Raw genomic sequence first — 113,832 nt, forward strand, 5'->3', positions numbered from 1 at the left:
CGCTCCCACAGGTTTTGTGAACGCCACTGTCCAATGTGGGAGCGAGCTTGCTCGCGATGGCGATAGAACTAACAACACAGAATTCAAGGTAAGAAGACCAGCATGCGCACACTGACGATTGAACCGCTGACCAAAGAAGCCTTCGCCCCTTTCGGTGACGTGATCGAAACCGACGGCAGCGATCACTTCATGATCAACAACGGTTCGACCATGCGCTTCCATAAACTGGCGACGGTCGAAACCGCTACGCCAGAGGACAACGCGATCATCAGCATCTTCCGCGCCGACGCGCAGGACATGCCGCTGACCGTCAGCATGCTGGAGCGCCATCCGCTGGGCAGCCAGGCTTTCATTCCGCTGCTCGGCAACCCCTTTCTGATCGTGGTCGCGCCACTTGGCGATGAACCTGTATCAGGCTTGGTCCGCGCCTTCGTCACCAACGGCAGGCAGGGCATTAATTACCATCGCGGCGTCTGGCACCACCCGGTGCTGACGATCGAAAAGCGGGATGACTTCCTGGTGGTTGATCGCAGTGGCACAGGCAATAACTGCGATGAGCATTTTTTCAAAGAGGATGAGCGTTTGATCCTCGCCCCCCACCAATAAGAGAAGGTCCGATCACTCGACAACAAGAGTGACGGGCGAGAGGTAAAGACTGTGGAAGCACATCTGTTGGAATGGCTGAACCTGAGCGTGCGCTGGGTTCACATGATTACTGGCGTGGCCTGGATCGGTGCGTCGTTCTATTTCGTCTGGCTGGAAAACAACCTCAACCGGGTCAACCCGAGAACCGGCCTGGCCGGCGATTTGTGGGCGATCCACGGCGGCGGTATCTACCACCTGGAAAAATACAAGCTGGCCCCACCGACCATGCCGGACAACCTGCACTGGTTCAAATGGGAAGCCTACTTCACCTGGATGTCGGGGATCGCGCTGCTGTGCGTGGTGTTCTACTCCAACCCGACACTCTACCTGCTGGCTCCGGGCAGCACCCTGAGCGGTCCTGAAGGCGTGGCCATCGGTATCGGCTCGCTGTTCATCGGCTGGTTCGTCTACTCCTTCCTGTGCGACTCGGCCCTGGGCAAACGCCCTGCCCTGCTCGGCTTCATCCTGTTCGTGCTGATCATCGGCGCGGCCTACGGCTTCAGCAAAGTGTTCAGCGGTCGCGGTGCGTACCTGCACGTCGGCGCGATCATCGGCACCATCATGGTCGGCAACGTGTTCCGCATCATCATGCCGGCACAGCGTGCACTGGTGGCGGCGATCGCCGAGAACCGCACGCCGGATCCGGCCCTGCCGGCCAAAGGCCTGCTGCGTTCGCGTCACAACAACTACTTCACCTTGCCGGTGCTGTTCATCATGATCAGCAACCACTTCCCGAGCACCTACGGCAGCCAGTACAACTGGTTGATCCTGGCCGGGATCGCGGTACTGGCGGTGTTGGTGCGTCACTACTTCAACACCCGTCATGACAGCCACAAGTTTGCCTGGACGCTTCCAGTCGCAGCCGTCGGCATGATCAGTCTGGCTTACGTCACCGGCCCTGCGCCGCTGAACAGCCCGGAAGTGGCCAAGGCACCGGCGAAGATCGAATACCAGCCGCTGCCGGAAACCGCAGTGGGCGGTGGTTTGAAACCCGCTGAAGCCAAACCTGCAGAAACGCCAGCCGCCGCTCCGGCGCAAGCGTCCAACGCCGGCCCTGGCTTTGACAAAGTGCACAGCGTGATTCAGGAACGTTGCGCGGTTTGCCACTCGGCCAAGCCCACCAGCCCGCTGTTCAGTGCGGCCCCTGCCGGCGTGATGCTCGACACCCCCGAGCAGATCCGCCAGAACGCACCGCGGATCCAGGCGCAAGCCGTCACCAGCCAGATCATGCCACTGGGCAACATCACGCAGATGACCCAGCAGGAACGTGACCTGATCGGTGCCTGGATTGTGCAGGGAGCCCAGACCAATTAATCGTTAAAAGCATCGCGAGCAAGCTCGCTCCCACACAGGCAACACAGAACCTGTGGGAGCGGGGGGGGGCTTGCTCGCGAAAGCGTCGGGTCAGTCAACAACGATGTTGAATGTTACGGCCTGTTCGCGAGCAAGCCCGCTCCCACAGGTTTGCCTGACGCACAAAATCACAAGAATAAAAAAGATCCGAGGTGTTGCATGTCCGAGCTATCCGCAGCGCGCATCCCCGACGCACCCGCCATTCAGCGTTTGCCCCTCTTGCAACTGATCCTGGTCGGTTTGCAACATGTTCTGCTGATGTACGGTGGCGCCATCGCGGTGCCGCTGATCATCGGACAGGCCGCTGGCCTGAGTCGTGAAGAAATCGCCTTTCTGATCAACGCCGACCTGCTGGTGGCCGGTATTGCCACCATCGTCCAGTCCCTCGGCATCGGCCCCATGGGCATTCGCATGCCGGTGATGATGGGCGCCAGCTTCGCTGCCGTCGGCAGCATGGTCGCCATGGCCGGCATGCCCGGTATCGGCCTGCAAGGGATCTTCGGCGCGACCATCGCCGCCGGTTTCTTCGGCATGCTCATCGCGCCGTTCATGTCCAAGGTCGTACGTTTCTTCCCGCCGCTGGTGACCGGAACGGTCATCACCTCGATCGGTTTGTCGCTGTTCCCCGTGGCCGTGAACTGGGCCGGCGGCGGTGCCAGCGCCGCTCAATTCGGCTCGCCGATCTACCTGACCATCGCCGCCCTGGTGCTGGGCACCATCCTGTTGGTCCACCGTTTCATGCGCGGCTTCTGGGTCAATATTTCCGTGCTGATCGGCATGTGCCTGGGCTACGTGCTCTGCGGCCTGCTCGGCATGGTCGACCTCAGCGGCATGGCTCAGGCGCCATGGCTGCAATTCGTTACGCCGCTGCACTTCGGCATGCCGAAATTCGAACTCGCACCGATCCTGTCGATGTGCCTGGTGGTGGTGATCATTTTCGTCGAGTCCACCGGGATGTTTCTTGCGCTGGGCAAGATCACCGGCCAGGAAGTCTGCCCACGGATGCTGCGTCGCGGTTTGCTGTGCGATGCCGGCGCCTCGTTCTTCGCCGGGTTCTTCAACACCTTCACCCACTCCTCCTTTGCCCAGAACATCGGCCTGGTGCAGATGACCGGTGTGCGCTGCCGCTCCGTGACCATCGTCGCCGGCGGTTTGCTGATCGTCCTGAGCCTGCTGCCCAAGGCCGCATTCCTGGTGGCCTCGATCCCTCCGGCAGTCCTGGGCGGCGCAGCGATTGCGATGTTCGGCATGGTCGCCGCCACCGGGATCAAGATTCTCCAGGAAGCCGACATCGGTGACCGTCGCAACCAGTTGCTGGTGGCGGTGAGCATCGGCATGGGCCTGATCCCGGTGGTGCGCCCGGAGTTTTTCGCCCACCTGCCCGTGTGGATGAGCCCGATCACCCACAGCGGCATCGCCATGGCCACCCTCAGCGCGCTGACGCTGAACCTGCTGTTCAACATCCTTGGCGGTGCCGAACGCGCGGCCATCAACGACTGCCACGCCCACTAAAACAGAAACGCACACCCCCTGTAGGAGCGAGCCTGCTCGCGATGAACCCGAGAACACCGCGTTTATCCAGATAACACGCGTAATCGTTGACGACCATCGCGAGCAGGCTCGCTCCTACAGGGGTAGGGGTTTCCTGCGCCTTAAAAATAAAAACAAGAGGGAGCAACAGATGATTCGGACACAAACCAACCTGCTGTTGGGTGCTGGCCTGCTGGCCGCGAGTCAGGCCATGGCCGGCGATTTACTGCTGTGGCAGACCAACAGCCTGAGCTATCTGTACGGCAAGGACTTCGTGGTCAACCCGTCGATCCAGCAGACGATAACCTTCGAGCACGCCGACCGCTGGAAGTACGGCGACAACTTCATGTTCATCGACAGCACCTACTACAACGGCGAGAAAGACCGGAACAAAGGCGTCCACGCCTACTACGGCGAGTTCAGCCCGCGCCTCTCCCTGGGCAAGATCCTCGACCGTCGCTTCGAGTTCGGCCCGATCAAGGACGTGCTGCTGGCCATGACCTACGAGAACGGCGAAGACGACACCGAGGCCTACCTGATCGGCCCCGGATTCGACCTCGCGGTACCGGGCTTCAATTTTTTCACCTTGAACTTCTATTACCGCCAGACCGAAGGCTCGCGTCCCGGCGACGACGTCTGGCAGATCACGCCGGCCTGGTCCTTCACCCTGCCATTGGGCAACTCGAACCTGTTGATCGACGGCTACATGGACTGGGTCGTGGATAACGACCAGAACGCCCATGGCACCTATCACGCCAACCTGCACTTCAACCCGCAGATCAAGTACGACCTGGGCAAGGCCCTGGGCTGGCGGGAGAAACAGGTGTACGTCGGCGCTGAATACAGCTACTGGAAAGACAAGTACGGCATCGAAAACAGCGGCAAATTCGACACCAATGAAAACACCACCAGCCTGCTGGTGAAGGTGCATTTCTGATGCTGCCCCGCAACCGTGCGCCAAACCTGTCGTCGGTGCGCCGTTGCGGAGCACTTGAGACCTGGCCGAGGAGTCAGTATTCTCCGCGGCCGCCCGAATCCGGTTTAAAAAAAAGCCCGGATGTAAAACCTGACCAGAAAGCCAACTTATCCCGGCGCTGGCAGACACCAAGGCACTCCAAAACCCCTCTCAATCGACCGCTTTTGAGCCGTCGAGCGGGAGTTTTTTTGCTTTTTGAAAGCCTTGGCTCAGCTCTTGCTATCAGCACCAAAGCTGACCGACTGGATCATTTTTTACCGCTACGGAAACAGGCGCCACACCAGAGCGCCGACCTTAAAAAAATAACGTGGAACCACCTACTTTTTGGGAGCAACCGAATGAAACGTACGTGCACTAGCCTGATGCTGGCGGGATCGATGCTGGTCGGGGGCCAGGCCATGGCCGGCGATTTGCTGCAGTGGCAGACCAACAGCCTGACCTACCTGTATGGCAAGGACTTCCAGGTCAACCCGCGCATCCAGCAGACGGTGACCTTCGAACACGCCGATGGCTGGAAGTACGGCGACAACTTCTTCTTCATCGACAAGATCTTCTACAACGGCAAGGAAGACCACTTCGCGGGTGAAAACACCCACTATGGCGAGCTCAGCCCGCGCCTGTCGTTCAACAAGATCTTCGACCAGAAGTTCGAGTTAGGCCCGATCAAGGACGTCCTGCTGGCCATGACCTATGAGTTCGGCGAAGACGACACCGAGTCGTACCTGATCGGCCCTGGCTTCGACCTGGCCATCCCGGGCTTCGACTACTTCCAGTTGAACTTCTACAACCGTCACACCGAAGGCGACCGCCCGGGCGACAACATCTGGCAGGTCTCGCCGGTCTGGTCCTACACCATCCCGGTGGGTGACTCGGACGTGCTGATCGACGGTTTCATGGACTGGGTCGTCGACAACGATGTCAACAGCAAAGGCGAATACCACGCCAACCTGCACTTCAACCCACAGGTCAAATACGACCTGGGCAAAGCGCTGAACCTTGGCGAAAAGCAGCTGTACGTCGGTGTCGAGTATGACTACTGGAAAAACAAGTACGGGATTGAAGACAGCCAGGGCTTCAAGACGGATCAGAGCGTGACCAGCTTCCTGGTCAAGGTTCACTTCTGATCATTTAATTCTGTAGGCGTCTGCATGGGCGCCTTCGCGAGCAAGCCCGCTCCCACATTTGATCTGCGCCGTACGCAATTATTGTGTTCGCTGAAAATCGAGTGTGGGAGCGGGCTTGCTCGCGAATGGCTGCACCGCCTATCTCAAGCCGAGACTGCAGGCTCCGCCAAGCCGAGAAACCGGCTCAACTCCCCGCGCTTGGCCAGCGCATCGCTCCGCCCCAGCTCAATCAACTCGCTGCAATACCCCGCCTCGAACAGCAGGTAACTCAACACCCCCGCCCCGCTGGTCTTGGTCGCACCCGGCCCGCGCAGGAACAGGCGCAATGCCGGCGGCAACTCCTGACGATGTCGCGCGGCAATCTCATCGATCGGCTGGCTCGGAGAAATCACCAGCACGTCCACCGGTGCCACGCCCAATGCGCGGGTCGGTGTGCCGTCAGGCATCAGGTGACTGAACTGGTTCAGGCGCTGCAACAGCTCGATGTCACTTTCCAGGCTGTCAATGAACGTACTGTTGAGCATGTGCCCGCCGATCTGCGCCAGGGTCGGCTGCTGACCGGTGTAGCTGCGCTGCAAGGGTTGTTGCGGGTCGATACCGCGGGGGTTGCCGCTGACGCCCACCACCAGCACCCGACTGGCGCCCAGATGCAGCGCCGGGCTGATCGGCGCCGACTGACGCACCGCGCCATCACCGAAATACTCTTCGCCGATTTTCACCGGGGCGAACAGCAGCGGAATCGCCGAACTGGCGAGCAAGTGTTCAACCGACAGTCGGGTGGGAACGCCGATGCGTCGGTGGCGCAACCAGGCATCGATCTTGCCGCCGCCCTGATAAAAGGTGACGGCCTGGCCGGACTCATAGCCGAACGCCGTGACCGCCACCGCATGCAATTGCTTCTGTGCGATCGCTTCGGCGATGCCGCCCATATGCAGCTTGTCGTTGAGCAGATCCCTCAGCGGCGAACTGTTGAGCAGCGCCACCGGAACCTGGGAACCGATGCCGAGCAAACTGTGGCTGACAAAGCGACTGGCCTGGCGAATGACCCCAGGCCAGTCGCTGCGCAATACCAGAGGGCTGCGAAAGCCCTGCCAGAAGGCCGTCAGGCGCTGGATGGCATGACGAAAGTCCATTGCCCCGCTGGCGAGGCTGACGGCGTTGATCGCACCCGCCGAGGTGCCGACGATCACCGGAAACGGATTGCTCGCCCCCGGCGGCAGCAATTCGGCAATCGCCGCCAGCACCCCGACCTGATAAGCCGCCCGAGCCCCGCCGCCGGAAAGAATCAGCCCTGTAACCGGTTCAGCTGGACTCATGCACAACTCTCCATGGTGCTTGATGGGATGACGTTGCCTTGTAGGAGCGAGCCTGCTCGCGATGGACGTCAACGATAACGCGGGTAACCTGACGCCCCGTGGCGCTCTCCAGTCCATCGCGAGCAGGCTCGCTCCTACAGGGGGTCGGGGTTCAACGGCGTTTGGCGTACAGCTTCGGCTCGCCCGGTGGACGGCTCTTGAAGCGGCGGTGGGCCCACAGGTATTGCTCGGGATATTGGCGCAGGACGCCTTCGATCCATTGGTTGATGCGAATGCAGTCTTCTTCCTCGGTTTCTCCGGGGAAGCCTTCGAGCGGCGCATGGATCACCAGGCGATAACCGCTGCCGTCCGCCAGACGCTCCTGGGTGAACGGCACCACCAGCGCCTTGCCCAGCCGCGCAAACTTGCTCGTGGCGGTGACGGTCGCCGCCTGAATGCCGAACAGCGGCACAAAGATACTTTGCTTGGCGCCGTAGTCCTGATCCGGCGCGTACCAGATCGCGCGGCCCGAGCGCAGCAATTTGAGCATGCCGCGCACGTCTTCACGCTCTATCGCCAGCGAATCGAGGTTGTGCCGCTCACGGCCCTGGCGCTGGATGTAGTCGAACAGCGGATTCTTGTGCTCGCGGTACATGCCGTCGATGGTGTGCTGCTGACCGAGCAACGCCGCGCCGATTTCCAGCGTGGTGAAGTGCAGGGCCATCAGGATCACGCCCTTGCCTTCGCGCTGGGCCTGCTGCAGATACTCCAGCCCCTCAACGTGAGCGAGACTCGCCAGGCGCTTGCGCGACCACCACCAGCTCATCGCCATCTCAAAAAAAGCGATACCGGTGGAGGCGAAGTTTTCCTTGAGCAGGTATTTGCGTTCGGCGGCGGTTTTTTCCGGAAAACACAGTTCCAGGTTGCGCTTGGCAATGCGCCGTCTGTCGCCGGCCACGCGATACATCAATGAACCCAGGACGCGACCGATCCACAGCAGTGCCGGATACGGCAACTGGACGATCAGCCACAACAGCCCCAGGCCACACCACAGCGGCCAGAAACGTGGAGATAGAAATGCTTTTCGAAAACGCGGGCGGTCCATTAATGCTTCCGGAATGACAATGGCCGCGCATTCTACATCGTTCGACCCGGCTTGCGGCCTGCGGGCGTTCTCGTTATAAGTCTCGGCACTTTTAGTGACAAGTCGTTGTATGCCGACCATGAGCCAAACCGAACCGCTAGACCAAGATCCCGTGTTCCAGTTGAAGGGCAGCATGCTGGCCATTACGGTGCTGGAACTGGCCCGTAACGACCTCGAAAGCCTTGATCGGCAACTGGCCGCCAAGGTCGCCCAGGCGCCCAACTTCTTCAGCAACGCGCCGCTGGTACTGGCCCTGGACAAACTCCCGGCCAACGAAGGCGCCGTCGATCTGCCCGGCCTGATGCGCGTGTGCCGTCAGCATGGCCTGCGCACCCTGGCGATCCGCGCCAGCCGCATCGAAGACATTGCCGCCGCCATTGCGGTCGACCTGCCGGTGCTCCCACCGTCCGGTGCCCGGGAGCGTCCACTGGACCTGACCGAAGGCGAACCGAAGAAAAAACCGGAAAAACCGCCTGAACCGACCATCAAGCCGACAAAAATCATCACCTCGCCGGTACGCGGTGGCCAGCAGATTTATGCCCAGGGCTGCGATCTGGTGGTGATCTCCTCGGTCAGCCCGGGGGCGGAACTTCTCGCCGATGGCAACATCCATGTATACGGCCCTATGCGTGGTCGCGTGTTGGCCGGCGTCAAGGGCGACACCAAGGCGCGGATTTTCTGTCAGCAAATGAGTGCTGAACTGATCTCCATCGCCGGGCATTACAAGGTTTCCGAAGATCTGCGCCGCGATCCTCTGTGGGGCTCGGGTGTGCAGGTCAGCCTGTCCGGCGACGTGTTGAACATCATTCGGCTTTAACGGATACTGCCGCATTTTCCAAGCATCTCTAAAACGTAGCGAAAACGGCTCAAACGAAGTAGGAAAAGGCCGAAAGCAGTGTTTACCGGGGGTAAACGCCGCTCAAAACCCGATTCCAGCCAAGGCTGTCCGACTGCAGTAGTTTTTCAGGAGATGTTTTTCAGGGGCTGAAAAGTCCTTTTTCCTTAGGGGTGAAACACCTTGGCCAAGATTCTCGTGGTTACATCCGGCAAGGGTGGTGTGGGTAAGACCACCACCAGCGCCGCTATCGGTACCGGCCTCGCTCTGCGCGGCCACAAAACAGTGATCGTCGACTTCGACGTGGGCTTGCGTAACCTCGACCTGATCATGGGTTGCGAGCGCCGCGTGGTGTATGACTTCGTCAACGTGGTCAACGGCGAAGCCAACCTGCAACAGGCCCTGATCAAAGACAAGCGCCTGGAAAACCTCTACGTGCTGGCCGCCAGCCAGACCCGCGACAAAGACGCGCTGACCGTCGAAGGCGTGGAAAAAGTCCTGATGCAACTCAAGGAAGACTTTGAGTTCGTGGTCTGCGATTCCCCGGCGGGCATCGAGAAAGGCGCCCACCTGGCCATGTACTTCGCCGATGAAGCGATCGTCGTGACCAACCCGGAAGTTTCCTCGGTACGTGACTCCGACCGCATGCTCGGCCTGCTGGCCAGCAAGTCCCGTCGTGCCGAACGCGGCGAAGACCCGATCAAGGAACACCTGCTGATTACCCGTTATCACCCGGAGCGTGTGAGCAAAGGCGAAATGCTCGGCGTAGAAGACGTCAAGGAAATCCTTTCGGTGACCCTGCTCGGCGTGATCCCTGAATCCCAGGCGGTGCTCAAGGCATCCAACCAGGGCGTTCCGGTGATTCTCGACGACCAGAGCGATGCCGGCCAGGCCTACAGCGATACCGTTGACCGCCTGCTGGGCAAGACCGTGGATCATCGATTCCTTGATGTACAGAAGAAGGGATTCTTCGAGCGCCTGTTTGGAGGCAACTAAGCAATGAACCTTTTTGACTTCTTTCGTGCCAACAAAAAGCAAAGCACCGCGTCGGTAGCGAAAGAGCGTCTACAGATCATCGTGGCGCACGAACGCGGCCAACGCAGCACCCCGGACTACCTGCCGGCCTTGCAGAAGGAACTGGTCGAGGTGATCCGCAAGTACGTCAATATCGGGTCCGATGACGTGCACGTCGCACTGGAAAGCCAGGGCAGCTGCTCGATTCTGGAACTCAACATCACCCTGCCTGATCGCTGAGTCGATCCGCCAGGAGCCACGGCGGCTCAGGCCCCTCAGGCCTTTGTAGGAGCTGCCGCAGGCTGCGATCTTTTGATTTTGCTTTTCAAAAACAAGATCAAAAGATCGCAGCCTGCGGCAGCTCCTACAGGGACCGAGGGGCCTGAGCCGCCGTTGGCGTTTGTTACGAGGCTGTTTTAATGCCGTTGTCCAACATCCACATCATCCATCAGGACGCTGCCGTACTGGTGGTGAACAAACCGACCCTGTTGCTCTCCGTCCCTGGTCGGGCCGATGACAACAAGGACTGCCTGATTACCCGCCTGCAGGAAAACGGCTACCCGGAAGCGCGAATCGTCCATCGACTGGACTGGGAAACGTCCGGCATCATCCTGCTGGCCCGCGACCCGGATACCCATCGCGAGCTGTCCCGGCAATTTCACGACCGCGAAACCGAAAAGGCCTACACCGCCCTGTGCTGGGGTCAGCCGGAACTGGACAGCGGCAGCATCGACCTGCCCTTGCGCTACGACCCGCCAACCAAGCCACGGCATGTGGTCGATCATGAATTCGGCAAACATGCGCTGACCTTCTGGCGCGTGCTGGAGCGTTGCGGTGACTGGTGCCGCGTTGAGCTGACACCGATCACCGGCCGCTCCCACCAGTTGCGCGTACACATGCTTTCGATCGGTCATCCGCTGCTGGGTGACGGGCTCTATGCCCACGAGCAGGCGCTGGCGGCCTGGCCGCGCCTGTGCCTGCACGCGAGCATGCTGACCTTCACCCATCCCCAGACCGGCGAGCGCCTGCGCTTCGAGTGCCCGGCACCGTTCTGAACGCAACGCATTCCCCCTGTAGGAGCGAGCTTGCTCGCGATGATCCCAAGAACGCCGCGGGGCGCCAGGCTTCCCGCGTTATCGTTGACGACCATCGCGAGCAAGCTCGCTCCTACAGGGGGGGGCGCCACTCCACCCGCACACCACCGCCAATTCCCTGACCAATACGTTAAACTGGCGCCACTGCTGTCTGGAGCTACTTTATGCGCGAAGAGTTGAACCAAGGCCTGATCGATTTCCTCAAGGCCTCCCCTACCCCGTTCCATGCCACCGCCAGCCTTGTTCAGCGCCTGGAAGCGGCGGGCTATCAACGCCTCGACGAGCGCGAGCCGTGGAATACCGAAGCCAACGGTCGCTACTACGTCACCCGCAATGACTCTTCGATCGTCGCGATCAAAATGGGCCGCCACTCGCCGCTGCACGGCGGCATTCGCCTGGTCGGCGCCCACACCGACAGCCCATGCCTGCGCGTCAAGCCGCAACCGGAGCTGCAGCGCCAGGGTTTCTGGCAGTTGGGTGTCGAAGTCTATGGCGGTGCACTGCTGGCACCGTGGTTCGACCGCGACCTGTCCCTGGCCGGCCGCGTGACCTTCCGGCGTGACGGCAAGGTCGAGAGCCAGTTGATCGACTTCAAGGCCCCGGTCGCGATCATTCCGAACCTGGCGATTCACCTCAACCGCGAAGCCAACATGGGCTGGGCCATCAACGCCCAGACCGAACTGCCGCCGATCCTCGCGCAATTTGCCGGTGACGAACGCGTGGACTTCCGCGCCGTGCTCACCGACCAGCTCGCCCGCGAACACGGCCTGAACGCTGATGTGGTACTCGATTACGAGCTGAGTTTCTACGACACCCAAAGCGCTGCGGTCATTGGCCTGCATGGCGATTTCATCGCCGGCGCGCGCCTGGACAACCTGCTGTCGTGCTACGCCGGCCTGCAAGCGCTGCTGACGGCCGATACCGACGAAACCTGCGTGCTGGTCTGCAACGACCACGAAGAAGTCGGTTCCTGCTCGGCCTGCGGTGCCGACGGCCCGATGCTCGAGCAAACCCTGCGTCGCCTGCTGCCTGAAGGTGATGAATTCGTACGCACCATTCAGAAATCCCTGCTGGTTTCGGCTGATAACGCCCACGGCGTGCATCCGAACTACGCCGACAAGCACGATGCCAACCACGGCCCGAAACTCAACGCCGGCCCGGTGATCAAGGTCAACAGCAACCAGCGCTACGCCACCAACAGCGAAACCGCCGGGTTCTTCCGTCACCTGTGCATGGCCGAAGAAGTGCCGGTGCAAAGCTTCGTGGTGCGCAGCGACATGGGCTGCGGCTCGACCATCGGCCCGATCACCGCCAGTCACCTGGGCGTGCGCACCGTGGACATCGGCCTGCCGACGTTCGCCATGCACTCGATCCGCGAACTGTGCGGCAGCCACGACCTGGCGCACCTGGTCAAGGTACTGAGCGCGTTCTACGCCTGCCGCGAATTGCCGTAACCCCTGTAGGAGCTGCCGCAGGCTGCGATCTTTTGATTTTGTTTTTTAGATCAGGATCAAAAGATCTCAGCCTGCGGCAGCTCCTACACACGCACATCAATTCGGCCGCTTCAAAAGCGGCCTAGACTTCAAGTATCCCTTCGACAAGGCTGTCTCCATGATTTCGATGTCCTCCTTTCACGCCATGCTGATCCCGATTCTTGCCGGGATGCTCCTGCTGGCCGTCGGCTTCAACTTTCGCGACAAAAATGCCGGTGTGTTCGCCATGTGGATCGGCATGCTGACCATCCTCGCGACCGTGGTGATCAAGATCCTCGCCAAACTCAACGAATAATTCATCGCCCTTGGCTCGCATTGAATTTGACGGGCTCGTACACTCGGTCGATCCGCTCCTTGCGAGGTTGACCGCCTAGTGTTCGCTCGTCTTTTTGCCCTTCCGTATTTTTTCCTTGCCTGCCTGTTGCTGCTGCCAGTGGCACCTGCCCAGGCGGCCGGCCTGCCAAGCCTGCTCGGCGGCCAGGCCAAGGCGCAGCCCGAAGCACAGGAACCGCTGGGGCAGTCCCTGGACGAAGTGATCAAGTCACTGGAAAACGATCAGCAGCGCACCAAGCTGCTGGCCGATCTGAAAAGGCTACGTGACACCACCAAACAGGCCCAGCCGACTACCGAAGAAGGCGTGCTGGGCCTGATTGGCGGAACCCTGGCCACGATCGAAAAGAAATTTTCCGGCGACGACAGTCCGCTCACGCGCTGGTCCAGCGAGTTCGACCAGGCCCAGGAAGAGTTGATGGCGCTGGCGCTTCCGGCCAATGAATGGCTGCCGATGCTCTTTGCGTTCGCCATGATCCTGATGGTCTGGAGCCTGCTGGCCGCCGCGCTGATCTGGATCAGCCACCGCGTGCGCATGCGTTTCGGCCTGACTGAAGAACTGCCGCAGCACCCCCGTGCCCTGGACATGTTGCGCTTTGCCTTGCGCAAGCTCGGGCCATGGCTGATCGCCCTGGTGATCACGATCTACATGAGCTATGCCCTGCCCTCGTCCCTGGGCAAAAGCCTGGCCATGGTGCTGGCCTATGCGTTGGTCGTCGGCACCTGCTTCTCGGCCATCTGCGTTATTGCCTTTTCCCTGCTCGACGGCCCACACCGCCACCGCGCCTTGTACATTCTGCGGCACCAGGCGTTTCGACCGCTGTGGCTGATCGGCAGTTTCGCCGCGTTTGGCGAAGCACTGAGCGATCCAAAACTGGTCGACAGCCTCGGCAGTCATCTGGCCCATACGGCAGCCACGATTGCCAACGTCCTGGCAGCCTTGTCCACCGCCCGGTTCATCTTGCGTTTCCGCCGCCCGATCGCCCACCTGATCCGCAACCAGCCGCTGTCCCGACGCCTGACCCGCCGCGCCCTCAACGACACCCTCTCGATTCTCGGCACCTTCTGGTACGTGCCGGCGCTGGTGCTGGTGGCCATTTCCCTGTTCGCGACCTTCATTTCCGCCGGCGACACCAGCACGGCCCTGCGCCAGTCGCTGATCTGCACCGTGTTGCTGGTGTTGTGCATGGTCATCAACGGCCTGGTACGCCGCCACGCCCTCAAGCCCCAGCGCGGCATCCGGCGTTACGCCGTGTATTCGGAACGGTTGAAGAATTTCTTCTACACAATCCTCCACCTGTTGGTGTGGCTGGCCTTTATCGAACTCGGCCTGCGGGTCTGGGGCATGTCGTTGATCCGCTTTACCGAAGGCGACGGCCACGAAGTCAGCGTCAAGTTGTTCAGCCTCGCCGGCACGCTGCTGTTCGCCTGGTTGATCTGGATTCTCAGCGACACCGCCGTGCACCACGCACTGACCCGGTCGCGCAAAGGCCTGGCCAATGCCCGCGCGCAGACGATGATGCCGCTGATTCGCAACGTGCTGTTCGTGGCCATTTTCATTGTCGCGCTGATCGTTGCCCTGGCGAACATGGGCATGAACGTCACGCCCCTGCTGGCCGGTGCCGGTGTGATCGGTCTGGCCATCGGCTTTGGTGCGCAATCGCTGGTAGCCGACCTGATTACCGGATTGTTCATCATCATCGAAGACTCACTGGCCATCGACGACTACGTGGATGTCGGCGGCCACCTCGGCACGGTCGAAGGCCTGACCATCCGCACCGTGCGCCTGCGGGACATCGACGGCATCGTCCACACCATTCCGTTCAGTGAAATCAAAAGCATCAAGAACTACTCCCGGGAATTCGGCTACGCGATCTTCCGGGTCGCGGTGCCGGCCAACATGGACATCGACAACGCCATCAAACTGATGCGCGAAGTCGGCCAGAAAATGCGCACCGATCCGTTGCAGCGGCGCAATATCTGGTCGCCGCTGGAGTTCCAGGGAGTGGAAAGTTTCGAGTCGGGCAACGCGATCCTGCGCGCCCGCTTCAAGACCGCGCCGATCAAGCAGTGGGAAGTGTCGCGAGCGTTCAACCTGTCACTCAAGCGGCACATGGATGAAGCCGGACTGGACCTGGCGACACCGCGGATGAGCATTCAGGTCACCGCCGCCACCGGCTCCCCGGAACAACCCCTGTAGGCGCTGCCGCAGGCTGCGATCTTTTAAAGATCAAAAGATCGCAGCCTGCGGCAGCGCCTACAAAGTCAAACCACATCAACGCCAACATGAATCGCATCATGCCGCCAGAACTCCAGGTCGCAGTCGATCAGGCGTTCATGCTGGTCATAGTTGACGCGGGCAATCCGCAGGCCCGGGCTCCCCGCCGACACCTTCAACGCCGCTGCCGCATCCACCGACAACGCCGTGGGTACAATCTCGAAGCGCACCCGTCCATAGTGCAAATCGTAATGCCGTGCATACAACTCGGTGATCGACTGATTCAAGTCGAAATCGAGGATTCCCGGAAAGTATTGCGGGTTCAAATAGTGCTCCACATACAGCACCAGCCGCCCGTCGATGCGCCGTGAGCGGCAGATCTGGATCACGCTCGACAGCGCCGGCAATTGCAGCCAGGCACAAACAGCCGCCGACGCCGGTTGCAATCGCGCAGAAATCACCTCGGTGGACGGCACCCGCCCCTGGGCACTGACCATCGCGTGAAAGTGGCTGCGCTGCATCAGGTTGTACGCCAGGCGCGGCGGCGAAACGAACCAGCCGCGACGCTCCTCGCGGTAGATTTGCCCCTGCGACTCCAGCTGCAACAACGCCTCACGCAAAGTGATCCGCGTGGTGCCGAACAACTCACTGAGTTTGCGCTCGGCCGGCAATTTGCTGCCCGGAGCCAACAGGCCGTGGTCGATCTGCTCCTGAAGCACCTGGCCGATGGCTGTTACCGCTTTTGTTGCCTCGTCACGCATCAATGTTTCCTATCTGGACTAGACCAGCACCAATTCAGGGCAGAACCGCTGCGCAAACCGGCTCATTCAATAGTCTGCAAGCGTAGGCAGCGTAGATGACCGAGGTGTGACAAAGCTGCCCAACGGTCGCCGTTCTGCGAACTCGAAAACCTGCAATTCATCGGCCAAGTCCCTTGCCAGCCGAGGCCTTGACCATGGTCTACGCTTATCAGGCCAGTCGCGATACCGCTGAACAAAAAGTCCTCCAGGGCGACGAGCGACATCAAAGTGTCATCCAGCCCCCTTAAATTGGCTCAGGTATTGCTGACCTAGACCAACACAAACCGCAATCGCAGCGTTGAACACGACCCAAGGAGCTTCGGAATGAAAAAGCTTTTCCTGGCATCACTGTTAGGCTCGACCATCGCAATGTGCACCGCCGCCATGGCGGCCGATGATTTGAAAACCCTGGAAGCCGCTGCAAAAGCGGAAGGCGCCGTCAACAGCGTCGGCATGCCCGATGACTGGGCCAACTGGGCCGGCACCTGGAAAGACCTGAGCGACAAGTACGGCCTCAAGCACATCGACACCGACATGAGTTCGGCCCAGGAGATCGCCAAGTTCGCCGCGGAGAAAGACAACGCCAGCGCTGACATCGGCGACGTCGGTGCAGCCTTCGGCCCGATCGCGGTCAAGCAGGGCGTGGTCCAGCCCTACAAGCCTTCCACCTGGGATCAGGTACCAGCCTGGGCCAAGGACAAGGACGGCAACTGGGCACTGGCCTACACCGGCACCATCGCGTTCATCGTCAACAAGAAGTTGCTGCACGGCTCCGAAGCCCCGACCAAGTGGGCTGACCTCAAGAGCGGCAAATACAAGGTGTCCATCGGTGACGTGAGCACCGCGGCCCAGGCAGCCAACGGCGTACTGGCCGCGGCACTGGCCAACGGTGGCGACGAGAAAAACCTCCAGCCTGCCCTGCTGCTGTTCGCCGACATCGCCAAGCAAGGTCGCCTGTCGATGTCCAACCCGACGATTGCCACCATGGAAAAAGGCGAAATCGAAGTCGGCGTGGTCTGGGACTTCAACGGCCTGAGCTACAAGGCCAAGATGGCCAACCCGGATGACTATGTGGTGCTGATCCCGTCCGACGGCTCGGTGATTTCCGGCTACACCACCATCATCAACAAGTACGCGAAAAACCCGAACGCCGCCAAGCTGACCCGCGAATACATCTTCAGCGACGCCGGCCAGATCAACCTGGCCAAGGGCAACGCCCGTCCGATCCGTGCCGAGCACATCACACTGCCGGCCGACGTGAAGGCCAAGCTGCTGCCTAACGAGCAGTACAAGAAAGTGACGCCGATCAAAGACGCGGATGCGTGGGAAAAGACCTCCAAGGCCCTTCCTCAGAAGTGGCAGGAAGAAGTCATCATCAATATGCAGTAACCGTGTAGCCCACCATTTTTGATGGGCCAATGAGAATCCCTGTGGGAGCGAGCTTGCTCGCGATAGCGATCTGATATTCAACATCGATGTTGAATGGTAGTCCCTCATCGCGAGCAAGCTCGCTCCCACAAGGGATTGGTTGCGTACTTGAATCATCTGTTACACGGAGTTTTTGCCCCTATGAAGCACAACGTCATCCTTGTGGTGCTCGACGGCCTCAACTACGAGGTCGCCCGTCACGCCATGGGGCACCTGCAGGCGTACGTCGGAGCAGGACGTGCGGCACTCTACAAACTGGAGTGCGAGTTGCCGACCCTGTCCCGCCCGCTGTACGAATGCATCCTGACCGGCGTTGCGCCCATCGACAGCGGTATCGTCCACAACAACGTTTCGCGCCTGTCCAACCAGCGCAGCATCTATCACTATGCCACCGACGCAGGCCTTGTCACCGCCGCGGCGGCCTATCACTGGGTCAGCGAACTGTACAACCGTTCGCCCTTCGTGGCGGCACGGGACCGCCACACCGATGACCCGCAACTGCCGATCCAGCATGGGCATTTCTACTGGAACGATCACTACCCCGATTCGCACCTGTTCGCCGACGCCGAAAACCTGCGCCAGCGCCATGCGCCGCACTTTTTACTGATCCACCCGATGAACATCGACGACGCCGGGCACAAGCACGGCCTCGACACCCCGCAGTACCGCAACAGCGCCCGCTCGGCCGACATCATCCTGGCCGACTACCTGCAAGGCTGGCTCGATGCCGGCTATCAGGTGCTGGTCACCGCCGACCACGGCATGAACAACGACCGCTCCCACAACGGCCTGCTGCCGGAAGAACGTGAGGTGCCGTTGTTCGTTCTCGGCGACGCATTCAGCTTCGACGCCGGCGCAGCGCCGAAACAGACCGAGATCTGCGGCACCGTCTGCGAGTTGCTGGGCGCGCCCCACGACAAACCGGTCTGCCGGGAGCTGCTCAAGTGAATGCCATGACCCGCAGTAAATGGCTGGCCGCCTTATGCCTGGTCCCGTTCGCACTGTTCTTCATCGTGTTCGAGATCGCACCGCTGACCTGGGTGATGATCAACAGCCTGCAATCGGAAGAATTCGGCTGGGGCCTGGCCAACTTCAGCAAGATCTTCAGTTCGAAGTTTTACCTGCAGGCGATCCAGTACAGCCTTGAGATCAGCTTCTGGTCCAGCGTGTTCGGGATCATCATCGCGATACTGGGCGCCTACTCCCTGCGCCGGGTCGATTCGAAACTGCGCAATTTCGTCAACGCCTTCGCCAACATGACCAGCAACTTCGCCGGCGTGCCCCTGGCCTTCGCGTTCATCATTTTGCTCGGCTTCAATGGCAGCTTCACCATCATGCTCAAGCAGGCCGGCATCATTCAGGATTTCAACCTGTACTCGAAAACCGGGCTGATCATTCTCTACACCTACTTCCAGATTCCCCTCGGCGTGCTGCTGCTGTACCCGGCCTTCGATGCGCTGCGCGAAGACTGGCGTGAGTCCGCTGCGCTGCTCGGCGCCGACAGTTGGCAGTACTGGCGGCACATCGGATTGCCGGTGTTGACGCCGGCACTGCTGGGCACCTTCGTGATCCTGCTGGCCAACGCCCTCGGTGCCTACGCCACGGTGTACGCCCTGACCACCGGCAACTTCAACGTGCTGCCGATCCGTATCGCGGCGATGGTGTCCGGTGACATTTCCCTGGACCCGAACCTGGCCAGCGCCCTGGCCGTGGTGCTGGTGGCCTTGATGACCCTGGTGACCATCGTGCATCAGTTGCTGTTGAAGAGGAGCTACCATGTCTCGCGCTGAACTGGGGCCCGCCGGTGTCTACCACCGCGTCGTGGTTTACCTGTTGTTTGCCATCCTGCTGTTGCCGCTGGCCGGCACGCTGGTCTACTCGATCGCCAGCAGTTGGTCGGCAACCATTCTGCCCAGCGGCTTCACCCTCAAGTGGTACATCCAGCTGTGGAGCGATCCGCGCTTCCTGCATGCATTCGGGCAATCGCTGCTGGTCTGCGTCGGTTCACTGGTTCTTTCCGTGGTGCTGATCCTGCCGTTGCTGTTCGTGGTGCATTACCACTTCCCGAAACTCGATGCGCTGATGAACATCCTGATCCTGTTGCCCTTCGCCGTGCCACCGGTGGTGTCGTCGGTAGGGCTGCTGCAGCTCTATGGTTCCGGGCCGTTCGCCATGGTCGGTACACCCTGGATCCTGATCGGTTGCTACTTCACGGTGGCGCTGCCGTTCATGTACCGGGCGATCACCAACAACCTGCAAGCGATCAACCTGCGCGACCTGATGGACGCCGCCCAGTTGCTCGGCGCCAGCACCTGGCAAGCCGCCCTCCTGGTGGTGCTGCCGAACCTGCGCAAGGGCCTGATGGTTGCGCTGCTGCTGTCGTTCTCGTTCCTGTTCGGTGAGTTCGTGTTCGCCAACATCCTCGTCGGCACCCGCTACGAAACCCTGCAGGTCTACCTCAACAACATGCGCAACAGCAGCGGTCATTTCACCAGTGCGCTGGTGATTTCCTACTTCTTCTTTGTGCTGGTTCTGACCTGGATTGCCAATATCTTGAACAGGGACAAAAGCGAATGAGCTATGTCAGCGTCCAACATCTTCAGAAAAGCTTCGCCGGCACCACGGTGTTCAGCGACATCAATTGTGAAATCCAGAAAGGTGAGTTCGTCACCCTGCTCGGCCCGTCCGGCTGCGGCAAATCCACCCTGCTGCGCTGCATCGCCGGCCTGACTTCGGTGGATGGCGGCAAAATCCTGCTCGATGGTGCCGATATCGTGCCGGTGAGCCCGCAGAAACGCGGGATCGGCATGGTGTTCCAGAGCTATGCGCTGTTCCCCAACATGACCGTGGAGCAAAACGTCGCCTTTGGTCTGCGCATGCAAAAGGTCAATGCCGATGACAGCCAGAAACGCGTCGCCGAAGTACTGAAACTGGTGGAGCTGCAGGACTTCGCCGCACGCTATCCCCATCAGCTGTCCGGGGGCCAATGCCAGCGCGTCGCCCTCGCCCGCTCGCTGGTGACCCGGCCACGCCTGTTGCTGCTGGACGAACCGCTGTCGGCGCTGGATGCGCGCATTCGCAAGCACCTGCGCGAACAGATCCGTCAGATCCAGCGCGAACTGGGCCTGACCACGATTTTCGTCACACACGATCAGGAAGAAGCCCTGACCATGTCTGACCGGATTTTCCTGATGAATCAGGGAAAAATCGTACAAAGCGGCGACGCCGAAACCCTCTACACTGCGCCGGTGGATGTGTTCGCTGCCGGCTTCATCGGCAACTACAACCTGCTGGACGCCGACAGCGCCTCGAAGCTGCTGCAGCGGCCAATCAACAAGCGCATCGCCATTCGCCCGGAAGCCATCGAACTGAGCCTCAACGGTGAACTGGACGCGCAAGTACGCAGCCACAGCCTGTTGGGCAACGTAATCCGCTACCGGGTCGAAGCCCGGGGCGTGGAACTGGTGGTGGATGTGCTGAACCGCTCGGCGGCCGACCTGCATCCCGATGGTCAGCGCCTGGCGCTTTCCATCGATCCGACGGCCCTGTGTGAGGTAGCCTGATGCCTTTGCTTATGCTGAAGAGAGAACTGCACTGATGGCCCTGGCAATTTTTGATCTGGACGAAACCCTGATCCACGGCGACTGCGCCACCCTTTGGAGCGAGCAGATGGGTCGCCTGGGCTGGGTCGACCCCGAGTCGTTCATGCGACAGAACAACGAGCTGATGGATGCCTACAGCCACGGCAAATTGCGCATGGAAGACTACATGACCTTCAGCCTGGAGCCGATGATCGGCCGCACGCCACAAGAGGTCGAGCATCTGGTTGGCCCCTGGGTGGAAGACTACATCGAGCCGATCATTTTCAGTGACGCCACCAAGGCCATCGCGGCACACCGCAAGGCCGGCGACCGGATTCTGGTGATCTCGGCCTCGGGCACCCACCTGGTCGGCCCCATCGCCGAGCGCCTGGGCATCGACGAGATTCTGGGCATCGAACTGGAAGTGGCTCAGGGCGTTTACACCGGCCATACCGTGGGCACCCTGACCTACCGCGAAGGCAAGATCACCCGCTTGCTGGAGTGGCTGGATGCGGAAGAGGAAAACCTCGAAGGCGCGAGTTTCTATTCCGACTCGCGCAATGACCTGCCGCTTTTGCTGAAGGTCGATTTCCCCCACGTGGTCAACCCGGACCCGGTGTTACGTGAGCAGGCCGAAAAGGCCGGGTGGCCGATCCACGACTGGAAATAACCCGCCCCCCCCCTGTGGGAGCGAGCTTGCTCGCGATTAGCGGAGTGTCAGTTGATATTAATGCAACTGACTCGCCGCCATCGCGAGCAAGCTCGCTCCCACAGGTTTCTCGTTGTCAGTTCAGACTCTCGTCAATCACCAACACCACCTTCCCCGCCACGTTATTGCTCGCCAACTCGGCAAACGCTGCCTCGGCATCCTTGATCGGGAATGTCCTGGCCAGTTGTGCACTCAAGCGCCCCTCGGCGAACAACGGCCACACGTGCAGGCCCAGATCGCTGAACAGATCTGCCTTGAACTGATCATCCCGACTGCGCAGGGTCGAGCCCAGCAATTGCACGCGCTTGGCCAGCACCTGGGCCAGATCCAACTTGGCCTCGCGCCCGCCCATCAGACCGATCAACACCCAGCGACCATCCTGAGCCAGCAACTTCAGGTTCAAGGCCGCGTAACTGCCACCCACCGGGTCGAGAATCACGTCGAACGGCCCCAGATCCCGCAAGCCCTCCAGATCACCGTTACGCACCACGCCGCCCTGGGCACCCAGCCCTTCGCAGTACGCCAGTCGCTCGGCAGAGCCGACGCTGACCCAGCACGGGTTACCGAAGGCCTTGCACAGCTGAATGGCCGCTGAACCAATTCCACTTGCTCCGGCGTGCAGCAAAACTTTCTGTCCCGGTTTGAGCGCAGCCAGTTGAAACAAATTCAGCCAGACTGTTGCATAAACTTCAGGCAATGCCGCCGCTTCGACCAGTGACATTCCATCGGGAACCGGCAGTACATGCCGCCCGTCGACAACCACCTCTTCGGCCATCCCGCCCCCGGCCAGCAAGGCGCAAACCCGATCGCCCACCTGCCAGGAGGAGCCGGCGCCCACCTCGCTGATGACCCCCGAGCACTCTAGACCAAGCACCTGGCTGGCCCCTGGCGGTGGCGGATAAAGACCGGCTTTCTGCAATAAATCGGCACGATTGAGGCCCGCTGCCGCCACTCGAATACGAACTTGCCCTACATCACATGCAGGACCGGGTTCATCAACCCATACCACTTGACCGTCAACGCCTTGCAATGCTTTCACAGTGCCTCCATAGTGAGTCTGGACTGAGCCCGAAGCTGTATCGCCGGGCTTTTTGCATTATGCGACCGGCTCCCAAAGAGCCGGCGACTTCAAAGACGGCCTAATATGCGTTATCAATTGTCCCCGCGTCGAATCAGCATGAAGCATCTGTTCCCCAGCACTGCCCTCGCCTTATTCATCGGTATCGGCTTGCTGCCGATGTCGAGCAATACATTCGCAGCCAATAGCTGGGACAAGCTTCAGCCCGATCGTGACGAAGTGATCGCCAGTCTGAACGTCGTGGAATTGCTCAAACGCCACCACTACAGCAAGCCGCCACTCGATGACGCGCGCTCGGTGATCATCTACGACAGCTACCTCAAGCTGCTGGATCCATCGCGCAGCTATTTCATGGCCAGCGACATTGCCGAATTCGACAAGTGGAAGACGCAGTTCGACGACTTCCTCAAGAGCGGCGACCTGAACGCCGGGTTCACCATCTACAAGCGCTACCTGGACCGCGTGAAGGCGCGCCTGGACTTTGCCCTTGCCGAGCTGAACAAGGGCGTCGACAAGATCGACTTCAACACCAAGGAAACCTTGCTGATCGACCGCAAGGACGCCCCTTGGCTCAAATCCACCGCGGAACTCGACGACCTGTGGCGCAAACGCGTCAAGGACGAGGTCCTGCGCCAGAAGATCGCCGGCAAGGATTCCAAGCAGATCCAGGAAACCCTGACCAAGCGCTACAAGAACCAGCTGGCGCGCCTGGACCAGACCCGCGCGGAAGACATCTTCCAGGCGTACATCAACACCTTCGCCATGTCCTACGACCCGCATACCAACTATCTGTCGCCGGATAACGCGGAGAACTTCGACATCAACATGAGCCTGTCCCTCGAGGGCATCGGCGCCGTGCTGCAGAGCGATAACGACCAGGTAAAAGTCGTGCGCCTGGTGCCGGCTGGTCCGGCAGACAAGACCAAGCAGGTTGCACCGGCCGACAAGATCATCGGCGTTGCCCAGGGCAACAAGGAAATGGTCGACGTCGTGGGCTGGCGCTTGGACGAGGTGGTCAAGCTGATCCGTGGTCCGAAAGGCACCGTGGTGCGCCTGGAAGTCATCCCGGCCAGCAATGCGCCGAACGACCAGACCACCAAGATCGTGCCGATCACCCGTGAAGCGGTGAAGCTCGAAGACCAGGCCGTGAAGAAATCGGTCTTGAACCTCAAGCAGGACGGCAAGGACTACAAGCTCGGCGTCATCGAGATCCCGGCGTTCTATCTGGACTTCAAGGCCTTCCGTGCCGGCGACCCGGATTACAAGAGCACCACCCGCGACGTCAAGAAACTGCTGACTGAACTGCAGAAAGAGAAAGTCGACGGCGTGGTCATCGACCTGCGCAACAACGGCGGCGGCTCCTTGCAGGAAGCCACCGAGCTGACCAGCCTGTTCATCGACAAAGGCCCGACCGTGCTCGTGCGTAATGCCGATGGCCGTGTAGACGTGCTGGAAGATGAAAACCCGGGCGCGTTCTATAAAGGCCCGATGGCGTTGCTGGTCAACCGCCTGTCCGCCTCGGCTTCGGAGATTTTCGCCGGCGCCATGCAGGACTACCACCGCGCACTGATCATCGGCGGCCAGACCTTCGGCAAAGGTACCGTGCAGACCATTCAGCCACTCAACCATGGCGAGCTGAAACTGACCCTGGCCAAGTTCTACCGGGTTTCCGGACAGAGCACCCAGCATCAGGGCGTCTTGCCGGACATCGATTACCCGTCGATCATCGACACCAAGGAAATCGGCGAAAGCGCCCTGCCCGAAGCCATGCCGTGGGACACCATCAAGGCGGCGATCAAGCCGGCGGTCGACCCATTCAAGCCGTACATTACGCAACTCCAGTCCGAGCATGACGTGCGTACAGCCAAGGATGCGGAGTTCGTATTCATCCGCGACAAGCTGGCCCTGGCGCAGAAACTGATGGCCGAGAAAACCGTCAGCCTCAATGAAGTCGAGCGTCGTGCCCAGCACGCCGACATCGAAGCCAAACAGCTGGCCATGGAAAACATCCGTCGCAAGGCCAAGGGCGAAGAACCGCTCAAAGAGCTGAAGAAAGAAGACGAGGACGCCCTGGCGGCCGAGGACGACAAGACCAAACCGGAAGACGATGCCTACCTGAGCGAAACCGGGCGGATTCTGCTGGACTACCTGAAACTCAACACAGCAGTGGCGAAGCACTGAGTGCTTACAAGCAGCTGATGGCAATTTAATGCTAACGCCCTCCGGGGCGTCATCAAACAGTCATCATTCTGTCGTGAAATACGGGACTGGCGTGCTCCTTGTAGAAAGGGACCACGCCAGTCCTTTTTTTATCGCCAGAGATCGCCATGACCACAACCGAACAGCTGAGTGCATTGAGCTCGATCCTGACTCAAGGCGGTTTGCACAGTTTGTTCCAACCGATCATCAGCCTCTCTGAGCGGCGCATTCTCGGCTACGAAGCCCTCAGTCGCGGGCCGTCCAACAGCCCTCTGCACTCCCCTGTCGCCCTGTTCGCCGTCGCCCGTCAGGCCGGTCGTTTGAGCGAGCTGGAAATTGCCTGCCGCGAAAGCGCTTGCCGACGCTTCAATGAACAACAACTGCCTGGTCTGCTGTTCCTCAACGTGTCCCCGGAATCCCTGCTCGAAGCAGCCCATCAACCGGGACGCACCCTGCAATTGCTGCAGGACTTCGGCATTCCGCCGAGTCAGGTGGTCATCGAGCTCACGGAACAGACGCCGACGGATGATTTCCAGCTCCTGCAAACCGCCCTGCATCACTATCGGGCGATGGGATTTTCGATTGCGCTGGATGATCTGGGGGCGGGTTATTCGAGTTTGCGCTTGTGGTCTGAGTTGCGGCCGGATTACGTGAAAATCGACCGGCATTTCATTGATGGCATTCATCAGGATGCGCTCAAGCGCGAGTTCGTCGGCTCGATCCTGCAAATCGCCAAGGCCTCGCGAGCGCAAGTCATTGCCGAAGGTATCGAGTTACCGGAAGAGCTCACGGTACTGACCGAGATGGGCGTCGATCTGGTCCAGGGCTATCTGCTCTGCCGCCCCCAGGAACTCCCGCCACGGGATGCCCGGGCAATGATGCCCCGCCAGGACAGCACCAGCGTTGTACTGAGCGAAGACGGCAGCGACCTCAGCGCACTGCTCAACGAGCAACCCGCCGTGAACCGGGACACCCCGACCGCCACGGTGCTCGAAGCCTTTCGCCGCCAGGCCAACCTGAACTCGCTGGCGGTCCTGGATGAACAGGGTCAGCCTTGCGGTATCGTCCATCGGCATTCGCTCTCCGATGCCCTGCTCAAGCCCTTTGCCACCGATCTGTTCGCCCGCAAACCCATCAGCCGCCTGATGAACGATGACTTCCTCGCCGTCGAGCTGAGTCAGTCGCTGCAACAAGTCAGCCGCCTGATCACAGGCCGTGCCCGCCAGCGCATCGAAGAAGACTTCATCATCACCCTCAATGGCGGCTATCTCGGGCTCGGCCGCGTGATAGACGTACTCAAACTGATTACCGAACTGAAGATCCAGCAAGCCCGCTACGCCAACCCGCTGACCCTGCTCCCGGGCAACGTGCCGATCCAGCAATGCCTGACGCGTCTGCTGCAACAGCAACGGGAATCGGTGATCTGCTACGTGGACATCGACAGCTTCAAACCTTTCAACGACATCTACGGCTACGGCCGCGGCGACGAAGTCCTGCTGTGCCTGGCGCAATGCCTGAACGACCGCATCGACCCGTCCCGCGACTTCGTCGGCCACATCGGCGGTGATGATTTCCTGCTGGTGCTCGGCCCGGAAGACTGGCGCAAGCGTCTGAACCAGTTGCTCGACGACTTCCAGAGCCAATGCCGGCGCTTCTACCGCAGCGAGCACCTGGAAGCCGGCTGCTTCATCGCACCGAATCGCCAAGGCGTGCGGCAGGAGTTTGCGCTGTTGTCGCTGTCGATCGGCGTGGTGCATCTTCATCCACAGGCCTGTGGACAACTCGATGCGAGCCTGCTGGCGGAAATGGCGTCACAAGCCAAGCACCATGCGAAGAATGTGCAGGGCTATAGCGTGCATGTGATTGACAGCCGGGTGGTGCAGGAACGTGAAGGTGCTTGCCTGATGGGGCAACGGTGATTGACAGGACGCTTTCGCGAGCAGGCTCGCTCCCACAGAAGGGCAAAAGCAGATCTGCGTACACAAACGCTCCCCACCACTCAACAGGCCGAGCGTTAGCTCGCCTGCAGCTCTTGATCTACCCGCCCCCTCGGCAGGCTGAGCGCAGGTGTTCATCCGGGGATGGGCGCGCAGCGCCGTTCGACGCAGTCGAACTCATTGCATGTAGGTCGAAGCGAAGCCGACCGGAGGGCAATGCCCCCGGAGGAATACCGGAGCGAAGGAACCCCGAGCCTCAGCGAGGGGCCGTACGTAAGGGGCGAGCGTTTTTTGCTTCCTTTTTTAGGCGCTTGTAAAAAAGGGAGTCGCCGTAAGGGCGAAACCATAAGCCGCCGTTACCGAAGAAACGGATATGTACACAGTCAACAAAAGACAGGCGCAGGACAACTCCCCAAATAGCCATCCCCCGGCCAGCCCAGGGTTATAGCTCAGCCTCGCGAGACGCCAACTCTTGCAACTTGATCGGCGCCAACGGATGCCCGGCCTTCGCCGCAATCTCCCAGAATCGCGCCGCTTCAACCAGATCCGGAGCCTTGCTCGCCGTCCCGGCCAAACAGATCACGCCCACTTGATACGCCGCCTTGCCATCGCCCGCCAACGCCGCCAGGCGCAACAAACGCACGCCCTCCTCACGAGCACCGAGGCCGACACCGCGAAACGTCAGGATGTGCCCATAGAAGCTCTGGGCGCCGACGTCGCCCAGGTTGGCCATGCGTGCAAACTGGCCTTCGAGCCAGCGCCAGCCCTGCGGCTGACGAACAAACCACGACCAGTGAAACAACCGGCGCGCGAGCCAGTACCCGGCTCGCGCCTTGAGTTGCAAAAACATTCAGGCCTCGGCCGATTCCGGGTATTCGTACTCGAACACCCGCACCACTTCCGAAGCATGCCAGGACGCGGCGGCAACGCCGTCCGACGGCCCGGAAAACCGCCCGAGGCGCTCGACACACTCAAAGAATCCGGTGCGCGGCAAACGGCTGGCACCCTGGCTGATCACCAGTGAACTGCGCAATGGCTGCTCCGCCTTGGCGTCCAGAGCCGCCAGATGCTCAAGGGCCGCCGTCAGGGTCTGCATGGCCGGGGTCGGCAGCTGCAAACGTTCCAGCAATGCCCGATACGTCAACAGATGGCGCTGGCGCCGCGCCTGATCCAGTTCGCCCAGCAATCCGTCCCAGTGTTGACGGCTGATGCGTACACTCACGATTCATCCCTCCATCCTGGCACCGTCAATTCCCAAGCCAGGCTGCGGCGAATCGCGGCGTCGGGCAGACGCTCGCCACTTTCGATCATGGCCAGGTAAGACGGGCTGATGCCTACCGTGCGGGCCAGCGCCTCGATGGCGATGCCCTTCCCCTCGCGCAAACTGCGTAGTTGATCCAGACCCGGAAGAATCGCGTCTGGTGTCGCCGCCTGAGGCTTCGTGGCTCGAGGCGACGCTTGCTCCTTGATACCCGCTGCTTTCAATAACGCCTGATATTGAGCCCATGGCAGAACCGCATACTCGGGCTCGCCTTCGCGTGTAATTATCTGAATATCCATCACTACCCCGTAGGACAACAACACTTAGCGAGTCGGCACTTTTCCCTAGAAGTGTAATCCTAACAGCGGCCAAGGTCGCGGGGGGCATCAATCTATGAAGTCGTGAAAATCGACTCAGCGTTTTTTCGGGCCTTGCAGTTGAAGTTGCTCGGGGGTATCGGGCAGGCGCTCAACCACCGCGAGCTTCTCCGGGACCTGCCGTTTGCGCCAGGCGCGGAAGGCATTGAGCTCGTCGTCGAGCACTTTCATCAACCACGCCAGGACTGCGATGTCGTCGAACATGCCGAACAGCGGAATGAAATCCGGGATCGCATCCACCGGGCTGAGGAAATACATCAGGCCCGCGACAACCGAAAGCAGCGCCTTGGGGCTGATGGCGCGATACTCGCCACGCCAGTAGGCCAGGCAGAGTGCCTGCAACAGCTTCAGGTCGTCCTTGATCTTGCCCAGTCGATTGCCCTGGCTTGCGCCTTTGCTGGCGACCGCGAACAACAGGGTCGGCAATCGACCGCGTGCCAGCAGACGTCCGGCCAGTGGCAGGAAACGAGCGAAATTCCAGGGTGCTTTCATCATTCCTCCCGTTGAAATGTTATCCACACAAATTGTGGATAACCTTGTGAACAGAGCTGCTTTTCATCGCTGCAAGCCCCGTCTTACAAGGCCTGCGTTCAGATCGGGCGTTTTTTACTCATCAAAAAAAACTCATAATTTCATTGACTTGGCGGCCTTGTGCGTCTACCGCCGACACTACTATGCCTAAGACTCCGGCCTAGAGCGTCTGTTCGTTTTGTTTACCCCTGCCGAACGCCAGATGCAACAACGCCCCGCATGAGCGAGGCGTTGTTATCGAAGCAGGCGCTGGTTACTTGGCAGCGGCGTCTTCTTTTGCCGGGTCCTTGATGGCCAGCAGTTCCAGGTCGAATACCAGCACCGAGTTGGCCGGAATCGCCGGGCTCGGGCTTTGGGCGCCGTAAGCCAGGTCAGCAGGGATGTACAGCTTGTACTTCTCGCCAACGTGCATCAGTTGCAGGCCTTCGACCCAACCCGGGATCACACCGCTGACCGGCAGATCGATCGGGCTGCCGCGCTCGACGGAGCTGTCGAATACGGTGCCGTTGGTCAGCTTGCCGGTGTAGTGAACGGTCACTACATCAGTCGGCTTTGGCTGAGGGCCATCGGCTTTCTGCACGACTTCGTACTGCAAGCCCGAAGCGGTGGTCGTCACGCCGGCTTTCTTGCCGTTTTCCTCGAGGAATTTCTTGCCGGCAGCGGCCGACTCTTCGCTCATCTTGGCCATGCGTTCTTCGGCACGTTTTTGCAGTGCGGCGAACGCCTCGACCAGTTCTTCGTCCTTGAGCTTCTGCTCTTTCTTGCCAACGGCGTCTTCGATGCCCTGGGCTACAGCTTTGGAATCCAGGTCATCCATGCCTTCCTGAGCCAGGCTCTTGCCCATGTTCAGGCCAATGCCGTAGGAAGCTTTTTGCGCCGGAGTTTTCAGCTCTACGCTGGTCTGCGAATCACAACCCGCGAGTACCAGGCCAACCAGGGCCACCGCCGCCGCCAACCGATGCTGTTTCATGCTATTTCCTTGTTCATGCGCCTAAAGGGCAATCGAGTAAAGCCGCGAGCTTATCAGGCCGCCACGACCAATGGCTACCGGCATGAGAGCCGGAATCAATTGATAAGTTCAGGTGTTTAAACGCTTTTCACAATTGGAGTGATGAAGCTTCTTTCATCTTGTTCCGACAGAGGCTGATTCCTGAACCTGCAATCTGGCGTAACGGCCTCTTGCCGCACCTTGGGCACTCGGGCATAACAGCATGATAATTCGACAAGGATGTTTATCTTGCGCCTCTTCCTACGCTTGCTGGTTCTCATCGCAGTCCTGCTCGGGCTGGCCCTGGCCGTGGTTCTTTATTACGTCGCCAACCCGAAACTGCCGGCCTGGTCGCCTGCTCAACAGGTGCATTACCTGGAGCAATGGAGCGCCGCCGACCGAGAGACTTATTACTTCACCCCCCAGGGCACCCAGGTCAAAGGCTTGCGCTATGACTGGTTCACCGCCCTCGAACTGCCCTTCTCGCAGCAACGCTTCGCCGCCCCCGAATACCTCGCGCGCTTCGGCTTTCTGGTGGACCCCGGCCAGAAACCGACACCGAACAACCCCGGCAACCTCCCCGCAGGCTTTACCCGGCATCAGAATGCCGGCAGCCCGGAGGTGTTTCTGGATATCACCTGTGCGGCCTGCCACACCGGTGAACTGCGCTTCAAGGGGCAAGCCGTGCGTATCGACGGCGGTTCGGCGCAGCATGTCCTGCCGTCCAGCGTTCCTACGCTCAAAGGGGGCAGTTTCGGACAGGCGCTGGTCGCCAGCCTGGCCTCGACCTACTACAACCCGTGGAAATTCGAACGTTTCGCACGCAACGTACTGGGCCCGGACTACGAGACGCGCCACAAACAACTGCGCAAAGAATTCAAGATTTCACTCGATACATTCCTCAAAGTGGCCTGGAACGACACCCATCGCGGGCTCTATCCCACCGAGGAAGGCCCGGGCCGCACCGATGCCTTCGGGCGCATTGCCAACGCCAGCTTCGGTGACGCGATTTCCCCCGACAACTACCGCGTGGCCAATGCTCCGGTCGATTATCCGCAGTTGTGGGACATGTGGACGTTCGAATGGGTGCAGTGGAACGGCTCGGCGAAACAACCGATGGCCCGCAACATCGGCGAGGCGTTGGGCGTCGGTGCCACGCTGAACTTCTTCGACCAGAACGGCCAGCCACTGATGGGCGATGCCCGCTATCCCTCCAGTGTCCGTGTGCGCGACCTGCATCTGATCGAAGAAACCCTGCAACGGCTCTCGCCGCCGGCCTGGCCGGAAGACCTGCTGGGCGCAATCGACAAGCCGCTGGCCGCCCAAGGGCGCACCCTGTTCGCGGAAAACTGCGCGGGTTGTCATGTACCGCGTACCACCCAGGGCGAGGGACGATACGTTCAGCACCTGAAAATGCTCCCGGTGGATGACATCGGCACAGACCCGGGCGCGGCCAACAACATCGCCGACCATCGCTTCGACCTGACGGCGCTGCAATGGAAGCAGGCGGAACTGGAAACACTTGATGTAGAGCCAAAACCCACCGAACCACTGGACCTGAGCAAGATGTCCGTGGCCACGGGGCTGGCCTATGTCACTGCATTTGTCCGCGAGCGCGCCTATCAGGACGCCAGTGTCACCCCCGCCGAGCGCCCGGAAATGGACGGCTTCGGCCTGCCAATCGGTGTGCGCGAACTACGTTCGTACAAGGCCCGGCCGTTGGCGGGTGTATGGGCGACAGCGCCGTTTCTGCACAACGGTTCGGTACCGAGCATTTATCAATTGCTGTCGCCTCAGGATGAGCGTGCAACCACGTTCTACAAAGGCACTTTCGAATATGACCCGAGACACCTGGGTTACCGCACCGAAGCCTTTGCCAATGGTTTTCTGTTCGACACGCGAATCACCGGCAACCACAACAGTGGTCATGAATTCCGTGCCGGCAAACTCGGCAATGGCGTGATCGGCCGCTGGCTGCAGCCGCAGGAGCGTTGGGCACTGCTGGAATATCTGAAAGTGCTGGGCGGCCCGCTGGAAGCGCAATTGCCATGACCACGGACTCAGCCAAAAGGACGCTCTCATGCTGATTACACTCTGGCTGCGCCTGGGCGCCTTCCTCGGCAAGCTGTTGCTGTGGCTGCTGGTTCTCGGCGTGCTTGGCTGGGCATTGGCCACCGCCTGGTTTTCCTGGCAGCAGCGCGGACCGGTCTCTGCGCAGGAGTCGATTGCGGACGATGAAGCCGCGATGACCCGGGACATCATCCAGACCGCCGTGCGCATCGTCGATCAGCACCGCGAAAGCACCCGCTACTTGCGCGATGCCCACGCCAAGGCCCACGGCTGCGTCAAAGCCGAAGTCCAGGTGTTGCCGGAACTGGCCAGCGAATTGCGCCAGGGCGTGTTCAGCGAGCCGGGAAAAACCTGGCAAGCGACGATGCGCCTGTCCAATGGCAACGCCTACCCGCAGTTCGACAGCATCCGCGACGCCCGGGGCATGGCGATCAAGCTGTTCGATGTTCCAGGCAAACAACTATTGGGCGATCAGCCAGGGCGAAGCGAACAGGACTTTGTGATGTTCAGCCATCCGAACTTCTTTGTAAGTAACGTGGCCGAATACCGTCAGAACGTCGCCGCCCAGGCCGAGGGTAAAAAAATGATGGCGTTTTTTCCGGGGTGGGATCCGCGATCGTGGCAGGTTCGCCACCTGTTTATTGCCCTGGCGACCTTGTCCCCTGCTCCATCAAGCCCAACCCGGACAACGTACTTTTCGGTTTCACCCTACAAATTCGGTGAAGCCAATGCCAAGTTCCGGGTCATGCCCGATCCGGGCAGTTGCCCGGCCTACAACCTGCCGGAACAAAACCGCAAGTTGCCGAACTTCCTACGCAATGCACTGAATCAACAGTTGTCGACCGACCGGGTACCCGCGTGTTTCGTCTTGCAAATCCAGCGGCAGGACGCCAACAAGTACATGCCGATTGAAGACACCAGCATTGAATGGCGCGAAAGCGATGCGCCCTTCGAGACGGTGGCGCAGATCAGGGTGCCGGCGCAGGACTTCGATACACCGGCACTGAACCTGCAATGCGACAACCAGTCATTCAATCCCTGGTTCGGTATCGAGGCACACCGCCCTATCGGCGGCATCAATCGCCTGCGCAAAGCCGTGTATGAAGCTGTCAGCGACTACCGGCACAACCGCAACGCCGAGCAATAACCGGGCAGACACAAAAAAAGCGATCCCGGGATCGCTTTCAGGACTGGCCAGATGCCAGACAGCAAAAAGCCCGCACAAGGCGGGCTTTCTGTGGTGACCTGGCGTTCAGTGTTCCAGGTTACCGAATATGGCGCAGCGGACGGGACTCGAACCCGCGACCCCCGGCGTGACAGGCCGGTATTCTAACCGACTGAACTACCGCTGCGCGAAACGCTTGAAACGAATGGTGGGTGATGACGGGATCGAACCGCCGACATTCTGCTTGTAAGGCAGACGCTCTCCCAGCTGAGCTAATCACCCTTCGCTTCGGTGTGGCGCGCATTCTACGGAGCGACCCAACCTCTGGCAAGCACTTTTTTAAATAATTTTCTCAGGCCTTCCAAAGGCTTAGAGAAAGGTTGGCCTATGGCACGGCGAAGACAATAATGCCCCCCTTTGTATAAAGGAGAGACTCACCCCATGTGGTTCAAAAACCTGCTTATCTATCGCCTGACCCAAGATCTGCCTGTTGATGCCGAGGCGTTGGAAACTGCACTGGCCACCAAACTGGCGCGCCCATGTGCAAGCCAGGAGTTGACCACCTACGGTTTCGTCGCGCCGTTCGGCAAAGGCGAAGATGCGCCACTGGTGCACGTCAGCGGTGACTTCCTGCTGGTGTCCGCGCGCAAGGAAGAACGTATTTTGCCAGGCAGCGTCGTGCGTGACGCGGTCAAGGAAAAGGTCGAAGAGATCGAAGCCGAGCAAATGCGCAAGGTCTATAAGAAGGAACGCGATCAGATCAAGGATGAAATCATCCAGGCATTCCTGCCCCGCGCCTTTATCCGCCGCTCGTCGACCTTCGCCGCCATCGCGCCGAAGCAGGGCCTGATCCTGGTCAACTCGGCCAGCCCGAAACGCGCCGAAGATTTGCTGTCGACCCTGCGTGAAGTGATCGGCACCCTGCCGGTGCGTCCGCTGACCGTGAAAATGTCGCCGACCGCGACCATGACCGAGTGGGTCACCACGCAGAAAGCCGCGGACGATTTCTTTGTGCTGGACGAGTGCGAACTGCGCGACACCCACGAAGACGGCGGCATTGTGCGTTGCAAGCGCCAGGACCTGACCAGCGAAGAAATCCAGCTGCACTTGAGCACCGGCAAAGTGGTCACTCAACTGTCCCTGGCCTGGCAGGACAAACTGTCGTTCGTCCTCGACGACAAGATGGTGGTCAAGCGCCTGAAGTTCGAAGACCTGCTGCAAGACCAGGCGGAACAGGACGGTGGCGACGAAGCCCTGGGCCAACTGGACGCCAGCTTCACCCTGATGATGCTGACCTTCGGCGACTTCCTGCCGGCGCTGGTTGAAGCGCTGGGCGGCGAAGAGACTCCGCAAGGCATCTGATCGCCTGAATCAAAAGATCGCAGCCTGCGGCAGCTCCTACACAGGTGGTTCAGGGCTTGGCCGTATGGCCATTCATTCCGCGCAAAAATAGTGGCTCCGTTTCGAACGGCTGACGACTAGGGTGTAAAGACCTCAGCTCTCAGGACTCGCCATGCATCCCTACTTTTCCCTGCAAGGCCGCACCGCCCTGGTGACCGGCGGCACCCGTGGTATCGGCAAGATGATCGCCAAGGCCTACGTCGAGGCGGGTGCCACCGTGTACGTCTGCGCCCGCGACGCCGAAGCCTGCCGGCAAACCGCCGACGAACTGGGAGCGCTTGGACACTGCCACGCCATGGTGGCCAACCTCGCCACCGAAGAGGGCGTCCTGCAACTGGCGACACGCCTGGGCGAGCAGATTTCCCATCTGGACATCCTGGTGAACAATGCCGGCACCACCTGGGGTGCACCACTGGAGAGCTACCCGATCAAGGGCTGGGAAAAAGTCATGCAGCTCAACGTGACATCGGTATTCAACTGTATCCAGCAGTTCCTGCCCCTGCTGCGCAAGGCCGGTTCAGCGCAGAATCCCGCGCGGATCATCAACATTGGTTCGGTGGCCGGGATTTCATCCTTCGGCGAACAAGCGTATGCCTACGGGCCGAGCAAGGCGGCGCTGCATCAACTGTCGAGGATTCTGGCGCGCGAACTGGTGGGACAGCACATCAATGTCAATGTGATCGCCCCGGGTCGCTTTCCGAGCAAGATGACCCGGCACATTGGCAGTGATGAACAGGCACTGGCTGAGGATACGGCGCTGATTCCAATGAAGCGCTGGGGCCGCGAGGAAGAGATGGCGGCGCTGGCGATCAGTCTGGCGAGCACCGCAGGAGCTTACATGACCGGGAATATCATTCCTTTGGATGGCGGGTTCAGTCTGTAGATCGGCGGCGCGCCCATCGCGGGCAAGCCACGCTCCCACAGGGTTCTAGAGCGCACACAAATTTTGTGTCCATCACAAAACCTGTGGGAGCGTGGCTTGCCCGCGATGACGGACTGACAGGTGCCACCGGGCTAGAGGTCGTGTGGGTTATCATGCCTGCCTTCATTCCGCCTCGACCTCAAACCATGACCTACAGCGTTTCCCCCATCGGCTTCGTGCGCTCCTGCTTCAAGGAGAAGTTCGCCATTCCGCGCCAGCCACAACTGGCCCCGGCCGCCCGTGGGGTGCTGGAACTGGTGGCTCCGTTCGATCAAGGGGACGCGGTGCAGGGCCTGGAGCAGGTCAGCCACGTGTGGCTGCTGTTCCTGTTCCACCAGGCTCTGGAGGAAAAGCCTCGCCTGAAGGTCCGCCCTCCTCGCCTCGGCGGCAATAAAGCCATGGGCGTGTTCGCCACCCGCGCCACCCACCGCCCCAATGGCATCGGGCAATCAGTGGTGAAACTGGACAGGGTCGAAGCCAACCGCCTGTGGATCTCGGGTATCGACCTGCTGGATGGCACGCCGATTCTCGATATCAAGCCCTACGTGCCCTACGCCGACATCATCGATACAGCCACCAACAGCATCGCCAGCGCTGCGCCGCAGCTGATTCCCGTGCAGTGGACGGACACAGCGCTGCTGCAGGCTCACGAGCATGCCAAGCGCCTTGAAGAGCCCTTGGTTGAGCTGATCGAGCAATGCCTGGCACAGGATCCACGCCCGGCCTATCAAATACCTGCACCCGAGCGGGAATACGGTGCGCAGTTCTGGGATCTGGATGTGCGTTGGCATTACCCGACACCGGAGCTGATCCGCGTCCTGGAAGTCATTCCCGCATCCCACCTGTAGGAGCTGCCGCAGGCTGCGATCTTTTGATTTTGATTTTTAAAAACAAGATCAAAAGATCGCAGCCTGCGGCAGCTCCTACAGGAAAGCAAAAAGCCCGCGTTGCCTTGAGGCAGCGCGGGCTTTTCAATGATGCAGGTTGCTTATTTCTCTACGAACGCACGCTCGATCAGGTAGTCACCCGGCTCGCGCATCCGCGGCGAAACTTTCAGGCCGAAGCTGTTCAACACTTCGCTGGTCTCGTCGAGCATGCTCGGGCTGCCGCACAGCATGGCGCGGTCGTCCTGCGGGTTGATCGGTGGCAGACCGATGTCGCTGAACAGCTTGCCACTGCGCATCAGGTCGGTCAGGCGGCCTTCGTTCTCGAACGGTTCGCGGGTCACGGTCGGGTAGTAGATCAACTTGTCACGCAGGGCTTCGCCGAAGAATTCGTTCTGCGGCAGGTGCTCGGTGATGAACTCGCGGTAAGCGACTTCGTTGACGTAACGCACGCCGTGGCACAGGATCACTTTTTCGAAACGCTCGTAGGTTTCCGGGTCCTGGATGACGCTCATGAACGGCGCCAGGCCGGTACCGGTGCTGAGCAGGTACAAATGTTTGCCAGGCTTCAAGTCGTCCAGTACCAGCGTGCCGGTAGGCTTCTTGCTGATGATGATCTCGTCGCCTTCCTTCAGATGCTGCAACTGCGAAGTCAGCGGACCATCAGGCACCTTGATGCTGAAGAACTCGAGATGCTCTTCCCAGTTCGGGCTGGCAATCGAGTAAGCGCGCATAAGCGGGCGGCCGTTGGGTTGTTGCAGGCCGATCATCACGAACTGACCGTTCTCGAAGCGCAGGCCCGGATCACGGGTGCACTTGAAGCTGAACAGAGTGTCGTTCCAGTGGTGAACACTGAGGACACGCTCGTGGTTCATGTTGCTCATGTACGTGGGACTCCTGGAGATTGGTCTGCGCGTGTTCGGTGTGCTCTGCAAGAAAGCCAGCTCTGCGCAATTGCATCGCATTCTAAAGGCAGAGACAATATCTGTTAAATGGATTATTAAGATAAGGGTTATCGGTTATATCGATATGCGATTTACTCTCCGTCAACTTCAAGTATTCGTCGCCGTCGCCCAGCAGGAAAGCGTGTCCCGTGCTGCGGGCCTGCTCAACCTCTCACAATCGGCGGCGAGCACCTCGATCACCGAACTGGAGCGTCAGTGCAGCTGCCAACTGTTCGACCGCGCCGGCAAACGGCTGAGCCTGAACGCCCTCGGTAAACAACTTTTGCCGCAAGCGGTCGCCCTGCTGGATCAGGCCAAGGAAATCGAAGACCTGCTCAACGGCAAGTCCGGTTTCGGCTCGCTGGCCGTGGGCGCGACCCTGACCATCGGCAATTACCTGGCCACCCTGCTGATCGGCAGCTTCATGCAGCGCCATCCGGAAAGCCAGGTGAAGCTGCACGTGCAGAACACTGCCAACATTGTGCAGCAGGTGGCCCACTATGAAATTGACCTGGGTCTGATCGAAGGCGACTGCAGTCACCCGGACATCGAAGTGCAAAGCTGGGTCGAGGACGAACTGGTGGTGTTTTGCGCCCCTCAGCATCCGCTGGCCAAGCGCGGCACCGCCACCATGGACGAGTTGAGCCACGAAGCCTGGATCTTGCGCGAGCAGGGTTCCGGCACACGGTTGACCTTCGATCAAGCCATGCGCCATCACCGTTCTTCCTTGAATATCCGTCTGGAGCTTGAGCACACCGAAGCGATCAAGCGCGCGGTGGAGTCAGGTTTGGGGATTGGCTGCATTTCCCGGCTGGCGTTGCGCGACGCATTCCGCCGCGGCAGCCTGGTGCCTGTCGAGACGCCGGATCTGGATCTGGCGCGACAGTTTTATTTCATCTGGCATAAACAGAAATATCAGACCTCGGCGATGCGCGAATTCCTCGACCTGTGCCGCGCCTTCACCGCCGGGGTTCAGCGCAGCGACGAGATCGTGCTGCCGACAATCGCTTAGAGCAGGATGACCGCCCACACCAGGGCAATCATGCTCAATGCCACGAACTGGGCGGCACTGCCCATGTCCTTGGCATTCTTGGACAGCGGGTGCCGTTCAAGGGAAATGCGGTCGATGGCCGCTTCCACCGCCGAATTGAGCAACTCGACGATCAACGCCAACAGGCAGACCGCGATCAGCAACGCCTGTTCGACCCGGCTGACATTCAGGAAGAACGACAAGGGAATCAGGATGACGTTGAGCAATACCAGTTGCCGAAAGGCGGCTTCGCCGGTGAAGGCTGCGCGCAGGCCGTCCAGCGAATAACCGGAGGCATTGAGGATTCGTTTCAGACCGGTCTGGCCTTTGAAAGGTGACATAGAGTGGGCAACTGACAAAAAAAGGAAGTGGGAAAGCTAGTTCAACCAAAGTCAAAAAAGCGTGAAGTAACCAACCTTTAATGGCTGGAAGTTGACTCAAGTTGTTGCAAGAGCAGCGCAGCCTGGGTCCGGGTCCGCACATTCAGTTTACGGAAAATCGCGGTCACGTGCGCCTTGATAGTCGCCTCGGAAACACTCAGCTCGTAGGCGATCTGCTTGTTCAGCAAGCCTTCGCAGACCATGGTCAGCACCCGGAATTGCTGCGGCGTCAGGCTGGCAAGGCCTTCGCTGGCCGCCTTGGCCTCTGCCGAAACGCTGACCGCTTCGAACGCCTGCGGCGGCCAGAACACATCGCCATCGAGGACCGCACGCACGGCTTTCTGGATCACACCCAAGTCGCTGGATTTGGGAATGAAGCCACTGGCGCCGAACTCACGGGACTTGACCATGATGGTCGGCTCTTCCTGGGCCGAGACCATGACCACCGGAATCTGCGGGTACTGACCGCGCAGCAGGACCAGCCCGGAAAAACCGTAGGCCCCCGGCATGTTCAGGTCCAGCAGTACCAGATCCCAGTCGGACTTTTCCGTCAGGCGGACTTCCAGTTCGGCAATGCTCGCTACCTCCACCAGACGGACATCCGGGCCAAGGCCCAGGGTCAACGCTTGATGCAAGGCACTACGAAATAGCGGATGGTCATCGGCAATCAGGATTTCGTATGTGGCCATTTTTCAAATGATCCTGTTTTTCATGAGACGCCCGATGCATTCGGACCTCGCCAAAGCACCTCAAGGCACAGCCATGGAGCTGCACTGACCAGGCAGTTTCAACGCAAGAAACGCCATTGCAAACGCTGGCCGCACCCTGATCGGCGCCAAGCATGCCCAGCGAAGCCGGGGTGGTCAAGCCGCATGCCCGGTACAGTTTATTGCAGTATGAGCGACAATCAGTCCACCAAAGGAGTGACCGACTGGACATAGGGCATCAACTCGGCATGCGCCGGGGTCGAAACGTTCATGTCCAACTGATGTTTGGCATCGAGGTAATGCTGGCTGAACACATCAAAGTAGGCATCCAGCGCCGAGGCTGCGTCGACATCGCCTGCAAGGTCGAGACACAGCGCCGCCACTTCCGCCGTACACAGATGCTCGCTGCGGGTCGAGCGGCGCAACCGGTAGCGCGAGAGTTTTTCGGGTAGCAGGCTGAGGATCGGCAATCGATCGAAATAGGGACTCTTGCGAAAGATCTTTCGCGCCTCGGTCCAGGTCGCGTCCAACAGAATGAACAACGGACGCTTCGTGCCATCGACATCCACGCTGTTTGTCACCCGCTCAGGCTCGACATATTCCCCCGGAAACACCAGGTACGGCTGCCATTGCGGGTCGGACAACAGCGCCAGCAACTTCGGATCGACCTCCGTACGGGACCAGATGAAGGCGTGGTTGTCAGGGACCACGTCGGCGATCAGCCAACCGGTGTTGCTCGGCTTGAACACTTCCTTGTTGGTCATGATCAGGCACACGCCGGAACGGGTCGCGACCTGCGGACGCCATGCGCACAAGCAATGGCTCTCGATCACCCGGCAGTCACGGCAACGCGGCGCACGCCAGCCACGGGCCTGAATCGGCTTGATGCCCTCCTCCTCACGCTGATCGCGCAAGCGGGCTACGGCATTCAAGGCAAAGCGCGCGGGGGTAGGGCTCATAACGGGCAACGCCCACAGAGAAGGGAACTCGACACGAAACACACTCGACAGGGTAAAAAGTGCCAGCAGTTTACCAGACCGCCCGGCGCAAGCCTGTACCGTCCAGCCCGCCTCCCCTATAATTCGCCGCCACTGAACGCACAGTCACGTGACGGGTCAAAGCCCCATCACTGAACCAGGAGAGTTTCATGCTGCGCCTTATCGTTCCTACCGCGGCCGCGGCCATTTTGCTGGCGTCGTCCCTCAATGCCCAGGCTGCGTCCTTGAAAGACACGGAACTGAACAAAATGCTGCAAAACGTCGCCACCCAGAGCAGCGTCGGCACTCCTCGAGCGATCAACGAAGACATACTCGATCAAGGCTACACCGTTGAAGGCAAACAGCTGATCAACCACCTGAGCGTGCAGAGCAGCCACGCCGACAAGATGCGTGCAGACCCGAAGGCGGTGTACTTCCAGCTGGGCGCTTCTGTCTGCAGAAACGAAGGGTTTCGCAAGCTGATGGCCAAGGGCGCGATCATGCGTTACGACTTCACCGAGGTGAAGACCAACCGTCCGGTCGGCTCCGCCAGCTTCCAGGAATCGGATTGCCTGCAACCGGCCAAGAAGAAAAAGTAATCACCGGGAATTGGCGCGCCGCTGTTCATCTTCGGCGCGCAGTTCTGCCAGCAGCGCCTGCAAGTAATGCGAACGGCGTTCGCCGCCACGCAAACGGCGGCAGCACTCCTCTTCGAGGCTCAAATGATTGGCCTCGGCTGATGACTTCAACAATCGATACAGTTGCGTATCGACCTCCAGAATGACTCTGGCCATGGTTTCCCGCCTCCCTGCACTTCACTCATGTTTGAGCGATAAATCCTTGAACTGCATGTACCGTGCGTCCTGCCGTTGACGCAAAGTTGTCGTGTGACACCTGTAACTTAGTAAATCAGAGTGTGGCACAGGCGACGCCTGTTCAGACGAGCGGTGAAACCACCTTGCAAATCGTCAATAAGCGGTTGCCAGCAAAGACGTTGTGGCGCAATGATCAATCAGCGCAAATCATTGTGAAGGTCTAGATTTCAGGTATCCACCTTCACTTTTTCAGGGCTGGAAAGGGGCTGGCCGTCGCTTGTCGTGTTGTGCGATTGTTTCTTTCATCCAAGGGAAAAACAGAACCTGTTTGGATGATCCGATGCCTTTCGGGTCAAGTAGATCGCCCAGGCATGGGCCTGGGCAGACAGCGACACATGAAGTGTCGTGGCACCGGCGTACGTTGTCGGGCCGAGGGTTCTGTGCAGAAGGAGAAGTTGAATGCCTTACCAACCGAATGACCTCCTGAGCCGTCATTTTGAAGAAAGCGGCCACGACCTCCTCAGCAAGGTCGAAGAACAACTCAAGCTGATTTCACCCAACAGCCCGAACATCCCGATCTACCGCGACATGATCCTGACCGTGCTGCGCATGGCCCAGGAAGACCACAACCGCTGGAATGCCAAAATCACCTTGCAAGCCCTGCGCGAACTGGAACAGGCCTTCCGCGTGCTCGAACAATTCAAGGGACGGCGCAAGGTCACTGTTTTCGGCTCGGCCCGTACCCCCATGGAACATCCGCTCTACAGGATGGCCCGGGAACTCGGCGCCGCTCTGGCGCGCTCGGAGATGATGGTCATTACCGGCGCAGGTGGCGGCATCATGGCCGCCGCCCACGAAGGAGCTGGCCTGACACACAGCCTGGGGTTCAACATCACCCTGCCCTTCGAGCAGCATGCCAACCCCACTGTCGACGGCACGACCAACCTGCTGCCCTTCCATTTCTTCTTCACCCGCAAGCTGTTCTTCGTCAAGGAAGCCGATGCCCTGGTGCTGTGCCCGGGCGGCTTTGGCACGCTGGATGAAGCCCTGGAAGTGCTGACGCTGATCCAGACCGGCAAGAGTCCATTGGTGCCCGTGGTGCTGCTCGATGCGCCGGGCGGTAAATTCTGGCAAGGCGCACTGGACTTCATTCACCAGCAACTGGAGGAAAACCATTACATCCTGCCCACTGACATGAAGCTGGTGAGACTGGTCTACAACGTCGAAGAAGCGGTAGAGCACATCAACCAGTTCTACAGCAACTTCCACTCCAGTCGCTGGCTCAAGCATCAGTTCCTGATTCGCATGAATCACTCACTCAACGACCAGGCACTCGAACATATGCAGGAGGCTTTCGCCGACCTGTGCCTGAGTGATCATTTCCATCAGCACACTTACAGCGGCGAGGAACACGACGAAGCCGAATTCAGCCATCTGGCGCGACTGGTCTTCAACTTCAACGCCCGCAATCATGGCCGCCTGCGCGAACTTGTGGACTACATCAACCTGCCGGAAAACTGGGCACAGTCGAAAACCCAGGCACAACAACGCACCCGGGAGCCGTCAAAGGTTACGTGAGGCATAAAAAAACGGCCCGCTATCGAAATAGCGGGCCGTTTCAGTTCAGTCGTCCATCCCTCGACCGCTGAACAGGCGGTTGATCATTTCCATGGAATATCCCCGATACGCCAGGAATCGGCCTTGTTTGGCTCGCTCCCGGACATCTGCCGGCAATTGCCCGGAGAATTTACGTCGCCAGGTATCGGCCAACTGCTCCTGCCAGTCGATACCGCTCTCACGCAGGGCGAGTTCAATATCGGTGCGCTGCAGGCCGCGCTGGCTCAACTCTTCACGAATGCGTAAAGGGCCATAACCGGAACGGGCGCGGTAGGAAACAAAACTTTCGAGGTAACGGGTTTCAGACAACAACCCCTCTTCCGTCAACCGGTCGAGTGCTGTTTCGATCATTTCAGGGAGGGCGCCGCGCTGACGCAGTTTACGCGTCAGCTCGACTCGACCGTGCTCGCGTCGTGCGAGCAGGTCCATTGCGGTTCGCCGCACCGCGACGAGCGTATCGAGTACGGCGGTCATCGCTTCGATCAGATATCAGCGTCAACCAGGTCGTCTTCGGTCTCTTTGACCGCAGAAGCTTTGGCGTCTGCTACGGATGCCGGGGACAGGAGCTTGTCACGCAGTTGCTTCTCCAGCTTTGCCGCGACTTCCGGGTTGTCCGCCAGGAACTTGGCCGAGTTGGCCTTGCCCTGACCGATCTTGGTGCCTTCATAGGCATACCAGGCGCCGGACTTCTCGACGAAACCGTGCAGAACCCCCAGGTCGATCATCTCACCGTTGAGGTAGATGCCCTTACCGTAAAGAATCTGGAACTCGGCTTGACGGAACGGCGAAGCCACCTTGTTCTTCACGACCTTGACGCGGGTTTCGCTACCGACGACTTCATCACCTTCCTTCACCGCGCCGGTACGACGGATGTCCAGACGAACCGATGCGTAGAACTTCAGCGCGTTACCACCGGTGGTGGTTTCCGGACTGCCGAACATCACACCGATCTTCATGCGGATCTGGTTGATGAAGATCACCAGGCAGTTGGCGTTCTTGATGTTACCGGTGATTTTACGCAGCGCCTGGGACATCAGACGGGCTTGCAGGCCCACGTGCATGTCACCCATTTCGCCTTCGATTTCAGCCTTTGGCACCAGGGCGGCCACGGAGTCGACGATGATCACGTCAACCGCGTTGGAACGCACCAGCATGTCGGTGATTTCCAGGGCCTGCTCGCCGGTGTCCGGCTGGGAAACCAGCAGGTCGTCGACGTTAACGCCCAGCTTGCCGGCGTACTCAGGGTCGAGGGCGTGCTCGGCGTCGACGAATGCGCAGGTCGCGCCGGCTTTTTGAGCCTGGGCGATCACCGACAGGGTCAGCGTGGTTTTACCGGAAGATTCAGGACCGTAGATTTCAACAATACGGCCTTTTGGCAGGCCGCCAATGCCGAGAGCGATGTCCAGACCCAGAGAGCCAGTGGAGATGGCCGGGATCGCCTGACGGTCCTGATCGCCCATACGCATTACGGCACCCTTGCCGAATTGACGTTCGATCTGACCCAGGGCCGCAGCCAAGGCTTTCTTCTTGTTGTCGTCCATTAAAGTCCTCACGTAATCAATAAGGCCTGACGGCCAACACCTGTATAAGTAGCCAGTATTATTCCACAGCGATTCCGGATCGCCTACCCCTGATTTGAGATTTCTGCCGCGGCATAGCGCAGCAGCCCCTCTAGCGCGGCCTTCACCGTTTGTCGGCGCACCTCGTCGCGGTCACCGGCGAAGTGTTGCAACTCGCTGAACACTCGCTCGCCCACGCCCCAGGCCAGCCAAACCGTCCCCACCGGCTTGCTCGGCGAACCGCCGTCCGGCCCGGCTACACCACTGACCGCCACGGAAAAATACGCGCGACTTTTCTCCTGCGCGCCCCTGGCCATCGCTTCGACCACTTCGCGACTGACCGCCCCCACCGTGGTGAACAACTCCACAGGAACATCCAGTTGCAGGTTCTTCTGCAGATTGGAATAGGTGACGTAACCGGCCTCGAACCACGCCGAGCTGCCCGGAATACGGGTGATCGCCTCGGCGATCCCGCCTCCGGTGCAGGACTCGGCCGTGGAAACGTGGGCATTGAGTATCTGCAATTGCCTGCCAAGGTCAGCGGCGAGCTGGGTAATTACTTTCACGGTCATCTCCTGATGGGCGGGATGGGTTAACCGTACACCAGCAGACCGCACTTGCAAGCGACAGGACCGATCAAAATGTTAGTGCGCAAGCGCTCTGACATAAGCCTGACAAGCCTGCAAGGCAATCAGTCCGCGGTCGCCGGCGTCGGTAATGGCGATAATTCGTTGAGCATGCGCCGGGTCAAGTCGGGCGCGTACGGCGCCATGATCCACGCCGCCGGGGCCGGAGGTGCCTGGCACTGCACGGTCGGGGGCAACATCGCCTGCATCGAGGAGGACTGACAGGCGCAGATCGGCAGTGGCAAGACGATCGCGCAGGCGATCCTGATCACGTTGAACATCGCTTAGCACTCGGTAATGTTTTTTTTCGCTGGTGGACAATTGCTGCTCCAGGGAGAGGCGCTTGTCCTGCTCCGCCTGCCTCTGGGTTTGAGCAACCAGGGTCAGTTGATTCAGCGTTTCATGGTGCAATCTGGCCTGTTCTTCCAGTCGCCCCGCATAGCGCCAATCCTGAATACGCCAGGCCAGCGCCGCCGAGCCGCCCACCAGCAGCATCATCAGCAAAACACCACTAACGGCCGTTTGGTAAGGCGCCGAAATCAAACCGAAGGCTGACATAACACTGCCCTCGCCCGCGCCCATAGCTGCAAGCGATCCTGCAGCCCATTCAAACCGCCGTTGATGCGGCGGGTGATGCTGTTGAACTGGTCGCGATCGGCCAATTCGTTCAGACCGTTTTGCGCCCAATACCACGCAGCGGATTCGGCAGCCCATTGCGGTTGCTCGAGCAGTTCAGGCGAGGCCAGCAGGCGATCGTCACCGAAGAGGCCGAGGCTGCATTGACGGTAGTTGTTGCGACCGGTGACCTGAATCAAACCGCGTCCGCGATACTTCTGGCCGTCGAGGTCAGGTTCTGCGGTATTGCCCAGGCGTACAGCCAGGGCACCCGTATCGTACTGGCTCAGGTACTGATCGCTGCCCAACTCCCGCACGTACTGCAACTGCCCGGACTCATGACCGACTTGCGCGAGGAACGCAGCGATGCGCTTGGGCGTATTGATGCGGTGATTAGCCATGGCAATTTTGAGAGCGGAAATAAAAACGCCCGCTTGGGTGCGGGCGCCTGGCATGATTTTGAGAAGCTGCCGTTCAGTCAGCGGCATGGTTTGACCTCAATTGATTGATAAACGATGTAGTAACGGTGTTACGAAGCTAAAGCCAGGCAAGTCGCTGCAATCGTGCAACGATAGCTGTCCTTTCGACTTCCACTGGCGGTGACCTTGTCGATCGACCAGCGTCCTCGCATGAAGTCAGGCCAAGTGTCATCCAGCACCACCAACCCTTCTGCGCCCAGTGCCGGATTGCCCGGGCAAACAATCTTTACCTTGAGCGTTTCGCGCATCATCCGGCGCACTTCACCTTCCGCGGCAGCTCGAGCGTCGTCGGCACCCTGACAGCGCTTGCGCAGCGTCTTGAACGGCGCAATACCGCTCTCCTCCACTCGCTCTTGACCCGCCGCTGCGTCCCACCAACTTATCCTGCAACCCTGGTATTTGGCGCGGGCAGTTTCATCCAGGGTCGCAGAGACAAAGGCGTTGTCTCCCGGATGATTGTTGGTGGTCACTGACAGTGTTACCGGCGCCAGAACCTTGCCCGACAGCGACTTCACCTGCCCCCGCCGCGCCAGCACATACAATTCGTTGAACGGTTTGGCGACAGCGTCGTGCAGGTAGGCCAGCCGGGTCAAAAACCCCATGTCCGTTTCATTGGACTGATCAATGTGCGCAATTTTAATCAGCGCCAGATCCGGGGCCACACGCGGGGAAAATCCGTGCCTGGAGGTCAATTGTCGAAACAGCGCTCCCAGGGTCGTAGGCCCGTGGCTGACCGACCGACGTTGTTTGAACCCGGTTTGATCCGCCGCACTGAACGGCGCAGCCGTGGCCACCAGCGTCAGGCGCAAGGGGAACAGGGTTGGCGTACGCCGGGTAATGACGAACTCTCCTTTATCCACCAGCCCCGACTCCAGGTAACCCACCCGCAGGCCGATTTTTTCGCCCAGGTCGGGCAACCCTTCAAGACCTTGCAGATCAATCGAGAGTGTCAGTTGATCGGACTCGATGCCCGCCGCGTCGACGTGTTGCCAATCGAGCAAGCGTTCGTTGAGCAGCGCCGCATTGGCGCCGTAGATTTCCACCGCTGGCGTGAAACCCAGTGACATGCCGCCTCCTTAATCCCAGGCCGAAACCGGTGTGGGTGAAACGGGTTTTGAGTCCACCTCCGGCAGAACAACCCACACCCCTGCCGGCAGTACCGCAGCGTGCTCGGCAAGCTCCGGATTAAGACGCCACAGCGCTTCCTCGGCAGCGTCGTCACAACGTTCAAGCTCGCGGTACAACAACAGATTCACCGAATCACCGGCGATGCTTCGAACCCTACGCATTGGCGAACTCCATCAATTCAATCACCCAGTCGACCACCATCGCGGTGCCGTCATCGATGATGTTGTTTTGGGTTTCCGACAGGCTGCTGATCCGCCACAGGCCCCAGTTACGGCCAATGCCATCCACCAATGGCAACGGCGTGCGCAAGGCCTGCAAGGCGCGCAATTCATCGAGTCGATCCATGGCGGTCGCGTACATCGACTTGCCGGTGATCGTCAGGGTTTGCAGGCCCTGGCCGGTCTGAGTGGTTTTGGGTTTGCTGGTGAGGATATCGATGTTCGTCCAGCCACCGTCCGACTTGCGTAGCAGGGTGCTGTAGGCAAAGTTTCTGGACAGGCCGAAAATGAAACTGCCCAGGACCATTTGCTGGCGCATTACGTACCTCCATCTGTCAGGGCCGCGTCGCTTCGCATCGCGAGTGAGTTCGGCAGGGTCATCAGCCCGAATTGTCCGGTGATTTGCTGAACCACCAGGTTGGCCAATTGGCTGGCACTGGCCTGATCCTGACCGTTGATGTAGATGTTCGCGGTCAAGTTGTTTTGCTGATGGGTTGTCTGGGAATCGCTGATGCTTTTACTGACTTGATCCGGGGCCGCGAGCCGATCTTTGGTGGAGACAATTTTTTCACCCAGCCATTCGCCCGACTCACTTCCAATCCAGCCGCCTACCAACGCCCCGACAACTCCGCCTATAGCCGTGCCGACTATTGGAACAACACTGCCCAAAGAAGCCCCAAAAGACGCGCCAGCGGTAGCTCCCGCCCAACCGCCACCTGCCGTGCCCAGCCCTGCCGCCACCATTCGTTTATCACCGGCAAGCACGCCCTCGACCACATCGGGGGCCGCACTCAAAAATTTCAATGGTCCTGGTGCATTGCGAGACACCGAGCGCAATGAAGCCGTCGCTCCAGTTAAACGACGAACCTTGACTGAGCGAATACCTTGTTTACCGATGTTTTTCCCCGGTTCCCCAACGGCTTCGGGACGTTGATTCCCGGCCTTCACATCCGGTTTGTCCAGCTTGTCCGGCTTTTCCAGTTTGTCCGACCTGTCCGACTTGACTGTCTTTTCCGACTTGTCCGACTTGACTGTCTTTTCCGCGCGGTCAGTTTTTCCAACGTCCTCGGAGATCAGCCTACCCAATCGGCGAGGCAGTCTCGCAGCCGCGCCATCCAGCACACGCTTGGCCGCCCGGTTGACTAATTCATCCCCCACAGCCTTGAACAATTCGCTGATCAATGGTTTTACAGCTGCCGCTACAACCACGATGCCTGCTGCGGTTTTCGGAAAGGCTTCAGCCAGTTCAGTCAGACGATCCGTCAGAGAACCGAGAGAGGCCAGCGCACTATCCGCCACGGGCGTCAGCTCACTGCTGGCGACCATGGACAGACGCTCGTTACGCGCATTGAAGAGATTCCACTGGCCCTGCTGGGTCCTGGATTGTGCCAGCGCATCCTGCTTAACCGCGCCCCCGTTGCCCAGCTCCGACGTGGCGTACTGGCGATTATCCAACACCTGCCAGAAAGCCTGGTTGACCTCGGAAAGACTGTTCGACAGGCGCAACGCCGCTTCACCACTGTCGGCAAACAACGTGGTCGCCAACGATGTGCGTACCTCGGCAGGTTGGTTGTTCAATGCGGCAAGCACCGACATTACAACGCCCGGTGCTTGACCGTCCTGGCGCAACTCGCTGGCCACGACTGCGGGGGCAATATTCAGCTGCTGCCATGCCGCACGCTCGGTTGCGGACACCTTGTCGCCCTTGCCCATCGCGGTAACGATATGACTTAGAGCGGCGCCAGCATCGGCCTTTTGCGTTCCGGTATTCAACAACGCCGCTGTCAGTGCAGCGGCTTGAGCGGGTGTCAGGCCTGCCGCCGTAGCAGCACCGCCGTCACGCTGCAAGACGCCACCGATGTCGGCCGCCGTGGCATCCCCGGGGCTCTTGCCCAAATGGTTGATGGCGTCCGCCAGATCAAAGGACGCCTCACTCGTGAGCTTCATGGAGTTTCGCCAACCGACCATCATCTCTGCGACTTCCATGGCCGGCACTTTGAACGCCGTTGCGGTGACCGCAGCATCACTGGCGAAACTATGCAGTACAAGTTGACGGTCCGAGGCATTGGGCAGATTACTGACAATCCCTGCCTTGGCAGCCAGGCTCTCAATCTTCAGCAGATCAACCAGGCTCGTCCCGCCGGCTGCCACCAGCGGAGCGGTGCTCATGATCAGAGTTGATTGCAGCACCTCCTTGCTCTGGTTCGGGTTGAACCGGGCGGCCTGCCTCAGATCGGCCATGACCGAGTCAATCTCTATCATCGGTTTGAGCAGATCCGGCGGTTCAATACGGCCACCAGCCTTATCTGGATCTGCTTGCTCACTGACCGACTCATTTTTGGCATCGGCACCAGGAGATTGCGACAACGAACGCTGAGACGACAGTTTCAGTCTCAATGACTCGATAGCCGTCGTCAGCAGGCTGATTTTTTGCCCAAGCGCTTCCAGCGTCAGACCAAGAGTGGACATTTGTTGCGCAGCAAACACGCCCATGACTTGCACTGGCGAAAGACTCGCCTCTACGGCTGCATCCAGGCTGATATCACCGAACGCCAGCCCCCCTGGATTGATGGCCGCGTTTCTTAGCGAATACTTTTCGTCCGCCATCCCGCTCTACTCCTGTTTCACGCCAAGGCGAGTGATCGCGATGTCGTAGCGGCGTAATGCCTTGCCAGCGTCCCACTCCAGAATCTCCGCCTCACTTACCGGGTAAATGAGCGGCACCACATCGAGGATTACTTCGATGTCGCGCTCCGAAAGAAGTCCGCCGGTTTGTTTAAAAAATCGTCGATGCGCACCTGCAGCTGGGTCCAGTCGGGCACGGTCAGCGAGGCCAGGTCGGGAAGCATCAGGCCGGTGCAGTGGGCAGTGATGAATTCGGCGCGTTCCTTGGCCGTCTTGAGCTTCTTCATCGCCTTGGTCGCGCGCAGCACCGGCATTTCCAGGGTCAATGAAGCCAGCGTGCGCCCCGCTGCCGCGAGGGGTTGCAGCAGGGTCACTTCATCGGGGGAGGCCGACGGTTTTGCCGCGTCTTCGCCTTGTGCCAGGAAGTGCGAGGACGGCAAGGTCGACATTTGATGAACGTATTGCGCGATGCTCACGTAGTCCGGGCGTTTGAGTTGGTCGAGTTCCTTGGCCGACAGTCCGGTGGCCAGCAATGCCAGCTCGAAGAACTGGTCGTCCTCATCATCTCCGGCACGGGCCAGGGCTTCTTTTTGCGCGGCGTAGTACAACGGCTTGAGCTGGATTTGCGCGATCTGCGCACCCTCGTCACCGGTGATCGGCGACAACAGGATATGTTTGGGGGGTGTCCATGACATGGCATGAGTTCCTTGAAGAAAAAGGAAAGCCGCCCGCAGCAGGTCGGCGAACCGACGGGTGAAGGCGGCATTGGGGAGTTCAGCGAAGCGTTACGGCAGCAACACCGCCCGACGGGCGTCGCCCAGGATGTCGACGCCATTGAGCATGAACTTCTGGGTGCGCACATCGATGTCGATCACCGGGATGCCGTTTTCCAGACGGTTGTAGGTGCGGCAGGACAAGTCCAGCGTGGTAGTGAGTTTTTCGCCCATCTTCAGTTTGGCTACATCCAGGGACTTCAGCTTGCCGCCGACGGTGTGGTAGGTGAACCAGGTATTGCCGTCCTGATCCTGACCCGCTTCACGCACATTCAGCAGGATGTCTTCGCCCGGCTTCACGCCCAGCGCCAGCATGATTTCCGGCCCGGCACCTTGCAGGACCAACTGGGCTCCCAGCACTTTGCCGCTCTTGGCCATTTCCTCGACGATAAAGCGGCCGCCGGCCATTGGTTCCATTTCGAACTCGATCTTCGGCGGGGTGAATTCCTCCACAGTCGCCGACAACGGCAAGCCTTGCAGGGTGGCCGCGATGGCCTGTCTTACGCGGTTGGTAAACATTAGAGAACGTCCTCCAGGAACTGCTCGATGATTTCATCGCGGGCATTGAGTTGATAAACCATGTGTTCGTTCGGCGCGTAGCGGCCGTAGTCGATGACCACGTACCAGGTGCCGTTCTTGTACTTCTCGACGCTGTTCAATTCCGGGTGCAGGTAGACACTGCCGCCTGGAATGGTTTCGTCGGCGACCAGGGTTTGCAGCCAGTCATTGATGCGCTTGACCTCCTGATCCATGAACGACTTGGTCAGGTTTTTCGCCATCGCCTTCTGGCCGGCTGCCACCAGCTTGCGGCTGATCGCATCTTCGAGGCCGACATAGCTGATGAACTTGCCGGTGATGGAGCGGTTTCCCAGCAGCGAGAAACCGCCGAGGACCGTGCGGGCGTAGTAGCTGATGCCATAGCGGTTAAGCAGATCGCCCTCGGTGGACTTGTCGAGGATGTTGTATTCCACGACTCGGGAAACGTCCTCGGCGAAGGTCACCTGGTTGCCCGGACTTTCCCATTGCTTGACCTTGGCCAGCGCAGCGATGGCCAGGCTTGAAGGCGACAGGAACACGTTTTTCTTCGCCGCCTTGGAGTACACCGATGGCATGTTGTGCACCAGCAGGCATCGATCGAAACCGAGTTCCGCACCGCCCAGTTCCTGGCTGTAAGTCACCTGATCGGCAACGGCGGCATCCTTGCCGTCGAGCACCACGCGCGCCTTGATGCGCTTGCCGAATGAGGCAAACTCACTGGCGACCGCCTTGGTACTGGTAAAACCCGGTGCACCGATGATGGTCAGGTCTTCTGGCACGCCGCTGAGTGCAGCGAGACCGAGCTTGCGGCCAGTCAACGGATCGACGCCGCCGATCACATTGTTCAGCGTGTCGGCCGGCGTTGTGCCCTCGTCGACGATGACCACGTAGACCGGCACCTTGACCACTTTCAGGATCTGGAAAACCGCGTGGAACAGCGTGCCTTCTTCGGCGCCGGTTGGATCGAGCAGTGCCTGGGTGGTGAAGCTGTTGATGCGGAAAGGGGCATTGCGTGGAACAAGCAGATCGGCCTTCGGTGCGGTGCCGATCAGACCGATGACGTTATCACCCAGGCCACCCATGGCCTCGGGGGACTCGGAGGCATTGACGCTGATGCCGTTGTGTTCGAAGTTCAGAACCTCAGCCATATTATTCAGCCTTCTTGGTGGCGGCCTTTTTGGCCGGGTTGGATTCAGCGGTCGATTCGTCCGCCTCGTTTTTCTTCCGTTCAAGGCGGCCGGCGCTGCACAACGCGCGGGCCTCCACATCGAGCAATTTCAGTTCCTGGCCGATGCTTGACCAGTGCCCACCCCCAATGGGGAATGGACGGAGCACGGTGTACGTTTGGCGTTCTGCCATTTCTGTTTCTCCATAAACAAAAAAGCCCCTTTTTCGAGGAAGGGGCGGATTGGGTGTTGATTAGCGGATAAGAAAACGCCCCGACGGTACGGGGCGTTTATTGAAGCTGGCCGGACAGCCAGGAAGGTGCGAGCGGGCGGTGATCCGTCAGGGGAAATTCAGGCTCTTGTGGCCAGTCGCGCAACTCGCGTCGATAAACCTGCAGCTCGGCGTACTGTTCGGCCGTGAGCGTTGTTGCTTCGCCAGCATCCAGTTCGTCGCGCTGACGCGCCACAAGACCGTCGGTTTTCGCCAACTGCACATCACGCCAAGCTCGCTCGATGTCAGCCAATTGCTCAGGGGACATCGGCGGACGCTCTATCAATGAGGGCGGTTCAGTATCGAAGTTGATCTTGTTAAGTTGTGACTGACCATTCAACAGTTCGCTATGTAACTCATGCGATATCTCGATAGCGTCAGCTGGAAGCTCGCTGGATACATCCGAGTCGTGAAAAAGCCCCGTTGTTTTACTGGAATAAATCATCGTATTCCCCCTTTTAAATCCCGAAGGCAAGTACACGGACTGCCGATTGACTGGCGGTATAGTTGGATTGCAATAGCACCTGCCCCAAACCGTTAGCCATTCCCGACACAAACGGTGACCCGCCCGAGCTATAAATGACGCTGTCGGTCAGGGACACGGTGCAACCGAAATTCATGCTCGGAAAAGCAATCGGTAAATTGAATGCCGTGTTCAGCGCAGCACTTGAGAAGACTGCCGTCATCCATTGAACGATCAACCCGGAAGGTAGCTTCTGATAGCCATTAACCCCCATCAGTGCACCAAACGGTGCCGTCTTGCCGGCTACGCCCGTACCCATTAACAACCAGATCCCGTTGCCAATGCAGGTGATATCGATGTAAGTGTCCGGGGGAATGGAACGACTCGCGGAACTGGCCGCCACGACGAGACTCTCTTGCATTTTGTCTGTGCCCTGAGTGACCAGGGTCAGGTTCGCCACTGACCAGTTCTGCAAACGAATAGTGCAGCCAGGCAGAACACCGTTGGCCGCGGAGTCAGGGATACTGTATGACGCAGGTCCGCTACCAAAGGCGTGAACCATCCCCCCCAAGTGCGCCGCAATACCGGTCAACGCGTTGGTGAACGAATAGAAGCCCCCCAGCTCGAACCCTCTCGTTCTAGCCCATTCGGTGGTCACAAGCTTTTTGGTGTTATCGAAGCGCGGAGGTGTGTTTGCCAGTACCGCGGAATACTGTAACTGTGCGGAGCCCGACGCCCACCAACTGGCGGCACCATTGCCGACCAACTCGAGTTCGCCACCCGGTTGAAGTGCAATTGAGGCTATCTGACCATTGCCACAGTTGATGTTGTCGGCCCCCGCACAGACTACCGTGACCACCCCGCTGCCAATGTTGCGAAAGTTGATCGCGCCGCCAGCCGGAAGCGCATTGGCCGCGGGCAGCGTGACCTGGAATGCCCCGATCACCGTTACGATCGTCCCGACCGCCGCGGTGGTTAGCGTCGTGGCTGCAGTCAGGCTGGTAAAACCGCGATAGTTACCTTGGCTGCGCCGGGTAAACTCTGTCGTGGCGATAGATTTGGAGTCGTCGAACAACGATTGCGTTGTCCAGTTCGGACCCGACATGATGCCGGCATACTTGAGTGCGGCAGAGCCGCCAATCAAACGCCACAAATTGCCAATCCGGACAAACTCCGCCGTGTCTCCCGGCCCGAGCGAAATGTTCCCTAGATAGTTCACCGCGTCGATGACCTCGCCAGGGCCCGAAGTGACTGTGAGGGTTCCTTGGCCGCACACAAGGTAAACAACGGCACCGCGCGGAATTAGGCCTCCCCCGACAGGAAGGGTAACTATCGCCGCTCCAGTGACCGCGAAGGACGCAATTTTACCGACGTCCGCCAGGGTCATGACCGTAGACGCGGAGTAGTTGGTGTATTCGCCAAACTCCACGCCGCGCCGCCTCAGATAGGCCGAGTTGATCAGCAACTGCGAGTTGTCGAATTGCGCCGGCGTATTCGCTGTAGGGCTGACCAACGCTGGCGAGTTGATCGGTGCAAACCCTTGGGTCACGTCCTGAAAGGTCAGGGCTGTAGTGCCGAGAACAATCACGCCATCCGTGACAAGCTGCCAGATCGTATCGGAAAGCGTATTCCCCTGCTCAACAGAGACCGTCAGCCCTGACGTGACGTCAGCGCTTGAATCGGCGTCCTTTGCACGGGTCCAGCCCGCCACTGCCGCGACCCAAATGCCATTGTCCTTTGCCAGGGTCTGACTCTTGACCAGGACACGATCGCCCGCGACAACAGCCACACCATCAATCATTTGAGCGCCAGTCAAAGCGATGTTGGCTGTGGTTGCTACTCGCACCGATTGTTTGGCATCAAGCTTGCCCAGCTCTGCCGCTACAAAGTCCGCGACCCAGGCTCGCGTCGCTTTAACCACCGTATCGTCAATCAACAGCGTCACCAGCGAAGCATTGCTGGTCTCGAAAATCGAGCGAATGTAAAACTCTTTCCCTGAACCTGAGGTTGCCAGAATCGGCTTGAACGACTCCGGGTATTTGACGATCGCGTAAAGAATGCCGGTGTCCGTCCACAGCCCCGCTTCCCGCACATACCAGCCACCCACCTCCGACGGGATGGTCACCTCGGCCAACAGCCAGCTCGGGTTTTTTTCGTCCTGGAACAATGCATTGAGTGGTCCGCGCCACACTTCGCGCTTGAGCGCCGTGGCGGTGGCCGCCGGGTTGTAGACCGTGCCGCCGCCGTCACCTACCGAAATCTGCGACAGCCTGATAGGAACGCCCGCAGCCTTGCAGGCGGTTTCGTAAGCAATCCCTGCATTGGTGAGCAGGGTGTAATAGTCAGCCATTCAGGCCCCCTGAGGATAAATAGTGGATGTTTCAACGGTGTAGAGACCGGCGGCCATAAAGGCTTCACCCGATGCCTCCAGCCCTTCGATGACAATCGGATAAACCGTCGCCAGCTCGCCGCAGACGGTCGTCGCGCCGATGACGTGGCTGCCAAAGGCACTCAAGCCGACCGATACCGACACGCTGTCGCGTTCGCTTTTGGCGTCCGCCAGGCGTCGATCCAGACGTGCGTCGATCTCTTCGCTGTAGGGTTGATCGGTAAAAGCCCTGACGGAAAAGCTGTAGGGCGTACCCGGTGGCGTCTGTTCGTACCAGGCACGCACCTCAGGCATCAAGCGCAAGCCCTTGGCGGCGTTTTCCAGCGCCTGCCGCGTGCCGGCCTGCCGGGCGGTGGGCCAGGCAAGACCCACCGTCAAACGTTTTTCCAGCTCTACTGCCTCAGCGTTCCACTCGCTGACACCCCGGTCCGCCGCGAGGTAAGGCAGAAACGCCAAGGGCGTCGCGGCAGGGTTCATTAATTCGGGGAAAGGCGGTGCAATGCGATCAAGCAAAACACCGAAGCCGAGATCGAGGGCCCTTTCCAACGGTGAACTGTTGACCGGCAACAGGCTTATACGAGGTGTTGAATCACTCATAGGGTGAGCACCTCCACCTCGACACCCGTGCAATAAGGCGCCTCGAAGGCCGTCGTCACTATCGGCTCTAGGGGTTCAAGAATCTCCAGCTGAACTGCCCCGGCGTTATGCAGCGTGTAGTCGATCCAGCTCGGATCGACCCGCCCTTCGAGGCGATGGCAACTGTCGGCATAAACTTGCAGCTGCTGTTGCGCAGCGGCTTTCGTCAGCCCCGAATCAGGGCCGGCGTTGATCCTGGCAACCACGCGGATCTTGTAGTTCTGGATATGCGCGCCCTGGACGGTGACCCGATCGGTCTCCGGCCGCACATCGGGGCGGGAAAAGTGCTGGCGTACACCCTCGAGCAAATCGTCGCTGGCCGTACCATCGCCCTCCCGCGAAAGCACCGTGACCATCACTTCGCCGGGAGCCGTACGTCGTCCATTACCGTCCTTGATCTGCGCGGCATAGCCGTCCGGGGAGAAGGTATACGTGACAGTTACCTCACCCGCGGTTGCCGTTTCCACCCTCACTGATGGCCGCTCGCCGAGGGTGAAGACTTCCCGGCGATACTGCATCCGCGAACCCGCGGCCGGTGCGTGGGGTGCCAGGTAATAACGCAACCGGGCATCGTCGTCGCTCTCATACACAGGGGCCACCGGCGGAAACGCCACCGGGTCACCAGGATCCAGCAATTGGCGTTCAAGGCCCATGTCTGCGAGGCGGGCATCGAGATTGCTGCCGGTAGCCCACCAAGCCAGCATCTGCTTGATCCGTGCGTTGTACTTGCGTTCGTGAAGTTGCAAACGCACACAAAACGCCTCTAACGCCAGCGTCAGCAGTTCACTTTCATTCTCAAGGCTGAGTTTGAGCATTGCCGCATTCTCGGGGGAACGGGCACCCACGTACTCGACGACAAACGTCTTGAACTCTGCGAGCAGATCCTCAAAAGCGTCGACGGCGACGATGGCCGGCTCCGACAATTGGTTCTGCCCCGGTATCAACATGCTCATGTCACCACCTCGAAGGTTTGATTACGGTTTTTCCACGTGCCAGAGAAACGCAGCATCAACCCCGCCCCCTGGCGACTGGCGACAATGACATCTGGTTGAAAATCCCCGATGCCGTTCTGATGGTTGTAAAACGCTTGCGCGGCATGGCTCTGGGCCAGGATCAACAAGTCGTCACCGAGGTTCTGCCCCAATAAATCCGGGATGGCGCAGCCATACAAAGGGCGCTTCTGACGTGTACCCAACGGCGTGGTCAGCGCGCGGGTTGCGCGCTGTACAAATTGAGGCCAGTCGTCGACTGCCGCGCCTGTATTACGATCGATTCCAATCATGGGGAAACTCTTTATGCAGTGCTGATGACACGGCCCTCGTGATCTACCAAGGGGCCGCTCAGATGCACACCGGAAGCGTCGAGTCGCATCCCCGTCGCACCCAGGCGCAGTTCAATGGATTCAGAAGTCATCGCCATTCGCGCCGAGCCGATTTTCAACTCGAGCACTTCGCGAGAGGCGGTCAGCAGCGCCGGGGCGTTTTTCCATTGCAGGGCATGACTGACGTCGTCGTAGCTGCTTTCAGTGCCGTCCCGATAGAGGCGACGCGTCAGCGATGCCTGTGTCGAGACGGGGGGAAACTGATTGCTGTTCAGCCCGAATAACGCAACGGATTGAGAACTGCTTTCACCACCGCCGTGGTTGAGTAACAGGCATTGTTCGCCAACGGACGGTATACGCGTCTCACTTTGCCCCCCAGCACTGGGGTTGAAAAAGCGGATGGCCGGCGTCAGCAGTTCACCGTGCCTGACTCTGCAAGTGTTGCCGACCGGATCGACCTCCTGGCACACACCAACGCGACACAGACTGTCAGTACGCCGGTAGAGATCCTCAAACTCGGTCTCCATCTCAGCCAGACGCTCAATGATCGGGCCAAGCTGTAGACGTAAAAGCGCATCGAACATGGCTCAGCCCTCCAGTTCCTTGTATTGATCCGGGTCGTCGATGTTCGAGACTTCCCAGGTACGGGCAAACTTCGGAGTGCCCAGCGGGTCGTCCAGCAGAAGCGGACCGAGGTAGAGCGCCTGGCTAAAGGACAGGGTCCAGGTTGGGTATTGCCGTGTTTCGCTGATGAGGATTGAAGGAATGGCGTCGAGGTTCAGCGGCAGGTCGCATTGATCCTTCGGCAGTCCCCAGCGGTTATCCGTGGCCATATCCTTGAGTGCACTGGCCAGATCACAAGCGGCCAATCCGGAGCCAGCCTGCATGGCTTGCGCAATAACTTGCAGCGAGATCGTCAATACATGAGCGATACGCCCATCACTGGCAGGGCAGCCAGGTGCGTCACGCTCAATGGTGATCAGGACCCACGGTCGTTCGCCGACTTCCGTGAAGTCCTCATGACTTCCGACGTTTATACCGAGTGCCGAGTTGCTCAGCGCCAAGGCAATGGCAGCCAGAAACTGTGAGGGTTTTTCGATGATGGAGGGCATATTGGACATCCTGTTCATATTTCAGCGAGCTCGATCAGCCTGCCATTTCACTGTTGGTCGGGACGAGAATCACGGGCTGGCACTTCACAGACGCCTATTCGCCTGGCCGCCCAACGCTCATAAAGCCCGATGGCCACATCCGCCCCGGCCATCGCCGTCAGGCAACCAAAAGCCCCCGCCGCCCAGATCGACACGCCTGCGGCATACAGCAGCATGATTGCCGAGACCCCGCAGATCATGCAGGCCCCGGAGCGCAAGGCCAGGCGTCGCAGCAATGACCAGCCGCGGGCGCCCTCCTTGTCGGCGCGCCACATTTCGCCGGACACCCCGCCCAGCAAGGCGAGGACGATGACGAGCCAGATCGGCATGTCCAGCAACGCTTGTTGCTCGTTTGTCATGTCACGCCTCCCGGGGTGATTGATGAATGTTGTGTAAGGGTTAAACGCTTTCCTTTTTTCAGGTAGGCATTCCAAAAAGCCCGGTGTGAGCCGGGCTTTTCAGTAATGCGGTCCTTCGCGTTGATCTTTCGGCGCTACTGGCGCGGTACGGATCGATTCAAATTGTTCTTCCGACCGCGGTCCCTGCCCGCCGGATAACTGCTTCTGGTGCTTTACGCTGCACACCCGGGTCAGTTGCCAACCCTCTGAACCGTTAAGGCCGGTTCATCGCTGCCTGTGTGGTGGAACTAAAGAGCTTCGTTTCGAGCCGCTTTGTCGAGCGGCTTGAGACAAAGAATATGCATGGATGCATATACAGTCAATGCACAAATGCATTTATTTATGCGTTTGTTTTGCACAAACGCATGAAAGCCCCATCCACACAGGTCTTGACGAGCTTTTGGCAGGCGAAAAAAAACCCGCTCGTGAGCGGGTTTTATCGAATAGAGCGGTTGTTAGCGGGCGTACATGCCCCACCAGAAGACATGCCCGAGGATGACAATCTGCTCTTCCTGGATTTCCTGGAAGCTGTAGTCCTCGTCCGGATGTTCGTCGCGGTTGAAGCTGCGCAGGCGAATCCCGGTCGGCAGGCGATACAGCTGCTTCACCCGCAATTGGCCGTTGTGATTGATTGCATAAAGGTCACCGTCAACGATATCGCCAATGCCGCACTTGCCAGCATTGACCCCGACCGTGGCGCCATCGCGCAGTACCGGCAGCATGCTGTTGCCCCGCACTGTCACGCACTTGGCCTGGTCGAACTGTACGCCGTTATGGCGCAGGCTACGTTTGCCGAAGCGCAGGCTAGAGCGCTCGCTTTCTTCGATGACGAATCTTCCCGATCCTGCGGCCAATTCAACCTCGCGAAGAAAGGGGACCGACACCTCGTCGTCATCGACAGGGGTATCGTCGTCCCACAGGCTTATATCCTTGAGTTCCGAGTGCACAGGAGCGCGCCCGGCATTGGCGGCGGGCACGACGTCCGCGCGACCCCGCAATTGGTCGGTGCTCACGGAGAAGTACTCGGCGATCTTCGAAATATGTTTATCCGAAGGATCGACGATCTTCCCGCTGAGAATGCGCGAGAGCGTGGATTGAGGCACGCCGGTACGACGGTGAAGCTCCGTGGGGGAGATCCCGTGCTGGTCGAGCAATGCTCTTAAGACAGTAGATACGTTGCGTTTGTGCATAACGCGCATAGTGCTGGTTATTTTCGCAGAAGACAAATGCCCAATTGCATGATCGATGCATAACCTGCTTTTTTGCATCGTAAAAGATGTCACCCGGCCGCGATGCCTGCGTCGGGCAGAGCGCCCATGGTAACCTTGCGCCCATCGCGGAAAAGCCCGGCCGTTGCCCCGCTTTTGCCCCACCTCTTTCAACGAGCTTCCTGACAATCCGATGAATAAAGCCGTCTCCGACCTGTCCTCCCACACCCCGATGATGCAGCAGTACTGGCGCCTGAAAAACCAGCACCCGGACCAGCTGATGTTCTACCGCATGGGCGACTTCTACGAGATCTTCTATGAAGACGCGAAGAAGGCCGCCAAGTTGCTGGACATCACCCTGACCGCCCGCGGGCAGTCGGCGGGGCAGGCGATTCCGATGTGCGGGATTCCTTACCACGCCGCCGAGGGTTACCTGGCGAAACTGGTGAAGCTTGGCGAATCGGTGGTGATCTGCGAGCAGGTCGGTGACCCGGCCACCAGCAAAGGGCCCGTGGAGCGGCAGGTGGTGCGCATCATCACGCCGGGGACGGTGAGTGACGAGGCGTTGCTCGACGAGCGTCGGGACAACCTGATCGCTGCCGTCCTGGGTGATGAGCGCCTGTTCGGTCTCGCGGTGCTCGACATCACCAGTGGCAACTTCAGCGTGCTGGAAATCAAGGGCTGGGAAAACCTGCTGGCGGAGCTGGAGCGGGTCAACCCGGTGGAACTGCTGATCCCGGACGACTGGCCCAAGGATTTGCCGGCGGAAAAACGCCGTGGTGTGCGTCGTCGTGCGCCGTGGGATTTCGAGCGCGATTCGGCGCTCAAAAGCCTGTGCCAGCAATTCTCGACCCAGGACCTCAAAGGCTTTGGCTGCGAAAACCTGACCCTGGCCATCGGCGCCGCCGGTTGCCTGCTGGCCTACGCCAAGGAAACCCAGCGCACCGCCCTGCCCCATTTGCGCAGCTTGCGTCATGAACGCCTGGACGACACCGTGGTGCTCGATGGCGCCAGCCGTCGCAACCTGGAGCTCGACACCAACCTGGCCGGGGGCCGCGACAACACCCTGCAATCGGTGGTGGACCGTTGCCAGACCGCCATGGGCAGCCGCCTGCTGACCCGCTGGCTGAATCGCCCGTTACGCGATCTGACGGTGCTGTTGGCGCGTCAGACCTCGATCACTTGCCTGCTCGACGGTTACCGCTTCGAAAGACTGCAACCGCAGCTCAAGGAAATCGGCGACATCGAGCGGATTCTTGCGCGGATCGGCCTGCGCAATGCCCGCCCGCGCGACCTCGCCCGCTTGCGTGACGCCCTCGGCGCACTGCCCGAACTGCAAGTGGCGATGACAGAGCTCGAAGCCCCGCACCTGCAGCAACTCGCCAGCATCACCAGTACCTACCCGGAACTGGCGGCACTGCTGGAGAAGGCCATCATCGACAACCCGCCGGCGGTCATTCGGGATGGCGGCGTGCTGAAAACCGGCTACGACAGCGAACTCGACGAACTGCAGTCGCTCAGCGAAAACGCCGGACAATTCCTGATCGACCTCGAAGCACGGGAAAAGGCCCGCACCGGCCTGTCGCACCTGAAAGTCGGCTACAACCGCATTCACGGTTACTTCATCGAGTTGCCAAGCAAGCAGGCGGAGTCGGCACCGGCCGACTATATTCGCCGCCAGACGCTCAAAGGTGCCGAGCGTTTCATTACGCCGGAACTCAAGGCGTTCGAAGACAAGGCATTGTCAGCCAAGAGCCGCGCCCTGGCCCGCGAGAAGATGCTGTACGAAGCACTGCTCGAAGACCTGATCGCCCAGCTGCCACCCTTGCAGGACACCGCCGGTGCCTTGGCCGAACTGGACGTCTTGAGCAACCTGGCCGAGCGTGCACTGAACCTCGACCTGAACTGCCCGCGCTTCGTCAGCGAGCCGTGCATGCGCATCAGCCAGGGCCGCCATCCGGTGGTCGAGCAAGTGCTGACCACGCCGTTCGTGGCCAACGACCTGAGCCTGGACGACAACACGCGCATGCTGGTGATCACCGGCCCGAACATGGGTGGTAAATCCACCTACATGCGTCAGACCGCTCTGATTGTGCTGCTGGCGCATATCGGCAGCTTCGTGCCGGCGGCCAGTTGCGAATTGTCACTGGTCGACCGCATCTTCACCCGGATCGGTTCCAGCGATGACCTGGCCGGCGGGCGCTCGACCTTCATGGTGGAAATGAGCGAAACCGCGAACATTCTGCACAACGCCACCGAGCGCAGCCTGGTGTTGATGGACGAAGTCGGGCGCGGCACCAGCACCTTCGACGGCCTGTCGCTGGCCTGGGCGGCGGCCGAACGCCTGGCGCATCTGCGTGCCTACACGCTGTTCGCCACCCACTACTTCGAACTGACCGTCCTGCCGGAGGCCCAGCCGCTGGTGGCCAACGTGCACCTCAATGCCACCGAGCACAATGAACGCATCGTGTTCCTGCACCACGTGCTGCCCGGCCCGGCCAGCCAGAGTTATGGTCTGGCCGTGGCACAGCTGGCAGGCGTACCGACCGAAGTCATTACCCGCGCCCGCGAGCATTTGAGCCGCCTGGAAGACACCGCCCTGCCCCACGAGTCGCCAGCCCCTGCCAAAGGTAAACTGGCTGCTCCACAGCAAAGCGACATGTTCGCCAGTCTGCCGCACCCGGTGCTGGATGACCTGGCCAAGCTCGATCTGGACGACATGACACCACGCCGTGCGCTCGAATTGCTCTATACACTAAAGACACGGATCTAACGCAGCGGCTTGCAAGCTGTTAGAATCTCGCGCGGTTTGGGATGCTGCTGGCTAATAGCCTGGCCAGCAGACTATCGCTCCCGAACCTGGCGACCCCTACGAGAAGGGGCGCAGCAAGCCGCGCCTGAGGAGAAAATTAGAAATGACCTTCGTCGTCACCGACAACTGCATCAAGTGCAAGTACACCGACTGCGTAGAAGTCTGTCCGGTGGACTGCTTTTACGAAGGCCCGAATTTCCTGGTGATTCACCCGGATGAGTGCATCGATTGCGCGCTGTGCGAACCTGAATGCCCTGCCGTGGCTATCTTCTCCGAAGATGAGGTTCCGGCCGGCATGGAGAACTTCATCGAGCTGAACGCTGAGTTGGCCGACATCTGGCCAAACATCACCGAACGCAAGGATCCAATGCCCGATTCCGCAGAATGGGATGGCAAGCCAGGCAAGATCGCAGACCTCGAACGCTGATTACCCCCGCGTTCGCGAAAAAGGCCCCACAAGGGCCTTTTTGCTTTTCCGCGGGCAAAAAAAGGGGCGGTTTGACCCGCCCACATTTTTTCCCTATTCCCTGTGTTCCCTTTCATCATCCTGATGAATCGCGTCCTGCGATTTCCCTACCCCTCATCCTTGAAGGACGTGTCTGTCCGTCGACACAACCTGAATACTAGAGCTTTTCACTCCCTGATCAATCGCCCCTTGGCGCGTAATCCAACTGTCACACGTCATTAATAATAAAAAATAGCCGTATAAATCAAAAAGATAAAAACGAAAGGCGTTCAACATGGACGATTGCCAGGGTGTAAAAATAACGAACACTTACGCAAGTGTAAGCCTGGGCTTACAGCACGAAACCGAAATCCCGAGGGGATCCGGTCTTCTGGCCTGGCAATAAAAAACCCCGAGCCAGTCGGGGTTTTTCATGCCATCGCAGTGAGTGCCTTATTGGAACAGCGACTCACTCGACAGACCATTTTTTTCCAGGATCTCGCGCAGTCGCTTCAAGCCTTCCACCTGAATCTGCCGGACCCGCTCACGGGTCAGGCCGATTTCCAGGCCGACGTCTTCAAGGGTGCTGCTTTCATGACCGCGCAGGCCGAAGCGACGTACAACCACTTCGCGCTGCTTGTCGGTCAGCTCAGAGAGCCATTGATCGATGCTCTGGGACAGGTCGTCGTCCTGCAACAGTTCGCATGGATCGGTCGGGCGGTCGTCAGTCAGGGTGTCGAGCAGGGTTTTATCCGAATCCGGTCCCAGCGAGACGTCGACGGAAGAAACCCGCTCGTTAAGGCCGAGCATACGCTTGACCTCTCCCACCGGTTTTTCCAGCAGGTTGGCGATTTCTTCGGGTGAGGGTTCATGGTCGAGTTTTTGCGTCAGTTCCCGCGCAGCCCGCAGGTACACATTCAGCTCTTTGACCACATGGATCGGTAGCCGGATGGTCCGGGTCTGATTCATGATTGCGCGTTCGATGGTCTGGCGAATCCACCAGGTCGCGTAGGTCGAGAAGCGGAAGCCGCGTTCCGGATCGAACTTCTCCACCGCCCGGATCAAGCCGAGGTTGCCCTCTTCGATCAGGTCCAGTAGCGACAGCCCACGATTGACATAGCGTCGGGCGATTTTCACCACCAGTCGCAGGTTGCTTTCAATCATGCGCTTGCGCCCGGCCGGATCGCCACTTTGCGACAGGCGCGCAAAATGAACTTCTTCTTCGGGTGATAGCAGGGGAGAGAAACCAATTTCATTGAGATACAACTGCGTGGCATCGAGTGCCCGCGTGTAGTCAATGTACTTGTGTTGTTTCAACGATGCGGAGTGTTTGGATTTGGCACGAACGGAAGGTGGAGCCGCCCCTTCATCATTCGACATCGAATCCGTATCGATGCTGCTCTCCATCAGGAGAACCTCATCGTCGATGTCAAACTCCGGCACTTCTTTACTGAGAGCCATTGTTATAGTCCTTTGGTGAGTTCGACCTCAAGCTCAAGCGGCGCCTTTCTCCCTGGCAACGCTGGAGCCTGTCCCCTCTACGTGAGGAACAGGCTGGTAAGCGATCAACGACGTGGCAGGAATTGCAGCGGATCTACAGGTTTACCCTGGCGGCGAATCTCAAAATGCAGTTTCACCCGGTCTGTACCCGTTGACCCCATTTCGGCAATTGTCTGTCCGACCTTGACCTGCTGCCCCTCCCGAACCAACAGCCTGCGGTTATGTCCGTAGGCACTGACGTAGGTTTCACTGTGCTTGATGATCACTAATTCGCCGTAGCCCCTTAAGCCACTCCCGGCGTATACCACCGTCCCATCAGACGCAGCTAAAACAGGCTGTCCCAAATCTCCGGCGATATCAATTCCTTTATTCAAACTACCGTTTGAAGAGAATTTTCCAATCAGAATGCCATTAGATGGCCATCCCCAGCCGGTCGGGGCTGGTCCCGGAGGAGGCAACGGAGCGGGGGCAGGCTTGCTCGCGACGGACGGTACAACCGTCGTTGTGCTGGTGGTCGTACCGTTTGCCGAACGACGGATGACCGTGGTTTTACTCGACGACGAAGGTGTTGAACTGGACGAACTGACCACCGCCGTCGACGTTGAATCGTTACGACCATCAAAGCGAATCGTCTGACCCGGATGGATGGTGTAGGGCGCGGGAATATTGTTTCGGGCCGCAAGGGCCTTGTAGTCCCAGCCGTAACGGAAGGCAATGGAAAACAGGGTGTCCTTGGGACGCACCACGTATTGCCCGGTGGTCACGGCCGGACGCTGAGCCGCGGCATTGTTGCGATCCACGACACGAACATCACTGGATTTGTTGCTGGAACAACCGACCAGCAATGTGCTCAAGACAAGGCCAGTCACCAGGCGCTGAAAGCTCGTTTTACTCATACGCTGCGCAATGACTGTGAGACTCACCCGCCGCTCCCTCTGTGGTGGCTGAAAATTTGAAATACCGGAGTCCGGCATGAACTGTCGCAAGTATAACGGGCCGTGCACGCTTTACCTTTAATGTGGCGAATCGCTGTCGCGCACACGTTTGCTGCCTGAAGATGAATCCCGTTGAAGCAATCGCTGCCGCTGTAAGACAAAGGCAATCGAAGAGAATTCAGCGCGCCGAAACAAATGCTCAGGCCAATGGCCCATTGAGCAACGGCACGAAGCGCACAGCCCCCAGAACATGCCTGGAAAAACCTTGTTCCTCGCGGATGATCAGCATCAATTGCTGGACTTCGCCGGCCCCGACCGGGATCACCATTCGACCTCCCGGTGCCAACTGGTCAAGCAATGCCTGGGGCACGTCGGTCGCCACGGCGGTGACGATAATCCCGTTGTACGGCGCCAGTGCCGGCCAGCCTTCCCAACCATCGCCCCAGCGGAACACCACGTTGCGCAGGTTCAGTTCGACCAGACGCTCCTTTGCCCGATCCTGCAGAACCTTGATGCGCTCGACCGAGAACACACGCTCGACCAGTTGCGACAGCACAGCCGTCTGATAACCCGACCCGGTGCCGATTTCCAGCACTTTGTCGAGGGGACCGGCCTCCAGCAGCAGCTCGCTCATGCGCGCCACCATATAAGGCTGGGAAATGGTCTGGTTGTTGCCAATCGGCAGCGCGGTGTCTTCATAGGCACGGTGCGCCAGCGCTTCGTCGACGAAGAGGTGGCGCGGGGTTCGGCGAATGACCTCCAGCACCCTGGCGTTGGAAATGCCTTCTTCGTACAGGCGCTGAATCAGCCGCTCCCGGGTTCGCTGGGAGGTCATGCCGATGCCGCGACGCAGCATATCGTCTTGTTCGCGACCCATCAGCGCAGCCCCTCCAGCCAGCCGTCCAGACTTCTGAAGGCATCATTGAAGGTGCGATCCAGTTGCAGCGGCGTGATCGACACATAACCCTGCATCACTGCATGGAAATCGGTACCCGGTCCACCGTCCTCAGCATCCCCGGCCGCGGCGATCCAGTAACCGGACTTGCCCCGCGGATCTACCACCTTCATCGGTGCTGCGGCTCGGGCGCGATGCCCCAGGCGAGTCAACTGGATACCGCGGATACGGTCCAGCGGCAAATTGGGAATGTTCACATTCAGTACCGTTCGCGGTGGCAGATCCAGGTCAGCATGGGCTTCAACCAGTTTGCGCGCGAAATGGGCAGCTGTGGGAAGGTTCTCCACCTGGCGTGAGACCAGCGAAAAGGCAAACGAAGGGTGTTTCAGGAAACGCCCCTCAAGGGCCGCCGCCACCGTGCCGGAATACAGGACATCGTCCCCCAGGTTCGCGCCCAGGTTGATACCGGAAACCACCATGTCCGCTTCGCGCTCCAGCAGGCCGTTGAGGCCCAGGTGCACACAATCGGTTGGCGTGCCGTTGAGGCTGATAAAGCCGTTGGCCAGGGTTTGCGGGTGCAACGGACGGTCGAGCGTCAGCGAACTGCTGGCGCCGCTCTTGTCCTGGTCCGGGGCGATAACCACGCACTCGGTGTAATCCGCCAGCGCAGCATAAAGCGCGGCGAGACCGGGTGCTGTTACCCCATCGTCGTTAGAAATCAGAATACGCATGGGCTGTCCGTCTGCCCCACCGGCACCAGATCAACAAGCTCTCGCACCAATACGGTGGCGAAGCATCCGGCCGGCAGGACGAATTCCAGTTGCAGAATGTCAGGTTCGGGATAATGCCACGTCAACCCGCCAATGGGCAGCCGCAGGATGCGACGTTCGTGGCTCATACCGGCGTTGATCAGCCAATCACGCAAATCCGCTTCGCGTGTGGCGATGGCCTGCTCCAGTTCATGGACAACCCCCGTGGCCGGCGAGTCACCTTCGCCCCACTGCGGACCGGTCGGGTGCAGATCGAGAATCGCCAGGCGCGGGTCGCTGCACTCGGCTTCGCCTGCCGGGAAAAAGCTGCGGCTGTCGGTGAACGCCAGCAGATCGCCCACCTGGGCACGCTGCCAGGTGCCGTCGGCGACACGTGCGGCCAATACCTGGTTGAACAGAAAACTGCGCGCCGTGGAGAGCAGCCGCGAGCGCACGTTGCGCTGCTCCGGCAAGGCCTTGCGCGCGGCCCAGGCGCGAGCATCGACGACGTTGCCGCCGTCATGGCCGAAACGCTGGGCGCCGAAATAATTGGGGATGCCTTGTTTGGCGATCAGTTGCAGGCGCTCTTCAAGCGCAGGCTTGTCACCGGCGAACTGCGTCAGGCGCAAGGTGAAGCCGTTGGCAGAGTGCGCGCCACGTTGCAGTTTGCGCTTGTGGCGGGCGGTCTTGAGGATCTTCAGCGTATCGTTTTCCGCGGCTGCCAGATCAGGGTCGGCCTTGCCCGGCAATTGCACGCTGAACCACTGGCGAGTCAACGCCTGACGGTCCTTGAGCCCGGCATAACTGACGGTACGCAAGGGCACACCCGCAGCCTTGGCAATCCGTCGCGCCGCTTCTTCAGTATTCAGGCCGCGCTTTTCCACCCATATCCACAGGTGTTCGCCTTCGCCACTGAGGGGAATGTCGAGGACTTCATCGACCTGGAAATCTTCCGCGATCGCCTTCAGGACCGCCGTGCCGAGGGCCTCACCGTAAGCCCGCGGGCCGAGCAATTGCATTTCGTTCATGCGCGCAGCAACAAGGCAACAGAGTGCACGGCAATGCCTTCTTCGCGACCGACAAAGCCGAGCTTTTCGGTGGTGGTAGCTTTCACGTTCACTTGATCCAACTCTACTTGAAGATCCGCGGCAATCAGCGCGCGCATCGATTCGATATGCGGGGCCATTTTCGGCGCCTGGGCGACGATGGTGTTGTCGACGTTGCCGACTTTCCAGCCCTTGGCATGGACCAGCGCGACGACGTGACGCAACAGCGCACGGCTGTCGGCGCCCTTGAATTGCGGGTCGGTATCCGGGAAATGCTTGCCGATGTCGCCCAGCGCTGCGGCGCCGAGCAAGGCATCGCTCAAGGCGTGCAACAGGACGTCACCGTCAGAGTGGGCGAGCAGCCCGAAGCTGTGTGCAATGCGCACGCCGCCCAGAGTGATGAAATCGCCTTCAGCGAAACGGTGCACATCATAGCCGTGGCCAATACGCATAAAAAAACGCCCCGATTTTTGTCAGGGCGTGATTCTACCTGCATTAGCCAGCCAGAGCATGCGCGTGATGCCGCAAGTGCTCATCGATGAAACTGGCGATGAAGAAATAGCTGTGGTCATAGCCGGGCTGCAGGCGCAACGTCAGCGGATGACCGGCCAGTTTCGTCGCCTGTTGCAAGGCTTCAGGCTTGAGCTGGGTGGCGAGAAAATCGTCACGATCACCCTGATCGACCAGCAGCGGCAGCTTTTCATCGGCCTCGGCAATCAACGCGCAGGCATCCCATTCACGCCATTTCGACCGATCCTCTCCCAGATAGCGGGAGAAAGCTTTCTGCCCCCACGGACAATCCATCGGATTGTTGATGGGCGAGAACGCCGATACCGAACGATAACGCCCCGGGTTGCGCAAAGCACAGACCAGCGCGCCATGGCCGCCCATGGAATGTCCGCTGATGCCGCGTTTGTCCGACGCCGGGAAATGGGCTTCAACCAATGTCGGCAATTCCTGCACAACGTAGTCATGCATCCGATAGTGTCGCGACCAGGGTTCCTGCGTGGCATTCAGATAAAACCCGGCGCCGAGGCCAAAGTCCCAGGCCCCATCCGGATCGCCGGGCACATCAGGACCGCGAGGGCTGGTGTCCGGTGCGACGATGATCAGCCCCAATTCGGCGGCCATGCGCATGGCGCCGGCCTTCTGCATGAAGTTCTCGTCGGTGCAGGTCAGGCCGGACAACCAGTACAACACCGGCAGCTTGCCGCCCTGCTCCGCCTGCGGCGGCAAATAGACGGCGAACACCATGTCGCAGCCGAGCACTTGCGAGCGATGGCGATAGCGTTTGTGCCAGCCACCGAAGCTTTTCTGGCAGGAGATGTTTTCCAGGCTCATGACAGACCTCAGAAATGGATGACGGAGCGGATGCTTTTTCCTTCATGCATCAGGTCGAACGCCTTGTTGATATCTTCCAGGCCCATGGTGTGGGTGATGAAGGTATCCAGCGGAATCTCACCGGTCTCGGCCATTTCCACATAGCTTGGCAACTCGGTACGGCCACGCACACCGCCGAACGCAGAACCGCGCCAGACGCGGCCGGTGACCAGCTGGAACGGACGGGTGGAGATTTCCTGACCGGCACCGGCAACACCGATGATGACCGACTCGCCCCAACCCTTGTGGCAGCACTCCAGGGCCGCGCGCATCAGTTGCACGTTGCCGATGCACTCGAAGGAAAAGTCGACGCCGCCATCGGTCATGTCGACGATGACTTCCTGGATCGGACGATCGAAGTCCTTCGGGTTCACGCAATCGGTTGCACCCAGCTGCTTGGCGATTTCGAACTTCGCCGGGTTGATGTCGATGGCGATGATACGCGCAGCCTTGGCTTTGACCGCGCCAATCACAGCCGACAGACCGATGCCGCCGAGGCCGAAAATGGCCACGGTATCACCCGGTTTTACCTTGGCGGTGTTGAGCACGGCGCCGATACCGGTAGTGACACCACAGCCCAGCAGGCAGACTTTTTCCAGTGGCGCTTCCTTGGCGATTTTCGCAACGGAAATTTCCGGAAGCACGGTGTACTCGGAGAAGGTCGAAGTGCCCATGTAGTGGAAAATCGTTTCGCCCTTGTAGGAAAAACGCGAAGTGCCGTCCGGCATCAAGCCTTTGCCCTGGGTCGCGCGAATCGCCTGGCAGAGGTTGGTCTTGCCCGACAGGCAGAATTTGCACTGGCGACATTCCGGGGTGTACAGCGGGATCACATGGTCGCCTACCGCCACGGAGGTCACACCCTCGCCGATGGCTTCAACGATCGCCCCGCCTTCGTGACCGAGGATCGACGGGAAGATGCCTTCCGGATCAGCGCCGGACAAGGTGTAGGCATCGGTATGGCAGACACCGGAGGCCACCACGCGCAGCAAGACTTCGCCGGCCTTGGGCATGGCGACATCGACTTCAACGATTTCGAGGGGTTTCTTGGCCTCGAAGGCAACGGCGGCGCGCGACTTGATCATGATGGCTCTCCAGTGAATAAAAACGAGACAGGGAGTGTAATCCATGGCTCAGCGATGAATAATCGACGTAAATGCAAAATATTATTGCCACACAGGGATAATCATCGATGTCCGAAAACCGCTGGGAAGGGATCGACGAGTTTGTCGCTGTTGCCGAGTGCAACCAGTTCACCGCTGCGGCGGAGCGCCTGGGGGTTTCTTCCTCCCATATCAGTCGACAAATCGTACGCCTCGAAGAGCGCCTGCAAACCCGTTTGCTCTACCGCAGTACACGCCGGGTCGCGCTGACCGAGGCCGGGCAAACTTTCCTGCAGCATTGCCAACGCTTGCAGGACGGCCGCGAAGAGGCGCTGCGCGCGGTGGGCGACTTGACCAGCGAGCCCAAAGGCATGCTGCGCATGACGTGCGCCGTGGCTTACGGTGAACGCTTCATCGTGCCGCTGGTGACCCGTTTCATGGGGCTGTATCCGCAATTGCGCATCGATATCGAATTGACCAACCGGCAACTCGACCTGGTACATGATGGTCTCGATCTGGCGATCCGCCTCGGGCGCTTGCAGGATTCACGGCTGGTTGCCACTCGCCTCGCGCCACGGCGCATGTTTCTCTGCGCATCACCCTCCTACCTTGAGCGCTACGGCAGGCCGCACAGCCTGTCGGAACTCAGTCGCCACAACTGCCTTGTCGGCAGTTCGGATCTCTGGCAACTGGAGCAGAACGGGCGGGAATTTTCCCAGCGAGTCCAGGGAAATTGGCGCTGCAACAGTGGGCAAGCCGTACTGGACGCTGCGCTACAGGGCGTGGGGTTGTGTCAGTTGCCGGACTATTACGTGCTGGAGCACTTGAAGAGCGGCGCATTGATTTCGTTGCTGGAAGCGCATCAACCACCGAACACTGCGGTTTGGGCTCTTTATCCACAGCAGCGGCATTTGTCGCCGAAGGTGCGCAAGTTGGTGGATTTTTTGAAGGAGGGGTTGGCTGAAAGGCCGGAATACCGAAGCTAACTGGCGTGTCAACAAGATGCCGGTGCCCAGACTACTGCTATCGCGAGCAAGCTCGCTCCCACAGGGTTTGCTGGCGTTTACAAGATTTGTGTTCGACCCCGTCCACTGTGGGAGCGAGCTTGCTCGCGATTGGGGGCAGCACAAAACCAATGTCAATCAGTGACGATTGGCCCACCGCTGTCTCAACCACTCAAGATCTTCAGGACGCGTGACCTTGAGATTGTCAGACCGCCCTTCGATCAGGCGTGGTGCCGAACCGGCCCATTCCATGGCCGAAGCTTCGTCGGTAATAACGGCATCCGCCACCAGGCTGTCCGCTAACGCCCGATGCAATGCCCCAAGGCGAAACATCTGCGGCGTGTAGGCCTGCCAGATCACACTGCGATCCACGGTTTCGACGACGCGACCGTGCTTGTCGACCCGTTTGAGCGTATCCCGTGCCGGAACCGCCAGCAGTCCGCCGACAGGGTCGTCTGCCAGTTCAGCCAGCAGCTTGTCCAGGTCGTCACGACTGAGGTTCGGCCGCGCGGCATCGTGAACCAGTACCCAATCCTCATTATCAGCGCCCTGCGCATGCAGGTGCAGCAAGGCATTGAGCACCGATCCGGAACGTTCGGAACCGCCCTCGACCCGGACAATACGCGGGTCACTGGCACACGCCAGGTTCGGCCAATAAGGATCGTCGACAGCAAGACTGACCACCAGGCCTTTCAGGCAAGGGTGATCAAGGAAACAGCCAAGGCTGTGTTCGAGAATAGTGCGCCCGCCCAGTTGCAAGTATTGCTTGGGACGGTCCGCGGCCATACGGGCACCGACGCCCGCGGCAGGAATCACGGCCCAGAAGGCCGGTAACGTCTGGCTCATTGCGCCAACTGGTAAAGGGTTTCACCGTCCTTGACCATGCCCAACTCATGGCGAGCCCGTTCTTCAACGGTCTCCATGCCCTTTTTCAACTCACTGACTTCGGCGTCCATTACCCGATTGCGCTCCAGCAATGCCTGGTTCTCAGCTTGCTGATCCGCGATCTGCTGCGTCAACTCGGCCACTTGCGCCAGACTGCCGTTTCCCACCCACAGGCGGTACTGCAGGCCAGCCAGCAACAAAAGCAGAATGAGGAACAACCAATTGGGACTGCGCATCGAATATCAGGTATCCAGTGAAAAAAGACAGCCATGCCAAACGTGAAGCTTCTGATAGCACGAAGCCTGGAAGAACCAGGCTTGTGCTTATAAGCCATCAGATTAGTGGCAAAAACGTCGCTGTAGCGATTTTTCCGACACAATCCGGTGTCTTTTTTACCATGTACTGACTCAGCCGCGGAATTCACCGCGACCGTTGTACTTGGCTTTGCCGTTCAACTGCTCTTCGATACGCAGCAGTTGGTTGTACTTGGAAACGCGGTCGGAACGGCACAGGGAGCCGGTCTTGATCTGGCCAGCCGAGGTGCCCACGGCCAGGTCGGCAATGGTCGAATCTTCGGTTTCGCCGGAGCGGTGCGAAATCACTGCGGTGTAGCCGGCAGCCTTGGCCATCTGGATGGCTTCCAGGGTTTCGGTCAGGGTGCCGATCTGGTTGAACTTGATCAGGATCGAGTTGGCGATCTTCTTGTCGATGCCTTCTTTCAGGATCTTGGTGTTGGTGACGAACAGGTCGTCGCCTACCAACTGGGTCTTCTCGCCGATCTTGTCGGTGAGGATCTTCCAGCCAGCCCAGTCGGACTCGTCCAGGCCATCTTCGATGGAGATGATCGGGTAACGCTCGGTCAGGCCTTTGAGGTAGTCAGCGAAACCTTCGGCGGTGAACACCTGGCCTTCGCCGGACAGGTTGTACTTGCCGTCTTCGTAGAATTCGCTGGCCGCGCAGTCCAGGGCCAGGGTCACGTCGGTGCCCAGCTTGTAACCGGCGTTGGCCACGGCTTCGGAGATCACTTTCAAAGCGTCTTCGTTGGAAGCCAGGTTCGGCGCGAAACCACCTTCGTCACCGACGGCAGTGCTCAGGCCACGGGCCTTCAGTACGGCTTTGAGGTGGTGGAAAATCTCGGTGCCCATACGCAGACCTTCCGAGAAAGACTTGGCGCCAACCGGCTGAACCATGAATTCCTGGATGTCGACGTTGTTATCGGCGTGCTCGCCGCCGTTGATGATGTTCATCATCGGAACCGGCATCGAGTAGACACCCGGGGTGCCGTTCAGGTTGGCGATGTGAGCGTACAGCGGCAGGTCCTGGTCCTGTGCGGCGGCCTTGGCGGCAGCCAGGGAAACGGCGAGGATCGCGTTGGCGCCCAGGGAACCTTTGTTTTCAGTACCGTCGAGCTTGATCATTGCCAGATCGAGCGCTTTCTGGTCGCTTGGGTCCATGCCTTTCAACAGGTCCTTGATCGGACCGTTGATGTTGGCTACGGCCTTCAGAACACCCTTGCCCAGGTAACGGCTCTTGTCGCCATCACGCAGCTCGAGCGCTTCACGCGAGCCAGTGGAAGCACCGGACGGCGCGCAGGCGCTGCCGATGATGCCGTTATCGAGAAGCACATCCGCTTCCACGGTGGGATTGCCACGGGAGTCGAGAACTTCACGACCTTTGATGTCGACGATTTTAGCCATTGTTGTAAACACTCCAAAGTTGACGAAAACGACGCAGCTGTAGGAAATCTTTGATCGTCGGCAAGTGAGGTGCAGCGGGCAGTCTTGCAGACGACAAGGCTCAGGCCCGAGGGCCAGAGCGTTAAATCGTGCGGTACTTTACCGGAGAATTGAGGATTACGCGGTTTCTACCGTCGGAAAACTCTTCACCAGTTCGTCCAGGGCTTTGAGCTGGGCCAGGAATGGCTCCAGTTTGTCCAGGCGCAAGGCGCAAGGACCGTCACATTTGGCGTTGTCCGGATCCGGGTGAGCCTCCAGGAACAGGCCGGCCAGCGATTGGCTCATGCCGGCCTTCGCCAGGTCGGTGACCTGGGCGCGACGACCGCCGGCGGAATCGGAGCGACCGCCAGGCATTTGCAGCGCGTGGGTCACGTCGAAGAACACCGGGTATTCGAACTGCTTCATGATGCCGAAGCCGAGCATGTCGACGACCAGGTTGTTGTAGCCGAAGCTCGAACCACGCTCGCAGAGAATCAACTGATCATTACCCGCTTCCACGCACTTGTTCAGGATGTGCTTCATTTCCTGAGGGGCGAGGAACTGGGCTTTCTTGATGTTGATCACGGCACCTGTTTTGGCCATCGCGACCACGAGGTCGGTCTGGCGCGACAGGAAGGCCGGCAACTGGATGATGTCGCAGACTTCAGCGACGACCGCGGCCTGGTCAGGCTCGTGGACGTCGGTGATGACCGGCACGCCAAAGGCTTGCTTGATGTCCTGGAAGATGCGCATGCCTTCTTCCAGGCCAGGACCACGATAGGAGGTCACAGAAGACCGGTTGGCCTTGTCGAAACTGGCCTTGAACACGTAAGGGATACCGAGCTTTTCGGTGACCTTCACATACTCTTCGCAAACCTGCATGGCCATGTCACGGCTTTCCAGCACGTTCATGCCGCCGAACAGCACCATGGGTTTGTCGTTGGCAATCTCGATGTCGCCGACGCGGATGATCTTCTGTGCCATCGGGGTTACGCCTTCTTCTGGTGTTGAGCCAACGCTGCCTTGACGAAACCGCTGAACAGCGGATGACCGTCGCGTGGCGTCGAGGTGAACTCAGGGTGGAACTGGCAAGCGACGAACCATGGATGATCCGGCGCTTCAACCACTTCAACCAGTGCGCCATCCCCGGAACGACCGGAGATTTTCAAACCGGCTTCCATGATTTGCGGCAGCAGGTTGTTGTTCACTTCGTAGCGATGACGGTGACGCTCGACGATCACGTCCTTGCCGTAGCAACCATGAACCAGGGAACCCGGCTCCAGCAGGCAATCCTGCGCGCCCAGGCGCATGGTGCCGCCCAGATCGGAAGCTTCGGTACGGATTTCGACCGCGCCGGTGGCATCTTCCCACTCGGTGATCAAGCCCACTACCGGGTGACCGCTTGCACGATCGAACTCGGTGGAGTTGGCGTCTTTCCAGCCCATCACGTTACGGGCGAACTCGATAACGGCCACTTGCATGCCCAGGCAGATACCCAGGTACGGAACCTTGTTTTCGCGAGCGTATTGAACGGCAGTGATCTTGCCTTCAACGCCACGCAGACCGAAGCCGCCCGGCACCAGGATCGCGTCGACGCCTTCGAGCAGCGCGGTGCCCTGGTTCTCGATGTCTTCGGAATCGATGTAGCGCAGGTTGACCTTGGTACGGTTGCTGATGCCGGCGTGACTCATCGCTTCGATCAGCGACTTGTAGGCGTCCAGCAGCTCCATGTACTTGCCGACCATGGCGATGGTGACTTCGTGCTCAGGGTTGAGCTTGGCGTCGACCACGGCTTCCCACTCGGACAGATCGGCACCGCCGCATTGCAGGCCGAAGCGCTCGACGACGAAATCGTCGAGGCCCTGGGAGTGCAGGATGCCCGGGATCTTGTAGATGGTATCGGCGTCTTCCAGCGCGATCACCGCACGCTCTTCAACGTTGGTGAACTGCGCGATCTTGCGACGCGACGACACATCGATCGGGTGATCGGAGCGGCAGACCAGCACGTCTGGTTGCAGGCCGATGGAACGCAGTTCCTTGACCGAGTGCTGGGTTGGCTTGGTCTTGGTTTCACCGGCAGTGGCGATGTACGGCACCAGTGTCAGGTGCATCAGCATCGCGCGCTTGGCGCCGACTTCGAAACGCAGTTGGCGGATCGCCTCGAGGAACGGTTGCGACTCGATGTCACCCACGGTGCCACCGATCTCGACCATGGCCACGTCAGCGTCGCCGGCACCCTTGATGATGCGGCGCTTGATTTCGTCGGTGATGTGCGGGATCACCTGGATGGTTGCACCCAGGTAGTCACCACGGCGCTCTTTGCGCAGCACGTGTTCGTAGACACGGCCGGTGGTGAAGTTGTTGTTCTGGGTCATGGTCGTGCGGATGAACCGCTCGTAGTGGCCCAGGTCCAGGTCGGTCTCGGCGCCGTCGTGGGTGACGAACACTTCACCGTGCTGGAACGGGCTCATGGTGCCCGGGTCGACGTTGATGTACGGGTCCAGCTTCAGCATGGTGACCTTAAGTCCCCGCGCCTCCAGGATGGCCGCCAATGATGCCGATGCAATGCCTTTCCCCAATGAAGAAACAACACCGCCCGTGACGAATATGTAGCGCGTCATGAAAAACCCTAGAAGTCTGCGTTAAAGCGGTCCGAGCCGCCGGGGAAAGCGAAGGAAGGCCGAAGCCCCCGATCACCTGCATTAATCACAGTGCACCTTTCAAAAAAACCGCCGCGTTGGGACAGACCGGGAAATGAATCACCGGTTCGTTGCTCGCTACACATTTTTTGGAATCGCCCAGCAAAGACTGCTTGGTAATCGGCAACTCCTGCAATTCAGGCGAATCCACAGAAGTTGTATCAAGAAGGGAGCGTAGTCTACCGGAAAGCCCCTTTCAGCTCAAACCTTGATCTTCGTTCAGTGGCTGCCAATGCAAATGCCAGTTACCGATCGCACCACCATCGAGCCCGTTGAGGTTCGCTACCGCCAGCAATTGCCCCTCTTTGTAGAGCAGCGGCAATCTGCCGCGCACGAAGGACGGTACAGCGTTTTCATTGAGCAAACGTTTCAGATCCCGATGGCCACGGCCTGGCAAAGCCATGACCTCTCCCCCTTCACGATAGCGGATCTGTAACGGGCCATCGGGGATTTGCCCGGTGAGCGACAGCGTGCCGTTGTCCGGGATTACCAGCGGTGAACGCGGGTCCTGCCACGTTCCGGCGACAGGCAGAGGGCGCAACCAGCGGCCCGACAACCACCAGATCCGCCCGCCCGCCCGATGCAGTTCACCATCGGCCAGCCGCCACACCGGGCAGGCATCGCCGCTGGCGTCGCGCAAATCCTCCCAACCCGACCAATGGTCAGTGTCCGGCAGACGGGTCAGCGGCTCGAGCCAATGACTCAGGGCATTGCGCTGCCGGGCAGCGGAGAGTTGCGCAAGCGACGCCAGTTCAAGGGATCGCAAGCCCAGCCAGGCAAATTCACTGACAGAGCTGGCCTCACGCAAATCCATGTCTGCCAGCTCTTCGAGCAACCCCTGCGCTTCAGTCAGATGCGCCGCACTGCGGGCCATGGTTGCCACCGCTTGTGGCCAGCGCCGGGTCAAGGCGGGGAAGACTTGATGCCGCAGGTAGTTGCGCGAGTACTGCCGGTCTTCGTTTGAAGGATCTTCGATCCAGTTCAAGCCATGCTCGTCGGCATAGGTCTCCAGTTCAGCCCGCGTGACGTCGAGCAATGGCCGCAGCAGATGGCCCTCGCCCAACGGGCGTTGACGCGGCATACCCGACAGCCCGCGCACGCCGGCCCCACGCAACAAACGGAACAGCAAGGTTTCCGCCTGATCGTCGCGGTGCTGGGCGGTCAGCAGTACCTCATCGGGCCGAGTCACTTCGGTGAACGCATGATAACGCGCGTCCCGGGCCGCCCGCTCCAGGCTGGCACCGGGCTGCACCTGTACACGAACGATCTGCAACGGGACGCCCAGCGAAGCACACACAGAACGACAATGTTCCGGCCACGCATCGGCCACGGCTTGAAGGCCGTGATGAACATGGATGGCGCTCAGCGCCGGCAGGAATTCGGTTTTTGCAAGATGTGCCAGCAGATGCAGCAGGACAGTGGAGTCCAGGCCGCCGGAGAAGGCGATGCGCCAGGTCGCAGCATTGCGCCACGGTTTAAGATTCAGCAAAAGCCTGGAAGGCAAATCAATCGCGGACTGACTCATATCTGCCTCTATGCACAAATCAAATGTGGGAGCGAGCTTGCTCGCGATAGCGGCCTAACATTCAACACATTCGTCGACTGTTACACCCTCATCGCGAGCAAGCTCGCTCCCACATGGGCACTGCGTGTTCGGCTTAGAGACCGTAGCTCATCAGACGATCGTAACGGCGCTTGAGCAGCGCGTCGTTGTCGAACTTCTTCAGCATCGCCAGCTGCGAACTCAACTCGGCGCGGATCGACGCAGCGGCAGCAGCCGGGTCACGGTGCGCGCCGCCCAATGGCTCGCCAATCACCTTGTCCACGATACCCAGACCCTTGAGGCGCTCGGCGGTGATGCCCATCGCTTCTGCGGCATCCGGTGCCTTCTCGGCGGTTTTCCACAGAATCGAAGCGCAACCTTCCGGCGAAATCACCGCGTAGGTCGAGTATTGCAGCATGTTCAACTGGTCGCAGACACCGATTGCCAGTGCACCACCGGAACCACCCTCACCGATCACGGTGGCGATGATTGGGGTTTTCAGGCGCGCCATCACCCGCAGGTTCCAGGCAATCGCTTCGCTCTGGTTGCGCTCTTCAGCGTCGATGCCAGGGTAGGCGCCCGGGGTATCGATGAAGGTCAGGATCGGCATCTTGAAGCGTTCGGCCATTTCCATCAGGCGGCAAGCCTTGCGGTAGCCTTCCGGACGCGGCATACCGAAGTTGCGGCGAACCTTCTCGCGCACTTCACGGCCCTTCTGGTGGCCGATGACCATGACCGGCTTGTCTTCCAGACGGGCGATGCCGCCAACGATGGCCGCGTCGTCGGAGAAGTGACGGTCACCGTGCAGTTCGTCGAACTCGGTGAAGATGTGATCGATGTAGTCCAGGGTATACGGACGTTTCGGGTGACGCGCCAGGCGTGCGATCTGCCAGCTGGTCAGCTTGCCGAAAATGTCTTCGGTCAGCGTTTTGCTCTTGTCCTGCAGGCGGGAGATCTCATCGCCGATATTCAGCGAATTGTCATTACCGACCAAGCGCAACTCTTCGATCTTGGCTTGCAGGTCGGCGATCGGCTGTTCGAAATCTAGAAAATTCGGGTTCATAGGCGTCCGTCTTGGGTCGAGTCCCAAGGGATCTTGGGCCGGCCGGTTGTCTATTCGCGCCCTACCTTAAGGGACAGGCGCGTTGAGGTCGAGATTAAAAATTCAGGTCTGGGTCAGGGCAATCTGATAGCACTGACCGTCAACGGTATTGGAGGAAGACGTTGTCTCGCCCGAACTGGTCACGCAGGGCTTGAATCAACGCATCCGCCGGATCGATCCGCCAGCCCTCGCCGAACTGCAACAAGGCCTTCGCATCAGGGCTGGTGTAGTCCATGGTGATCGGGCACGCACCGCGGTGACGCTTCAACAGTTCGCCCAACCAGCGTAGCTGATCGCCCTTGAGATCCTTGGCATGCAACTTCAGGCGCAGGCTTTCGGCCAGGTTGGTGCGCGCATCCTCCATGCTCATCACCCGCTTGACCCGCAACTTCAGGCCGCCGGAGAAGTCGTCGTTGCTGACCTCGCCTTCGACTACCACCATCGCGTCGGTCTGCAACAGTGACTGCGCCGAATGGAACGCCTCGGAAAACAGCGAGGCCTCGATCCGTCCGGAGCGGTCGTCGAGGGTGATGAACCCCATCTTGTCGCCCTTTTTGTTCTTCATCACCCGCAAGGCGATGATCATCCCGGCGACAGTCTGGGTATCACGCGCCGGCTTCAGATCGATGATGCGCTGTCGGGCAAAGCGACGGATTTCACCCTCGTATTCGTCAATCGGGTGACCGGTCAGGTACAGGCCGAGGGTATCTTTCTCCCCTTTGAGGCGCTCCTTGAGGGTCAGCTCCTTGGCCTTGCGGTGGTTGGCGTAGACGTCGGCGTCCTCTTCGACAAACAGACCGCCAAACAGGTCCGAGTGACCGCTGTCCTGGGTGCGCGCGGTCTGTTCGGCCGCCTTGATCGCTTCTTCCATGGCCGTCAGCAGCACCGCGCGATTGCGGTCGATGTTGGCCTGGTAGGCTTTCTGCTCATCGTGGAAGTACGGCCCGAGGCGATCCAGGGCACCGCTGCGGATCAAACCGTCGAGGGTGCGCTTGTTGATGCGCTTGAGGTCGACCCGGGCGCAGAAATCGAACAGATCCTTGAACGGCCCCGCCAGACGCGCTTCGGTGATGGCCTCGACCGGCCCCTCACCCACGCCCTTGATGGCCCCCAGGCCGTAGATGATCCGGCCTTCGTCGTTCACCGTGAACTTGAACTCGGAGGTGTTCACGTCCGGTGCGTCGAGACGCAGCTTCATGGTCCGCACTTCTTCGATCAAGGTCACGACCTTGTCGGTGTTGTGCATGTCCGCCGAGAGTACCGCGGCCATGAACGGCGCCGGGTAGTGCGCCTTCAGCCACGCAGTCTGGTAGGACACCAGGCCATAGGCGGCGGAGTGCGACTTGTTGAAGCCGTAACCGGCGAATTTTTCCACCAGGTCGAAAATGTTACCGGCCAGGTCTGCGTCGATATTGTTAGTGGCGCAACCTTCAATGAAACCGCCGCGCTGCTTGGCCATTTCCTCGGGCTTTTTCTTACCCATGGCGCGACGCAGCATGTCCGCACCACCGAGGGTGTAGCCGGCCATGACCTGGGCAATCTGCATCACCTGTTCCTGATACAGGATGATGCCGTAGGTCGGTGCCAGTACGGGCTTGAGGCCTTCGTACTGATAGTCCGAGTGCGGATACGCCAGCTCGGCGCGACCGTGCTTGCGGTTGATGAAGTCGTCCACCATGCCCGATTGCAGCGGGCCCGGACGGAACAAGGCCACCAGTGCGATCAAGTCTTCCAGGCAGTCGGGCTTGAGCTTTTTGATCAGCTCCTTCATGCCCCGGGATTCAAGCTGGAACACCGCCGTGGTTTCGGCTTTTTGCAGCAAGGTGTAGGTCGGCTTGTCGTCCAGCGGGATGAACGCGATATCCAGCGGCGGCTCGTTGACCTTGGCGCGGTCGCGGTTGATGGTTTTCAGCGCCCAGTCGATGATCGTCAGGGTCCGCAAACCGAGGAAGTCGAACTTCACCAGACCAGCCGCTTCAACGTCGTCCTTGTCGAACTGGGTTACCAGGCCATCACCCGCCTCGTCGCAGTAGATCGGCGAGAAGTCGGTCAGCTTGGTTGGCGCGATAACCACACCACCAGCGTGCTTGCCGACGTTACGCACAACGCCTTCAAGCTTGCGGGCCATCTCCCAGATTTCCGAGGCTTCTTCATCGACCTTGATGAAGTCGCGCAGGATCTCTTCCTGCTCGTAGGCCTTTTCCAGGGTCATGCCGACTTCGAACGGGATCATCTTCGACAGACGGTCCGCCAGGCCATAGGACTTGCCCTGCACCCGCGCCACGTCGCGGACCACAGCCTTGGCCGCCATGGAACCGAAGGTGATGATCTGGCTTACCGCGTTGCGACCGTACTTCTCGGCCACGTAGTCGATCACCCGATCGCGACCGTCCATGCAGAAGTCGACGTCGAAGTCGGGCATCGATACCCGTTCCGGATTGAGGAAACGTTCGAACAGCAGGTCATATTCCAGCGGGTCGAGGTCGGTGATCTTCTGCACATAGGCCACCAGCGATCCGGCACCCGACCCACGGCCAGGACCTACCGGCACGCCGTTGTTCTTGGCCCACTGGATAAAGTCCATCACGATCAGGAAGTAACCGGGGAAGCCCATCTGGATGATGATATCCAGCTCGAAATTCAGCCGGTCGACATAGACCTGACGCTTGGCTTCATAGTCTTCGGTGGTGTCCTTGGGCAGCAAGACGGCAAGCCGTTCTTCCAGGCCATCGAAGGACACCTTGCGGAAGTACTCGTCGATGGTCATGCCATCAGGGATCGGGAAGTTGGGCAGGAAGTGCGTACCCAGCTTCACTTCGATGTTGCAACGCTTGGCGATCTCGACGGTGTTTTCCAGCGCTTCGGGAATGTCGCTGAACAGCTCGGCCATTTCCTCGGCGCTTTTGAGGTACTGCTGATCGCTGTAATTCTTCGAGCGCCGCGGATCGTCGAGGGCACGGCCCTCACCGATGCAGACGCGGGTTTCGTGGGCGGCGAAGTCTTCCTGCTTGATGAAACGCACGTCGTTGGTCGCCACCAGTGGCGCACCGAGCTTCTCGGCCAGGGCCACGGCGCCGTGCAACTGTTCCTCATCGTTGGGGCGATTGGTGCGCTGGATCTCCAGGTAGAAACGATCCGGAAACACATCCATCCATTCGCGGGCCAGGGTTTCAGCCTCGGCGGGGTTGCCGCTGAGCATGGCCTGACCGATCTCGCCTTCTTTGGCCGCCGACAACATGATCAAGCCGGCGCTGGCTTCAGCGACCCATTCGCGCTCGATGATGATTGCGCCATTGCGCTGCCCCTCGATAAAGCCGCGGGAAATCAGCTCGGTGAGGTTGCGATAGCCTTCGGCGTTCATCACCAGCAGGCTGATCCGGCTCAGCGGGTTGTCCGGATCCTTGTTCGACAGCCACAGGTCGGCGCCGCAGATCGGCTTGATCCCGGCACCCATGGCGTTTTTATAGAATTTGACCAGGGAACACATGTTGTTCTGGTCGGTGACCGCCACGGCAGGCATGTTCATGCCGACCAGGGTCTTGACCAGCGGCTTGATCCGCACCAGACCGTCGACCAGGGAGTATTCAGTGTGCAGGCGTAGGTGAACGAATGAAGCCGGCATAGTGATCCTGCGTTAAGTCATGAAAACAACAAGGCCCGGATTGTACCGGGCCTTGGTAAAAAAAATCAGCCTTGCGACTAACTCTCGATGAGACTTTCCCGCGCCCCGTAAGCCAGACGCACCGGAGCAAAGGAGCGCCGGTGAATCGGGGTCGGGCCGAGACGGGCGAGCGCTTCCAGATGAACGGGCGTCGGATAGCCTTTATGCCCGCCAATGCCGTAACCCGGATAGATCAATTCGAACGCAGCCATTTCGCGATCGCGGCTGACCTTGGCCAGAATCGATGCGGCGGCGATGGCAGGAACCTTGCTATCGCCCTTCACCACAGCCTCGGAGCGCATTGGCAGTTTCGGGCAGCGGTTGCCGTCGATCATCGCCAGCTTCGGCTGGATGTGCAGCCCGGCGACGGCGCGCTGCATGGCCAGCATGGTGGCGTGGAGGATATTCAGTTCGTCGATTTCCTCGACTTCGGCGCGAGCGATGCACCAGCTCAGGGCTTTTTCGCAGATTTCGTCGTAGAGCTTTTCGCGACGGGCTTCGGTGAGTTTCTTCGAGTCGTTCAGGCCGAGGATCGGGCGGTTCGGATCAAGAATCACCGCCGCTGTCACTACCGCGCCACAGAGCGGGCCACGACCGACTTCATCGACGCCGGCAACCAATTCTTCGACTTCAGCGACCAAGGTAAAGTCCAGCCCCATCTGCATGTTCGTTTTACTCATTCTACTTGGCCGATCAGCTTCAGCACTGCGTCCGCAGCCTGGTTGGAGGCATCCAGACGCAGGGTCCGGTGAATTTCATCAAAACCACGGGTCTGCTCTTCCCCACCCTCGATCAAGGGTGACAAGGTCTGGGCCAGCGCTTCGACCGTGGCATCGTCCTGCAACAACTCGGGCACCAACAGACGCTGTGCCAACAAGTTCGGCAACGAAATGTAGGGGCTTTTCACCATGCGCTTGAGTATCCAGAACGTCAGCGGCGCCAGGCGATAGGCGACCACCATCGGCCGCTTGTACAGCAATGCTTCAAGCGTCGCGGTACCGGAGGCAATCAACACCGCATCGCACGCTGCCAGGGCCAGATGCGACTGCCCATCGAGCAGGGTTAGTGGCAGATCGCGACCAGCCAACAGCTCTTCAAGCTGTGCGCGACGTTGCGCACTGGCGCAAGGCATGACAAACCGCACACCCGGGCGCAACGCCCGCAGGCGCTGCGCGGTATCGAGAAACAACGCACCTAGCCGGCCAACTTCACCGCCACGGCTGCCTGGCATCAACGCCACCAGCGGCCCGTCAGGCAAACCGAGTTCAGCCCGCGCAGCCGCGCGATCGGCTTCGAGTGGAATGGCATCGGCCAGGGTATGGCCGACGAACCGCACCGGCACGCCTTTCTCTTCATAAAATTTGGCTTCGAACGGGAACAGCGTGAGCATCAGGTCGCAGCCTTCGCGAATCTTCAGCACGCGTTTCTGCCGCCAGGCCCACACCGACGGACTGACGTAATGCACGGTCTTGATACCGGCCTGACGCAGTTTGAGTTCGATATTGAGGTTGAAGTCCGGCGCATCGATACCGATGAACACATCGGGCTTCGCGGCGATCAGGTCGGCGACCAGCTTCTTGCGCCGCGCCAGCAACTCGCGCAACCGGCCCAGCACTTCCACCAGGCCCATGACGGACAGACGTTCCATCGGGAAATACGAGGTCAGGCCTTCAGCCTGCATCAACGGACCACCGACACCGATGAATTCGACGGCCGGGTGACGAGCCTTGAGCGCGCGCATGAGGCCCGCCCCCAGAATGTCACCGGAAGCCTCACCCGCTACCAGCGCAATACGCAGATTAGCCATGGTTAGCGGGTGATGCCGCGGGTCGAAGACTGGATGGAGTCACGGAACACCGCCACTTCCGGATACTGGGCGGACGGCTCTGCCAGTTCGGCGAGCGCCTGCTCCACGGTCAGGCCCTGGCGGTACACCACTTTGTAGGCACGACGCAGCGCGTGGATCGCATCTTCGCTGAACCCCCGACGGCGCATGCCCTCGAAGTTCATGCTGCGGGCTTCAGCAGGGTTGCCGAACACCGTGACGTAGGCTGGAACATCCTTGCCGATCGCCGTACCCATGCCGGAGAAGCTGTGGGCGCCAATGTGGCAATACTGGTGAACCAGGGTAAAACCGGAGAGGATCGCCCAGTCTTCCACATGCACATGGCCCGCCAGTGCGGTGTTGTTCACCAGGATGCAGTGGTTGCCAATCACGCTGTCGTGGCCGATGTGGGCATAGGCCATGATCAGGTTGTGATCGCCCAGGGTCGTTTCCGAACGATCCTGGATGGTGCCACGGTGGATCGTCACGCCTTCACGGATGACGTTGTGATCACCAATCACCAGGCGGGTTTCCTCGCCCTTGTACTTCAGGTCAGGCGTGTCCTCACCCACCGAGGAAAACTGGTAGATGCGATTGTGCTTGCCGATTCGGGTCGGGCCCTTGAGGATCACGTGCGGCCCGATGACTGTCCCCTCGCCGATTTCCACACCTGCGCCGACGATCGACCACGGGCCGACCTCGACGCCGTCAGCCAGAATGGCTGTCGGATCGATGATTGCACGAGGGTCAATCAAACTCATAGTTTGCGTTCCGCGCAGATGATTTCAGCGGAGCAGACCGGCTTGCCATCGACCGAAGCCTGGCATTCGAATTTCCAGATCTGACGCTTGCAGCTGATGAACTTGGCTTCAAGGATCAACTGATCGCCTGGCAGAACCGGCTGGCGGAAGCGCAGCTTGTCGGAACCGACGAAGTAATAGAGGGTGCCGTCGGCCGGTTTCACGTCGAGCATCTTGAAACCAAGGATCCCGGCAGCCTGAGCCATGGCTTCGATGATCAATACGCCCGGCATGATTGGATGCGCGGGGAAGTGGCCATTGAAGAACGGTTCGTTGATGCTGACATTCTTGTAGGCGCGAATGCGCTTGCCTTCAACATCCAGCTCCACTACCCGGTCCACCAGCAGGAACGGGTAACGGTGAGGCAGGTATTCGCGAATCTCGTTGATGTCCATCATTTCGGGGGGAAGCCTATGTAAAGATTGGGAGCGCGCGACTGACGCACGTTCCGCTAGCAAATCAAGGAGGCAGTCTAGCGGCTGTGCACACTTGATATGGAAATGGTATCAGCCATCTGATGAAGCATTACCGTCAGGGGTCACTTCCCCTACTTGCTTTTCCAGCTGTCGCAGGCGCCGCGCGATGTCATCGAGCTGACGGATGCGAGCCGCGCTTTTGCGCCATTCGGCTGCTGGCTGCATGGCCGTACCGGAAGAATAGGAACCCTTTTCGGTAATCGAGTGGGTCACCATGGTCATCCCGGTGATGAAAACGTTATCGCAAATTTCGATGTGCCCCACCAGCCCTACACCGCCAGCGAGCATGCAATGCTTGCCGATTTTGGTGCTGCCGGAAATCCCGACACAGGCCGCCATGGCGGTGTGATCACCGACCTGAACGTTGTGGGCGATCTGGATCTGGTTGTCGAGCTTCACACCATTACCGAGAATGGTATCGGCCAATGCGCCGCGATCGATAGCGGTATTCACGCCAATCTCGACATCATCACCGACCAGCACGCCACCGATCTGGGCAATTTTCTGCCAGACACCTTTCTCATTGGCAAAACCGAAGCCTTCGCCGCCGAGCACGGCACCTGACTGAATGACCACACGCTTGCCGATGCGCACGTCGTGGTACAGCGTGACCCGCGGGGCCAGCCAACCGCCTTCGCCGATTTCGCAACGGGCACCGATGAAGCAATGTGCACCGATGGTCACGCCGGCAGCAATACGTGCCGCGCTTTCGATCACCGCAAAGGCACCAATACTCGCAGCCGGGTCAACCACCGCGTCCTCGGCCACAACGGCTGTCGGGTGAATACCGGCAGCCGCTTTCGGCTTCGGATCGAACAGGTGGGAAACACGCGCGTAGGCCAGATACGGATCAGGCACCACCAGCGCATTACCGGCAAAACCTTGGGCATCAGCAGCCTTCAGCAACAGTGCTGCGGCCCGGCTGTCCGCCAGGTACTTACGGTATTGGGGGTTTGCGAGAAAGCTCAACTGAGCTGGGCCAGCCTCCTGCAAGGTGGCTAGCCCAGTAATTTCTCTCTCCGGGTCGCCACGTAGCGTGGCGCCGAGGAACTCGGCCAACTGGCCGAGCTTAATGGTCACGGTCATGGATTACTTCAGCTGATTCATGCGCTCGATAACCTGGCGAGTGATGTCGTACTGAGGCTTGACATCAATCACTGCGCCACGCTCGAAGACCAGGTCAAAAGCACCTTTCTTGATGACTTCTTCCACAGCGCTGTCCAGTTTCGGCTTGAGCTGCTTCAGCATTTCACGGTCGGCAACGGCTTTGGCTTCGTTCAGCTCCTTGGACTGGAACTGGAAGTCACGGGCCTTTTGCTTGAATTCAAGCTCCAGACGCTCGCGCTCGCCCTGCTGCATTTTGTCGCCACCGGCCATCAGGCGGTCCTGAATACCCTTGGCGCTGGTTTCCAGGGTCTTGAGCTTGGTCAGCTGAGGACCGAACTTCTTCTCGGCATCCACGGCGTATTTCTTGGCCGCGTCGGACTCCAGCAGAGCCATCTGATAGTTCAGAACTGCAATTTTCATGTCGGCAAATGCCGGACCAGCGACCAGGACGCTGGCCAGGAGAACCAATTGAGTCAACTTACGCACGATGCACTCCTACAAAATTCATTGTCGTTATCTTGGGTCAGACGCTTAGAACGTCTGGCCGAGGGAAAATTGGAACACTTGAGTCTCGGCGTCATCCGGTTTCTTGACCGGCATGGCCAATGCGAAACTCAAAGGACCCAGTGCAGTGACCCACGTCACACCTACACCAACAGAACTGGCCATATTGCTCAGGCTAATGTCGTTGCACTTGGTGTTGGACTTCGTGCCATCAGCGTTTGTGGTATCCGAGCACGTCGAATCGAACACGTTACCCACATCCCAGAATACCGAGGTACGCAGGGAGCGTTGATCTTTGATGAACGGCAGCGGGAACAGAACCTCCACACCGCCCTGGATCAGGACGTTACCACCGAACGGCAGTGGATCCTGGTCCGGGTCGAACGCTGTACCGGGGTTCTTGCCGGTACTTGGCGTACTGCGAGGACCCAGGGTGCTGTCCTTGAAGCCGCGTACCGAGTTGAAACCACCAGCATAGTAGTTTTCATAGAATGGCAAGCCGTCGGTCGAACCGTAACCATCGCCATAACCCAGCTCGGTGTGCAGGCGCATGGTGTAGTTCTCGCTCAATGGCTGGAACAACTGGCCACGGTAGTCGAGCTTGAAGAACGACAGGTCGCTGCCTGGAATCGTGGATTCCAGCACCAGGCTCTGGGAGTGACCACGGGTAGCGAGCACGCCCTTGTTCAGGGTGGACTCGGACCAACCGGCCGAAGCCTTGAAGTTCAGGTACTTGTCGCCTTCCTTGTTAACGAAGTCGAAGATCTCGTCAACGGTGTAGACGCCTGTCTTGATTTCGTCTTGTTGCGCATTCAGGCCGAAGGTCAGACGCGAAGTCTCGCTGATTGGATAACCGACACTCACACCGGCACCCAGGCTGTCTACGGCGTAGCTGGCGACGTCAGTATCGAGGTCATCGTAGTCAGTCGTGCGGTAGAAGGCGTTGTAACCCAGGCTCACGCCGTCGGCGGTCCAGTAGGGGTCGACGAAACCGAAGTTGTAGCGGGTCTGGTATTCGCTTTTGGTCAAGCCGACGCTGACCTTGTTACCGGTACCCAGGAAGTTGTTCTGGGTGATCGAACCACCGAGGATCAGGCCGGCACTCTGGGCGAAACCGACGCTGGCGGTAATCGAACCGGAGGCTTGCTCTTCAACGCTGTAGTTGACGTCCACCTGGTCATCGACACCCGGTACGGCCGGGGTTTCGACGTTGACTTCCTTGAAGAAGCCCAGACGCTCCAGACGGGTCTTGGATTGATCGATCAGGTAGGTCGAAGCCCAGCCGCCTTCCATCTGACGCATTTCACGACGCAGCACTTCGTCTTCGGACTTGGTGTTGCCACGGAAGTTGATGCGGTTCACGTAGGCACGCTTGCCTGGATCGACCGCGAACAGGATGTCCACGGTGTGATCTTCATCGTGCGGTTGAGGCACGCCGTTGACGTTGGCGAAGGTGTAGCCTTCGTTACCCAGGCGACGGGTGATCAGCTCGGAGGTGGTGGTCATCAGCTTGCGCGAGAACACCTGGCCTTTCTGCACCAGCAACAGGGACTTGATCTGGTCTTCAGGGACTTTCAGGTCACCGCTGAGCTTGACGTCACGAACAGTGTATTTTTCACCTTCGTTGACGTTGACGGTGATATAGACGTGTTTCTTGTCCGGCGTAATGGACACCTGGGTCGAAGCGATATCCATGTTGATATAGCCACGGTCCAGGTAGTAGGAACGCAGACGCTCCAGGTCACCGGACAGTTTTTCACGGGCGTACTTGTCATCGTTCTTGAAGAACGACAACCAGTTGGTGGTCTTGAGTTCGAAAAGGTCGATCAGGTCTTCATCGGGGAAGACCGTGTTGCCCACCACGTTGATGTGCTGGATAGCCGCAACGGTACCTTCGTTGATGTTGACCTTCAGGCCAACGCGGTTACGCGGCTGCGGCACCACTTCGGTGTCGACGGTAGCCGAGTAGCGACCCTGGGCGACGTACTGGCGCTGCAGTTCGTTACGCACACCTTCAAGGGTGGCACGCTGGAAGATCTCGCCTTCGGCCAGACCGGATTGCTTGAGGCCTTTCATCAGGTCTTCGGTAGAGATCGCCTTGTTGCCTTCGATCTCGATACTGGCGACCGACGGGCGCTCGACTACCGTGATGACCAGGACGTTGCCATCGCGGCCCAGCTGGATATCTTGAAAGAAACCGGTTTTGAACAACGCACGAGTGGATTCCACCAGGCGACGATCATCCGCCTGTTCACCGACGTTCAACGGCAAAGCACCAAAGACGCTACCCGCGGAGACCCGCTGGAGGCCATTGACGCGAATATCAGAGATAGTGAAGGACTCGGCGTGAACTTCGGCGATCATCAATACGGTGAGAACCGCAGTTAGCAGCAGACGTTTCATGAAGTCCTTTCTTATTCCAACTGGCAATAAACAAACTGCCGCAAAATGCGGCAGATTCGCAATTCAGCGACGTTACAGACGACCCAGATCATTAACCAGAGCAAGCAACATCACTCCGATCACCAAACTGATGCCGATCTGTATCCCCCAACCTTGCACCCGATCCGACAAGGGACGACCACGCGCCCACTCGATCAGATAAAACAACAAATGCCCCCCATCCAGCACAGGAATGGGCAGCAAATTCAGAACCCCCAGGCTAATACTCAGATAAGCAAGGAAATTCAGGAAATCAGCAACACCCGACTGGGCCGAAGCGCCCGCCACTTTAGCAATGGTTATCGGTCCACTCAAGTTTTTTACCGAGAGCTCGCCGAACAACATTTTCTTCAGTGAATCGAGGGTCAGCACGCTCATGGTCCAGGTACGCCGAGCCCCCTCGCCAATCGCTGCCAATGGTCCATAACTGACCTCGCGGATCATCTCCGGCGGCCAATCGACAGCCTTCACCCCTGCCCCCAGGTAGCCGCTGGGTGACTTGCTCTCGCCGCGAGCGGCAAGTGTCACCGGGACGTCGATTTGAGCACCGTCCCGCTCAACCCGAAGCATGATTTTGGTACCAGGATGCATACGGACGGTATCGACGACCTGTTGCCAGTCATCCAGCGTACGACCATCGAGCGCCAGCAACCGGTCACCGGTCTTCAGGCCGGCAGCCTGGGCCGGCCCCTTTGGATCGAGTTCGGCCAGAACAGGCGGCAATGCCGGGCGCCAAGGGCGAATCCCCAACGAATGAATGGGGTCGGGCTCGTCAGCCCCTTTGAGCCATTTATCCAGCGCAAGTTCACGTGGAGAGTCGGTCGTCGAGCCTTGCTCGCGAACCAATATCTGCAACGAGCCGCTTTCGCCCAGGCGGCGAACCAGTTGCAGATTCACCTCCGCCCAGCCGGAAGTCGCCTCACCATCGATGGCCACGATTTCCTGGCCGGGACTCAAACCCGCCTTGGCCGCGATGCTGCCGGACTCGACCGCCCCGATGACCGGACGCACCTGCTCGCTGCCGAGCATTGCCAATCCCCAGAAGAACACCAATGCCAGAAGGAAGTTGGCGATCGGCCCCGCCGCTACGATGGCAATGCGCTGACGAACGGATTTGCGATTGAAGGATTGACTGAGCTGATCGGGCGGCACTTCGCCTTCGCGCTCGTCGAGCATTTTCACGTAGCCGCCCAACGGGATGGCGGCAACGACAAATTCGGTGCCCTGCTTGTCGTGCCAGCGCAGCAAAGGCATGCCGAAGCCTACGGAGAAGCGCAGCACTTTGACCCCACAGCGACGCGCGACCCAGAAATGGCCGAACTCGTGGAAGGTAACCAGCACACCCAGAGCGACCAGGGTGCCGACAATCATATAGAGCGCGCTCATCTACTTTCTCCGCAATCCTATCCGCTGCTGCCTGGGTCGACTATCTGCAGCATTTACCGCCCGTGACGGCTCAACCATTGTCCGGCCAGCAATCGCGCTTTCGCGTCTGCCGTGAACACTGCCTCGAGATCATCCACTGCCACGACGGGCTCCAGACTCAGTACTTCCTCGATGATACTCGCGATTTCCGGGTAACGAACCCGCTCGTCGAGAAATGCCGCCACCGCCACTTCATTTGCCGCATTGAGCATGGCTGGCGCGCTATTACCCGCCTCGGCCGCCTGGCGAGCCAGGCGCAAACAAGGGAAACGCTCTTCATCGGGCGCCTGGAAGTCCAGCCGTGCAATGGCAAACAGATCCAGCGGCGCCACACCCGAGTCAATCCGCTCCGGCCAGGCCAGGGCATTGGCGATGGGCGTGCGCATGTCCGGATTACCCAACTGCGCCAGGACAGAACCATCGACGTAGTCGACGAGCGAATGAATCACGCTTTGCGGGTGAATCACTACCTCGACCTGGGATGGCTTGGCATCGAACAGCCAGCAGGCCTCGATCAGCTCAAGCCCCTTGTTCATCATACTGGCCGAGTCCACGGAGATCTTTCGCCCCATGGACCAATTCGGGTGAGCGCACGCCTGATCGGGAGAAACATGCGCCAGTTCAGCCAGTGGCGTCTGCCGGAACGGACCGCCGGAAGCCGTCAGCAAAATCCGGCGAACGCCGACCGCCTCGAGGCCACGGGCATAATCGTGCGGCATGCACTGGAAAATGGCGTTGTGCTCGCTATCGATCGGCAGCAATACCGAACCGCTCTTGCGCACCGCCTGCATGAACAGCGCGCCAGACATGACCAGCGCTTCTTTATTGGCCAGGAGGATCTTCTTGCCCGCCTCGACCGCCGCCAGCGTCGGGCGCAATCCCGCCGCACCGACGATGGCCGCCATGACCGTATCGACTTCCGGATCGGAAGCGACCTGACACAAACCTTCCTCACCCACCAGAACACGGGTTGGAAGACCCGCCGCGCGCAAATCATCCTGCAAGGTGCGGGCAGCCGCGACCTCGGGCACTACGGCAAATCGCGGGATATGGCGCACGCAGAGCGCCAGCAATTCACTCAAGCGAGTGAAGCCACTCAAGGCAAAGACCTGGTAACGATCAGGATGACGAGCGATGACGTCGAGCGTACTCAAGCCAATCGAACCGGTTGCCCCCAGAACGGTAATCTGTTGCGGGCGGCTCATGGGGCCGCCATCCACAACAGCACGGCGAACACTGGAATGGCCGCCGTCAGGCTGTCGATTCGATCCAGCACACCACCGTGACCCGGAAGCAGATTGCTGCTGTCCTTGATCCCCGACTGACGTTTGAACATGCTTTCAGTGAGGTCGCCCACCACCGAAATGAACACGATCAGCGCAGCACAGATCAGCCCTTTGAACAGCTGCGCCACCGTCCAGTCGCGCACCAGAGCAACGAGCGTGGTAATGACCAGGCTCAGCGCCAGACCACCGTACACGCCTTCCCAGCTTTTGCCCGGACTGACCTGCGGCGCGAGTTTACGCTTGCCGAAGGCACGACCGGAGAAGTAGGCACCGATATCGGCACCCCAGACCAGCACCATCACGGCCATGATCAGCCAGTTACCCAGCGGGTACTGCTTGATCTGCACCAGCCCCTGCCAGGCCGGCAGGAGAATCAACAGGCCGATCACCAGCCTGGTCGCCGCATTGGACCAATGCTCGCTCGAACGCGGATAAGTCAGCACCAGGTACGTCGCCACCGCCCACCACAGCACCGAAGCGCCCAATACCCAAGGCGCCAGCCCGGGCAGGATGTACATGACAAACAGCATCAAGGCGACCACAGCGGCAAAACCGACGCGGAACGCTTGACCGGCGAAACCCGCCAGACGCGCCCACTCCCATGCACCAAGGGTAACTACCAACCCGATGAACAGTGCAAAACCGGAACCTTCAAGCAGGAAAAACCCGCACAGGGCAATCGGCAGCAGGATCAGCGCGGTGATGATTCGTTGTTTAAGCATTAAACCCGGGCTCCAGCCTCGACCTGCTCGCTCGTTTTACCGAAGCGGCGCTGGCGGGAAGCGTAATCGGCCAGCGCATTGCGCATGGCATCGTGTTTGAAGTCCGGCCAGAACAGGTCGGAAAAATACAGCTCGGCATAGGCCAGCTGCCAGAGCAGGAAATTGCTGATGCGATGCTCGCCACCGGTACGGATACACAAGTCAGGCAACGGCAGATCACCTGTGGCCAGGCAGGTCTGCAGCAGATCAGGCGTAATGTCTTCCGGACGCAAATGTCCGGCCTGAACCTCTCGTGCCAGTCGTTGCGCCGCTTGCGCGATATCCCACTGACCGCCGTAATTGGCGGCGATCTGCAGGACAAAACGATTGGCGCCAGCCGTCATGGCCTCGGCTTCGCGCATGGCAGCCTGCAGCTCGGGATGAAAACGCGAGCGGTCACCAATGATGCGCAGGCTGATGTTGTTGTCGTTGAGGCGCTTGGCCTCACGACGCAGCGCCTTGAAGAACAGATCCATCAAGGCGCTGACCTCATCGGCGGGACGCTGCCAGTTCTCGCTGGAAAAGGCGAACAGGGTCAGCACCTCGACCTTGGCCTCGGCACAGACCTCAATGACCGCACGCACCGCATCCACGCCCGCTTTATGCCCGGCGACACCCGGCATAAAGCGTTTTTTCGCCCAGCGATTGTTACCATCCATGATGATCGCGACATGGCGCGGCACCGCGGACGGTGCAGTCTGCTTGGTCTTTTCCATGAAAACGCGACCCTTATACGGCCATCAGGTCTTTTTCTTTCTCCGCCAACTTAGCGTCGATTTCAGCTACGAACTTCTTGGTCAGATCGTCGATCTCGCCAGTGGCGCGACGCTCTTCGTCTTCGCTGATTTCCTTTTCCTTGACCAGATCCTTCAGCGAGCTGTTTGCATCGCGACGGATGTTGCGCACGGCAACACGGGCATCTTCCGCCACATCACGGGCCTGCTTGGTGAAACCGCGACGGGTTTCTTCGGTCAGGGCCGGCATGCTGATCAGCAGCAGCTCACCAAGGTTGGTCGGGTTCAGGTTCAGGCCTGCACTGCCGATTGCCTTGTCGACGGCGCCCAGCATGTTGCGCTCGAAGGCAACGACTTGCAGGGTACGGGCATCCTTGACAGTGATGTTGGCCACTTGCTTGATCGGGGTGTCGGAACCGTAGTACGGCACCATCACGCCTTCCAGGATGCTCGGGTGCGCTTGACCGGTACGAATGCGGCCGAAGTTGTGCGCCAGCGATTCCACGGACTTCTGCATGCGCTCTTTAGCGTCTTTCTTGATTTCGTTGATCATTGTTGGCCTTCCTCGATCAGGGTTCCTTCAGCGCCGCCATGCACGATGTTCAGCAGGGCGCCGGGCTTGTTCATGTTAAATACGCGTAGCGGCATCTTGTGGTCGCGGCACAGGCAAATGGCCGTCAGGTCCATCACACCCAGCTTGCGATCCAGCACTTCATCGTAAGTCAGATGATCGAACTTCTCGGCATGCGGGTCTTTGAACGGGTCAGCGGTGTAGACGCCGTCGACCTTGGTCGCCTTGAGCACGACATCGGCATCGATTTCGATTGCACGCAGGCAGGCAGCCGAATCCGTCGTAAAGAACGGGTTGCCGGTACCGGCCGCGAAAATCACCACGTCCTTGGAGTTCAAGTGGCGCATGGCCTTGCGGCGATCATAGTGATCAGTCACGCCAACCATGGAAATAGCGGACATCACGATGGCCGAGATGTTGGCGCGCTCAAGGGCGTCGCGCATGGCCAGGGCGTTCATCACAGTGGCCAGCATGCCCATGTGGTCGCCAGTGACCCGATCCATGCCAGCCTTGCTCAGCGCTTCACCGCGGAACAGGTTGCCACCACCGATAACCAGACCGACCTGTACACCGATGCCGACCAGTTGGCCAACTTCCAATGCCATGCGATCCAGAACTTTCGGATCGATCCCGAACTCTTCCGAGCCCATCAGGGCCTCGCCGCTGAGCTTGAGTAGAATGCGTTTATAGCGAGCCTGATAACCACTGCCCTGCTGAGCCATTGCGAATCTCTCCTGCGGCGTATTTTAAAAATTCTTTGCGAGCTGTTTACAGCTGGCGTTCACTCTAGCTTGGCGCTGCTTCAGCGCCATCGGAACATGGCTTTGTAAGCCAGTTCCAAAAGGAAACCAATAAAAATTGGTGCCCCATCTGAAAAGAGGCTGCGCGCGTGAGCGGGCAGCCTCTTCTGGGCGACAGTTAAAAAACCGTCTTATTGCTTGGCGGCAGCCAGCTGGGCAGCAACTTCTTCTGCGAAGTTGTCCACTGGCTTCTCGATGCCTTCGCCTACCTTGAAGTAAGTGAAGGAAACGATTTCAGCGCCGGCTTTCTTGGCCAGGGCGCCTACGGTCACTTCCGGGTTCATGACGAAAGCTTGCTCGACCAGGCTGGCTTCAGCCAGGAACTTGGTGATACGACCAGCAATCATCTTCTCGACGATTTCAGCTGGCTTGCCTTTCATCTTGTCTTCGTTCAGGGTCAGGAAAACGCCCTTCTCGCGCTCGATGGCTTCTGGCGAAACCTGCGATGGCAGCAGGAACTCAGGGTTGCTTGCCGCCACGTGCATGGCGATCTCTTTGGCCAGCTGAACATCGCCGCCCTTGAGAACAACAGCAACACCGATCTTGTTACCGTGCAGGTAGGTGCCGACAACGTCGCCCTCTACGCGCACCAGGCGACGGATGTTGACGTTTTCGCCAACTTTGGCAACCAGTGCTTCACGAGCCGATTCCTGAGCGGCGATCAGCGGAGCTGCGTCGGTCAGTTTTTCGTCGAAGGCTTTCTCTACGCTGGCAGCAACGAAGTTCTTGAAGTCGTCTTGCAGGGCCAGGAAGTCGGTCTGCGAGTTGACTTCCAGCAGCACGGCTGCCTTGTCGTCAGCCTTGATGGCGATAGCGCCTTCAGCGGCAACGTTGCCGGCTTTCTTGGCAGCCTTGATGGCGCCCGAAGCACGCATGTCATCAATGGCTTTCTCGATGTCGCCGCCAGCCTTGGTCAAGGCCTTTTTGCAGTCCATCATGCCTTCGCCAGTACGCTCGCGCAGTTCTTTGACCAACGCTGCAGTAATCTCTGCCATTTCAAAATCCTCTTGGATAGGTTTTCAACCATTCCACCCGATCGAACGGGCGATCAATTCTTCCCGAACCACCCTTGTTAGCTGCCGCACGTTACAGATAGAGCAGTGGGCGCCGACAAATGGTTTTCGAGGTGGCAAAAAGGGGGCCAAGCCCCCTTTTTGCTTACTGAGTCAACGCCAAGGCGTCAATTACTCAGCTGCTGCTACCGGAGCTTCTTCAACGAAAACTTCGGTGCCGCCGGCAACGTTGTTGCGGCCGCGGATCACAGCGTCAGCCATCGAACCCATGTACAGCTGGATAGCGCGGATTGCGTCATCGTTGCCTGGGATGATGTAGTCAACGCCTTCCGGGCTGCTGTTGGTATCGACTACGCCGATAACCGGGATGCCCAGCTTGTTGGCTTCGGTGATCGCGATGCGCTCGTGATCAACGTCGATAACGAACAGAGCGTCTGGCAGACCGCCCATGTCCTTGATACCACCCAGGGAACGATCCAGCTTTTCCAGGTCACGAGTGCGCATCAGCGCTTCTTTCTTGGTCAGCTTGGCGAAAGTACCGTCTTCGGCTTGAACTTCAAGGTCACGCAGACGCTTGATGGAAGCACGGATGGTCTTGAAGTTGGTCAGCATGCCGCCCAACCAGCGGTGATCGACGTACGGCGAACCGCAACGTGCTGCTTCTTCAGCAACGATCTTGCCAGCGGAACGCTTGGTGCCGACGAACAGAATCTTGTTTTTGCCCTGGGCCAGACGCTCTACGAAAGTCAGAGCTTCGTTGAACATTGGCAGGGTTTTTTCAAGGTTGATGATGTGGATCTTGTTACGCGCGCCGAAAATGTACTTGCCCATTTTCGGGTTCCAGTAACGGGTCTGGTGACCGAAGTGCACACCGGCCTTCAGCATATCGCGCATGTTGACTTGGGACATGATAGTTCCTTAATAAGTCGGGTTTGGCCTCCACGTATCCCAATGACCAACCAGCAGCATCAGCTGAAGGCACCCAGGTCATCGTGTCGACACGTGTGTGGATTTAGGCTTTTCGGGACATCCCCGGAAAGCGGCGCATTTTATATCACAAGGCAGGGCAAAACGGAACCCGGATTCTGAAATCCTGGCAAGCGCATTGCGCCATCCCTTGGAATCCTCCAAGAATGCACCATTCTATAGGGAGAAGCGATGCACACAGGCGCAGATTTGCGCTGATCGTCTGGTAGAATCGTATTTTTCAGGGCTGCGAAGACCCATCGCGCAATGCCCTTTCCGTTCAGAAAGCGCCGCCTGGCGCAGAGAGAGCCTGTATGACCGTCACCCTCAAAACGCCCGAGGATATCGCCAAGATGCGTATCGCCGGCAAACTGGCCGCCGATGTGCTGGAAATGATTGCCGAACATGTCAAGCCGGGCGTTACCACCGATCAACTGAACCAGATCTGCCACGACTACATCGTCAATGAGCAGAAAGCCATCCCTGCCCCGCTCAACTACAAGGGCTATCCAAAGTCGATCTGCACGTCGATCAACCATGTGGTCTGCCACGGCATCCCGAACGACAAGCCGCTGAAAGACGGCGATACCCTGAACATCGACGTCACCGTCATCAAGGACGGCTACCACGGCGACACCAGCCGCATGTTCCACGTCGGCAGCGTGCCGGTCTGGGCCGAGCGCCTGTCCCAGGTGACCCAGGAATGCATGTACAAGGCGATTGAAATCGTCAAGCCCGGCTGCCGCCTGGGCGACATCGGCGAAATCATCCAGAAGCACGCTGAAAAGAACGGATTCTCGGTGGTTCGCGAATTCTGCGGCCACGGTATCGGCAAGGTGTTCCACGAAGAGCCGCAGATCCTGCACTACGGCCGCGCTGGCACCGGCATGGAACTCAAGGCCGGCATGACCTTCACCATCGAGCCGATGATCAACCAGGGCCGTGCCGACACCAAGGTTCTGGGCGATGGCTGGACCGCGATCACCAAGGACCGCAAGCTCTCGGCACAGTGGGAACACACCCTGCTGGTGACCGAAACCGGTTACGAGATCTTCACCCTGCGCAGCGATGACACCATCCCTCGCGTTTCGGCCTGATCTCGCCAGCGTATCTCGCCTATAGAAAGGAAAGCCAATCGATGCCGCAGGTGGATCCCGAACTCTTCGACCGTGGCCAGTTCCAGGCTGAACTGGCCCTGAAGGCCAGCCCGATCGCGGCCTTCAAGAAGGCGATCCGCCAGGCCCGCGAAGTGCTCGACGCCCGCTTTCGCAATGGCCGGGACATTCGCCGGCTGATCGAGGATCGCGCCTGGTTCGTCGACAACATCCTGCAAAAGGCCTGGGAGCAGTTCAGCTGGAGCGAGGACGCCGACATCGCGCTGGTCGCGGTCGGTGGCTACGGCCGGGGTGAATTGCACCCTTATTCCGACATCGATTTGCTGATCCTGCTGGACAGCGCGGACCACGAAGTTTTCCGCGATTCCATCGAGCGCTTTCTGACACTGTTGTGGGACATCGGCCTGGAGGTCGGTCAGAGCGTTCGCTCGGTCGAAGAGTGCGCCGTCGAGGCCCGCGCCGACCTGACGGTCGTCACCAACCTGATGGAAAGCCGCACCATCGCCGGCCCCGAGCGTTTGCGCCAGCGCATGCTGGACGTCACCAGCACCGGGCACATGTGGCCGAGCAAGGACTTCTTCCTGGCCAAGCGTGCCGAACAAAAGGCCCGCCACCACAAGTACAACGACACCGAATACAACCTGGAACCCAACGTCAAGGGCTCACCCGGTGGCCTGCGGGATATCCAGACGATTCTGTGGGTGGCCCGTCGCGAGTACGGCACCCTGAACCTGCGGGCACTGGCCGGCGAAGGCTTCCTTGTCGAAAGTGAAAACGCATTGCTCGCCTCCTCCCAGGAGTTCCTGTGGAAGGTTCGCTATGCCCTGCACATGCTCGCCGGTCGCGCCGAAGACCGCCTGCTGTTCGATCACCAGCGCACCATCGCCGGGCTGCTGGGCTTCAAAGGCGACGACGCCAAGCAAGCCATCGAAAATTTCATGCAGCAGTATTACCGGGTGGTGATGAGCATCGCCCAGCTCAGCGACCTGATCATCCAGCACTTCGAGGAAGTCATCCTCGCACCGGAAGACGAGGCACCACCGCAGCCGATCAACTCGCGCTTCCAGTTGCATGATGGCTATATCGAAGCACGCAACCACAACGTTTTCCGCCGCACGCCGTTCGCCATGCTGGAAATTTTCGTATTGATGGCCCAGCAGCCGGAAATCAAGGGCGTACGCGCAGACACCATTCGCATGCTGCGGGAAAACCGTCACCTGATCGACGACGACTTCCGCAACGATATTCGCAACACCAGCCTGTTTATCGAGCTGTTCAAGTGCAAGATCGGCATTCACCGCAACCTGCGACGAATGAACCGCTACGGCATCCTGGGTCGTTATCTGCCCGAATTCGGCTTTATCGTCGGGCAGATGCAGCATGACCTGTTCCACATCTATACGGTCGATGCCCATACCCTGAACCTGATCAAGCACCTGCGTAAGTTGCAGTACACCCAGGTGTCGGAAAAATTCCCGCTGGCCAGCAAGCTCATGGGCAAGCTGCCCAAACCCGAGCTGATCTACATGGCCGGGCTGTACCACGACATCGGCAAAGGCCGGCATGGCGACCACTCGGACATCGGCGCGGTCGACGCCGAGGCGTTTTGCCAGCGCCACCAGCTGCCTGTGTGGGACAGCCGCCTGATCGTGTGGCTGGTGCAAAACCATCTGGTGATGTCGACCACCGCCCAACGCAAGGACCTGTCCGACCCGCAGGTGATCCACGACTTCGCACAGATCGTCGGCGACGAAACCCGCCTTGACTACCTGTATGTACTGACCGTCGCCGACATCAACGCCACCAACCCGACACTGTGGAATTCCTGGCGCGCCAGCCTGCTGCGCCAGCTCTACACCGAAACCAAGCGCGCCCTGCGTCGTGGCCTGGAGAATCCGGTGGATCGCGAAGAGCAGATCCGCCAGACCCAGAGCGCCGCCCTGGACATTCTGGTGCGCGGCGGCACCGACCCGGACGATGTCGAGCAGCTGTGGGCGCAGTTGGGTGATGACTATTTCCTGCGTCACACCGCCGGCGATGTGGCCTGGCACAGCGACGCGATCCTCCAGCAACCGGCCGATGGCGGCCCCCTGGTGCTGATCAAGGAGACCACCCAGCGCGAGTTCGAGGGCGGGACCCAGATCTTCATCTATGCCCCGGACCAGCACGACTTCTTCGCCGTGACCGTGGCCGCGATGGACCAGCTCAACCTGAACATCCATGACGCCCGGGTCATCACCTCCAGCAGCCAGTTCACCCTCGACACCTACATCGTGCTCGACACTGACGGCGACTCGATCGGCGACAATCCGGCACGGGTCAAACAGATCCGCGACGGCCTGACCGAGGCCCTGCGCAACCCGGACGACTACCCGACCATCATCCAGCGCCGGGTACCGCGCCAGCTCAAGCATTTCGCCTTTGCACCACAGGTGACGATCCACAACGACGCCCAGCGGCCGGTGACGGTGCTGGAACTCACGGCGCCCGACCGCCCGGGCCTGCTGGCGCGGATCGGCACGATTTTCCTGGAGTTCGATCTGTCGCTGCAAAACGCCAAGATCGCCACCCTCGGCGAGCGCGTGGAAGACGTGTTCTTCATCACCGACGCCCACAATCAGCCGCTGTCCGACCCGCTGCTGTGCAGCCGGTTACAAGATGCAATCGTCGAGCAGTTGAGCGTCAACCAGGAACCCGATATCAAACTGTCGCGCATCAGCATCTGACTTAACGACGGCCCGCCTTTTGTAGGAGCGAGCTTGCTCGCGATGAACTCAAATACACCGCGTTGTTCTGGGAAGAACGCGTTATCGTTGACGACCATCGCGAGCAAGCTCGCTCCTACAGGGATCAGCGCCGCTCCAACACCGAACGAGATTTATCGATGAACAACGCTCTGTCCCAGCTCCAGCCTTACCCGTTCGAAAAACTCCGCGCCCTGCTCGGCAGTGTCACGCCCAACCCGGACAAGCGCCCTATTGCGCTGTCCATTGGCGAGCCTAAACACCGTTCGCCAAGCTTCGTCGCCGAAGCGCTGGCCAGCAATCTCGATCAGATGGCCGTATACCCGACCACTCTCGGTATCCCGGCCCTGCGCGAAGCCATCGCCGCCTGGTGCGAACGTCGCTTCGATGTCCCCAAAGGCTGGATCGACCCGGCGCGCAACGTGCTGCCGGTCAACGGCACCCGCGAGGCGCTGTTCGCCTTCACCCAGACCGTGGTCAACCGTGGTGATGACGCGCTGGTGGTCAGCCCGAACCCGTTCTACCAGATCTACGAAGGCGCGGCGTTCCTCGCCGGGGCCAAGCCGCATTACCTGCCGTGCCTGGACGAAAACGGTTTCAACCCGGATTTCGATGCCGTTTCGCCGGACATCTGGAAACGCTGCCAGATCCTGTTCCTGTGCTCGCCAGGCAACCCGACCGGCGCACTGATTCCGGTTGAAACCCTGAAAAAGCTGATCGCCCTGGCCGATGAACACGACTTCGTGATTGCCGCGGACGAGTGCTACAGCGAACTCTACTTCGACGAACAAACGCCGCCGCCAGGCCTGCTCAGCGCCTGCGCAGAACTGGGCCGCAAGGACTTCAAGCGCTGCGTGGTGTTCCACAGCCTGTCCAAGCGTTCGAACCTGCCAGGCCTGCGTTCGGGTTTTGTCGCCGGTGACGCCGACATTCTCAAAGGCTTCCTGCTTTACCGCACCTACCACGGCTGCGCGATGCCGGTTCAAACCCAACTGGCCAGCGTTGCTGCATGGAATGACGAAGTGCATGTGCGCGCCAACCGTGCGTTGTATCGCGAGAAGTTCGATGCGGTACTGGAAATCCTCAGCCCGGTGCTGGATGTACAGCGCCCGGATGGCAGTTTCTACCTATGGCCGAATGTGGCCGGTGACGACGCAGCGTTCTGCCGCGACCTGTTCGAGCAGGAGCATGTGACGGTGGTGCCAGGCTCTTACCTGTCGCGGGATGTCGATGGCGTCAACCCGGGCGCCGGGCGCGTGCGCATGGCGCTGGTTGCGCCGTTGGCGGAGTGTGTCGAGGCTGCCGAACGCATTCGCGACTTCATCCAGCGCCGCAAGTAAGTCTCTCTGTAGGAGCTGCCGCAGGCTGCGATCTTTTGACCTTGAAAATCAAAAGATCGCAGCCTGCGGCAGCTCCTACAAGGGTCAGCGGTTATTTCACCTGGCCCAATTTCGCTTCACTCAGATCAAGCTCCCCCAGCACCTCACGCAACACGTCATCGCCGATCTGGTGCTGACGACTGAGGCTGTACAACTCCAGGCGCTGCGCCCGCAGCGCCTTCAAGCGCAAGCGCCGCTCCAGCAAGTCCATCTGAAAGGCCAGGGCCTGGGCTTCGGCTGAATCGTTGAACACCTCCAACTGGTGCCGGTACTCGGACATGATCCGCGCCTTGAGTTCGGCGGCCAGCGCGGACTGGGCGGCGTCCTGCGGGTTGACCTCTTCTGTCTCAAGCGCATGAATGGCCGCTTCGGCGGTCTTGCGCCAGGCGTCGCGCACTTCGTTGCGGCGCTTGTCGTCCGGGCTGGCTTCGATGTCGCGCAGCAACAGTGGCAGCGCGATGCAGGCCGCAATCAACGACAGCAGAATCACCCCGGCGGCGATGAATATCAGCAGATCGCGCTCGGGAAACGCACTGCCCCCCATGAGCATCGGCACCGACATCACACCCGCCAGCGTCACGGCCCCGCGCACGCCGCCGACGGTCAGCAACCAGCAGGAACGCGCGCTTGGCACCCGGGTTATCTCAGCCTTGCCACGCCAGCGCCGCACAAAAATGGACAGCCGCCAGATGCTTTGCACCCAGACGAACCGCAAAACCAGCAGCACCAGGAAAATCGCCACCACATCCAGCCCGCGATACAACAACGTCGGCCATAGTGAGGTTTCGTGACTGGCCACCGCCTTGATGATGTCCGGCAACTGCAGGCCCAACAGCAGGAAAATCAAGCCGTTGAAGGCGAACTCCAGCAATGACCAGACACTGCGATTGAGCAGGCGCGTGTTGGTCTGGCGCGGCAGCAGATCGAGCCAGCTCTGCATCATCCCCGCCGCCACCGCCGACAGGATGCCCGACACGCCCACCCGCTCGGCCAGCACGTACGCGGCGAACGGCAGTAGCAACATGAAGACTACGTGTGTGGCCGGGTCGTCCCAGCCGCGGGCGATCATCCACGAACGCAGGCGCCCGACCAGCCAGCTCAACGCCACACCGGTGGCTAGGCCACCGATCGCCACCAGCACGAAAGTGACACTGGCGTTGGCCAGCGAGAACACACCGGTCACCGCAGCCGCCAGGGCAAACTTGAATGTCACCAGACCCGAAGCGTCGTTCATCAACGCCTCGCCCTGCAGCATGTGCATCAACGGCGTCGGCAAGCGGTTCTGGGAGATCGCCGAAACCGCCACAGCGTCGGTCGGTGACAGCACCGCCGCCAGCGCAAACGCCACGGGCAGCGGAATGCTCGGCAACAACCAGTGAATGAAATAGCCGGCACCGACCACCGTGAACAACACCAGGCCCACCGCCAGGGTCAGGATCGGTCCGCGCAGGTGCCAGAATTCGCGCTTGGGCATGCGCCAGCCGTCGGAGAACAGTAGCGGTGGCAGGAACAGAAACAGGAACAACTCGGGATCCAGGGCCACATGCAACCCCAGGGTCGGCCACGCAAGCAATGCCCCGGCGGCGATTTGCACCAGCGGCAACGGCAGCGGGATCACCCGTCCGATCAGGCGCGAAACGCCGACCAGCATCAACAGGATCAGGACGGTGTAGGCGGTTTGCATAAAGCGTGGTTCCCGGACAATCGACAGCATGGAAGTGCCATATTAGCTGCTTAGACTGCGTGGGGGCCCTTGCACCAATGTCGCACGCCGGAATACCGCCCTCCTGTAGGAGCGAGCCTGCTCGCGATGGTCGTTAACGATGATGCGGGCTGCCTGATACCCCGCGGAGCTCTCAGGTTCATCGCGAGCAAGCTCGCTCCTACAAGGTGCTACGCCATGACAAAAATACAAACCCGACCACAGCCGCCGCGAAACCGTCCGGCCATGGCATAATCCTCCACCTTTTATTTCCAGCACCTGCAAAGGGGGCAATTCCTTGACCGCTTCAAGCAAAACGTTGCACCTTTTCGGCATCAAAGCCTGCGACACCATGAAAAAGGCGCGCACCTGGCTCGATGAACACGCTGTCAGCTATGACTTTCATGATTACAAAGCGGTCGGTATCGACCGTGAACACCTGACCCAATGGTGCAGCGAGCACGGCTGGGAAGTGGTGTTGAACCGTGCAGGCACGACCTTTCGCAAGCTCGACGACGAACGCAAAGCCGATCTCGACCAGACGAAAGCCATCGAACTGATGCTCGCACAACCCTCGATGATCAAGCGCCCGGTGCTCGATCTCGGTGACCGAACCCTGATTGGCTTCAAGCCAGATATCTACGCGGCCGCGCTCAAGTAAGCAGCCCGTTCAATTTTGTTAGAGGTATTCACATGTCCACTACCCTGTTCAGCCTGGCCTTCGGCGTCGGCACTCAAAACCGTCAAGGCGCATGGCTGGAAGTGTTCTACGCCGCCCCGGTTCTCAAGCCATCGGCTGAAGTCGTCGCTGCTATCGCACCGATCCTGGGCTACACCGAAGGCAATCAGGCCATCGCATTCAGCACCGCCCAGGCCTCGCAACTGGCCGAAGCCCTCAAAGGCGTCGACGCTGCCCAGGCTGCCCTGCTGACCCGCCTGGCCGAGAGCCACAAGCCGCTGGTCGCCACCCTGCTGGCTGAAGACGCCCAGCTGTCGTCCACCCCGGAGGCGTACCTCAAGCTGCACCTGCTGAGCCATCGCCTGGTCAAGCCACACGGCCTGAACCTGGCCGGGATCTTCCCGCTGCTGCCGAACGTGGCCTGGACCAGCCAGGGCGCTGTCGACCTGAGCGAGCTGGCCGAACTGCAACTCGAAGCCCGCCTGCGCGGCGAGCTGCTGGAAGTGTTCTCGGTGGACAAATTCCCGAAAATGACCGACTACGTGGTTCCGGCCGGCGTGCGCATCGCTGACGCTGCGCGCCTGCGCCTGGGCGCTTACGTGGGCGAAGGCACCACCGTGATGCACGAAGGTTTCATCAACTTCAACGCCGGCACCGAAGGCCCGGGCATGATCGAAGGCCGCGTATCCGCTGGCGTATTCGTCGGCAAGGGTTCGGACCTGGGCGGCGGCTGCTCGACCATGGGCACCTTGTCGGGTGGCGGCAACATCGTGATCAAGGTCGGCGAAGGCTGCCTGATCGGCGCCAACGCCGGTATCGGTATCCCGTTGGGCGACCGCAACACCGTCGAGTCGGGCCTGTACGTGACCGCCGGTACCAAGGTCGCGCTGCTGGACGAGAACAATCAACTGGTCAAAGTGGTCAAGGCCCGTGAACTGGCCGGCCAGCCGGACCTGCTGTTCCGTCGCAATTCGGAAACCGGCGCCGTGGAATGCAAAACCCACAAATCGGCCATCGAGCTGAACGAAGCGCTGCACGCTCACAACTAAGTGCCGCAGGCACCTGTGGGAGCGAGCTTGCTCGCGATGCTTTTTGGCAACCTTACGGACGCCATCGCGAGCAAGCTCGCTCCCACAAGGTCCGGTGTACATCCGCCCAAGTTCACAGGGCTGAACACATGATGATTCTCTCTCCCTGGCGCGCCGATTTTCCGGCCATCGCCGCCCTGCAGCGCCAAGGCCAGACCTATCTGGACAACGCCGCCACCACGCAAAAACCTCAAGCCCTGTTGGACGCCCTGGCCCACTACTACGCCAATGGCGCGGCCAACGTGCATCGGGCGCAACACTTGCCCGGCGCCCACGCCACCCAGGCGTTCGAGGACAGCCGTCGCAAAGCCGCGCAATGGCTCAATGCTGGCGATTGCGGGCAGATCATCTTTACCCACGGCGCGACGTCCGCGCTGAATCTCCTGGCCTATGGCCTGGAACATCTTTTCAATCCGGGCGACGAAATTGTCATCAGCGCCCTGGAACATCACGCCAACCTCTTGCCGTGGCAGCAACTGGCACACCGTCGCGAGCTGAAGCTGGTGATCCTGCCGCTGGACGCCGATGGCGTGATCGACCTTGAAGCCGCCGCCGGTTTGATCGGCCCACGCACGCGTCTGCTGGCCGTCAGTCAACTGTCCAACGTGATTGGTGCGTGGCAGCCGCTGCCTCAATTGCTGGCACTGGCCAAGGGGCACAACGCCCTGACCGTGATCGACGGCGCCCAGGGCGTGGTCCATGGCCGCCACGACGTGCAAGCATTGGGCTGCGATTTTTATGTGTTCTCCAGCCACAAGCTCTACGGTCCCGATGGCCTGGGTGTGCTGTTCGGGTGCAATACGGCGCTGCAACAGCTGCGTCCCTGGCAGTTCGGCGGTGAAATGGTGCTCGATGCCAATTATCACGACGCACGCTTTCGCCCGGCCCCTCTGGGCTTCGAGGCCGGAACGCCGCCGATTGCCAGTGTGATCGGCCTGGGAGCGACCCTGGATTACCTCGCAGGGCTTGATCAGGACGCCGTGTCCGCCCATGAAACGGCGCTGCATGCCTGTTTGCTCAAGGGTCTTGAGGCACGTCACGGCATCCGCCTGCTGGGCAAGCCGCAAGTGGCACTGGCCAGTTTTACCGTCGAGGGTGTACATAACGCCGACCTGGCGCATTTGCTGACTGAGCAAGGAATTGCGGTGCGCGCTGGCCATCACTGCGCCATGCCGTTGCTCAAACGCTTTGAACTGGCGGGGGCGATTCGGGTGTCGTTGGCGCTGTACAACGACTCCGAAGACCTGGAACGGTTTTTTGAAGCCCTGGATCAGGCGCTGGAGCTGCTGCGATGAACCTGCCTGCCGATGCCGTGACCGCACTCGATACCTTTGGCAAAGCCGCCGGCTGGGAACAACGCGCACGCCTGCTGATGCAATGGGGCGAGCGCCTGCCTGCCTTGAGCGACGCGCAAATGTGCGACGCCAACCGGGTGTACGGTTGTGAAAGCCAGGTGTGGCTGGTGGGCGAATTGCGCGCCGGCCATTGGCAGTTCAGCGCCAACAGCGATGCGCGGTTGATTCGCGGGTTGGTGGCGTTGCTGCTGGCGCGGGTCAACGGCTTGTCGGCGGCCCAATTGCAGCAGGTGGATTTGCCGGACTGGTTCAATCAGTTGGGATTGGGGCGGCAATTGTCCGAATCCCGCAGCAATGGCTTGAATGCGGTGCTACAGCGGATGCGCGAGCTGGCCGCCTGATCACCCACAAACACCCTGTAGGAGCTGCCGCAGGCTGCGATCTTTTGACTTTGCCCTTTTAAAAACAAGGTCAAAAGATCGCAGCCTTCGGCAGCTCCTACAGGTGTCGAGCTTAGGCTTGGGGCTTGATGCGTTCAGCCGGGCGCCGCACACCGGCCACAATCTTGTCCACAGCCTTGGTCGCCGCGACCATGCCGAAGGTCGCCGTCACCATCATCACCGCGCCAAACCCGCCGGCGCAGTCGAGCTTCACGCCATCACCGACAAAACTCTTCTGCAGGCAAATGCTGCCGTCCGGTTTCGGATAACGCAGCTGCTCGGTGGAAAACACGCACGGCACACTGTAATGGCGGGTCACGGTGCGTGAGAAGCCGTAGTCGCGGCGCAGCGTTGAGCGCACTTTCGACGCCAGTGGGTCGTTGAACGTGCGGTTCAGGTCGCAGACCTGAATCAAGGTCGGGTCGATCTGCCCGCCCGCACCGCCGGTGGTGATGATCTGGATCTTGCGACGCTTGCACCAGGCGATCAGCGCAGCCTTGGCGTTGACACTGTCGATGCAGTCGATCACGCAGTCGATGTTCGGCGTGATGTACTCGGCCATGGTGTCGCGGGTGACGAAGTCCGGCACCGCGTGCACCGTGCAGTGCGGGTTGATTCCGCGCAGACGCTCGGCCATCACCTCGACCTTGGGTTTGCCGACGGTACTGTCCAGCGCGTGCAACTGACGGTTGGCGTTGCTGACGCAGACGTCGTCCAGATCGAACAGCGAAATCTCGCCCACGCCACAACGGGCCATGGCTTCCGCCGCCCAGGAACCCACACCACCGACCCCGACAATCGCCACATGGGCTGCGCGCAGGCGCTCAAGGCCTTCGATGCCATACAAACGGGCAATGCCGGCAAAACGCGGATCTTCAGTACTCATGACCATTACCCCAAAAACCGGCGGGCATTATAAGGCTTCGCAGCTACAAGATTTAAGTTTCAAGCAACAAGTGTAAGAACTTATGTGAAAGCAGATTGCCCAACGTCAGGCATTTCCCTGTCCGATGTACGTTCAGTGAGCTGCCGGTGTAGGATGCGCGCCCCTTGGCGGCAGCCAACCGTTCCTTCGTTCCACAGCCTTTGGAACCTGAAATAACCATGTCATCGCGTAAATTTGGACTCAACCTGGTCGTGGTGCTCGCCATCGCGGCCTTGTTTACCGGCTTCTGGGCGCTGATCAACCGCCCCGTCACCGCCCCCAACTGGCCTGAGCAGATCTCCGGCTTCTCGTACTCGCCATTCCAGCAGGGCCAGTTCCCGCAGAAAGACCAGTACCCGACCGACGATCAAATGCGTCGCGACCTGGAGATCATGAGCAAGCTGACGGATAACATCCGCATCTACTCGGTCGATGGCACCCTGCAAGACATCCCGAAACTGGCGGAAGAGTTCGGCTTGCGGGTAACACTGGGGATCTGGATCAGCCCGGACCAGGAACGCAATGAGCGGGAAATTACCCGCGCCATCGAAATCGCCAACTCCTCGCGCAGCGTGGTTCGTGTGGTGGTCGGCAACGAAGCGATCTTCCGCAAGGAAATCACCGCCGCCGAACTGAGCGTGATGCTCGACCGTGTCCGCGCAGCCGTGAAGGTGCCGGTGACCACGTCCGAGCAATGGCACGTCTGGGAAGAACACCCGGAACTGGCCAAGCACGTCGACCTGATCGCCGCGCACGTCCTGCCTTACTGGGAATTCATCCCGGTGGACAAGGCCCAGCAGTTCGTCCTCGACCGCGCCCGCGACCTGAAAAAGATGTTCCCGAAAAAGCCGCTACTGCTGTCCGAAGTGGGCTGGCCGAGCAACGGCCGCATGCGCGGTGGCGCCGATGCTTCGCCCGCAGACCAGGCGATCTACCTGCGAACCCTGGTCAACAAGCTCAATCGCCAGGGTTTCAACTACTTCGTGATCGAAGCCTTTGACCAGCCGTGGAAAGCCAGCGACGAAGGTTCCGTAGGCGCCTACTGGGGCGTGTTCAATGCCGCGCGCCAGCAGAAGTTCAACTTCGAAGGCCCGGTGGTGGCGATTCCGCAGTGGCGCGTACTGGCCGTTGGTTCGGTGGTATTGGCGCTGTTGTCGCTGACCCTGCTGATGATCGACGGCTCGGCCCTGCGCCAGCGTGGTCGCACCTTCCTGACCTTCATTGCGTTCCTCTGTGGTTCGGTGCTGGTGTGGATCGGTTACGACTACAGCCTGCAATACAGCACCTGGTTCAGCCTGACGGTGGGCTTCCTGCTCGCCCTCGGTGCGCTCGGGGTGTTTATCGTGTTGCTGACCGAGGCCCATGAACTGGCCGAAGCGGTGTGGGTGCACAAGCGTCGGCGCGAGTTTTTGCCGGTGGAAGGCGACTCCAGCTACCGCCCGAAAGTGTCGATTCACGTGCCTTGCTACAACGAGCCGCCGGAGATGGTCAAACAGACCCTCAACGCCCTGGCCAACCTCGACTATCCGGATTTCGAAGTCCTGATCATCGACAACAACACCAAGGACCCGGCGGTGTGGGAACCGGTGCGCGATTATTGCGAAACCCTCGGCCCGCGCTTCAAGTTCTTCCACGTGGCACCGCTGGCCGGCTTCAAGGGTGGCGCGCTGAACTACCTGATTCCGCACACCGCCAAGGACGCCGAAGTGATTGCCGTGATCGACTCGGACTACTGCGTCGACCGCAACTGGCTCAAGCACATGGTGCCGCATTTCGCCGACCCGAAGATCGCCGTGGTGCAGTCGCCGCAAGACTACCGCGACCAGAACGAAAGCACCTTCAAGAAGCTCTGCTACGCGGAATACAAAGGCTTCTTCCATATCGGCATGGTCACCCGCAACGACCGCGACGCGATCATCCAGCACGGCACCATGACCATGACCCGCCGCTCGGTGCTCGAAGAGCTGGGCTGGGCCGACTGGTGCATCTGTGAAGACGCCGAGCTGGGCTTGCGCGTATTCGAGAAAGGCCTGTCGGCGGCGTACTACCACACCAGCTACGGCAAAGGCCTGATGCCCGACACCTTCATCGACTTCAAGAAACAGCGTTTCCGCTGGGCCTACGGAGCGATTCAGATCATCAAGCGCCACACCGCCAGCCTGTTGCGTGGCAAGGACACCGAGCTGACCCGCGGCCAGCGCTACCACTTCCTCGCAGGCTGGTTGCCATGGGTGGCGGACGGCATGAACATCTTCTTCACCGTCGGTGCGCTGTTGTGGTCGGCGGCAATGATCATCGTGCCGCAACGGGTCGATCCACCGCTGCTGATCTTCGCAATCCCGCCGTTGGCGCTGTTCGTGTTCAAGGTGGCCAAGATCATCTTCCTCTACCGTCGTGCGGTCGGGGTCAATTTGAAGGATGCCTTCTGCGCTGCGCTGGCCGGTCTGGCGTTGTCCCACACCATCGCCAAAGCGGTGCTGTACGGCTTCTTCACCAGCAGCATTCCGTTCTTCCGCACACCGAAAAACGCCGACAACCATGGTTTCTGGGTAGCGATTTCGGAAGCCCGCGAAGAGATGTTCATCATGCTGCTGTTGTGGAGCGCGGCGCTGGGGATTTATCTGGTCAACGGCATGCCGAGCAACGACATGCGCTTCTGGGTCACCATGCTGCTGGTGCAGTCGCTGCCGTATCTGGCGGCGCTGATCATGGCGTTCCTGTCGTCGCTGCCGAAACCGGCCGCCGAGCCTGAAACGGCACCTGTCGTCTAAATATCCGCAGATACACTAAACGGCGGCCAATGGTCGCCGTTTTGCTTTAAGATAACCGCCATTTTGCGGGGCTTGGCGGAGTACGGTTTGCCAACCGACCCAATACCTGTGGGAGCGAGCTTGCTCGCGATTACGGTGTAACAATCAATGTTTATGTTGACTGACACACCGCTATCGCGAGCAAGCTCGCTCCCACAGTAGCCCATGCCCAATTTCAAGTTTTCCGGAGTTTTCCATGACGGCCCACGCCGACCTTTCGCCGACCCTTCAACTCGCCATCGACCTGATCCGCCGTCCGTCCGTGACGCCGGTCGACGCCGATTGCCAGAAGCAGATGATGCAGCGCCTGGGCGATGCCGGTTTCACCCTGGAACCGATGCGCATCGAAGATGTGGATAACTTCTGGGCCACCCACGGCCAGGACGAGGGTCCGGTACTGTGCTTCGCCGGCCACACCGACGTGGTCCCGACCGGCCCGGTGACGGCCTGGCAGATCGAGCCGTTCAACGCGCTGATCGACGAACACGGCATGCTCTGCGGCCGTGGTGCCGCCGACATGAAAGGCAGCCTCGCCGCCATGACCGTCGCGTCCGAGCGTTTTGTCGCCGACTACCCGAATCACAAGGGCAAAGTCGCGTTCCTGATCACCAGCGATGAAGAAGGCCCGGCGCACTACGGCACCAAGGCAGTGGTAGAACGCCTCGCCGCACGCAAGGAGCGCCTGGACTGGTGCATCGTCGGCGAACCGTCGAGCACCACCCTGGTGGGTGACGTGGTCAAGAACGGCCGTCGCGGCTCCCTCGGCGCCAAGCTGACCGTGCGCGGCGTGCAAGGTCACGTGGCTTACCCGCACCTGGCGAAGAACCCGATCCACCTCGCCGCTCCGGCCCTGGCAGAACTGGCCGCCGAGCATTGGGACCACGGTAACGATTTCTTCCCGCCGACCAGTTTCCAGATCTCCAACGTCAACTCCGGCACCGGTGCGACCAACGTGATCCCGGGTGACCTGGTGGCGGTGTTCAACTTCCGTTTCTCCACCGAGTCCACGGTCGAAGGCCTGCAAAAGCGCGTCGCCGACATCCTCGACAAGCACGGCCT

At 59.7% G+C, this 113,832-nt stretch carries 109 protein-coding genes and 2 tRNA genes (1 of these 111 only partly in view); 40 read left to right on the forward strand and 71 right to left on the reverse strand.

Annotation, left to right across the window (positions count from 1 at the left end; genetic code table 11):
* The first annotated feature begins 102 nt into the window (after positions 1 to 102).
* From AC07YV_RS09595 to AC07YV_RS09615, 5 genes are all read left to right on the forward strand, one after another.
* On the forward strand, positions 103 to 606 hold the full coding sequence (locus AC07YV_RS09595; RefSeq protein ID WP_007960046.1) for an ureidoglycolate lyase: 504 nt from the start codon (positions 103 to 105) through the stop codon (positions 604 to 606).
* 51 nt (positions 607 to 657) lie between these two features.
* Complete coding sequence (locus AC07YV_RS09600) at positions 658 to 1,959, forward strand: urate hydroxylase PuuD (protein ID WP_102699323.1); 1,302 nt, start codon at positions 658 to 660, stop codon at positions 1,957 to 1,959.
* Between the two features lie 198 nt (positions 1,960 to 2,157).
* Positions 2,158 to 3,510, forward strand: a complete 1,353-nt coding sequence (locus AC07YV_RS09605) for a nucleobase:cation symporter-2 family protein (protein WP_102699324.1) — start codon at positions 2,158 to 2,160, stop codon at positions 3,508 to 3,510.
* A 169-nt stretch (positions 3,511 to 3,679) separates the two neighbouring features.
* A complete protein-coding gene (locus tag AC07YV_RS09610) occupies positions 3,680 to 4,465 on the forward strand; it encodes an outer membrane protein OmpK (protein WP_102699325.1) in 786 nt (261 codons plus the stop codon).
* A 377-nt stretch (positions 4,466 to 4,842) separates the two neighbouring features.
* Positions 4,843 to 5,628 carry an outer membrane protein OmpK gene (locus tag AC07YV_RS09615; protein WP_102699326.1) on the forward strand — a complete coding sequence of 262 codons (786 nt, stop codon included), beginning with the start codon at positions 4,843 to 4,845 and terminating at the stop codon, positions 5,626 to 5,628.
* Positions 5,629 to 5,771: 143 nt separating this feature from the next.
* On the opposite strand, the gene AC07YV_RS09620 is transcribed toward AC07YV_RS09615, so the two are convergent.
* Together AC07YV_RS09620 and AC07YV_RS09625 are read right to left on the reverse strand one after the other, a co-directional pair.
* Positions 5,772 to 6,944 carry a patatin-like phospholipase family protein gene (locus AC07YV_RS09620; RefSeq protein WP_102699327.1) on the reverse strand — a complete coding sequence of 391 codons (1,173 nt, stop codon included), beginning with the start codon at positions 6,942 to 6,944 and terminating at the stop codon, positions 5,772 to 5,774.
* A gap of 151 nt (positions 6,945 to 7,095) precedes the next feature.
* Entirely contained in the window at positions 7,096 to 8,028 is a 933-nt protein-coding gene (locus AC07YV_RS09625; protein WP_102699328.1) for a lipid A biosynthesis lauroyl acyltransferase, read from the reverse strand.
* Between the two features lie 118 nt (positions 8,029 to 8,146).
* On the opposite strand from AC07YV_RS09625, the gene minC reads away from it, so the two are divergent.
* The 7 genes from minC to AC07YV_RS09660 all read left to right on the forward strand — a co-directional run bounded on the left by minC (position 8,147) and on the right by AC07YV_RS09660 (position 15,033).
* A complete protein-coding gene (gene minC / locus AC07YV_RS09630) occupies positions 8,147 to 8,884 on the forward strand; it encodes a septum site-determining protein MinC (protein WP_046037759.1) in 738 nt (245 codons plus the stop codon).
* 201 nt (positions 8,885 to 9,085) lie between these two features.
* On the forward strand, positions 9,086 to 9,898 hold the full coding sequence (minD, locus tag AC07YV_RS09635) for a septum site-determining protein MinD (RefSeq protein ID WP_007974946.1): 813 nt from the start codon (positions 9,086 to 9,088) through the stop codon (positions 9,896 to 9,898).
* A 3-nt stretch (positions 9,899 to 9,901) separates the two neighbouring features.
* Positions 9,902 to 10,156 (forward strand): cell division topological specificity factor MinE, encoded by a 255-nt coding sequence (minE, locus tag AC07YV_RS09640; protein WP_007974947.1) that lies wholly within the window; start codon positions 9,902 to 9,904, stop codon positions 10,154 to 10,156.
* A 179-nt stretch (positions 10,157 to 10,335) separates the two neighbouring features.
* The gene (locus AC07YV_RS09645) at positions 10,336 to 10,971 is read left to right on the forward strand and encodes an RluA family pseudouridine synthase (RefSeq protein ID WP_007974948.1); all 636 of its coding nucleotides are present in this window, start codon (positions 10,336 to 10,338) and stop codon (positions 10,969 to 10,971) included.
* A gap of 203 nt (positions 10,972 to 11,174) precedes the next feature.
* Positions 11,175 to 12,464: a M18 family aminopeptidase gene (locus tag AC07YV_RS09650; protein ID WP_007974949.1), complete on the forward strand. Its 1,290-nt coding sequence runs from the start codon at positions 11,175 to 11,177 to the stop codon at positions 12,462 to 12,464.
* 157 nt (positions 12,465 to 12,621) lie between these two features.
* Positions 12,622 to 12,798 (forward strand): hypothetical protein, encoded by a 177-nt coding sequence (locus AC07YV_RS09655; protein WP_015096128.1) that lies wholly within the window; start codon positions 12,622 to 12,624, stop codon positions 12,796 to 12,798.
* A 78-nt stretch (positions 12,799 to 12,876) separates the two neighbouring features.
* On the forward strand, positions 12,877 to 15,033 hold the full coding sequence (locus AC07YV_RS09660; RefSeq protein ID WP_102699329.1) for a mechanosensitive ion channel family protein: 2,157 nt from the start codon (positions 12,877 to 12,879) through the stop codon (positions 15,031 to 15,033).
* Between the two features lie 65 nt (positions 15,034 to 15,098).
* On the opposite strand, the gene phnR is transcribed toward AC07YV_RS09660, so the two are convergent.
* Complete coding sequence (phnR, locus tag AC07YV_RS09665; RefSeq protein WP_102699330.1) at positions 15,099 to 15,812, reverse strand: phosphonate utilization transcriptional regulator PhnR; 714 nt, start codon at positions 15,810 to 15,812, stop codon at positions 15,099 to 15,101.
* Positions 15,813 to 16,175: 363 nt separating this feature from the next.
* Between phnR and AC07YV_RS09670 the strand changes: the two genes are divergently transcribed.
* The 6 genes from AC07YV_RS09670 (at position 16,176) to AC07YV_RS09695 (ending at position 21,530) form a co-directional block, all read left to right on the forward strand.
* Positions 16,176 to 17,240, forward strand: coding sequence for an ABC transporter substrate-binding protein (locus AC07YV_RS09670; protein ID WP_007974957.1), 1,065 nt, complete (start codon positions 16,176 to 16,178; stop codon positions 17,238 to 17,240).
* 180 nt (positions 17,241 to 17,420) lie between these two features.
* On the forward strand, positions 17,421 to 18,227 hold the full coding sequence (locus AC07YV_RS09675; protein WP_102699332.1) for an alkaline phosphatase family protein: 807 nt from the start codon (positions 17,421 to 17,423) through the stop codon (positions 18,225 to 18,227).
* A gap of 5 nt (positions 18,228 to 18,232) precedes the next feature.
* Complete coding sequence (locus AC07YV_RS09680; protein ID WP_173900798.1) at positions 18,233 to 19,069, forward strand: ABC transporter permease; 837 nt, start codon at positions 18,233 to 18,235, stop codon at positions 19,067 to 19,069.
* On the forward strand, positions 19,056 to 19,856 hold the full coding sequence (locus AC07YV_RS09685; protein WP_007974964.1) for an ABC transporter permease: 801 nt from the start codon (positions 19,056 to 19,058) through the stop codon (positions 19,854 to 19,856). The genes AC07YV_RS09680 and AC07YV_RS09685 overlap by 14 nt, the downstream gene beginning before the upstream one ends.
* Positions 19,853 to 20,842, forward strand: coding sequence for an ABC transporter ATP-binding protein (locus tag AC07YV_RS09690; protein WP_095964001.1), 990 nt, complete (start codon positions 19,853 to 19,855; stop codon positions 20,840 to 20,842). The genes AC07YV_RS09685 and AC07YV_RS09690 overlap by 4 nt, the downstream gene beginning before the upstream one ends.
* Before the next feature lie 34 nt (positions 20,843 to 20,876).
* Positions 20,877 to 21,530 (forward strand): HAD family hydrolase, encoded by a 654-nt coding sequence (locus tag AC07YV_RS09695; protein WP_102699334.1) that lies wholly within the window; start codon positions 20,877 to 20,879, stop codon positions 21,528 to 21,530.
* Between the two features lie 115 nt (positions 21,531 to 21,645).
* On the opposite strand, the gene AC07YV_RS09700 is transcribed toward AC07YV_RS09695, so the two are convergent.
* Positions 21,646 to 22,608, reverse strand: coding sequence for a zinc-binding dehydrogenase (locus tag AC07YV_RS09700; protein ID WP_102699335.1), 963 nt, complete (start codon positions 22,606 to 22,608; stop codon positions 21,646 to 21,648).
* A gap of 138 nt (positions 22,609 to 22,746) precedes the next feature.
* Here AC07YV_RS09700 and AC07YV_RS09705 point away from each other — a divergent pair, with 138 nt between their 5' ends.
* On the forward strand, positions 22,747 to 24,828 hold the full coding sequence (locus tag AC07YV_RS09705) for a carboxy terminal-processing peptidase (protein WP_173900799.1): 2,082 nt from the start codon (positions 22,747 to 22,749) through the stop codon (positions 24,826 to 24,828).
* Between the two features lie 146 nt (positions 24,829 to 24,974).
* Positions 24,975 to 26,765, forward strand: coding sequence for a bifunctional diguanylate cyclase/phosphodiesterase (locus AC07YV_RS09710; protein ID WP_102699337.1), 1,791 nt, complete (start codon positions 24,975 to 24,977; stop codon positions 26,763 to 26,765).
* Between the two features lie 460 nt (positions 26,766 to 27,225).
* Here the strand turns inward: AC07YV_RS09710 and AC07YV_RS09715 are convergent, their stop codons facing one another.
* The 5 genes from AC07YV_RS09715 to bamJ form a co-directional block, all read right to left on the reverse strand.
* Positions 27,226 to 27,633, reverse strand: a complete 408-nt coding sequence (locus tag AC07YV_RS09715; protein WP_102699338.1) for an SEL1-like repeat protein — start codon at positions 27,631 to 27,633, stop codon at positions 27,226 to 27,228.
* Positions 27,634 to 28,005: a hypothetical protein gene (locus AC07YV_RS09720; RefSeq protein WP_003223109.1), complete on the reverse strand. Its 372-nt coding sequence runs from the start codon at positions 28,003 to 28,005 to the stop codon at positions 27,634 to 27,636.
* Positions 28,002 to 28,343, reverse strand: a complete 342-nt coding sequence (locus tag AC07YV_RS09725; protein ID WP_102699409.1) for a helix-turn-helix domain-containing protein — start codon at positions 28,341 to 28,343, stop codon at positions 28,002 to 28,004. The genes AC07YV_RS09720 and AC07YV_RS09725 overlap by 4 nt, the downstream gene beginning before the upstream one ends.
* Before the next feature lie 114 nt (positions 28,344 to 28,457).
* Positions 28,458 to 28,913, reverse strand: a complete 456-nt coding sequence (locus tag AC07YV_RS09730) for a YkvA family protein (protein ID WP_102699339.1) — start codon at positions 28,911 to 28,913, stop codon at positions 28,458 to 28,460.
* A 292-nt stretch (positions 28,914 to 29,205) separates the two neighbouring features.
* Positions 29,206 to 29,922, reverse strand: a complete 717-nt coding sequence (gene bamJ / locus AC07YV_RS09735) for a BamJ family beta-barrel-assembly machinery protein (protein WP_102699340.1) — start codon at positions 29,920 to 29,922, stop codon at positions 29,206 to 29,208.
* A gap of 267 nt (positions 29,923 to 30,189) precedes the next feature.
* Here bamJ and AC07YV_RS09740 point away from each other — a divergent pair, with 267 nt between their 5' ends.
* Together AC07YV_RS09740 and AC07YV_RS09745 are read left to right on the forward strand one after the other, a co-directional pair.
* Positions 30,190 to 31,992: a di-heme-cytochrome C peroxidase gene (locus AC07YV_RS09740; RefSeq protein ID WP_102699410.1), complete on the forward strand. Its 1,803-nt coding sequence runs from the start codon at positions 30,190 to 30,192 to the stop codon at positions 31,990 to 31,992.
* Positions 31,993 to 32,020: 28 nt separating this feature from the next.
* Positions 32,021 to 33,157, forward strand: a complete 1,137-nt coding sequence (locus AC07YV_RS09745; protein WP_102699341.1) for a catalase family protein — start codon at positions 32,021 to 32,023, stop codon at positions 33,155 to 33,157.
* Between the two features lie 128 nt (positions 33,158 to 33,285).
* Here the strand turns inward: AC07YV_RS09745 and AC07YV_RS09750 are convergent.
* Together AC07YV_RS09750 and AC07YV_RS09755 are read right to left on the reverse strand one after the other, a co-directional pair.
* Positions 33,286 to 33,362, reverse strand: a tRNA-Asp gene (locus AC07YV_RS09750).
* A gap of 19 nt (positions 33,363 to 33,381) precedes the next feature.
* A tRNA-Val gene (locus AC07YV_RS09755) sits at positions 33,382 to 33,457 on the reverse strand.
* A 159-nt stretch (positions 33,458 to 33,616) separates the two neighbouring features.
* Between AC07YV_RS09755 and rdgC the strand changes: the two genes are divergently transcribed.
* The 3 genes from rdgC (at position 33,617) to tsaA (ending at position 36,346) form a co-directional block, all read left to right on the forward strand.
* Positions 33,617 to 34,537 (forward strand): recombination-associated protein RdgC, encoded by a 921-nt coding sequence (rdgC, locus tag AC07YV_RS09760; RefSeq protein ID WP_007969735.1) that lies wholly within the window; start codon positions 33,617 to 33,619, stop codon positions 34,535 to 34,537.
* A 151-nt stretch (positions 34,538 to 34,688) separates the two neighbouring features.
* Positions 34,689 to 35,459, forward strand: a complete 771-nt coding sequence (locus AC07YV_RS09765; RefSeq protein WP_102699342.1) for an SDR family oxidoreductase — start codon at positions 34,689 to 34,691, stop codon at positions 35,457 to 35,459.
* A gap of 185 nt (positions 35,460 to 35,644) precedes the next feature.
* Positions 35,645 to 36,346 (forward strand): tRNA (N6-threonylcarbamoyladenosine(37)-N6)-methyltransferase TrmO, encoded by a 702-nt coding sequence (gene tsaA / locus AC07YV_RS09770; protein ID WP_102699343.1) that lies wholly within the window; start codon positions 35,645 to 35,647, stop codon positions 36,344 to 36,346.
* 140 nt (positions 36,347 to 36,486) lie between these two features.
* Here tsaA and fpr read toward each other — a convergent pair whose 3' ends face one another.
* Positions 36,487 to 37,266, reverse strand: a complete 780-nt coding sequence (fpr, locus tag AC07YV_RS09775) for a ferredoxin-NADP reductase (protein WP_003443014.1) — start codon at positions 37,264 to 37,266, stop codon at positions 36,487 to 36,489.
* 145 nt (positions 37,267 to 37,411) lie between these two features.
* Here fpr and AC07YV_RS09780 point away from each other — a divergent pair, with 145 nt between their 5' ends.
* A complete protein-coding gene (locus tag AC07YV_RS09780) occupies positions 37,412 to 38,338 on the forward strand; it encodes a LysR family transcriptional regulator (RefSeq protein WP_033047456.1) in 927 nt (308 codons plus the stop codon).
* On the opposite strand, the gene AC07YV_RS09785 is transcribed toward AC07YV_RS09780, so the two are convergent.
* The 3 genes from AC07YV_RS09785 to AC07YV_RS09795 all read right to left on the reverse strand — a co-directional run bounded on the left by AC07YV_RS09785 (position 38,335) and on the right by AC07YV_RS09795 (position 40,402).
* Positions 38,335 to 38,697 carry a diacylglycerol kinase gene (locus tag AC07YV_RS09785; RefSeq protein WP_015093791.1) on the reverse strand — a complete coding sequence of 121 codons (363 nt, stop codon included), beginning with the start codon at positions 38,695 to 38,697 and terminating at the stop codon, positions 38,335 to 38,337. The two genes, AC07YV_RS09780 and AC07YV_RS09785, sit on opposite strands and share 4 nt — an antisense overlap.
* Before the next feature lie 77 nt (positions 38,698 to 38,774).
* Positions 38,775 to 39,425 (reverse strand): response regulator transcription factor ErdR, encoded by a 651-nt coding sequence (gene erdR / locus AC07YV_RS09790; protein ID WP_102699344.1) that lies wholly within the window; start codon positions 39,423 to 39,425, stop codon positions 38,775 to 38,777.
* Between the two features lie 218 nt (positions 39,426 to 39,643).
* The gene (locus AC07YV_RS09795) at positions 39,644 to 40,402 is read right to left on the reverse strand and encodes a tRNA-uridine aminocarboxypropyltransferase (protein ID WP_102699345.1); all 759 of its coding nucleotides are present in this window, start codon (positions 40,400 to 40,402) and stop codon (positions 39,644 to 39,646) included.
* Between the two features lie 188 nt (positions 40,403 to 40,590).
* Between AC07YV_RS09795 and AC07YV_RS09800 the strand changes: the two genes are divergently transcribed.
* A complete protein-coding gene (locus AC07YV_RS09800; protein ID WP_102699346.1) occupies positions 40,591 to 41,019 on the forward strand; it encodes a PA3611 family quorum-sensing-regulated virulence factor in 429 nt (142 codons plus the stop codon).
* Here the strand turns inward: AC07YV_RS09800 and AC07YV_RS09805 are convergent, their stop codons facing one another.
* A complete protein-coding gene (locus AC07YV_RS09805) occupies positions 41,020 to 41,214 on the reverse strand; it encodes a hypothetical protein (RefSeq protein ID WP_102699347.1) in 195 nt (64 codons plus the stop codon). It lies immediately after the preceding gene.
* A 480-nt stretch (positions 41,215 to 41,694) separates the two neighbouring features.
* On the opposite strand from AC07YV_RS09805, the gene AC07YV_RS09810 reads away from it, so the two are divergent.
* The gene (locus AC07YV_RS09810; RefSeq protein ID WP_102699348.1) at positions 41,695 to 42,813 is read left to right on the forward strand and encodes an LOG family protein; all 1,119 of its coding nucleotides are present in this window, start codon (positions 41,695 to 41,697) and stop codon (positions 42,811 to 42,813) included.
* A 45-nt stretch (positions 42,814 to 42,858) separates the two neighbouring features.
* Here AC07YV_RS09810 and recX read toward each other — a convergent pair whose 3' ends face one another.
* The 22 genes from recX to AC07YV_RS09920 all read right to left on the reverse strand — a co-directional run bounded on the left by recX (position 42,859) and on the right by AC07YV_RS09920 (position 60,397).
* Positions 42,859 to 43,326, reverse strand: a complete 468-nt coding sequence (gene recX, locus AC07YV_RS09815; protein WP_095965054.1) for a recombination regulator RecX — start codon at positions 43,324 to 43,326, stop codon at positions 42,859 to 42,861.
* 8 nt (positions 43,327 to 43,334) lie between these two features.
* A complete protein-coding gene (gene recA, locus AC07YV_RS09820; protein WP_007971148.1) occupies positions 43,335 to 44,393 on the reverse strand; it encodes a recombinase RecA in 1,059 nt (352 codons plus the stop codon).
* Between the two features lie 83 nt (positions 44,394 to 44,476).
* Positions 44,477 to 44,977, reverse strand: a complete 501-nt coding sequence (locus AC07YV_RS09825) for a CinA family protein (protein WP_007971146.1) — start codon at positions 44,975 to 44,977, stop codon at positions 44,477 to 44,479.
* A 78-nt stretch (positions 44,978 to 45,055) separates the two neighbouring features.
* On the reverse strand, positions 45,056 to 45,595 hold the full coding sequence (locus AC07YV_RS09830) for a lysis system i-spanin subunit Rz (protein ID WP_102699349.1): 540 nt from the start codon (positions 45,593 to 45,595) through the stop codon (positions 45,056 to 45,058).
* The gene (locus AC07YV_RS09835; protein WP_102699350.1) at positions 45,577 to 46,140 is read right to left on the reverse strand and encodes a glycoside hydrolase family 19 protein; all 564 of its coding nucleotides are present in this window, start codon (positions 46,138 to 46,140) and stop codon (positions 45,577 to 45,579) included. The genes AC07YV_RS09830 and AC07YV_RS09835 overlap by 19 nt, the downstream gene beginning before the upstream one ends.
* 41 nt (positions 46,141 to 46,181) lie before the next feature.
* Complete coding sequence (locus AC07YV_RS09840; protein WP_102699351.1) at positions 46,182 to 47,198, reverse strand: phage tail protein; 1,017 nt, start codon at positions 47,196 to 47,198, stop codon at positions 46,182 to 46,184.
* A 9-nt stretch (positions 47,199 to 47,207) separates the two neighbouring features.
* Positions 47,208 to 47,420 (reverse strand): tail protein X, encoded by a 213-nt coding sequence (locus AC07YV_RS09845; protein WP_102699352.1) that lies wholly within the window; start codon positions 47,418 to 47,420, stop codon positions 47,208 to 47,210.
* Positions 47,413 to 47,796 (reverse strand): phage tail protein, encoded by a 384-nt coding sequence (locus AC07YV_RS09850; protein WP_007971137.1) that lies wholly within the window; start codon positions 47,794 to 47,796, stop codon positions 47,413 to 47,415. The genes AC07YV_RS09845 and AC07YV_RS09850 overlap by 8 nt, the downstream gene beginning before the upstream one ends.
* Positions 47,796 to 50,084 (reverse strand): phage tail tape measure protein, encoded by a 2,289-nt coding sequence (locus tag AC07YV_RS09855; protein ID WP_102699353.1) that lies wholly within the window; start codon positions 50,082 to 50,084, stop codon positions 47,796 to 47,798. The genes AC07YV_RS09850 and AC07YV_RS09855 overlap by 1 nt, the downstream gene beginning before the upstream one ends.
* 128 nt (positions 50,085 to 50,212) lie before the next feature.
* On the reverse strand, positions 50,213 to 50,797 hold the full coding sequence (locus tag AC07YV_RS09860; protein ID WP_102699354.1) for a phage tail assembly protein: 585 nt from the start codon (positions 50,795 to 50,797) through the stop codon (positions 50,213 to 50,215).
* A 90-nt stretch (positions 50,798 to 50,887) separates the two neighbouring features.
* Positions 50,888 to 51,394: a phage major tail tube protein gene (locus AC07YV_RS09865; RefSeq protein WP_102699355.1), complete on the reverse strand. Its 507-nt coding sequence runs from the start codon at positions 51,392 to 51,394 to the stop codon at positions 50,888 to 50,890.
* Positions 51,394 to 52,560, reverse strand: coding sequence for a phage tail sheath protein (locus AC07YV_RS09870; RefSeq protein ID WP_102699356.1), 1,167 nt, complete (start codon positions 52,558 to 52,560; stop codon positions 51,394 to 51,396). Before AC07YV_RS09870 ends, AC07YV_RS09865 begins: the two co-directional genes overlap by 1 nt.
* Before the next feature lies 1 nt (position 52,561).
* Positions 52,562 to 52,771, reverse strand: coding sequence for a hypothetical protein (locus tag AC07YV_RS09875; protein ID WP_102699357.1), 210 nt, complete (start codon positions 52,769 to 52,771; stop codon positions 52,562 to 52,564).
* A gap of 97 nt (positions 52,772 to 52,868) precedes the next feature.
* Positions 52,869 to 53,294, reverse strand: a complete 426-nt coding sequence (locus tag AC07YV_RS09880; protein WP_102699358.1) for a phage tail protein — start codon at positions 53,292 to 53,294, stop codon at positions 52,869 to 52,871.
* A 13-nt stretch (positions 53,295 to 53,307) separates the two neighbouring features.
* Positions 53,308 to 55,662, reverse strand: coding sequence for a phage tail protein (locus AC07YV_RS09885; protein ID WP_102699359.1), 2,355 nt, complete (start codon positions 55,660 to 55,662; stop codon positions 53,308 to 53,310).
* Positions 55,663 to 56,298: a phage tail protein I gene (locus tag AC07YV_RS09890; RefSeq protein ID WP_102699360.1), complete on the reverse strand. Its 636-nt coding sequence runs from the start codon at positions 56,296 to 56,298 to the stop codon at positions 55,663 to 55,665.
* Entirely contained in the window at positions 56,295 to 57,290 is a 996-nt protein-coding gene (locus AC07YV_RS09895) for a baseplate J/gp47 family protein (protein WP_102699361.1), read from the reverse strand. The genes AC07YV_RS09890 and AC07YV_RS09895 overlap by 4 nt, the downstream gene beginning before the upstream one ends.
* A complete protein-coding gene (locus AC07YV_RS09900) occupies positions 57,287 to 57,619 on the reverse strand; it encodes a hypothetical protein (protein WP_007971123.1) in 333 nt (110 codons plus the stop codon). Before AC07YV_RS09900 ends, AC07YV_RS09895 begins: the two co-directional genes overlap by 4 nt.
* An 11-nt stretch (positions 57,620 to 57,630) precedes the next feature.
* Entirely contained in the window at positions 57,631 to 58,242 is a 612-nt protein-coding gene (locus AC07YV_RS09905; RefSeq protein WP_102699362.1) for a phage baseplate assembly protein V, read from the reverse strand.
* A 3-nt stretch (positions 58,243 to 58,245) separates the two neighbouring features.
* Positions 58,246 to 58,770: a hypothetical protein gene (locus AC07YV_RS09910; protein WP_102699363.1), complete on the reverse strand. Its 525-nt coding sequence runs from the start codon at positions 58,768 to 58,770 to the stop codon at positions 58,246 to 58,248.
* 47 nt (positions 58,771 to 58,817) lie between these two features.
* Positions 58,818 to 59,168 (reverse strand): phage holin family protein, encoded by a 351-nt coding sequence (locus tag AC07YV_RS09915; protein ID WP_007971119.1) that lies wholly within the window; start codon positions 59,166 to 59,168, stop codon positions 58,818 to 58,820.
* Between the two features lie 494 nt (positions 59,169 to 59,662).
* Positions 59,663 to 60,397, reverse strand: coding sequence for a LexA family transcriptional regulator (locus AC07YV_RS09920; RefSeq protein WP_102699411.1), 735 nt, complete (start codon positions 60,395 to 60,397; stop codon positions 59,663 to 59,665).
* Positions 60,398 to 60,608: 211 nt separating this feature from the next.
* On the opposite strand from AC07YV_RS09920, the gene mutS reads away from it, so the two are divergent.
* Both mutS and fdxA read left to right on the forward strand, forming a co-directional pair.
* Entirely contained in the window at positions 60,609 to 63,188 is a 2,580-nt protein-coding gene (gene mutS / locus AC07YV_RS09925) for a DNA mismatch repair protein MutS (RefSeq protein ID WP_102699364.1), read from the forward strand.
* Between the two features lie 142 nt (positions 63,189 to 63,330).
* On the forward strand, positions 63,331 to 63,654 hold the full coding sequence (gene fdxA / locus AC07YV_RS09930; RefSeq protein ID WP_007970729.1) for a ferredoxin FdxA: 324 nt from the start codon (positions 63,331 to 63,333) through the stop codon (positions 63,652 to 63,654).
* 471 nt (positions 63,655 to 64,125) lie between these two features.
* Here fdxA and rpoS read toward each other — a convergent pair whose 3' ends face one another.
* The 8 genes from rpoS to AC07YV_RS09970 form a co-directional block, all read right to left on the reverse strand.
* Complete coding sequence (gene rpoS / locus AC07YV_RS09935) at positions 64,126 to 65,133, reverse strand: RNA polymerase sigma factor RpoS (RefSeq protein ID WP_007990225.1); 1,008 nt, start codon at positions 65,131 to 65,133, stop codon at positions 64,126 to 64,128.
* A 104-nt stretch (positions 65,134 to 65,237) separates the two neighbouring features.
* On the reverse strand, positions 65,238 to 66,095 hold the full coding sequence (locus AC07YV_RS09940; RefSeq protein ID WP_102699365.1) for a peptidoglycan DD-metalloendopeptidase family protein: 858 nt from the start codon (positions 66,093 to 66,095) through the stop codon (positions 65,238 to 65,240).
* Between the two features lie 211 nt (positions 66,096 to 66,306).
* The gene (locus AC07YV_RS09945) at positions 66,307 to 66,942 is read right to left on the reverse strand and encodes a protein-L-isoaspartate(D-aspartate) O-methyltransferase (RefSeq protein ID WP_172435346.1); all 636 of its coding nucleotides are present in this window, start codon (positions 66,940 to 66,942) and stop codon (positions 66,307 to 66,309) included.
* 41 nt (positions 66,943 to 66,983) lie between these two features.
* A complete protein-coding gene (gene surE, locus AC07YV_RS09950) occupies positions 66,984 to 67,733 on the reverse strand; it encodes a 5'/3'-nucleotidase SurE (RefSeq protein ID WP_102699366.1) in 750 nt (249 codons plus the stop codon).
* Positions 67,721 to 68,779 carry a tRNA pseudouridine(13) synthase TruD gene (gene truD / locus AC07YV_RS09955; RefSeq protein WP_102699367.1) on the reverse strand — a complete coding sequence of 353 codons (1,059 nt, stop codon included), beginning with the start codon at positions 68,777 to 68,779 and terminating at the stop codon, positions 67,721 to 67,723. The genes surE and truD overlap by 13 nt, the downstream gene beginning before the upstream one ends.
* A complete protein-coding gene (gene ispF / locus AC07YV_RS09960; protein WP_007970721.1) occupies positions 68,776 to 69,249 on the reverse strand; it encodes a 2-C-methyl-D-erythritol 2,4-cyclodiphosphate synthase in 474 nt (157 codons plus the stop codon). The genes truD and ispF overlap by 4 nt, the downstream gene beginning before the upstream one ends.
* Before the next feature lie 43 nt (positions 69,250 to 69,292).
* Complete coding sequence (gene fghA / locus AC07YV_RS09965) at positions 69,293 to 70,138, reverse strand: S-formylglutathione hydrolase (RefSeq protein WP_102699368.1); 846 nt, start codon at positions 70,136 to 70,138, stop codon at positions 69,293 to 69,295.
* An 8-nt stretch (positions 70,139 to 70,146) separates the two neighbouring features.
* Positions 70,147 to 71,259, reverse strand: a complete 1,113-nt coding sequence (locus AC07YV_RS09970; protein WP_015093777.1) for an S-(hydroxymethyl)glutathione dehydrogenase/class III alcohol dehydrogenase — start codon at positions 71,257 to 71,259, stop codon at positions 70,147 to 70,149.
* Positions 71,260 to 71,366: 107 nt separating this feature from the next.
* Here AC07YV_RS09970 and AC07YV_RS09975 point away from each other — a divergent pair, with 107 nt between their 5' ends.
* The gene (locus tag AC07YV_RS09975; protein ID WP_102699369.1) at positions 71,367 to 72,263 is read left to right on the forward strand and encodes a LysR family transcriptional regulator; all 897 of its coding nucleotides are present in this window, start codon (positions 71,367 to 71,369) and stop codon (positions 72,261 to 72,263) included.
* 156 nt (positions 72,264 to 72,419) lie between these two features.
* On the opposite strand, the gene ispD is transcribed toward AC07YV_RS09975, so the two are convergent.
* From ispD to rpsB, 23 genes are all read right to left on the reverse strand, one after another.
* Complete coding sequence (gene ispD, locus AC07YV_RS09980; protein ID WP_102699370.1) at positions 72,420 to 73,127, reverse strand: 2-C-methyl-D-erythritol 4-phosphate cytidylyltransferase; 708 nt, start codon at positions 73,125 to 73,127, stop codon at positions 72,420 to 72,422.
* Positions 73,124 to 73,402: a cell division protein FtsB gene (ftsB, locus tag AC07YV_RS09985; RefSeq protein WP_007970710.1), complete on the reverse strand. Its 279-nt coding sequence runs from the start codon at positions 73,400 to 73,402 to the stop codon at positions 73,124 to 73,126. Before ftsB ends, ispD begins: the two co-directional genes overlap by 4 nt.
* Positions 73,403 to 73,573: 171 nt before the next feature.
* Positions 73,574 to 74,863: a phosphopyruvate hydratase gene (eno, locus tag AC07YV_RS09990; protein ID WP_015093774.1), complete on the reverse strand. Its 1,290-nt coding sequence runs from the start codon at positions 74,861 to 74,863 to the stop codon at positions 73,574 to 73,576.
* Positions 74,864 to 75,019: 156 nt separating this feature from the next.
* Entirely contained in the window at positions 75,020 to 75,865 is an 846-nt protein-coding gene (gene kdsA, locus AC07YV_RS09995; protein ID WP_007970708.1) for a 3-deoxy-8-phosphooctulonate synthase, read from the reverse strand.
* Between the two features lie 5 nt (positions 75,866 to 75,870).
* A complete protein-coding gene (pyrG, locus tag AC07YV_RS10000) occupies positions 75,871 to 77,502 on the reverse strand; it encodes a CTP synthase (protein ID WP_007996939.1) in 1,632 nt (543 codons plus the stop codon).
* Positions 77,503 to 77,776: 274 nt separating this feature from the next.
* Entirely contained in the window at positions 77,777 to 79,105 is a 1,329-nt protein-coding gene (gene tilS, locus AC07YV_RS10005) for a tRNA lysidine(34) synthetase TilS (protein ID WP_102699371.1), read from the reverse strand.
* A 133-nt stretch (positions 79,106 to 79,238) separates the two neighbouring features.
* Positions 79,239 to 80,186, reverse strand: coding sequence for an acetyl-CoA carboxylase carboxyltransferase subunit alpha (locus tag AC07YV_RS10010; protein WP_102699372.1), 948 nt, complete (start codon positions 80,184 to 80,186; stop codon positions 79,239 to 79,241).
* A gap of 139 nt (positions 80,187 to 80,325) precedes the next feature.
* Positions 80,326 to 83,847 carry a DNA polymerase III subunit alpha gene (gene dnaE / locus AC07YV_RS10015; protein ID WP_102699373.1) on the reverse strand — a complete coding sequence of 1,174 codons (3,522 nt, stop codon included), beginning with the start codon at positions 83,845 to 83,847 and terminating at the stop codon, positions 80,326 to 80,328.
* 77 nt (positions 83,848 to 83,924) lie between these two features.
* Positions 83,925 to 84,551 carry a ribonuclease HII gene (rnhB, locus tag AC07YV_RS10020; RefSeq protein WP_146025348.1) on the reverse strand — a complete coding sequence of 209 codons (627 nt, stop codon included), beginning with the start codon at positions 84,549 to 84,551 and terminating at the stop codon, positions 83,925 to 83,927.
* 11 nt (positions 84,552 to 84,562) lie between these two features.
* Complete coding sequence (gene lpxB, locus AC07YV_RS10025; RefSeq protein WP_007978372.1) at positions 84,563 to 85,693, reverse strand: lipid-A-disaccharide synthase; 1,131 nt, start codon at positions 85,691 to 85,693, stop codon at positions 84,563 to 84,565.
* Between the two features lie 2 nt (positions 85,694 to 85,695).
* On the reverse strand, positions 85,696 to 86,472 hold the full coding sequence (lpxA, locus tag AC07YV_RS10030) for an acyl-ACP--UDP-N-acetylglucosamine O-acyltransferase (RefSeq protein WP_007978373.1): 777 nt from the start codon (positions 86,470 to 86,472) through the stop codon (positions 85,696 to 85,698).
* Positions 86,469 to 86,909 (reverse strand): 3-hydroxyacyl-ACP dehydratase FabZ, encoded by a 441-nt coding sequence (fabZ, locus tag AC07YV_RS10035; RefSeq protein ID WP_007978374.1) that lies wholly within the window; start codon positions 86,907 to 86,909, stop codon positions 86,469 to 86,471. Before fabZ ends, lpxA begins: the two co-directional genes overlap by 4 nt.
* A 108-nt stretch (positions 86,910 to 87,017) precedes the next feature.
* Positions 87,018 to 88,073, reverse strand: a complete 1,056-nt coding sequence (gene lpxD / locus AC07YV_RS10040; protein WP_102699375.1) for a UDP-3-O-(3-hydroxymyristoyl)glucosamine N-acyltransferase — start codon at positions 88,071 to 88,073, stop codon at positions 87,018 to 87,020.
* A gap of 3 nt (positions 88,074 to 88,076) precedes the next feature.
* Positions 88,077 to 88,580, reverse strand: a complete 504-nt coding sequence (locus tag AC07YV_RS10045) for an OmpH/Skp family outer membrane protein (RefSeq protein WP_015093768.1) — start codon at positions 88,578 to 88,580, stop codon at positions 88,077 to 88,079.
* A gap of 45 nt (positions 88,581 to 88,625) precedes the next feature.
* Positions 88,626 to 91,001, reverse strand: a complete 2,376-nt coding sequence (gene bamA / locus AC07YV_RS10050; RefSeq protein ID WP_102699376.1) for an outer membrane protein assembly factor BamA — start codon at positions 90,999 to 91,001, stop codon at positions 88,626 to 88,628.
* A gap of 72 nt (positions 91,002 to 91,073) precedes the next feature.
* Positions 91,074 to 92,426, reverse strand: a complete 1,353-nt coding sequence (rseP, locus tag AC07YV_RS10055; protein WP_102699377.1) for a sigma E protease regulator RseP — start codon at positions 92,424 to 92,426, stop codon at positions 91,074 to 91,076.
* A 53-nt stretch (positions 92,427 to 92,479) separates the two neighbouring features.
* Positions 92,480 to 93,670: a 1-deoxy-D-xylulose-5-phosphate reductoisomerase gene (ispC, locus tag AC07YV_RS10060; RefSeq protein ID WP_102699378.1), complete on the reverse strand. Its 1,191-nt coding sequence runs from the start codon at positions 93,668 to 93,670 to the stop codon at positions 92,480 to 92,482.
* A complete protein-coding gene (locus AC07YV_RS10065; protein ID WP_429391218.1) occupies positions 93,667 to 94,473 on the reverse strand; it encodes a phosphatidate cytidylyltransferase in 807 nt (268 codons plus the stop codon). The genes ispC and AC07YV_RS10065 overlap by 4 nt, the downstream gene beginning before the upstream one ends.
* Positions 94,473 to 95,228, reverse strand: coding sequence for a polyprenyl diphosphate synthase (gene uppS / locus AC07YV_RS10070; RefSeq protein ID WP_102699380.1), 756 nt, complete (start codon positions 95,226 to 95,228; stop codon positions 94,473 to 94,475). The genes AC07YV_RS10065 and uppS overlap by 1 nt, the downstream gene beginning before the upstream one ends.
* A gap of 13 nt (positions 95,229 to 95,241) precedes the next feature.
* A complete protein-coding gene (gene frr / locus AC07YV_RS10075) occupies positions 95,242 to 95,799 on the reverse strand; it encodes a ribosome recycling factor (protein ID WP_007978385.1) in 558 nt (185 codons plus the stop codon).
* Positions 95,796 to 96,539: a UMP kinase gene (pyrH, locus tag AC07YV_RS10080; protein ID WP_003222124.1), complete on the reverse strand. Its 744-nt coding sequence runs from the start codon at positions 96,537 to 96,539 to the stop codon at positions 95,796 to 95,798. Before pyrH ends, frr begins: the two co-directional genes overlap by 4 nt.
* A gap of 209 nt (positions 96,540 to 96,748) precedes the next feature.
* A complete protein-coding gene (gene tsf / locus AC07YV_RS10085; protein ID WP_095965037.1) occupies positions 96,749 to 97,612 on the reverse strand; it encodes a translation elongation factor Ts in 864 nt (287 codons plus the stop codon).
* A 189-nt stretch (positions 97,613 to 97,801) separates the two neighbouring features.
* Entirely contained in the window at positions 97,802 to 98,539 is a 738-nt protein-coding gene (rpsB, locus tag AC07YV_RS10090) for a 30S ribosomal protein S2 (RefSeq protein WP_007978390.1), read from the reverse strand.
* 371 nt (positions 98,540 to 98,910) lie between these two features.
* Between rpsB and map the strand changes: the two genes are divergently transcribed.
* The 3 genes from map to dapC all read left to right on the forward strand — a co-directional run bounded on the left by map (position 98,911) and on the right by dapC (position 103,795).
* On the forward strand, positions 98,911 to 99,693 hold the full coding sequence (map, locus tag AC07YV_RS10095; protein ID WP_102699381.1) for a type I methionyl aminopeptidase: 783 nt from the start codon (positions 98,911 to 98,913) through the stop codon (positions 99,691 to 99,693).
* 41 nt (positions 99,694 to 99,734) lie between these two features.
* The gene (locus AC07YV_RS10100; protein WP_102699382.1) at positions 99,735 to 102,437 is read left to right on the forward strand and encodes a [protein-PII] uridylyltransferase; all 2,703 of its coding nucleotides are present in this window, start codon (positions 99,735 to 99,737) and stop codon (positions 102,435 to 102,437) included.
* Between the two features lie 158 nt (positions 102,438 to 102,595).
* Positions 102,596 to 103,795 (forward strand): succinyldiaminopimelate transaminase, encoded by a 1,200-nt coding sequence (dapC, locus tag AC07YV_RS10105; protein ID WP_102699383.1) that lies wholly within the window; start codon positions 102,596 to 102,598, stop codon positions 103,793 to 103,795.
* A 91-nt stretch (positions 103,796 to 103,886) separates the two neighbouring features.
* On the opposite strand, the gene AC07YV_RS10110 is transcribed toward dapC, so the two are convergent.
* Positions 103,887 to 105,518, reverse strand: coding sequence for a Na+/H+ antiporter (locus tag AC07YV_RS10110; RefSeq protein WP_102699384.1), 1,632 nt, complete (start codon positions 105,516 to 105,518; stop codon positions 103,887 to 103,889).
* A 316-nt stretch (positions 105,519 to 105,834) separates the two neighbouring features.
* On the opposite strand from AC07YV_RS10110, the gene AC07YV_RS10115 reads away from it, so the two are divergent.
* From AC07YV_RS10115 to AC07YV_RS10130, 4 genes are all read left to right on the forward strand, one after another.
* Positions 105,835 to 106,197, forward strand: coding sequence for an ArsC family reductase (locus AC07YV_RS10115; RefSeq protein WP_095965033.1), 363 nt, complete (start codon positions 105,835 to 105,837; stop codon positions 106,195 to 106,197).
* Between the two features lie 32 nt (positions 106,198 to 106,229).
* Entirely contained in the window at positions 106,230 to 107,264 is a 1,035-nt protein-coding gene (gene dapD / locus AC07YV_RS10120; protein ID WP_015093756.1) for a 2,3,4,5-tetrahydropyridine-2,6-dicarboxylate N-succinyltransferase, read from the forward strand.
* A gap of 128 nt (positions 107,265 to 107,392) precedes the next feature.
* Positions 107,393 to 108,598: an aminotransferase class V-fold PLP-dependent enzyme gene (locus tag AC07YV_RS10125; RefSeq protein ID WP_102699385.1), complete on the forward strand. Its 1,206-nt coding sequence runs from the start codon at positions 107,393 to 107,395 to the stop codon at positions 108,596 to 108,598.
* On the forward strand, positions 108,595 to 108,999 hold the full coding sequence (locus AC07YV_RS10130) for a SufE family protein (RefSeq protein WP_102699386.1): 405 nt from the start codon (positions 108,595 to 108,597) through the stop codon (positions 108,997 to 108,999). The genes AC07YV_RS10125 and AC07YV_RS10130 overlap by 4 nt, the downstream gene beginning before the upstream one ends.
* Before the next feature lie 112 nt (positions 109,000 to 109,111).
* Here AC07YV_RS10130 and tcdA read toward each other — a convergent pair whose 3' ends face one another.
* Positions 109,112 to 109,930: a tRNA cyclic N6-threonylcarbamoyladenosine(37) synthase TcdA gene (tcdA, locus tag AC07YV_RS10135; protein ID WP_102699387.1), complete on the reverse strand. Its 819-nt coding sequence runs from the start codon at positions 109,928 to 109,930 to the stop codon at positions 109,112 to 109,114.
* Between the two features lie 212 nt (positions 109,931 to 110,142).
* Between tcdA and AC07YV_RS10140 the strand changes: the two genes are divergently transcribed.
* Positions 110,143 to 112,734, forward strand: a complete 2,592-nt coding sequence (locus AC07YV_RS10140) for a glycosyltransferase (RefSeq protein ID WP_102699388.1) — start codon at positions 110,143 to 110,145, stop codon at positions 112,732 to 112,734.
* 235 nt (positions 112,735 to 112,969) lie between these two features.
* Positions 112,970 to 113,832: the 5' portion of a succinyl-diaminopimelate desuccinylase gene (gene dapE, locus AC07YV_RS10145; protein WP_102699390.1), read on the forward strand. 289 nt of this gene lie beyond the right edge of the window; only the first 863 of its 1,152 coding nucleotides appear in the window; it begins with the start codon at positions 112,970 to 112,972; its stop codon lies off the right edge, out of view.

This window comes from Pseudomonas sp. GW456-E7 (genome assembly GCF_059424105.1).

Bases quoted from the DNA above. Each gene is read 5' to 3' on its own strand.
- AC07YV_RS09595 (WP_007960046.1), top strand. From the start codon at position 103: ATGCGCACACTGACGATTGAACCGCTGACCAAAGAAGCCTTCGCCCCT.
- AC07YV_RS09605 (WP_102699324.1), top strand. From the start codon at position 2,158: ATGTCCGAGCTATCCGCAGCGCGCATCCCCGACGCACCCGCCATTCAG.
- AC07YV_RS09610 (WP_102699325.1), top strand. From the start codon at position 3,680: ATGATTCGGACACAAACCAACCTGCTGTTGGGTGCTGGCCTGCTGGCC.
- AC07YV_RS09615 (WP_102699326.1), top strand. From the start codon at position 4,843: ATGAAACGTACGTGCACTAGCCTGATGCTGGCGGGATCGATGCTGGTC.
- AC07YV_RS09620 (WP_102699327.1), bottom strand. From the start codon at position 6,944: ATGAGTCCAGCTGAACCGGTTACAGGGCTGATTCTTTCCGGCGGCGGG.
- AC07YV_RS09625 (WP_102699328.1), bottom strand. From the start codon at position 8,028: ATGGACCGCCCGCGTTTTCGAAAAGCATTTCTATCTCCACGTTTCTGG.
- minC (WP_046037759.1), top strand. From the start codon at position 8,147: ATGAGCCAAACCGAACCGCTAGACCAAGATCCCGTGTTCCAGTTGAAG.
- minE (WP_007974947.1), top strand. From the start codon at position 9,902: ATGAACCTTTTTGACTTCTTTCGTGCCAACAAAAAGCAAAGCACCGCG.
- AC07YV_RS09645 (WP_007974948.1), top strand. From the start codon at position 10,336: ATGCCGTTGTCCAACATCCACATCATCCATCAGGACGCTGCCGTACTG.
- AC07YV_RS09650 (WP_007974949.1), top strand. From the start codon at position 11,175: ATGCGCGAAGAGTTGAACCAAGGCCTGATCGATTTCCTCAAGGCCTCC.
- AC07YV_RS09655 (WP_015096128.1), top strand. From the start codon at position 12,622: ATGATTTCGATGTCCTCCTTTCACGCCATGCTGATCCCGATTCTTGCC.
- phnR (WP_102699330.1), bottom strand. From the start codon at position 15,812: ATGCGTGACGAGGCAACAAAAGCGGTAACAGCCATCGGCCAGGTGCTT.
- AC07YV_RS09670 (WP_007974957.1), top strand. From the start codon at position 16,176: ATGAAAAAGCTTTTCCTGGCATCACTGTTAGGCTCGACCATCGCAATG.
- AC07YV_RS09675 (WP_102699332.1), top strand. From the start codon at position 17,421: ATGAAGCACAACGTCATCCTTGTGGTGCTCGACGGCCTCAACTACGAG.
- AC07YV_RS09680 (WP_173900798.1), top strand. From the start codon at position 18,233: ATGACCCGCAGTAAATGGCTGGCCGCCTTATGCCTGGTCCCGTTCGCA.
- AC07YV_RS09685 (WP_007974964.1), top strand. From the start codon at position 19,056: ATGTCTCGCGCTGAACTGGGGCCCGCCGGTGTCTACCACCGCGTCGTG.
- AC07YV_RS09690 (WP_095964001.1), top strand. From the start codon at position 19,853: ATGAGCTATGTCAGCGTCCAACATCTTCAGAAAAGCTTCGCCGGCACC.
- AC07YV_RS09695 (WP_102699334.1), top strand. From the start codon at position 20,877: ATGGCCCTGGCAATTTTTGATCTGGACGAAACCCTGATCCACGGCGAC.
- AC07YV_RS09705 (WP_173900799.1), top strand. From the start codon at position 22,747: ATGAAGCATCTGTTCCCCAGCACTGCCCTCGCCTTATTCATCGGTATC.
- AC07YV_RS09710 (WP_102699337.1), top strand. From the start codon at position 24,975: ATGACCACAACCGAACAGCTGAGTGCATTGAGCTCGATCCTGACTCAA.
- AC07YV_RS09715 (WP_102699338.1), bottom strand. From the start codon at position 27,633: ATGTTTTTGCAACTCAAGGCGCGAGCCGGGTACTGGCTCGCGCGCCGG.
- AC07YV_RS09725 (WP_102699409.1), bottom strand. From the start codon at position 28,343: ATGGATATTCAGATAATTACACGCGAAGGCGAGCCCGAGTATGCGGTT.
- AC07YV_RS09730 (WP_102699339.1), bottom strand. From the start codon at position 28,913: ATGAAAGCACCCTGGAATTTCGCTCGTTTCCTGCCACTGGCCGGACGT.
- bamJ (WP_102699340.1), bottom strand. From the start codon at position 29,922: ATGAAACAGCATCGGTTGGCGGCGGCGGTGGCCCTGGTTGGCCTGGTA.
- AC07YV_RS09745 (WP_102699341.1), top strand. From the start codon at position 32,021: ATGCTGATTACACTCTGGCTGCGCCTGGGCGCCTTCCTCGGCAAGCTG.
- rdgC (WP_007969735.1), top strand. From the start codon at position 33,617: ATGTGGTTCAAAAACCTGCTTATCTATCGCCTGACCCAAGATCTGCCT.
- AC07YV_RS09765 (WP_102699342.1), top strand. From the start codon at position 34,689: ATGCATCCCTACTTTTCCCTGCAAGGCCGCACCGCCCTGGTGACCGGC.
- tsaA (WP_102699343.1), top strand. From the start codon at position 35,645: ATGACCTACAGCGTTTCCCCCATCGGCTTCGTGCGCTCCTGCTTCAAG.
- fpr (WP_003443014.1), bottom strand. From the start codon at position 37,266: ATGAGCAACATGAACCACGAGCGTGTCCTCAGTGTTCACCACTGGAAC.
- AC07YV_RS09780 (WP_033047456.1), top strand. From the start codon at position 37,412: ATGCGATTTACTCTCCGTCAACTTCAAGTATTCGTCGCCGTCGCCCAG.
- AC07YV_RS09785 (WP_015093791.1), bottom strand. From the start codon at position 38,697: ATGTCACCTTTCAAAGGCCAGACCGGTCTGAAACGAATCCTCAATGCC.
- erdR (WP_102699344.1), bottom strand. From the start codon at position 39,425: ATGGCCACATACGAAATCCTGATTGCCGATGACCATCCGCTATTTCGT.
- AC07YV_RS09795 (WP_102699345.1), bottom strand. From the start codon at position 40,402: ATGAGCCCTACCCCCGCGCGCTTTGCCTTGAATGCCGTAGCCCGCTTG.
- AC07YV_RS09800 (WP_102699346.1), top strand. From the start codon at position 40,591: ATGCTGCGCCTTATCGTTCCTACCGCGGCCGCGGCCATTTTGCTGGCG.
- AC07YV_RS09805 (WP_102699347.1), bottom strand. From the start codon at position 41,214: ATGGCCAGAGTCATTCTGGAGGTCGATACGCAACTGTATCGATTGTTG.
- AC07YV_RS09810 (WP_102699348.1), top strand. From the start codon at position 41,695: ATGCCTTACCAACCGAATGACCTCCTGAGCCGTCATTTTGAAGAAAGC.
- recX (WP_095965054.1), bottom strand. From the start codon at position 43,326: ATGACCGCCGTACTCGATACGCTCGTCGCGGTGCGGCGAACCGCAATG.
- recA (WP_007971148.1), bottom strand. From the start codon at position 44,393: ATGGACGACAACAAGAAGAAAGCCTTGGCTGCGGCCCTGGGTCAGATC.
- AC07YV_RS09830 (WP_102699349.1), bottom strand. From the start codon at position 45,595: ATGTCAGCCTTCGGTTTGATTTCGGCGCCTTACCAAACGGCCGTTAGT.
- AC07YV_RS09835 (WP_102699350.1), bottom strand. From the start codon at position 46,140: ATGCCGCTGACTGAACGGCAGCTTCTCAAAATCATGCCAGGCGCCCGC.
- AC07YV_RS09840 (WP_102699351.1), bottom strand. From the start codon at position 47,198: ATGTCACTGGGTTTCACGCCAGCGGTGGAAATCTACGGCGCCAATGCG.
- AC07YV_RS09845 (WP_102699352.1), bottom strand. From the start codon at position 47,420: ATGCGTAGGGTTCGAAGCATCGCCGGTGATTCGGTGAATCTGTTGTTG.
- AC07YV_RS09850 (WP_007971137.1), bottom strand. From the start codon at position 47,796: ATGCGCCAGCAAATGGTCCTGGGCAGTTTCATTTTCGGCCTGTCCAGA.
- AC07YV_RS09855 (WP_102699353.1), bottom strand. From the start codon at position 50,084: ATGGCGGACGAAAAGTATTCGCTAAGAAACGCGGCCATCAATCCAGGG.
- AC07YV_RS09860 (WP_102699354.1), bottom strand. From the start codon at position 50,797: ATGTCATGGACACCCCCCAAACATATCCTGTTGTCGCCGATCACCGGT.
- AC07YV_RS09865 (WP_102699355.1), bottom strand. From the start codon at position 51,394: ATGTTTACCAACCGCGTAAGACAGGCCATCGCGGCCACCCTGCAAGGC.
- AC07YV_RS09870 (WP_102699356.1), bottom strand. From the start codon at position 52,560: ATGGCTGAGGTTCTGAACTTCGAACACAACGGCATCAGCGTCAATGCC.
- AC07YV_RS09875 (WP_102699357.1), bottom strand. From the start codon at position 52,771: ATGGCAGAACGCCAAACGTACACCGTGCTCCGTCCATTCCCCATTGGG.
- AC07YV_RS09880 (WP_102699358.1), bottom strand. From the start codon at position 53,294: ATGATTTATTCCAGTAAAACAACGGGGCTTTTTCACGACTCGGATGTA.
- AC07YV_RS09885 (WP_102699359.1), bottom strand. From the start codon at position 55,662: ATGGCTGACTATTACACCCTGCTCACCAATGCAGGGATTGCTTACGAA.
- AC07YV_RS09890 (WP_102699360.1), bottom strand. From the start codon at position 56,298: ATGAGTGATTCAACACCTCGTATAAGCCTGTTGCCGGTCAACAGTTCA.
- AC07YV_RS09895 (WP_102699361.1), bottom strand. From the start codon at position 57,290: ATGAGCATGTTGATACCGGGGCAGAACCAATTGTCGGAGCCGGCCATC.
- AC07YV_RS09900 (WP_007971123.1), bottom strand. From the start codon at position 57,619: ATGATTGGAATCGATCGTAATACAGGCGCGGCAGTCGACGACTGGCCT.
- AC07YV_RS09905 (WP_102699362.1), bottom strand. From the start codon at position 58,242: ATGTTCGATGCGCTTTTACGTCTACAGCTTGGCCCGATCATTGAGCGT.
- AC07YV_RS09910 (WP_102699363.1), bottom strand. From the start codon at position 58,770: ATGCCCTCCATCATCGAAAAACCCTCACAGTTTCTGGCTGCCATTGCC.
- AC07YV_RS09915 (WP_007971119.1), bottom strand. From the start codon at position 59,168: ATGACAAACGAGCAACAAGCGTTGCTGGACATGCCGATCTGGCTCGTC.
- AC07YV_RS09920 (WP_102699411.1), bottom strand. From the start codon at position 60,397: ATGCACAAACGCAACGTATCTACTGTCTTAAGAGCATTGCTCGACCAG.
- mutS (WP_102699364.1), top strand. From the start codon at position 60,609: ATGAATAAAGCCGTCTCCGACCTGTCCTCCCACACCCCGATGATGCAG.
- fdxA (WP_007970729.1), top strand. From the start codon at position 63,331: ATGACCTTCGTCGTCACCGACAACTGCATCAAGTGCAAGTACACCGAC.
- rpoS (WP_007990225.1), bottom strand. From the start codon at position 65,133: ATGGCTCTCAGTAAAGAAGTGCCGGAGTTTGACATCGACGATGAGGTT.
- AC07YV_RS09945 (WP_172435346.1), bottom strand. From the start codon at position 66,942: ATGACCTCCCAGCGAACCCGGGAGCGGCTGATTCAGCGCCTGTACGAA.
- surE (WP_102699366.1), bottom strand. From the start codon at position 67,733: ATGCGTATTCTGATTTCTAACGACGATGGGGTAACAGCACCCGGTCTC.
- truD (WP_102699367.1), bottom strand. From the start codon at position 68,779: ATGAACGAAATGCAATTGCTCGGCCCGCGGGCTTACGGTGAGGCCCTC.
- ispF (WP_007970721.1), bottom strand. From the start codon at position 69,249: ATGCGTATTGGCCACGGCTATGATGTGCACCGTTTCGCTGAAGGCGAT.
- fghA (WP_102699368.1), bottom strand. From the start codon at position 70,138: ATGAGCCTGGAAAACATCTCCTGCCAGAAAAGCTTCGGTGGCTGGCAC.
- AC07YV_RS09970 (WP_015093777.1), bottom strand. From the start codon at position 71,259: ATGATCAAGTCGCGCGCCGCCGTTGCCTTCGAGGCCAAGAAACCCCTC.
- AC07YV_RS09975 (WP_102699369.1), top strand. From the start codon at position 71,367: ATGTCCGAAAACCGCTGGGAAGGGATCGACGAGTTTGTCGCTGTTGCC.
- ispD (WP_102699370.1), bottom strand. From the start codon at position 73,127: ATGAGCCAGACGTTACCGGCCTTCTGGGCCGTGATTCCTGCCGCGGGC.
- ftsB (WP_007970710.1), bottom strand. From the start codon at position 73,402: ATGCGCAGTCCCAATTGGTTGTTCCTCATTCTGCTTTTGTTGCTGGCT.
- eno (WP_015093774.1), bottom strand. From the start codon at position 74,863: ATGGCTAAAATCGTCGACATCAAAGGTCGTGAAGTTCTCGACTCCCGT.
- kdsA (WP_007970708.1), bottom strand. From the start codon at position 75,865: ATGGCACAGAAGATCATCCGCGTCGGCGACATCGAGATTGCCAACGAC.
- pyrG (WP_007996939.1), bottom strand. From the start codon at position 77,502: ATGACGCGCTACATATTCGTCACGGGCGGTGTTGTTTCTTCATTGGGG.
- tilS (WP_102699371.1), bottom strand. From the start codon at position 79,105: ATGAGTCAGTCCGCGATTGATTTGCCTTCCAGGCTTTTGCTGAATCTT.
- AC07YV_RS10010 (WP_102699372.1), bottom strand. From the start codon at position 80,186: ATGAACCCGAATTTTCTAGATTTCGAACAGCCGATCGCCGACCTGCAA.
- dnaE (WP_102699373.1), bottom strand. From the start codon at position 83,847: ATGCCGGCTTCATTCGTTCACCTACGCCTGCACACTGAATACTCCCTG.
- rnhB (WP_146025348.1), bottom strand. From the start codon at position 84,551: ATGCAGATGGGGCTGGACTTTACCTTGGTCGCTGAAGTCGAAGAATTG.
- lpxB (WP_007978372.1), bottom strand. From the start codon at position 85,693: ATGGCTAATCTGCGTATTGCGCTGGTAGCGGGTGAGGCTTCCGGTGAC.
- lpxA (WP_007978373.1), bottom strand. From the start codon at position 86,472: ATGAGTTTGATTGACCCTCGTGCAATCATCGATCCGACAGCCATTCTG.
- fabZ (WP_007978374.1), bottom strand. From the start codon at position 86,909: ATGATGGACATCAACGAGATTCGCGAATACCTGCCTCACCGTTACCCG.
- lpxD (WP_102699375.1), bottom strand. From the start codon at position 88,073: ATGACCGTGACCATTAAGCTCGGCCAGTTGGCCGAGTTCCTCGGCGCC.
- bamA (WP_102699376.1), bottom strand. From the start codon at position 91,001: ATGAAACGTCTGCTGCTAACTGCGGTTCTCACCGTATTGATGATCGCC.
- rseP (WP_102699377.1), bottom strand. From the start codon at position 92,426: ATGAGCGCGCTCTATATGATTGTCGGCACCCTGGTCGCTCTGGGTGTG.
- ispC (WP_102699378.1), bottom strand. From the start codon at position 93,670: ATGAGCCGCCCGCAACAGATTACCGTTCTGGGGGCAACCGGTTCGATT.
- AC07YV_RS10065 (WP_429391218.1), bottom strand. From the start codon at position 94,473: ATGCTTAAACAACGAATCATCACCGCGCTGATCCTGCTGCCGATTGCC.
- uppS (WP_102699380.1), bottom strand. From the start codon at position 95,228: ATGGAAAAGACCAAGCAGACTGCACCGTCCGCGGTGCCGCGCCATGTC.
- frr (WP_007978385.1), bottom strand. From the start codon at position 95,799: ATGATCAACGAAATCAAGAAAGACGCTAAAGAGCGCATGCAGAAGTCC.
- pyrH (WP_003222124.1), bottom strand. From the start codon at position 96,539: ATGGCTCAGCAGGGCAGTGGTTATCAGGCTCGCTATAAACGCATTCTA.
- tsf (WP_095965037.1), bottom strand. From the start codon at position 97,612: ATGGCAGAGATTACTGCAGCGTTGGTCAAAGAACTGCGCGAGCGTACT.
- rpsB (WP_007978390.1), bottom strand. From the start codon at position 98,539: ATGTCCCAAGTCAACATGCGCGATATGCTGAAGGCCGGTGTGCACTTC.
- map (WP_102699381.1), top strand. From the start codon at position 98,911: ATGACCGTCACCCTCAAAACGCCCGAGGATATCGCCAAGATGCGTATC.
- AC07YV_RS10100 (WP_102699382.1), top strand. From the start codon at position 99,735: ATGCCGCAGGTGGATCCCGAACTCTTCGACCGTGGCCAGTTCCAGGCT.
- dapC (WP_102699383.1), top strand. From the start codon at position 102,596: ATGAACAACGCTCTGTCCCAGCTCCAGCCTTACCCGTTCGAAAAACTC.
- AC07YV_RS10110 (WP_102699384.1), bottom strand. From the start codon at position 105,518: ATGCAAACCGCCTACACCGTCCTGATCCTGTTGATGCTGGTCGGCGTT.
- dapD (WP_015093756.1), top strand. From the start codon at position 106,230: ATGTCCACTACCCTGTTCAGCCTGGCCTTCGGCGTCGGCACTCAAAAC.
- AC07YV_RS10125 (WP_102699385.1), top strand. From the start codon at position 107,393: ATGATGATTCTCTCTCCCTGGCGCGCCGATTTTCCGGCCATCGCCGCC.
- AC07YV_RS10130 (WP_102699386.1), top strand. From the start codon at position 108,595: ATGAACCTGCCTGCCGATGCCGTGACCGCACTCGATACCTTTGGCAAA.
- tcdA (WP_102699387.1), bottom strand. From the start codon at position 109,930: ATGGTCATGAGTACTGAAGATCCGCGTTTTGCCGGCATTGCCCGTTTG.
- AC07YV_RS10140 (WP_102699388.1), top strand. From the start codon at position 110,143: ATGTCATCGCGTAAATTTGGACTCAACCTGGTCGTGGTGCTCGCCATC.